89 protein-coding genes, 8 pseudogenes and 2 riboswitches (2 of these 99 only partly in view) are annotated in these 115,343 nt (G+C 71.4%); of the genes and pseudogenes, 53 read left to right on the top strand and 44 right to left on the bottom strand.

Features of this window, described 5'->3' with window-relative positions; genetic code table 11:
* Positions 1-1,370 carry the 3' portion of a glycerol-3-phosphate dehydrogenase/oxidase gene (locus RV986_RS20925; RefSeq protein WP_475918882.1) on the top strand. Its footprint begins 337 nt before the window's first position, so 1,370 of the gene's 1,707 nt are visible here — the last part of the coding sequence; its start codon lies off the left edge, out of view; the stop codon is at positions 1,368-1,370.
* Between the two features lie 73 nt (positions 1,371-1,443).
* Here RV986_RS20925 and RV986_RS20920 read toward each other — a convergent pair whose 3' ends face one another.
* Positions 1,444-2,604 carry a serine hydrolase domain-containing protein gene (locus RV986_RS20920; protein ID WP_475918881.1) on the bottom strand — a complete coding sequence of 387 codons (1,161 nt, stop codon included), beginning with the start codon at positions 2,602-2,604 and terminating at the stop codon, positions 1,444-1,446.
* A 183-nt stretch (positions 2,605-2,787) separates the two neighbouring features.
* On the opposite strand from RV986_RS20920, the pseudogene RV986_RS20915 reads away from it, so the two are divergent.
* The 5 genes and pseudogenes from RV986_RS20915 (at position 2,788) to RV986_RS20895 (ending at position 13,736) form a co-directional block, all read left to right on the top strand.
* A pseudogene (locus RV986_RS20915) lies at positions 2,788-5,119 on the top strand (serine/threonine-protein kinase).
* A 199-nt stretch (positions 5,120-5,318) separates the two neighbouring features.
* Positions 5,319-8,204, top strand: a complete 2,886-nt coding sequence (locus RV986_RS20910; protein WP_475918880.1) for a protein kinase domain-containing protein — start codon at positions 5,319-5,321, stop codon at positions 8,202-8,204.
* Positions 8,205-8,369: 165 nt separating this feature from the next.
* Positions 8,370-10,127: a serine/threonine-protein kinase gene (locus tag RV986_RS20905; RefSeq protein ID WP_475924360.1), complete on the top strand. Its 1,758-nt coding sequence runs from the start codon at positions 8,370-8,372 to the stop codon at positions 10,125-10,127.
* A 169-nt stretch (positions 10,128-10,296) separates the two neighbouring features.
* A complete protein-coding gene (locus tag RV986_RS20900; RefSeq protein ID WP_475918879.1) occupies positions 10,297-11,976 on the top strand; it encodes a serine/threonine-protein kinase in 1,680 nt (559 codons plus the stop codon).
* Positions 11,977-12,068: 92 nt separating this feature from the next.
* Entirely contained in the window at positions 12,069-13,736 is a 1,668-nt protein-coding gene (locus RV986_RS20895; RefSeq protein ID WP_475918878.1) for a serine/threonine-protein kinase, read from the top strand.
* A gap of 61 nt (positions 13,737-13,797) precedes the next feature.
* Here RV986_RS20895 and RV986_RS20890 read toward each other — a convergent pair whose 3' ends face one another.
* Entirely contained in the window at positions 13,798-14,640 is an 843-nt protein-coding gene (locus RV986_RS20890; protein WP_475918877.1) for a hypothetical protein, read from the bottom strand.
* 180 nt (positions 14,641-14,820) lie between these two features.
* A complete protein-coding gene (locus RV986_RS20885; RefSeq protein ID WP_475918876.1) occupies positions 14,821-16,818 on the bottom strand; it encodes a glycosyltransferase family 2 protein in 1,998 nt (665 codons plus the stop codon).
* A 582-nt stretch (positions 16,819-17,400) separates the two neighbouring features.
* On the opposite strand from RV986_RS20885, the gene RV986_RS20880 reads away from it, so the two are divergent.
* Together RV986_RS20880 and RV986_RS20875 are read left to right on the top strand one after the other, a co-directional pair.
* Positions 17,401-19,053 carry a succinic semialdehyde dehydrogenase gene (locus RV986_RS20880; RefSeq protein ID WP_475918875.1) on the top strand — a complete coding sequence of 551 codons (1,653 nt, stop codon included), beginning with the start codon at positions 17,401-17,403 and terminating at the stop codon, positions 19,051-19,053.
* A gap of 88 nt (positions 19,054-19,141) precedes the next feature.
* The gene (locus RV986_RS20875; protein WP_475918874.1) at positions 19,142-20,947 is read left to right on the top strand and encodes a GMC family oxidoreductase N-terminal domain-containing protein; all 1,806 of its coding nucleotides are present in this window, start codon (positions 19,142-19,144) and stop codon (positions 20,945-20,947) included.
* Positions 20,948-21,053: 106 nt separating this feature from the next.
* Here RV986_RS20875 and RV986_RS20870 read toward each other — a convergent pair whose 3' ends face one another.
* On the bottom strand, positions 21,054-21,734 hold the full coding sequence (locus RV986_RS20870) for an LPXTG cell wall anchor domain-containing protein (RefSeq protein ID WP_475918873.1): 681 nt from the start codon (positions 21,732-21,734) through the stop codon (positions 21,054-21,056).
* Between the two features lie 61 nt (positions 21,735-21,795).
* Between RV986_RS20870 and RV986_RS20865 the strand changes: the two genes are divergently transcribed.
* Both RV986_RS20865 and RV986_RS20860 read left to right on the top strand, forming a co-directional pair.
* Positions 21,796-22,173 carry a hypothetical protein gene (locus RV986_RS20865; protein WP_475918872.1) on the top strand — a complete coding sequence of 126 codons (378 nt, stop codon included), beginning with the start codon at positions 21,796-21,798 and terminating at the stop codon, positions 22,171-22,173.
* A 126-nt stretch (positions 22,174-22,299) separates the two neighbouring features.
* On the top strand, positions 22,300-23,496 hold the full coding sequence (locus RV986_RS20860; protein ID WP_475918871.1) for a hypothetical protein: 1,197 nt from the start codon (positions 22,300-22,302) through the stop codon (positions 23,494-23,496).
* Between the two features lie 770 nt (positions 23,497-24,266).
* On the opposite strand, the gene RV986_RS20855 is transcribed toward RV986_RS20860, so the two are convergent.
* Positions 24,267-24,596: a chorismate mutase gene (locus RV986_RS20855; protein WP_475924359.1), complete on the bottom strand. Its 330-nt coding sequence runs from the start codon at positions 24,594-24,596 to the stop codon at positions 24,267-24,269.
* A gap of 355 nt (positions 24,597-24,951) precedes the next feature.
* Here RV986_RS20855 and guaA point away from each other — a divergent pair, with 355 nt between their 5' ends.
* Positions 24,952-26,538: a glutamine-hydrolyzing GMP synthase gene (gene guaA / locus RV986_RS20850; RefSeq protein ID WP_475918870.1), complete on the top strand. Its 1,587-nt coding sequence runs from the start codon at positions 24,952-24,954 to the stop codon at positions 26,536-26,538.
* Positions 26,539-26,596: 58 nt separating this feature from the next.
* Here the strand turns inward: guaA and RV986_RS20845 are convergent, their stop codons facing one another.
* Complete coding sequence (locus RV986_RS20845) at positions 26,597-27,091, bottom strand: pyridoxamine 5'-phosphate oxidase family protein (RefSeq protein ID WP_475918869.1); 495 nt, start codon at positions 27,089-27,091, stop codon at positions 26,597-26,599.
* A gap of 203 nt (positions 27,092-27,294) precedes the next feature.
* Between RV986_RS20845 and RV986_RS20840 the strand changes: the two genes are divergently transcribed.
* Positions 27,295-28,089: a class II aldolase/adducin family protein gene (locus tag RV986_RS20840; RefSeq protein WP_475918868.1), complete on the top strand. Its 795-nt coding sequence runs from the start codon at positions 27,295-27,297 to the stop codon at positions 28,087-28,089.
* Positions 28,090-28,107: 18 nt separating this feature from the next.
* Here the strand turns inward: RV986_RS20840 and RV986_RS20835 are convergent, their stop codons facing one another.
* Complete coding sequence (locus tag RV986_RS20835; RefSeq protein ID WP_475918867.1) at positions 28,108-29,082, bottom strand: DUF4429 domain-containing protein; 975 nt, start codon at positions 29,080-29,082, stop codon at positions 28,108-28,110.
* A 164-nt stretch (positions 29,083-29,246) separates the two neighbouring features.
* Between RV986_RS20835 and RV986_RS20830 the strand changes: the two genes are divergently transcribed.
* Both RV986_RS20830 and RV986_RS20825 read left to right on the top strand, forming a co-directional pair.
* On the top strand, positions 29,247-30,551 hold the full coding sequence (locus RV986_RS20830) for a hypothetical protein (RefSeq protein WP_475918866.1): 1,305 nt from the start codon (positions 29,247-29,249) through the stop codon (positions 30,549-30,551).
* 274 nt (positions 30,552-30,825) lie between these two features.
* Positions 30,826-31,362 (top strand): DoxX family protein, encoded by a 537-nt coding sequence (locus tag RV986_RS20825; protein ID WP_475918865.1) that lies wholly within the window; start codon positions 30,826-30,828, stop codon positions 31,360-31,362.
* A gap of 67 nt (positions 31,363-31,429) precedes the next feature.
* Here the strand turns inward: RV986_RS20825 and RV986_RS20820 are convergent, their stop codons facing one another.
* Positions 31,430-31,684 (bottom strand): hypothetical protein, encoded by a 255-nt coding sequence (locus RV986_RS20820; RefSeq protein ID WP_475918864.1) that lies wholly within the window; start codon positions 31,682-31,684, stop codon positions 31,430-31,432.
* Positions 31,671-33,071, bottom strand: a complete 1,401-nt coding sequence (locus RV986_RS20815; protein WP_475918863.1) for a PspC domain-containing protein — start codon at positions 33,069-33,071, stop codon at positions 31,671-31,673. Before RV986_RS20815 ends, RV986_RS20820 begins: the two co-directional genes overlap by 14 nt.
* A 142-nt stretch (positions 33,072-33,213) precedes the next feature.
* Between RV986_RS20815 and RV986_RS20810 the strand changes: the two genes are divergently transcribed.
* Together RV986_RS20810 and RV986_RS20805 are read left to right on the top strand one after the other, a co-directional pair.
* Positions 33,214-34,539 carry an ATP-binding protein gene (locus RV986_RS20810; RefSeq protein WP_475918862.1) on the top strand — a complete coding sequence of 442 codons (1,326 nt, stop codon included), beginning with the start codon at positions 33,214-33,216 and terminating at the stop codon, positions 34,537-34,539.
* A 311-nt stretch (positions 34,540-34,850) separates the two neighbouring features.
* Positions 34,851-35,564, top strand: coding sequence for a LuxR C-terminal-related transcriptional regulator (locus tag RV986_RS20805; protein ID WP_475924358.1), 714 nt, complete (start codon positions 34,851-34,853; stop codon positions 35,562-35,564).
* Between the two features lie 36 nt (positions 35,565-35,600).
* On the opposite strand, the gene RV986_RS20800 is transcribed toward RV986_RS20805, so the two are convergent.
* A complete protein-coding gene (locus tag RV986_RS20800; RefSeq protein WP_475918861.1) occupies positions 35,601-36,221 on the bottom strand; it encodes a hypothetical protein in 621 nt (206 codons plus the stop codon).
* Positions 36,222-36,329: 108 nt separating this feature from the next.
* Complete coding sequence (locus RV986_RS20795; protein ID WP_475918860.1) at positions 36,330-37,358, bottom strand: C40 family peptidase; 1,029 nt, start codon at positions 37,356-37,358, stop codon at positions 36,330-36,332.
* A gap of 440 nt (positions 37,359-37,798) precedes the next feature.
* Here RV986_RS20795 and RV986_RS20790 point away from each other — a divergent pair, with 440 nt between their 5' ends.
* Complete coding sequence (locus RV986_RS20790; protein ID WP_475918859.1) at positions 37,799-38,152, top strand: hypothetical protein; 354 nt, start codon at positions 37,799-37,801, stop codon at positions 38,150-38,152.
* Positions 38,153-38,266: 114 nt separating this feature from the next.
* On the opposite strand, the gene RV986_RS20785 is transcribed toward RV986_RS20790, so the two are convergent.
* Positions 38,267-39,241, bottom strand: a complete 975-nt coding sequence (locus RV986_RS20785; RefSeq protein WP_475918858.1) for a tellurite resistance/C4-dicarboxylate transporter family protein — start codon at positions 39,239-39,241, stop codon at positions 38,267-38,269.
* Between the two features lie 96 nt (positions 39,242-39,337).
* Positions 39,338-40,534, bottom strand: coding sequence for a C40 family peptidase (locus RV986_RS20780; RefSeq protein WP_475918857.1), 1,197 nt, complete (start codon positions 40,532-40,534; stop codon positions 39,338-39,340).
* An 8-nt stretch (positions 40,535-40,542) separates the two neighbouring features.
* Positions 40,543-40,715: riboswitch (cyclic di-AMP (ydaO/yuaA leader) on the bottom strand.
* A gap of 273 nt (positions 40,716-40,988) precedes the next feature.
* Between RV986_RS20780 and RV986_RS20775 the strand changes: the two genes are divergently transcribed.
* Complete coding sequence (locus RV986_RS20775) at positions 40,989-43,571, top strand: ATP-dependent DNA helicase (RefSeq protein ID WP_475918856.1); 2,583 nt, start codon at positions 40,989-40,991, stop codon at positions 43,569-43,571.
* 48 nt (positions 43,572-43,619) lie between these two features.
* Here the strand turns inward: RV986_RS20775 and RV986_RS20770 are convergent, their stop codons facing one another.
* Together RV986_RS20770 and RV986_RS20765 are read right to left on the bottom strand one after the other, a co-directional pair.
* Positions 43,620-45,161 (bottom strand): M23 family metallopeptidase, encoded by a 1,542-nt coding sequence (locus RV986_RS20770; RefSeq protein ID WP_475918855.1) that lies wholly within the window; start codon positions 45,159-45,161, stop codon positions 43,620-43,622.
* 303 nt (positions 45,162-45,464) lie between these two features.
* Positions 45,465-46,346: an esterase/lipase family protein gene (locus RV986_RS20765; protein ID WP_475918854.1), complete on the bottom strand. Its 882-nt coding sequence runs from the start codon at positions 46,344-46,346 to the stop codon at positions 45,465-45,467.
* A gap of 456 nt (positions 46,347-46,802) precedes the next feature.
* On the opposite strand from RV986_RS20765, the gene RV986_RS20760 reads away from it, so the two are divergent.
* Complete coding sequence (locus tag RV986_RS20760; RefSeq protein WP_405880233.1) at positions 46,803-47,219, top strand: cobalamin B12-binding domain-containing protein; 417 nt, start codon at positions 46,803-46,805, stop codon at positions 47,217-47,219.
* A gap of 172 nt (positions 47,220-47,391) precedes the next feature.
* Here the strand turns inward: RV986_RS20760 and RV986_RS20755 are convergent, their stop codons facing one another.
* Both RV986_RS20755 and RV986_RS20750 read right to left on the bottom strand, forming a co-directional pair.
* Positions 47,392-49,038, bottom strand: a complete 1,647-nt coding sequence (locus tag RV986_RS20755) for a DUF5691 domain-containing protein (RefSeq protein ID WP_475918853.1) — start codon at positions 49,036-49,038, stop codon at positions 47,392-47,394.
* Between the two features lie 100 nt (positions 49,039-49,138).
* Positions 49,139-50,494 carry an SWIM zinc finger family protein gene (locus RV986_RS20750; protein ID WP_475918852.1) on the bottom strand — a complete coding sequence of 452 codons (1,356 nt, stop codon included), beginning with the start codon at positions 50,492-50,494 and terminating at the stop codon, positions 49,139-49,141.
* A 134-nt stretch (positions 50,495-50,628) separates the two neighbouring features.
* On the opposite strand from RV986_RS20750, the gene RV986_RS20745 reads away from it, so the two are divergent.
* The 5 genes from RV986_RS20745 (at position 50,629) to sucD (ending at position 58,045) form a co-directional block, all read left to right on the top strand.
* Positions 50,629-51,831, top strand: a complete 1,203-nt coding sequence (locus RV986_RS20745; RefSeq protein WP_475918851.1) for an ATP-binding protein — start codon at positions 50,629-50,631, stop codon at positions 51,829-51,831.
* Positions 51,828-54,296, top strand: a complete 2,469-nt coding sequence (locus tag RV986_RS20740; protein WP_475918850.1) for a DUF5682 family protein — start codon at positions 51,828-51,830, stop codon at positions 54,294-54,296. Before RV986_RS20745 ends, RV986_RS20740 begins: the two co-directional genes overlap by 4 nt.
* Positions 54,293-55,528 carry a vWA domain-containing protein gene (locus RV986_RS20735; RefSeq protein WP_475918849.1) on the top strand — a complete coding sequence of 412 codons (1,236 nt, stop codon included), beginning with the start codon at positions 54,293-54,295 and terminating at the stop codon, positions 55,526-55,528. The genes RV986_RS20740 and RV986_RS20735 overlap by 4 nt, the downstream gene beginning before the upstream one ends.
* A gap of 432 nt (positions 55,529-55,960) precedes the next feature.
* A complete protein-coding gene (gene sucC / locus RV986_RS20730) occupies positions 55,961-57,139 on the top strand; it encodes an ADP-forming succinate--CoA ligase subunit beta (protein WP_475918848.1) in 1,179 nt (392 codons plus the stop codon).
* Positions 57,140-57,160: 21 nt separating this feature from the next.
* Complete coding sequence (gene sucD / locus RV986_RS20725) at positions 57,161-58,045, top strand: succinate--CoA ligase subunit alpha (RefSeq protein WP_475918847.1); 885 nt, start codon at positions 57,161-57,163, stop codon at positions 58,043-58,045.
* 87 nt (positions 58,046-58,132) lie between these two features.
* Here sucD and RV986_RS20720 read toward each other — a convergent pair whose 3' ends face one another.
* Positions 58,133-59,482 (bottom strand): helix-turn-helix domain-containing protein, encoded by a 1,350-nt coding sequence (locus RV986_RS20720; RefSeq protein ID WP_475918846.1) that lies wholly within the window; start codon positions 59,480-59,482, stop codon positions 58,133-58,135.
* Between the two features lie 108 nt (positions 59,483-59,590).
* Between RV986_RS20720 and RV986_RS20715 the strand changes: the two genes are divergently transcribed.
* Positions 59,591-61,282 (top strand): cell division protein PerM, encoded by a 1,692-nt coding sequence (locus RV986_RS20715; protein WP_475918845.1) that lies wholly within the window; start codon positions 59,591-59,593, stop codon positions 61,280-61,282.
* 878 nt (positions 61,283-62,160) lie between these two features.
* On the opposite strand, the gene RV986_RS20710 is transcribed toward RV986_RS20715, so the two are convergent.
* Positions 62,161-63,024, bottom strand: a complete 864-nt coding sequence (locus RV986_RS20710; protein ID WP_475918844.1) for a hypothetical protein — start codon at positions 63,022-63,024, stop codon at positions 62,161-62,163.
* Between the two features lie 533 nt (positions 63,025-63,557).
* Here RV986_RS20710 and purN point away from each other — a divergent pair.
* The gene (purN, locus tag RV986_RS20705) at positions 63,558-64,178 is read left to right on the top strand and encodes a phosphoribosylglycinamide formyltransferase (protein ID WP_475918843.1); all 621 of its coding nucleotides are present in this window, start codon (positions 63,558-63,560) and stop codon (positions 64,176-64,178) included.
* Positions 64,175-65,764, top strand: coding sequence for a bifunctional phosphoribosylaminoimidazolecarboxamide formyltransferase/IMP cyclohydrolase (purH, locus tag RV986_RS20700; RefSeq protein WP_475918842.1), 1,590 nt, complete (start codon positions 64,175-64,177; stop codon positions 65,762-65,764). The genes purN and purH overlap by 4 nt, the downstream gene beginning before the upstream one ends.
* Positions 65,765-65,883: 119 nt before the next feature.
* On the opposite strand, the gene RV986_RS20695 is transcribed toward purH, so the two are convergent.
* The 5 genes and pseudogenes from RV986_RS20695 to RV986_RS20675 form a co-directional block, all read right to left on the bottom strand.
* The gene (locus RV986_RS20695) at positions 65,884-66,096 is read right to left on the bottom strand and encodes a hypothetical protein (protein WP_475918841.1); all 213 of its coding nucleotides are present in this window, start codon (positions 66,094-66,096) and stop codon (positions 65,884-65,886) included.
* Positions 66,097-66,489: 393 nt separating this feature from the next.
* Complete coding sequence (locus RV986_RS20690; RefSeq protein WP_475918840.1) at positions 66,490-68,124, bottom strand: protein kinase domain-containing protein; 1,635 nt, start codon at positions 68,122-68,124, stop codon at positions 66,490-66,492.
* Positions 68,121-68,553: pseudogene (locus RV986_RS20685) on the bottom strand (hypothetical protein). The gene RV986_RS20690 and the pseudogene RV986_RS20685 overlap by 4 nt, the downstream one beginning before the upstream one ends.
* A gap of 222 nt (positions 68,554-68,775) precedes the next feature.
* Positions 68,776-70,028 (bottom strand): annotated as a pseudogene (locus tag RV986_RS20680) (IS4 family transposase).
* A gap of 327 nt (positions 70,029-70,355) precedes the next feature.
* Positions 70,356-70,964, bottom strand: coding sequence for a hypothetical protein (locus tag RV986_RS20675; RefSeq protein ID WP_475918839.1), 609 nt, complete (start codon positions 70,962-70,964; stop codon positions 70,356-70,358).
* 312 nt (positions 70,965-71,276) lie between these two features.
* On the opposite strand from RV986_RS20675, the gene RV986_RS20670 reads away from it, so the two are divergent.
* The 9 genes and pseudogenes from RV986_RS20670 to RV986_RS20630 all read left to right on the top strand — a co-directional run bounded on the left by RV986_RS20670 (position 71,277) and on the right by RV986_RS20630 (position 80,604).
* Positions 71,277-72,131 (top strand): bifunctional methylenetetrahydrofolate dehydrogenase/methenyltetrahydrofolate cyclohydrolase, encoded by an 855-nt coding sequence (locus tag RV986_RS20670; RefSeq protein ID WP_475918838.1) that lies wholly within the window; start codon positions 71,277-71,279, stop codon positions 72,129-72,131.
* A gap of 292 nt (positions 72,132-72,423) precedes the next feature.
* Positions 72,424-72,999 carry a DUF3017 domain-containing protein gene (locus RV986_RS20665; protein ID WP_475924357.1) on the top strand — a complete coding sequence of 192 codons (576 nt, stop codon included), beginning with the start codon at positions 72,424-72,426 and terminating at the stop codon, positions 72,997-72,999.
* Between the two features lie 255 nt (positions 73,000-73,254).
* Positions 73,255-73,419, top strand: a pseudogene (locus RV986_RS20660) (helix-turn-helix domain-containing protein); the annotation flags it as partial.
* A 197-nt stretch (positions 73,420-73,616) separates the two neighbouring features.
* Entirely contained in the window at positions 73,617-74,066 is a 450-nt protein-coding gene (locus tag RV986_RS20655; RefSeq protein ID WP_475918837.1) for a helix-turn-helix domain-containing protein, read from the top strand.
* 428 nt (positions 74,067-74,494) lie between these two features.
* Positions 74,495-75,844: an XRE family transcriptional regulator gene (locus tag RV986_RS20650; RefSeq protein ID WP_475918836.1), complete on the top strand. Its 1,350-nt coding sequence runs from the start codon at positions 74,495-74,497 to the stop codon at positions 75,842-75,844.
* 451 nt (positions 75,845-76,295) lie between these two features.
* On the top strand, positions 76,296-77,285 hold the full coding sequence (locus RV986_RS20645; protein WP_475918835.1) for a malate dehydrogenase: 990 nt from the start codon (positions 76,296-76,298) through the stop codon (positions 77,283-77,285).
* Positions 77,286-77,535: 250 nt separating this feature from the next.
* Positions 77,536-79,290 carry a hypothetical protein gene (locus tag RV986_RS20640; RefSeq protein ID WP_475918834.1) on the top strand — a complete coding sequence of 585 codons (1,755 nt, stop codon included), beginning with the start codon at positions 77,536-77,538 and terminating at the stop codon, positions 79,288-79,290.
* Complete coding sequence (locus tag RV986_RS20635) at positions 79,283-79,660, top strand: hypothetical protein (RefSeq protein WP_475918833.1); 378 nt, start codon at positions 79,283-79,285, stop codon at positions 79,658-79,660. The genes RV986_RS20640 and RV986_RS20635 overlap by 8 nt, the downstream gene beginning before the upstream one ends.
* 2 nt (positions 79,661-79,662) lie before the next feature.
* On the top strand, positions 79,663-80,604 hold the full coding sequence (locus RV986_RS20630; RefSeq protein WP_475918832.1) for a hypothetical protein: 942 nt from the start codon (positions 79,663-79,665) through the stop codon (positions 80,602-80,604).
* A 101-nt stretch (positions 80,605-80,705) separates the two neighbouring features.
* Here the strand turns inward: RV986_RS20630 and RV986_RS20625 are convergent, their stop codons facing one another.
* The gene (locus RV986_RS20625; protein ID WP_475918831.1) at positions 80,706-81,590 is read right to left on the bottom strand and encodes a bifunctional helix-turn-helix transcriptional regulator/GNAT family N-acetyltransferase; all 885 of its coding nucleotides are present in this window, start codon (positions 81,588-81,590) and stop codon (positions 80,706-80,708) included.
* Between the two features lie 180 nt (positions 81,591-81,770).
* Between RV986_RS20625 and RV986_RS20620 the strand changes: the two are divergent.
* The 3 genes and pseudogenes from RV986_RS20620 to RV986_RS20610 form a co-directional block, all read left to right on the top strand.
* A pseudogene (locus RV986_RS20620) lies at positions 81,771-82,649 on the top strand (aldehyde dehydrogenase family protein); the annotation flags it as partial.
* Positions 82,636-83,656 (top strand): annotated as a pseudogene (locus tag RV986_RS20615) (GMC family oxidoreductase); the annotation flags it as partial. The pseudogenes RV986_RS20620 and RV986_RS20615, both read left to right, overlap by 14 nt.
* 242 nt (positions 83,657-83,898) lie before the next feature.
* Entirely contained in the window at positions 83,899-84,390 is a 492-nt protein-coding gene (locus RV986_RS20610; RefSeq protein ID WP_475918830.1) for a carboxymuconolactone decarboxylase family protein, read from the top strand.
* Positions 84,391-84,483: 93 nt separating this feature from the next.
* Here the strand turns inward: RV986_RS20610 and RV986_RS20605 are convergent, their stop codons facing one another.
* The 6 genes from RV986_RS20605 to RV986_RS20580 all read right to left on the bottom strand — a co-directional run bounded on the left by RV986_RS20605 (position 84,484) and on the right by RV986_RS20580 (position 92,730).
* Positions 84,484-85,296, bottom strand: a complete 813-nt coding sequence (locus RV986_RS20605; protein WP_475918829.1) for an aminotransferase class IV — start codon at positions 85,294-85,296, stop codon at positions 84,484-84,486.
* Between the two features lie 12 nt (positions 85,297-85,308).
* Positions 85,309-86,538 carry an FAD-dependent monooxygenase gene (locus RV986_RS20600; RefSeq protein ID WP_475918828.1) on the bottom strand — a complete coding sequence of 410 codons (1,230 nt, stop codon included), beginning with the start codon at positions 86,536-86,538 and terminating at the stop codon, positions 85,309-85,311.
* Positions 86,535-88,106, bottom strand: a complete 1,572-nt coding sequence (locus tag RV986_RS20595) for a class I adenylate-forming enzyme family protein (RefSeq protein WP_475918827.1) — start codon at positions 88,104-88,106, stop codon at positions 86,535-86,537. Before RV986_RS20595 ends, RV986_RS20600 begins: the two co-directional genes overlap by 4 nt.
* A gap of 113 nt (positions 88,107-88,219) precedes the next feature.
* Complete coding sequence (locus tag RV986_RS20590; protein WP_475918826.1) at positions 88,220-89,926, bottom strand: AMP-binding protein; 1,707 nt, start codon at positions 89,924-89,926, stop codon at positions 88,220-88,222.
* Positions 89,923-92,115, bottom strand: coding sequence for an aminodeoxychorismate synthase component I (gene pabB / locus RV986_RS20585; RefSeq protein WP_475918825.1), 2,193 nt, complete (start codon positions 92,113-92,115; stop codon positions 89,923-89,925). The genes RV986_RS20590 and pabB overlap by 4 nt, the downstream gene beginning before the upstream one ends.
* Positions 92,116-92,145: 30 nt before the next feature.
* The gene (locus RV986_RS20580) at positions 92,146-92,730 is read right to left on the bottom strand and encodes a hypothetical protein (protein WP_475924356.1); all 585 of its coding nucleotides are present in this window, start codon (positions 92,728-92,730) and stop codon (positions 92,146-92,148) included.
* Between the two features lie 222 nt (positions 92,731-92,952).
* Here RV986_RS20580 and RV986_RS20575 point away from each other — a divergent pair, with 222 nt between their 5' ends.
* Positions 92,953-93,732, top strand: a complete 780-nt coding sequence (locus RV986_RS20575) for a DUF3050 domain-containing protein (RefSeq protein ID WP_475918824.1) — start codon at positions 92,953-92,955, stop codon at positions 93,730-93,732.
* Positions 93,733-94,012: 280 nt separating this feature from the next.
* Here the strand turns inward: RV986_RS20575 and RV986_RS20570 are convergent, their stop codons facing one another.
* Genes RV986_RS20570 through RV986_RS20560 form a run of 3 tightly spaced genes read right to left on the bottom strand, consistent with a single transcriptional unit; the run spans position 94,013 to position 94,823 of the window.
* Positions 94,013-94,243 carry a DUF7848 domain-containing protein gene (locus RV986_RS20570; protein WP_475918823.1) on the bottom strand — a complete coding sequence of 77 codons (231 nt, stop codon included), beginning with the start codon at positions 94,241-94,243 and terminating at the stop codon, positions 94,013-94,015.
* Entirely contained in the window at positions 94,240-94,584 is a 345-nt protein-coding gene (locus RV986_RS20565; RefSeq protein ID WP_475918822.1) for a hypothetical protein, read from the bottom strand. Before RV986_RS20565 ends, RV986_RS20570 begins: the two co-directional genes overlap by 4 nt.
* A complete protein-coding gene (locus tag RV986_RS20560) occupies positions 94,584-94,823 on the bottom strand; it encodes a hypothetical protein (protein ID WP_475918821.1) in 240 nt (79 codons plus the stop codon). The genes RV986_RS20565 and RV986_RS20560 overlap by 1 nt, the downstream gene beginning before the upstream one ends.
* Positions 94,824-95,105: 282 nt before the next feature.
* Between RV986_RS20560 and RV986_RS20555 the strand changes: the two genes are divergently transcribed.
* Positions 95,106-95,375 carry a GntR family transcriptional regulator gene (locus RV986_RS20555; protein ID WP_475918820.1) on the top strand — a complete coding sequence of 90 codons (270 nt, stop codon included), beginning with the start codon at positions 95,106-95,108 and terminating at the stop codon, positions 95,373-95,375.
* 16 nt (positions 95,376-95,391) lie between these two features.
* Here RV986_RS20555 and RV986_RS20550 read toward each other — a convergent pair whose 3' ends face one another.
* On the bottom strand, positions 95,392-96,261 hold the full coding sequence (locus RV986_RS20550) for a DMT family protein (RefSeq protein ID WP_475924355.1): 870 nt from the start codon (positions 96,259-96,261) through the stop codon (positions 95,392-95,394).
* A gap of 139 nt (positions 96,262-96,400) precedes the next feature.
* On the opposite strand from RV986_RS20550, the gene RV986_RS20545 reads away from it, so the two are divergent.
* Entirely contained in the window at positions 96,401-96,751 is a 351-nt protein-coding gene (locus RV986_RS20545; RefSeq protein ID WP_475918819.1) for a hypothetical protein, read from the top strand.
* Positions 96,752-96,810: 59 nt separating this feature from the next.
* Positions 96,811-97,998, top strand: coding sequence for a glutathionylspermidine synthase family protein (locus RV986_RS20540; RefSeq protein WP_475918818.1), 1,188 nt, complete (start codon positions 96,811-96,813; stop codon positions 97,996-97,998).
* A 51-nt stretch (positions 97,999-98,049) separates the two neighbouring features.
* Here the strand turns inward: RV986_RS20540 and RV986_RS20535 are convergent.
* Together RV986_RS20535 and rocD are read right to left on the bottom strand one after the other, a co-directional pair.
* A pseudogene (locus RV986_RS20535) lies at positions 98,050-98,460 on the bottom strand (aminotransferase class III-fold pyridoxal phosphate-dependent enzyme); the annotation flags it as partial.
* A gap of 15 nt (positions 98,461-98,475) precedes the next feature.
* Positions 98,476-98,658, bottom strand: a pseudogene (rocD, locus tag RV986_RS20530) (ornithine--oxo-acid transaminase); the annotation flags it as partial.
* Positions 98,659-98,783: 125 nt separating this feature from the next.
* Positions 98,784-98,864, top strand: a riboswitch (ZMP/ZTP riboswitch).
* Between the two features lie 129 nt (positions 98,865-98,993).
* On the opposite strand from rocD, the gene RV986_RS20525 reads away from it, so the two are divergent.
* On the top strand, positions 98,994-100,439 hold the full coding sequence (locus tag RV986_RS20525) for a glycine hydroxymethyltransferase (RefSeq protein WP_475918817.1): 1,446 nt from the start codon (positions 98,994-98,996) through the stop codon (positions 100,437-100,439).
* A 48-nt stretch (positions 100,440-100,487) separates the two neighbouring features.
* On the opposite strand, the gene RV986_RS20520 is transcribed toward RV986_RS20525, so the two are convergent.
* The 4 genes from RV986_RS20520 to RV986_RS20505 form a co-directional block, all read right to left on the bottom strand.
* On the bottom strand, positions 100,488-101,201 hold the full coding sequence (locus RV986_RS20520; protein WP_475918816.1) for a hypothetical protein: 714 nt from the start codon (positions 101,199-101,201) through the stop codon (positions 100,488-100,490).
* Between the two features lie 124 nt (positions 101,202-101,325).
* Complete coding sequence (locus RV986_RS20515) at positions 101,326-102,072, bottom strand: hypothetical protein (RefSeq protein ID WP_475918815.1); 747 nt, start codon at positions 102,070-102,072, stop codon at positions 101,326-101,328.
* Between the two features lie 89 nt (positions 102,073-102,161).
* On the bottom strand, positions 102,162-103,034 hold the full coding sequence (locus RV986_RS20510; protein ID WP_475918814.1) for a hypothetical protein: 873 nt from the start codon (positions 103,032-103,034) through the stop codon (positions 102,162-102,164).
* On the bottom strand, positions 103,021-103,635 hold the full coding sequence (locus tag RV986_RS20505; RefSeq protein ID WP_475924354.1) for an RNA polymerase sigma factor: 615 nt from the start codon (positions 103,633-103,635) through the stop codon (positions 103,021-103,023). Before RV986_RS20505 ends, RV986_RS20510 begins: the two co-directional genes overlap by 14 nt.
* 220 nt (positions 103,636-103,855) lie before the next feature.
* Between RV986_RS20505 and trpS the strand changes: the two genes are divergently transcribed.
* Together trpS and RV986_RS20495 are read left to right on the top strand one after the other, a co-directional pair.
* Positions 103,856-104,848 (top strand): tryptophan--tRNA ligase, encoded by a 993-nt coding sequence (gene trpS, locus RV986_RS20500; RefSeq protein WP_475924353.1) that lies wholly within the window; start codon positions 103,856-103,858, stop codon positions 104,846-104,848.
* 230 nt (positions 104,849-105,078) lie between these two features.
* The gene (locus RV986_RS20495) at positions 105,079-105,663 is read left to right on the top strand and encodes a 2'-5' RNA ligase family protein (RefSeq protein ID WP_475918813.1); all 585 of its coding nucleotides are present in this window, start codon (positions 105,079-105,081) and stop codon (positions 105,661-105,663) included.
* 70 nt (positions 105,664-105,733) lie between these two features.
* On the opposite strand, the gene RV986_RS20490 is transcribed toward RV986_RS20495, so the two are convergent.
* Both RV986_RS20490 and RV986_RS20485 read right to left on the bottom strand, forming a co-directional pair.
* Complete coding sequence (locus RV986_RS20490) at positions 105,734-106,489, bottom strand: decaprenylphospho-beta-D-erythro-pentofuranosid-2-ulose 2-reductase (protein WP_475918812.1); 756 nt, start codon at positions 106,487-106,489, stop codon at positions 105,734-105,736.
* 8 nt (positions 106,490-106,497) lie between these two features.
* Positions 106,498-107,883, bottom strand: coding sequence for an FAD-binding protein (locus RV986_RS20485; RefSeq protein ID WP_475918811.1), 1,386 nt, complete (start codon positions 107,881-107,883; stop codon positions 106,498-106,500).
* 142 nt (positions 107,884-108,025) lie between these two features.
* On the opposite strand from RV986_RS20485, the gene RV986_RS20480 reads away from it, so the two are divergent.
* Genes RV986_RS20480 through RV986_RS20465 form a run of 4 tightly spaced genes read left to right on the top strand, consistent with a single transcriptional unit; the run spans position 108,026 to position 110,883 of the window.
* Positions 108,026-108,559, top strand: a complete 534-nt coding sequence (locus RV986_RS20480; protein WP_475918810.1) for a phosphatase PAP2 family protein — start codon at positions 108,026-108,028, stop codon at positions 108,557-108,559.
* Positions 108,552-109,496, top strand: coding sequence for a decaprenyl-phosphate phosphoribosyltransferase (locus tag RV986_RS20475; RefSeq protein WP_475918809.1), 945 nt, complete (start codon positions 108,552-108,554; stop codon positions 109,494-109,496). Before RV986_RS20480 ends, RV986_RS20475 begins: the two co-directional genes overlap by 8 nt.
* The gene (locus tag RV986_RS20470) at positions 109,493-109,939 is read left to right on the top strand and encodes a GtrA family protein (protein WP_475918808.1); all 447 of its coding nucleotides are present in this window, start codon (positions 109,493-109,495) and stop codon (positions 109,937-109,939) included. The genes RV986_RS20475 and RV986_RS20470 overlap by 4 nt, the downstream gene beginning before the upstream one ends.
* Positions 109,927-110,883 carry a YihY/virulence factor BrkB family protein gene (locus RV986_RS20465; RefSeq protein ID WP_475918807.1) on the top strand — a complete coding sequence of 319 codons (957 nt, stop codon included), beginning with the start codon at positions 109,927-109,929 and terminating at the stop codon, positions 110,881-110,883. The genes RV986_RS20470 and RV986_RS20465 overlap by 13 nt, the downstream gene beginning before the upstream one ends.
* Here the strand turns inward: RV986_RS20465 and RV986_RS20460 are convergent.
* Positions 110,837-112,171, bottom strand: coding sequence for a D-alanyl-D-alanine carboxypeptidase family protein (locus RV986_RS20460; protein WP_475918806.1), 1,335 nt, complete (start codon positions 112,169-112,171; stop codon positions 110,837-110,839). The two genes, RV986_RS20465 and RV986_RS20460, sit on opposite strands and share 47 nt — an antisense overlap.
* A 91-nt stretch (positions 112,172-112,262) precedes the next feature.
* On the opposite strand from RV986_RS20460, the gene RV986_RS20455 reads away from it, so the two are divergent.
* The 3 genes from RV986_RS20455 to RV986_RS20445 all read left to right on the top strand — a co-directional run.
* The gene (locus RV986_RS20455) at positions 112,263-112,505 is read left to right on the top strand and encodes an SCO4848 family membrane protein (RefSeq protein ID WP_475918805.1); all 243 of its coding nucleotides are present in this window, start codon (positions 112,263-112,265) and stop codon (positions 112,503-112,505) included.
* Positions 112,506-112,533: 28 nt separating this feature from the next.
* Positions 112,534-113,841, top strand: coding sequence for a metallophosphoesterase (locus tag RV986_RS20450; protein WP_475918804.1), 1,308 nt, complete (start codon positions 112,534-112,536; stop codon positions 113,839-113,841).
* Positions 113,842-114,033: 192 nt separating this feature from the next.
* Positions 114,034-115,343: the 5' portion of an ABC transporter substrate-binding protein gene (locus tag RV986_RS20445; protein WP_475918803.1), read on the top strand. 247 nt of this gene lie beyond the right edge of the window; only the first 1,310 of its 1,557 coding nucleotides appear in the window; it begins with the start codon at positions 114,034-114,036; its stop codon lies beyond the right edge, outside the window.

The raw sequence follows: 115,343 nt of genomic DNA, 5'->3' as shown, positions 1-115,343 counted from the left end.
ACAAGGGCTGGGAGCGGCTGTACGCGGGATCGGGCGTCGCCCTCTACGACGCCATGTCGTTTTCGAGCGGCCATGGCCGCGGACTGCCCACCCATCGTCATCTGACCCGCAGCCACGCCCTGCGCGTCGCCCCCGCCTTGAGGAAGGACGCGCTCGTCGGAGCGCTCCAGTACTACGACGCGCAGATGGACGACGCCCGCTATGTGGCCACCTTGGTGCGCACGGCGGCGGCGTACGGCGCGAAGGTCGCCAACCGCGCCCGTGTGACCGGCTTCCTGCGCGAGGGCGAGCGCGTGGTCGGCGCCAAGGTGCAGGACGTCGAGGGCGGCGGGGAGTACGAGATCCACGCCAGGCAGATCGTCAACGCGACGGGCGTGTGGACCGACGACACCCAGGCCATGGTGGGGGAGAGGGGCCAGTTCCACGTACGGGCCTCCAAGGGCATCCACCTGGTCGTGCCGAAGGACCGGATCAACTCCTCCACCGGCCTGATCCTGCGCACCGAGAAGTCCGTCCTCTTCGTGATCCCCTGGGGGCGGCACTGGATCGTCGGCACCACGGACACCGACTGGGACCTCGACAAGGCCCACCCCGCGGCCTCCAGCGCCGACATCGACTATCTGCTGGAGCATGTGAACTCGGTGCTCTCGGTGCCCCTGACCCGCGACGACGTGCAGGGCGTGTACGCGGGGCTGCGGCCGCTGCTCGCCGGTGAGTCGGACGCCACCAGCAAGCTGTCGCGCGAGCACACCGTGGCCCATCCGGTGCCGGGGCTCGTGGTCGTGGCGGGCGGCAAGTACACGACGTACCGGGTGATGGCCAAGGACGCGGTCGACGAGGCGGTGCACGGCCTCGACCAGCGGGTCGCCGAGTGCGTCACCGAGGACACCCCGCTGCTCGGCGCCGAGGGGTACCGGGCGCTGTGGAACGCGCGGGCGCGGATCGCCCAGCGCACCGGGCTTCACGTGGTGCGTGTGGAGCACCTGTTGAACCGCTTCGGAGCGCTCGCCGAGGAGGTCCTCGACCTCATAGCCACCAACCCCGCGCTGGGCGAACCCCTCCCCGCCGCCGAGGACTACCTCAAGGCCGAGATCGTCTACGCCGCCTCGCACGAGGGCGCCCGGCACCTGGACGACGTGCTCACCCGGCGCACCCGCATCTCCATCGAGACCTTCGACCGCGGTACGCGCAGTGCCCGTGAGGCCGCCGAGCTGATGGCGCCGGTCCTCGGCTGGGACAAGGACCAGATCGAGCGCGAGGTCGAGCACTACGAGAAGCGGGTCGAGGCCGAGCGGGAGTCCCAGCGCCAGCCGGACGACCTGACGGCGGACGCGGCGCGGCTGGGGGCGCCCGACATCGTGCCGCTCTGACCGGAGCGAGGTTTTCGCCAGAGAGGTTTTCGCCGGGTCGTGAGCTGGGATCTTTGCTCGAAGCTCGTTCGTTCTACGGGGTGCGGGAGCAGAACTCGGCAGCGAGCAGGGCGGGTTCGAGGTCCGGGTCCGCGATCCCGTCCGTGTTCACCCGGAAGGTGAGCACACGACGGCCGTCGACGGTGGCTGCGGTGCTCACATAGCTGCCGGAAATGTGGCCGTTGTGCCCCCACACCGTGATGCCGCACGACAGCTTCACGGGGAAGAGCCCCATGCCGTACGAGCCGTGTGCGGTGCGGGTGTCGAGCATCTCGCGCAGCTGGTGGGGCGGGAGCAGGTCGCCGGCGAGGAGGGCCGCGTAGAAGCGGTTCAGGTCGGCGAGCGTGGTGACCAGCTCACCCGCCGCGCCGGCCACACGCGGGTCGAGGGCGGTGACGTCGGAGCCGTCGGCGGCGTACGCGCGGCCGTGCGGGGAGGGCAGCGAGGCGCGGGCGCCCGGGAAGGAGGTGCCCGTCAGGCGGAGGGGGGTGATGATGCGGCGCTCGGCCTCGGCAGCGTAGGTGTGGCCGGTGACCCGACGGATGACCATGCCGAGCAGGACGTAGTTGGTGTTCGAGTAGGCGAAGCGGCCACGGGCGGCCGGGGGATGGGTGAGGGCGATGCGTACGGCCTGCAGCGGGGTGAGGGGGACGGTGCCCTTGGTTTCCTCGGTGAAGTCGTGGAGGCCGCTGGTGTGGGTGAGCAGGGAGCGGAGGGTCAGACGCCGGCCGTCGTTGCCCGCGCCGCGCACCAGACCCGGAAGGTGAGCGTCCACGGAGTCCGACAGGGACAGCCGGTGCTCGGCGGCCAGTTGCAGCACCACGGTCGCGATGAACGTCTTGGTGATGCTGCCCGCGCGGAAGTGGTCGGCGCGGGCGATCCCCTCGCCGGCGCGGGTGAAGAGTGAACCGGAAGCGCCCGAAGCGTCATCGGCCAGCAGGGCCGCAGCGGGGGCCTTGCCGCGGGTGACGAGGAGGGGGACGAGGCGCAGGAGGGCGCGTGCGGCGTCCGTCGCCGGGGCGGCGGGAGCGCGCGGGCTCGCCGACGTGAGGGAGTACTGGGCGACGGAGGGCACGGCGGAGTGGGAAGGCGCGGCCGCGGAGACGCGGGCGAGCAGAGCGGTGGATGCCAGGACGAGGAGGACCAGGGACACAGGTATGACCAGGAGTGTCCGAGGTGTCCTGTGCGGCGGCATCGGCGTTTCCTCCTTCTCGCGGCTCATCATGTGGGACGAACCTGTGCGGACGGTGGGTGGTTCGCAGGTGAGGGGCGTGCCGGTAGCCGGGGGCTTGGCGCCCGAAGGGCCCCCTGGGCGCTGAGCGCTTGTCGGGTGAGGGACAATGAAGGCTCTGTCAGGGCGGGTTGCATGAGGGGACGCATGTCGGAGGCGGAGCGGGCGGGAGCATCCCGTCAGGACAAGAGCGAACGTCTCCTCGCCGGGCGGTACCGGCTGGGAGATGTTCTCGGCCGCGGCGGCATGGGCACGGTGTGGCGGGCCCAGGACGAAACGCTGGGCCGCACGGTCGCCGTCAAGGAGCTGCGGTTCCCGTCGAGCATCGACGAGGACGAGAAACGACGGCTGATCACGCGCACTCTGCGTGAGGCCAAGGCGATCGCGAGGATTCGCAACAACGGCGCGGTGACGGTCTTCGACGTGGTCGACGAGGACAACCGGCCGTGGATCGTGATGGAACTCATCGAGGGCAAGTCGCTCGCCGAGGTCATCCGTGAGGACGGCGTCCTCACGCCGAAGCGCGCCGCCGAGGTGGGACTCGCGATACTCGACGTGCTGCGTTCGGCGCACCGCGAGGGCATCCTGCACCGCGATGTGAAGCCGTCGAACGTGCTGATGTCCGACGACGGCCGGGTCGTGCTCACCGACTTCGGCATCGCGCAGGTCGAGGGCGACCCGTCCATCACCTCGACGGGCATGCTCGTCGGCGCGCCCTCGTACATCTCGCCGGAGCGGGCGCGCGGTCACAAGCCCGGCCCCGCGGCCGACCTGTGGTCGCTGGGCGGTCTGCTGTACGCGTCGGTCGAGGGCGTGCCGCCCTACGACAAGGGTTCCGCGATCGCGACGCTCACCGCGGTGATGACCGAGCCGGTGGAGCAGCCGAAGAACGCGGGTCCCCTGGAGAGCGTGATCTACGGGCTGCTCGTCAAGGACCCCGCGCAGCGGCTCGACGACGAGCGCGCCCGGACGATGCTCAACGAGGTGATCCACGCCCCCGAGCCCAAGGAGACCGTGCCGGAGCCGGCGGACGCGACGAAGGTCGTGGCGCTGCCGCCGTTGCCGGACAAGGGCCAGTCCAAGGGGGAGCGGCGGCTCCGGGGCCAAGCGGGGCGAGGAGGCCGGGGAGCGGTTCCGGGGGGCGATGCGTTCCGTGCGCAAGGCCGCCTCGGCGGCCGGCGCGGCCACGGCCGCGGCCACCGCGGCGGCGACGTCACGCGCGAAGTCCGCCGGCACGGCCGACACGGGCAGTGCGGGTGGTACGGGCGGTACGGCGGCCTCCGGTTCGGTGGGTGCGGAGGGGGCGGCCGCGGTCGCTCCGACGCCTCCGGCGGCCCCGGTGCGCGACGGGGCGTCGACGCCCGGAGCGACGAAGGCCGGCCCCGCCGCGGCCACAACGGGCCCGGGGGCCGGGACGGCGGACACCGCCCGGAAGCCGGGCGCTCGCGACAGCGCGTCGGTGGGGCTGAACTCCGGCCCTGTCGGCTCGATGGGTTCAACAGGTACGGCCGGTTCAACAGGTACGGCCGGTTCAACAGGTACGGCCGGTTCGACGGGTACGAACGGTTCGACGGAGTCGAATGGTGCTGCCGGTGCTGCCGGTGCTGCCGGTGGTGCTGGTGCGGCGGGACGGGCCTCTGGGTGGCCCGTGGCGCCCGAGCGGCCGCCGCGGCCCGTGCCGCGGGCGCCGCTCACGGACGTGGTGTCGCGGCGGACGCTGGTGATCATCGCGGTGGTCGTGGCGCTCGCCGTGATCGGGACCGTGCTGGCTCTCACCGTCCGTGGTGGTGACGACAGCGGGGCGAAGGACACCAAGAGCGGTGACACCAAGGCGGCCGCGTCCAGCGGGGTGACCGCCGGCAGCGGTGGCAAGGGCGCGACCAGCGGCACCGACACCGACACCGGCAGCGGTGACAAGACGGACCGTGCCACCGGATCGGCCGTGGCCGGGAGTGCGGGCGGCAGCACGCCGAGCGCGGACACCTCCGGTGAGGCCAACACGACGAACGGGACGGGCGGCGGCAAGGAGTCGGGCGCCTCGAACTCCACCGCCCTGAAGACGTACAGGGGCAACCAGGGGTTCTCGATCGGGCTGCCCGAGGGGTGGAAGTACCAGTCGACGGACGACGCGGGGGTCCGGTTCACCGGCCCCGACGGACAGAAGCTCCTGGTCGGCTGGACGACCACGCCCAAGAGCGACCCGGTGGCGGACTGGAAGAACCAGGAGCGGTACATGACCCGCTCGCAGTACGAGCGGGTGCGAATAGAGCAGGTGGACTACCGCGGTTGGAACACGGCCGACTGGGAGTTCACCTATCAGGAGGGCGGCACGGCGTACCGGACGATCGACCGCGGGTTCGTCGTCAACGCGCATATGGGATACGGGCTGATGTACACGGCGAAGGCTTCCGTGTGGGACAGCGAACTGCGCAAGGACACCTGGCAGACGTTGACGTCGACGTTCCAGCCGAAGGCGTAGGGCTCGAACTCACAGGGTGAGGTTAGGCATGGTTCGCCCGGCGTGTCTGTTGTAGGGGTCGGTCACGGGGCGGTGACATCTCGGATCCCGACTTTGCGGGTTGCCTCCGGCACGTATCGTGAGTGGTTGCGGACCGTACGAAGCCGTAACGGGACGCGAGGCGAACGGAATTGACCACCGGGCAGCCGGGGGAGGCGTCGTGGACGACTATGCGGGACGGGTACTCGCCGACCGCTACCGCCTGCCCCTGCCGCCGTCCGACGAGTACGAATTCGCCGAGACCCGGGCCTTTGACACCTACAGCGGACAGGAAGTCCTCGTCCGGCAGGTGCCGTTGCCGGAGGTGGTCGAGGCCGAGGTGCTCGACGCGGACGGACTGCCCGAGGGGTTCGTGGCACGCGACGGCGGGGCGCGGCGCGCCTCCGCGCGCACCACGCGTCGGCCCACCGAACCCGCCGTGCGGCGGGCGATCGAGGCCGCGCAGGCGGCCGCGCAGATTCCCGACCATCCCCGGCTGGACCAGGTCTTCGACGTGTTCGCCGAGGGCGGGTCGTTGTGGATAGTGAGTGAGTTGGTGCCCGCGCGGTCGCTGGCCGCGCTGCTCGCCGAGAAGCCGCTGAGTCCCTATCGGGCGGCCGAGGTCGCCGCCGACGTCCTCACCGCGCTGCGGGTGCTGCACGCGCACGGGTGGGTGCACCGGAACATCACCGTGCGCACGGTGCTCGTCTGCGACGACGGCCGCGTGATGCTGACCGGTCTCGCGGCCGGTGCCGCGGAGGAGGCGCTGTGCGGGTACGACCCGGTACCGGTACAGGACTTCGAGGGGCCCGAGGGCCCGGCGGGTTCCGTGGGTCCGGCGGGTTCCGTGAGGTCTGCGGGGGCCGTGGGTGAGGGAGGCGGGGGCGTCGGCTCACGTCGTCCGGACGTACGGCCGGGTGCGGGCACGGGCTCAGGTGCGGGCGCGGGCGCTGGTGTCGCACGTGGCGGGGGTGGTGTCGGTGTGACCGGCGGTGGCCCCGGAGCCTCGTTCGGCGCGGTGGTGGCCAGTGCGCAGGGGGCCGATGCCGAAGCCGCGCGGCGGGCCGCGATCGAGGCGCGGGCCGAGAACGCCACGCCCGTCGGGGAACCGCCCGCCGACCCCGGAGCGGCGCTGGCACGCCGGGCCCTTGAGGCCGGGGGCGATGCCCGGGCGGCGCGGGCCGGAGCCATCGCCGCGTACCGGGCCGGAGCACGCGCCGCCGCCCGGGTGCACGAAAACCAGCGAGGGGGACCGGCGGCGCTGCCCGCGCCCCGGCCCGCCCCGCCGACCGACGCCTCCACCGCCTCCGGACCGTCGGCGCAGGGCATCGGACAGGGCATGGAGCAGCGTCCCGACACCGCGCCCCCCGGGCAGATCACCGACCCGTACGGCGTCGGTGCCGGGCGTGCGGCCGCCTGGCACGGGGCCCAGCCCCGCCCCGGTAACGACCCCGGCGGAAGCGGTGGCAACAGCGGCAACAGCGGCAACAGCGGCAACAGCGGCAACAGCGGCAACAGTGGTCCGGGACGTACGGCGCTTCCCGGCCCCGCGGCCGTGAACGGCATGGGTGGCAGTGGCAGCGGCAGCCGTACCCCCGCACTCCCGGGACCCCAGGGGAGCGTGACGCCCGCCCTCGTTCCCGGACAGCAGTCCGGCCCCGCCCCGACGCCCAACGGCCGTTGGGACGAGCTCGTCGCCGGTGCGCCGCCGCGCCGCGGCCCCGCCACCGCGCTCGCCGCCGAGCGGGCCCGGCAGGCGCGGATGGCGGTCGTCGGGCCGGTGACGGAGCGATGGGCGCCGGAGCAGGCCGGGCCGGTACACGATAACTGGCAGTTGGCGGCGCCGATCGGGCCGCAGACCGACCTGTGGGCGCTGGGCGCGCTGCTCTTCCGTGCTGTGCAGGGCCACGCGCCCTACCCGGAGGAGAACACCGCCGAGCTGGTGCAGCTGGTGTGCGCGGAGCCGCCCGCGTTCGCCGAGGAGTGCGGGCCGCTGCGGCCTGTGGTGGAGTCGCTGCTGCGGCAGGACCCCACCGAGCGACTGGACTTCGAGGAACTGCGCGGCTGGCTGCGTTCGCTGGTGCGGTCCGCGCCGGAGCCCGAGGCGGGCGCGCATGTCGTCGCGGCGCCCCCCGTCGACCCCAGCCGGCTGCCGATCGTACGGCGGCGGGGTGAGCTCGTCCGCAGGCGCCGCGCCAAACTGCCCGCGACCAGCCCGCACGCCCGTCACAAGCGCGCCAAGCACGACAGGCCGGCCAGGACGGACAGGACCGACAAGCACGACCGGTCGGCGAGGCAGGCCAGATCGCCCGGTGCGGCCGGTGCGGCCCAGCCCCGGAAGCTGGGCCGGAACCTGCTGCTCATGGTTCTGCTCCTGCTGGCCGCGGCGGTCGCGTACGCCATGGTCTTCATGCCGAAGACCGGTCAGAACGACGGGCGGACCGGTTCCGCGAGCGAGGTGAGCCCCGCACCGGAGAACTCTCCGGGAAACGGCACGGGCGCCGACGGGAGCGCGAGCAGCGCACCGCGCCCCGAACAGACCTCACCGGACACGAACCCGACCCCCTCGGGCTCGGCCAGTTCGACGACCGCACAGTCCAACGACCCCGGGGTCGCCCAGGGCTTCTCGCTCCGCAAGGACTCCGAGGGCTTCCAGGTCGCCGTGGCCAACGGCTGGGACCGGACGCCCAAGAACGGGAGCGGCCAGATCGTCTACTCCCACGGCGACTTCGAGCTCATCGTCGTACCCGGACGGGACAGCACCGCCACGTACGGCGGTGATCCGCTGACCTATCAGCGGGAGAGGGAGAGCGAGTTGCAGCCGTTCCGCGACTCGACCTGGGCCACGTCCAGCGGTATGCGGCGTATCGACGTGGGCGGACGGACCATGGCCGAGGGGCAGTTCACCTGGCAGAACTCGGCTGGTCAGGAGCTGTATGTACGCAATCTCGCGATCATCGTCGGCGGGCGCTACCACGTGGTGCAGGTACGCGGCCCGGAGGCCGAACGGGACGAGGTGACACGGCTGTACGAGCAGGCGTCGGCGACGTACCAGGTCACCGGATGAGCCACCCGCGCGCCTCAAAAGACACTGAACGCGGGGTGGTTCCCTCCCGTACCCGGAAGGGAGAACCGTCACAGTGCGGTCTCCGTACGACCCCGCCGGTTCCCTGCGCGGGGACCGCTCCTTAGTCTGACCCTGTCAAGACCATTGCGGGGAAACGTGAATCAGATGCAGGGCCTGCTCCTCGCGGGCCGCTACCGGCTTGTCGAATCCATCGGCAGTGGTGGCATGGGCCGGGTTTGGCGCGCCCACGACGAGGTGCTGCACCGCGCGGTCGCGATCAAGGAACTGACGGCCGCGCTGTATGTGACGGAGAGCGACCGGGCCGTGCTGCTGGCGCGCACCCACGCCGAGGCGCGGGCCGCCGCCCGGATCAACCACTCGGCCGTCGTCACCGTGCACGACGTCCTGGATCACGACAACCGCCCGTGGATCGTCATGGAGCTGGTCGAGGGCAACTCGCTGGCCGACGAGGTCAAGGCGCAGGGGCGCGTCGCACCGACCGAGGCGGCGCGCATCGGGCTGTGGGTGCTGCGCGCGCTGCGGGCCGCGCACGCCGCCGGAGTACTGCACCGGGATGTGAAGCCCGGGAACGTGCTCCTGTCCACCGACCGGCGGGTGCTGCTCACCGACTTCGGGATCGCGCAGGTCGAGGGCGACACGACCATCACCCGCACCGGCGAGATCGTCGGCTCGGTCGACTATCTGGCGCCCGAGCGGGTGCGCGGCCACGATCCCGGTCCGTCCGCGGACCTGTGGGCGCTCGGCGCGACGCTGTACACGGCGGTGGAGGGGCGGTCGCCGTTCCGGCGGACCTCGCCGCTGACCACCATGCAGGCCGTGGTCGACGAGGAGCCCGAGGCGTCGCGGAACGCCGGTCCGCTCGGGCCGGTCATCACCGCGCTGCTGCACAAGGATCCCGCCCACCGGCCCGGTGCGGAGGAGGTCGAGCAGATGCTCGCCGAGGCCGCGGAGGGGCGCCGGCCGAGCGCGGCGCAGATGTATGTGCCGACGCAGCATGTGGATACGGGCAATCCGGGAGCGGGCGCGTTCGGGGCGGAGCCACACGGGTCGGCCGCATACGGGTCGGCCGCATACGGGTCGGCGGCCCACGGGGCGGCGCCGCGTGGTGCGGTGGCCCACGGGTCGGTGGCGCACGGGTCGGTGGCCCATGGAGCCACCCCGACGGTTCCTGAGCCGGTGCCCGGATACGCCCCTGTCGGTCCTGGCGTCCCGGGCGGTCCCGGCATCCCCCGGAGGCGGCGCCGCGGTCGTACGATCGCCCTTGTCGTCGTGCTCGCCGCGCTGATCGGCGGTGGCGGCGCCGTGGCCATGAACTACATGAACAGCACGCGGACGGACGGCGCGGACGGCGGTGCCACGAAGCCCGGTGTCACGAAGCCCGGCGCCACCGAGCCCGGGAGCACGCCGAGCGGCACCTCGGGCACCCAGCAGCCGTCCGGAGTCGTGCCCGACACCTGGGTGCAGCAGGACGACGTCGAGGGCTTCACCATCTCGCTGCCCGACAAGACCTGGAAGCGGCAGGCCAACGGCAATCAGGTCGACTACACGCCCGACGGAGGCCAGCACTTCGTCCGGATCGCCATCGACGACTCGCCGGACTTCCCCACCCCGTACGCACACCAGCAGGACCTGGACCAGCAGTTGACCAAGCTGGTCGACTACAAGCGCGTGCTGCTGCAGTCCAACACGTTCCGGGACTGCCCGGGCTCGCTGTGGGACTTCACCTGGACCGCGCTGCCGCAACAGACGCCGTTCCCCGGCAAGCGGCGGGCGATCGAGCAGACGTATCTCAGCCGCGAAGGCGTCGAGTACGCGATCTACATGTCCGCGCCCGCGGCGGACTGGGACACCACGCGCCCGCAGTTCGACGCGATACTGCGCGGCTGGCTCCCCAAGACCTGACGGGCCGGCGGCGTGACGGGTCTGCCGGCCCGGCGGGGGCTCAGGGGTGTCTGAGGGGGCCTGAGTGTGGGTCCGAGTGTGGGTCCGAGCGGGCTGACGAGGCCGGATAACGGCCATCGGGAGGACAGGAGCCCGGAGGGCGTCCGTCCGGTGCGGCATGATGGGGCGCATGGGGACCGAGGGGGAGAACCGCCGTGTGATCGCGGGCCGTTACCGGCTGGATGCCAGGATCGGGCGGGGCGGCATGGGTGTCGTCTGGCGGGCCACCGATCAACTGCTCGGCCGGCAGGTCGCGGTGAAGGAGCTCGCCCTCGACGACTCCCTCTCCGACGACGAGGCCCGGATGCAGCGCGACCGCACCCTGCGCGAGGCCCGCGCGGTCGCCCAGCTGCACCACCCGCACATCATCGTCGTGCACGACGTGGTCGAGGAGGCCGAACGGCCGTACATCGTCATGGAGCTGATCGACGGCGGCTCGCTCGCCGAGCGGATCTCCGCCGACGGTCCGGTCGACGCGCGCGAGGCCGCCCGGATCGGGATGGCCCTCCTCGGCGCACTGCGCCGCGCGCACGACGCGGGCGTCCTGCACCGCGACCTCAAACCCGCGAACGTCCTGATGGAGGCGGGCACCGACCGCGTCGTGCTCACCGACTTCGGTATCGCCCAGGTCGCGGGCGCCACCACGCTCACCGAGAGCGGGTCGTTCGTCGGCTCGCCGGAGTACACCGCGCCCGAGCGGATGTCCGGGGCCAGGACCGGCCCCGAGTCCGATCTGTGGTCGCTCGGTGCGCTGCTCTGCACCGTCCTGAGCGGCGAATCGCCCTTCCGCCGCGACTCGTTGGGCGGCATCCTGCACGCCGTCGTCATGGACGAGATCCGCCCGCCCGCGCAGGCCGCGCCGCTGCTTCCCGTCGTACGGGGGCTGCTGGAGCGCGATCCGGACCGGCGGCTCGACGCGGTGGAGGCGGAGCGGCTGCTCAAGGCGTTCCTGGAGACGGGACGTACGCCGCGGGCGGCGTCGGCGGGGTACACGCCGACCCAGCGGGACGTACCGAAGCGGAAGCCACCGGTCCAGTCGACCCCGCACCTCTCCCCTCCGCCGGTCTCTCCCTCGGCCGGCGTGTCCGACCGCCCCGCGAAGCGCTCCACGCGGAGCCTGCTCGTCGTGGCGGTACTGGTCGCCGCCCTCGCCGGGGCGGGGGTGACGGTGGCGCTGCTGATGAACGACGACGGTGACGGGGGCGGTACACCGGCCCCGTCCGCCAGTTCGGTGCCGGGGACGCCGACGAGCGTGTCGAGGTCCCCGAGCGCATCGGCGCCGTCGTCGGTGTCGCCGGCGGCATCTCCGCGACCCGGCCCCACGGTCACCGTCACCCGGCAGCAGACGCCGACCTCCGCCTCCGGCCCGGCGCCCTCGGGGTACCGGACGGTGCACGATCCGGACGGGTTCTCGCTCGCCGTGCCCGACGACTTCACGCGCGACCCGCAGGGCGAGCGGATCTTCTACATGTCGCCGGGCCAGACCTTCCGCATCGGCATCAAGGTGACCGACCCCGAACCGGGCGGCCCGCTCGCGGTGATGCGGAGCGCCGACTCCGACGGGCCGTCCACCAACCCCGGGTACCACGACGGCACCGTCACCTCGACCACCCACGACGGACAGCCCGCCGCGCTCTGGGAGTTCACCTGGAACGGCTTCACCAAGGCGGAGGGCGCGCGGCACACGTACGACCTCTGCTGGGAGGACAGCGGCCGGATGTACGACGTGTGGGTGTCGGCGCCGGTCGGAAGGGTGACGGAGGCGAAGGAGTACTTCGACGTGGCGCTGGACACCTTCGCAGCCTCATAAACGGTGCATAAGCGGCGCCGTGCGTCACGGGTCTGTGACCGGTGGGGGGCGCGTCTGGATGCGGGAGTGCGTGCCGCGATAGGGATGGACCCATGAGGAACAACGGGGGAGTCCCTTTCGGATCCGACGAGCCAACGAGTTTCGGTCTGCAACCGCCCCGGCCGGCGGTTCCGGAGCAGCAGCAGGGCGTCCCGTACCCGAACAATCCGTACGCCACGCCGACCCGGGTCGTTCCGGAGCCGACGGTCGAGTCCGCGCCCGAGCCCGGTACCGGACGGCTGATCGCGGGCCGTTACCGGCTGCTCGCCAAGCTCGGCCACGGCGGGATGGGGACGGTCTGGCGGGCCAAGGACGAGACGGTGGACCGTGAGGTCGCGGTCAAGGAACCGCGTATCCCGGACCATTTTCCCGAGCGTGAACGTGCCAACGCCTTCGAGCGGATGCGCCGCGAGGCGCGCGCCGCGGCCCGGCTCGACCACCCGGCGGTGGTGAACGTCCACGATGTCGCGGTCGTGGACGGACAGCCCTGGATCGTCATGGAGCTGGTGCGGGGCCGTTCGCTCGGCGCCGCCCTGGAGGAGGGCACCCTCGGGGCGCGGGAGGCGGCGCGCATCGGCCTGGAGGTGCTCGGCGCGCTGGAGGCCGCGCACGCGGCGGGCATCCTGCACCGTGACGTCAAGCCCGACAACATCCTGCTCGGTCCGCACGGCCGGGTCGTCCTCACCGACTTCGGCATCGCGCGGACCGAGGGCGAGACGAACCTGACGGACGCGGGCGGCTTCGTCGGCTCGCCCGAGTACATCGCGCCGGAACGGGTGCTGGGCCGGCTTCCGGGCCCGGCCTCCGACCTCTGGGCGCTCGGTGTCGTCCTGTACGCGGCCACGGAGGGCGTGTCGCCCTTCCGCCGCAGCAACACGCCGGCGACGCTCCAGTCCGTCCTCAACTCCACCCCGGCGGCGCCCGCTTCGGCCCGGGGGCCGCTGGCGGAGGCGATCAACGGGCTGCTGGACAAGGACCCGGCACGCAGACCCGGCGCGGACCGGGTCCGCCGTCTCCTGGAGGAGGTCGTCGAACCGCCGGTCCCGGAACCGACGCAGGTGGCGGCGGTCGCCGCTCCGGTCGGCAAGGGTCCGCAGGTGAGCCGCAAGGCCCTGTTCGGACTGGGTGCGGCGATGGTCGCGGTGATCGCGGTGGCGGCCCTGGTGGCGTACGTGGTGATCGCGGACCCGTTCGCGGGGCCACTGCCCGACGGCTGGAAGAAGCGTCACGAGACGGATGTCGCCGCGACGCCGGCGGTGCCCGAGGGCTATCAGAGAGCGACGCCGGACCGGACCTCGGGCAAGGGGCACTGGGTCACGTACACCGACTGGAGCGGCAGCATCTGGATCGGTCTGACCCTGACCCGGAAGTCCGAGGACACGACCCACCAGATCAAGGACTCCGCGGCCGCCGAAATGTACGCCGACAACGGCGACTTCAAGGACAGCGGCGCGTACGAGCTCAGCATGCCCGAGGGCCCGCGGACGGACCCGAAGGAGACGAAGTACCACGGCAGGCAGTCCGCCGAGAACACGGTCGTCTACACGACCACCGACAGCCAGGACCCGCGCCCGCGCGAGGTGAGGATCTTCTACTACGAGTCGTCCAAGGGCGACATGTACAAGCTCACGATCAGCTATCCGGGCAAGGGCGACTTCACGGCACGCGGCCGTGAAGTCGCCAGGACGGCGATCGCGAACCTGGCCGTCGACAAGCCGTAGGCGGCCGGGGCGGCCCAGGGGCTGAAGCGGCCAGGGCGGGGGCAGGCGGGGCCGGGCAGGTTCAGGCGAGCTTGGCGGCCTGGGCCTTGATCAGGTCGGCGGGGATATCGTAGTCCTTCGCCTTCGCGTCGTTGCCGAACGCCGCCAGGCTCAGCGAGTAGTACGTCGCGACCGTGCCGCCGTGCCGTACGACCTCGGCGTGCACGACGGCCCCGCCGCTGTCCGCGCCTCCGGTCACGGCGAAGGCGACCGACTCGTCGCCGCTGCCCGAGGCCTTCTCCGCCGCGACCTCGGTGAACTTCTCGGTGTCGCCCTTCGCGGTGGCCTGGAAGCCGCCGGCGCAGCTCTCGACCGCGTCGGAGACGGAGGACATGGTCTTCTGGGCGCCCTCACCCTCGTAGGAGGAGAGCGAGACGATGGTGATCGTGCCGCCGAGGGTGTCGGTGATCGAGTTCAGCGCGTCGTCGACCTCTTCCTCCGTCATGTCCTCCAGGTCCTTGCTGGGGGACGCGGTGGCGTCGCCGGCCACCGGCGTGGCCATGGTGTTGACGTACGCGGTCGAGTCGCCCGGCGCGAAGCCGGTGAGGACGTACGCGAGCGGCGCGCACTTCTCGTCGACGACCGTGATGTCCTCCTTGGAGGAGGCGAACTGGTCGGACTGGTCGGCCGCCTCGAACCGGTATCCGGCGGCGTCGCTCTTGCCGATGAGCAGCTTCTTCAGCTCGGTGTCGCTCAGGGCCTTCGCCGCGGCCGTCGACTTCTCGGCTCCGCCGGCCTTGTCGGAGGAGCCCGAGTCGGAGCCGCCGGCGGAGGAACCGTCGGAGGAACAACCGGTGGCCAGGGCGAGTGCGAGCGCCGATGTCACCACGGCGATGGCGGGACGCGCCAGCGCGGATCTCTTCATTCTGGGAAAGTCCTTCGTGCCTTCGATGTGCGGACACGGCCGGCCGCGCGACTGAGCGCGGCCGAAAGATGCCGTGTACATGAGGTGAAAGGACTATGGAGTAAGAGTCAAGGAAACGTCAAGCGAGTAAAGGGATCGCCAAAGCCGCCGTCGGCCGGGGCGCCGGTGACGCCCCGTCGGTCACGGCTTCAGCTTGCCCGCGACCGCCTTGACCAGGTCCGTCTTCGCCACCAGCAGCGCGAAGCGGTTTCCGGCGCCGGACGCCGGCTTCGCGTACCAGGGCAGGCCCCGGCGGCGCCACTTGGCCGGTGCCAGTTCCTTCGGGAGCCGGGGAAGGGACGTCGACCAGCCGGAGAGTCGCAGTTCGCCGCTCCAGGTGCCCTCGGGGAGGTCGGACGCGGGCACCCGGGCGGTGAAGGTGTCGCTGTGCGCGGTGCCGGTGACCGGGAAGGTGGCCGTCTTGCCGCTGTCGCTGCTGAGCACCAGGGCCATCGGCCCGTCGGGGTACGCGCCGAGCGTCCACCGTCCGGTGATCTGCAGTTCGGTGGGGGTGCTGGCGTTCCAGCGCACCTCGCCGATCTTCAGGTGCGACAGCACCCGGTGCTTCTTCTCGCCGAGATCGATCGTGAAGTTGCCGTGCGGGTTGGTGGTGTAGACGGTGACGGGGCGGACGCCCCGCGCGGTGTCGAGGACACGGGTGTCGGCCTTGCCGGACACGTCCTCGGACCGCTTGCTGCCGATCCGCACCTCGCGCGACAGCCCCTGGGCGCCGATCGCCAGGGATATGTCCCACAGCCCGTCACCGAGCGGGGCGCCGTCGGCGGCGGTGTCGATGTCGACGGAGGCCGCGAATCCGGCCTTCTCGTAGGCGTAGCGGCCCTCGTCCTCGTCCGCGCCGAGGCCGGGGGTGGGGGTGTGCAGGACCGGGAGGCGGTACTCGGTCCCGTTGTCGCGCTCGCGCAGCACGAGTTCGGTGGTCACGTCCTCGGTCGCCACGCGGTGCAGATACGCGTGCCCGGCGAGGTGGAGTGTGGTGCCGCGCAGTTCGGCCCGGGAGACGTTGTGCCGGACGCCGACCTTGTCGGTGACGTCGTAGCAGATGTCCGGGACGGCGCGGGCGGGGTCGCGGAGGAAGGGGTAGCGGGCGTAGGCCCGGCCGTCCTCGATGAGGAGGGGGGTGGAGATGCCGCTTCTGCCCAGGTCCTTCTCGAACTGGATCAGTTCGAGGATCTCGTCGAGCATCCGATGGCGGATCAGGTGCACCCGCAGCCGGGCCATGGCCGAGAGCTGGTCGTTGATCCCGTCGTGCCACACCCGGTCGATGATCTCGGCCATCCGGGCGAGCGTCTTCTCCTGCTCGCTGCGGGCCTCGTGCACCAGACAGCCCTTGAGGAGCACCAGCACCTCGACGGTCAGGTGACGGTGCACCAGGTGGTCGCGGCCGGGGCCGGACGGCACGTTGTCCAGCAGCAGGTCGATCATGGCGGAGAGGAACTGCAGCCGGGGCTCCGAGCCCACGGTCCGCGTCGTGACATTGCCCCCGTCGTCCCGCAGGGTGCAGAACAGGCAGTCGTAGTCGGCGATGACGGAGACACCCGACGCGTTCAGGTACGCCAGAGCCGTGAACGGCTGGTCCTCGCCGACGGGCAGGCCGGACGCGAAACGCAGCTTGTGCCGCTCCAGCAGCTCGCGGCGGAACAGCTTCAGCGGGCTGAGCGTCCAGTAGATACGGGAGTTGAAGACGTCGGTCTTCGGCTGATTGCGCTTGAACATGGAAGCGGGCATTCCGCGTCCGCCGACGCCCACCATTTTTCCGAGGACGATGTCCGTGCCGTTCTTCTCCGCCATGGCGACCATGCGTTCCAGGGTCTCCGGACCCACATAGTCGTCGGCGTCGAGAAAGAATACGTACTCCCCGCGCGCAAGCCCGAGTCCGCGATTTCGGGGAGCGCCGGGCCCGCCCGAGTTCTCCTGCCGGACGACCTGCAGCAGCCCCGGGTACACGCTGGTCAGACGCTCCAGCTCGGCCGAGGTGCCGTCGGTCGAGCCGTCGTCGACGATGATGACTTCCATCTGCTCTTGGCCGATGCTTTGCTCGGCGAGAGAGGAAACGCTGCGCGTCACGTAAGGCATCGCGTTGTACGCGGCGATAATCACCGACACGGTGGGCACAGCCATCGTCACATTCTCCTGGGCAGGAAGGGGCAACCTCGTTCCTGGGCCGCGCTGGAAACCGTCTGGGCGAGGTTCATCAGCGGGAGAGAAGGTGCCGACAGGTATGTGAACATACCGTGAGTTGCCAGTGTGTTCAACATGAATGATCGATGAAGTGCCAGCTCAGCCTGTGGTTCGGGTCACTTGGGCTGGGGTCGGTTTGCCCGCTCTTGCTCCAGAACGCACCGCTCCGCTTTCGCTACCCTTGGCGACAAAGCGCAGGTAAAGCAGGTGTTTCCACTGCGTTTAGCCCAGAAATCCGGTCGGCCTTTGCGGATTTCACCGGGCGGATCGGGCAGGCCCGGGGAGTGGGGTCAGGGGCAGGCCTGAGGAGTGGGGTCAGGGGCGGGGTCAGGGGTGGAGCCAGGGACGGGGCCGAGACGAGGACCCGGTGGGTGTGATCGGTGACCAACTCGTGATCGTCAGGGCCACAACGCCCTGATCAGTGCATTCCTTGCCAGTGATCACTGGCGGCGTGTGTGTACTCCGTGAAAGCCGATTACCGACGGGTACCCAAAGGGCCCGGTCCGGCATACCCTGCGGCTCATGACGGACTCGCAGGCCCCGGAAACGACCGGCACGGACCAGCTGGAGAAGACCGGCACGGTCACCACCGGTACCAACCCTCTCGCCCCCGCCCCCGTGGGCGCCCGCACCGCTGCCGACGTGGTCACGCCCGAGCTGGTCGCACAGCTCACCAAGGGTGTGGCCGGCTCCGGGCGGACCGCCAACCACACCCCGTTCACCGGCGAGAAGCTGGCCGACCTGCCCGAGTCCACCCCCGAGGACGTACAGGAGGCCTTCGAGCGGGCCCGCAGGGCGCAGGTCGCCTGGGGCGCCACGCCCGTACGGCAGCGTGCCGCCGTCCTGCTCCGCTTCCACGACCTGGTGCTCGCCCGTCAGGCCGAGGTGCTGGACCTCATCCAGCTGGAGACGGGCAAGGCCCGGCTGCACGCGCACGAAGAGGTCCAGGCCGTCGTCGTGGCCGCCCGCCACTACGGCAGGAAGGCCCCCGCCTACCTCCGCCCCAAGCGGCACGCCGGCGCCATGCCCACCCTCACCAAGGTCACCGAACTGCGTCACCCGCGCGGTGTCGTGGGCCAGATCGCGCCCTGGAACTACCCCCTCGAACTCTCCGTGGGTGACGCGCTCCCGGCCTTCGTCGCGGGCAACGCGGTCGTGATGAAGCCGGACACCGAGACCTGCCTCACCGCCCTGTGGGCGCGCGACCTGCTCATCGAGGCCGGGCTGCCCGCCGAGGTCTTCCAGGTGGTCATCGGGGACGGTCCGGTCGTCGGGCCCGAGGTCGTCAGGCACGCCGACTACGTCTCCTTCACCGGGTCGACGCGGACCGGCCGCGAGGTCGCCCAGGGCGCCGCCGCCCGGCTCGTGGGGGTCTCCCTCGAACTCGGCGGCAAGAACGCGATGGTGGTCCTGGAGGACGCCGACATCGACAAGGCCGCCGCGGGCGCCGTGCGCGCCTGTTTCTCCTCCGCCGGGCAGCTCTGCATCTCCATCGAGCGGCTGTACGTCCACGAGTCCGTCGCCGACGCGTTCAGGGAGCGTTTCGCCGCCCGGACCAGGGCGATGCGGCTCGGCACGTCCCTCGCGTACGGCGCCGACATGGGCTCGCTGGTGGGGGAGCGCCAGCTGGAGACCGTGACCCGGCACGTGGACGAGGCGGTCGCGAAGGGCGCCGAGGTCGTCGCGGGTGGCGTCGCCCGCCCGGACATCGGCCCCTACTTCTACGAGCCCACCATCCTCGACGGCGTCGGGGCGCCGATGGCCGTCTGCAACGAGGAGACCTTCGGGCCCGTCGTCTCCCTCTACCGCTTCAAGACCGAGGACGAGGTCGTCGAGCTCGCGAACGCCACACCGTACGGCCTCAACTCGTCCGTCTGGACGAAGGACGGGCGGCGCGGACGCGCGGTCGCGGCGCGGCTGCGCACCGGCACGGTGAACATCAACGAGGGGTACGCGCCCGCGTACGGCAGCGTCCAGTCGCCGATGGGCGGCATGAAGGACTCCGGCCTCGGCCGCCGGCACGGCTCCGAGGGCATCCTCAAGTACACCGAGGCGCAGACCGTCGCCCAGCAGCGGCTGCTGCCGATGGCGCCGTCGCTCGGCATGGACGACGAGAAGTACGCGGAGTTCATGAGCCGGAGCCTCAGGGTCATGAAGGCGCTCCGGCTCCGCTAGCGCCCCTTGAGGGGGCGGGGCGCTGACAATTCGCGGCTCCGCCGCAGGGGCGCGAGCAACCACGGACGGCCCGCAGCGAGGAGAACACGTGTCACAGGAGAAGACTGCCCAACCGTCGGTGGGCGACCCGTACGACTACGACGTCATCGTCGTCGGCTCCGGCTTCGGCGGGTCGGTCACGGCCCTGCGGCTCACCGAAAAGGGCTACCGCGTCGGAGTGCTGGAAGCGGGCCGCCGCTTCACCCGCGACACGCTGCCCAAGAACTCCTGGGACATCAAGAACTATCTGTGGGCGCCGGCGTTCGGCATGTACGGCATCCAGCGCATCCATCTGCTGGGCAACGTCATGGTGCTGGCGGGCGCCGGAGTCGGCGGCGGCTCCCTGAACTACGCCAACACCCTCTACGTACCGCCGAAGGCGTTCTTCGACGACCCGCAGTGGAAGGACATCACCGACTGGGAGGGGGAGTTGAAGCCGTACTACGACCAGGCCCGACGGATGCTCGGCGTGCGGCTCAACCCGACCATGACCCCGTCCGACGTCCATCTCAAGGCGGCCGCCCAGCGGATGGGCGTCGGCGACACCTTCCACATGGCGCCGGTGGGCGTCTTCTTCGGCGACGGGCAGGACGCGGACGGCACGGCGAAGGCCGGGCCCGGCGGCGAGGTGGCGGACCCCTACTTCGGCGGCGCCGGACCCGCCCGCAAGGCCTGCACCGAGTGCGGCGAGTGCATGACCGGCTGCCGGCACGGCGCGAAGAACACCCTCAACGAGAACTATCTCCACCTGGCCGAGAAGGCGGGCGCGGTCGTGCACCCGATGACGACCGTCGTGTCCGTCACCGACGACTCGCGGGGCGGGTACGCCGTCGCCACCCTGCCCACGGACGAGCGGCGCCGGGGCGAAGGGCGGATGTTCAAGGCCCGCCGGGTCGTCATCGCCGCCGGTACGTACGGCACGCAGACGCTGCTGCACCGCATGAAGGCGGGCGGACAGCTGCCCCACCTCTCCCCGAGGCTGGGCGAGCTGACCCGCACCAACTCGGAGGCGCTGGTGGGCGCGCAGACCGACGACCGCCGCTACCGCAAGGCGCACGGCACGCCCAAGGCCGACTTCACCCGGGGCGTCGCCATCACCTCCTCGATCCACCCGGACGAGAACACCCATGTCGAGCCCGTCCGCTACGGCAGGGGCTCGAACGCGATGGGCGGTCTGTCCATCCTCCAGGTCCCCTACGCGGAGGGCTCGTCGAGGGTGGCGGGATGGCTGGCGAACGCGGCGCGGCACCCGCTGCTCGTACTGCGCTCGCTCTCCAACCGCCGCTGGTCCGAGCGGACCATCATCGGTCTGGTGATGCAGTCGCTGGACAATTCACTGACGACGTATCTGAAGCCGAAGGGCGCGGGCAAGGGCCTGCTGACGGCCCGCCAGGGACACGGGGCACCCAATCCCAAGCAGATCAGGGCCGCGTCGGAGGCCGCGTCCGCCGTCGCCGCGGAGATCAACGGCTTCGCGGGCAGCAACGTCGGCGAGCTGATGGGAACGCCGCTCACCGCGCACTTCCTGGGCGGCTGCCCGATCGGCGACTCGCGGGAGACCGGCGTGATCGACCCGTACCACCGGCTGTACGGCCACCCGGGCATCTCGGTGGTCGACGGCGCGGCCGTCTCCGCCAACCTCGGCGTCAATCCGTCGCTCACCATCACCGCACAGGCCGAGCGCGCGATGTCGTACTGGCCCAACAAGGGCGAGGCGGACCCGCGTCCGGCGCCGGGAGTGGCGTACGAACGCCTCAAGCCGGTGGAGCCGTGCAGTCCGGCGGTACCGGCGGACGCCTTCGGCGCGCTGAAGCTGCCGTTCCTGGGAATGCCGACGGTGCCGCCGAAGGCGTGAGAAAGACCTGAAGACACAAAGAAGGACCTGTGCCCCCCTCCGAGCCCAGGTCCTTCTTCTCTTACGAGGCGTGCCGCCCAGGCGGTCCGCTGCCTACCACTACCGCTTACGCGGTCGCGTCACCCGACTTGCGGCGCCGCACCACGAACACCGCACCCGCACCGGCGACGACGGCGATCCCGCCGACGAGTGCGATGGTGGGCAGGGCCGAGGAGGAACCGGTCGAGGCGAGGCTGCCGGTGGCCGGGATCTCGTCGGCGCCGCCCTGCGGCTCCTTGCCGCCGGAGGGCTTGTCGCCGCCCTTGCCCGGCTTGGCCTCGCCCGGGTTCTCGTTGGTGCTGCCGGCCTTGAGGATGGTGAGCTCGTAGTACGCGAAGGAGCTGTGGACACAGTCCTTCTCCTTGTCCACGTAGCCACCCAGGCCGAGGGCGTAGCCGTCCCCGGCCGGAGCCTGCGCGCTGATGTTGACGCGGAGCTTGATGGCGACCTTCTGCTTGGCGCCGAGCGTGGTCTCACCGAAGTAGACGCCGTTGCCGACCTCGTCGGCGATGGACTCCCACGCCTTGGAGGTGGGGTTGAAGTACTCAAGCTGGGCGTAGGTGCTCAGCCAGTCGTTCTCGTTCTCGCTCTCGGAGAAGTTGTCGACCGCGGCGAGCCACTGGACCTGACCGAGGTCTTGGTCGCTGTGGTTGGCGGCGGTCAGGCTGAAGTTGTGCCAGCCGCTGCCCGCGACGATCTTGCCCGGCAGACCGGAAACGGCCAGCGACAGCTGGGAGTCGGGGTCCACGCCGTCGTCGTCGACGGGGCAGTCGCTCGGAACGGCCGTCGGCGACGCGGAGTCGGTCGGCGTGGCGGAGGCGGAGGCCGAAGGCGTGCTCGACCCGCTGGCGCTCGCGCTGGCGCTCGCACTGCCACTCGGAGCCGGAGCGGACCCGCTCGGGGACTGGGAGGCAGGGGCGCTCGACGCGGGAGCGGAGTCGCTCGGGGACGCGGACGCCGACCCGCTCGGCGACTGGGACGCACTCACGATCGGCGAGGGACTGCCGTCCGCCGCGAACGCGGCCGGCGCCGAAAGCAGCGCCAGTGGGGCTATTGCTGCCGTCGCGGCCGCAACGGCCATGGCACGGCGAAGCTTCATGAAGACCTCGGAAAGTCCGGTGCACCGCTGTCTCGCGGTGCGCGTTTGGGTGAGGCCTCCGCGTGTGGGGCGCGGGTGTGGCCGTTGATTCTGCAGGTGTGACCGGCGAAACCTGTGAAAGGTTGTGCCTCCATTCACAGAATTCTTATGTGGGCTGGCTCACACATGGATGCGACTTGTGCACGGCCTTTCGATCGGCTTAGAACTGACCCTCGTGTCTGACAAACAGCCCGAAGGGGCGGGGGAGCCGGGGGAGTTCGGGCAACCGTCCCTCCCCGATGACGTGTGGGAGCGGTTCGCCCGCGACACCGAACGCGACATTCGCGGCTCGGCCCCGAAGGAGCCGTCCGCCCGGGCGCGCATGGTGACCGAGCGCCTGCGGCAGAACGACGCCGCGGGCGCCCAGCCGGAAGGCTGGCGAACCGGCCCCGCATGGCGGGAGATGGACGGGCGCGCGAGCCGTCGCCGTCGGCTGTGGGCGATCATCGGCCTGCCCGTCGTGGTCGCGGTGGCGCTGGTGGCCGTCAAGCCGTCGCTGCTGCCCGGCGATCCCTTCGACGCGTCGTCCGGTACGTCGTCCAGCGCGTCGTCGGACCGGGGCAAGGCCGCCGCCACACTGCCCGCCGAAACCGCACCGCCGACCGCTGCCCCCTCCAGCGTCGCGCCCGACACCCCCACACTCGACAGGCCGTTCGCCGGATCCCCCGCCGAACGCTGGGCGGACGGGGCGGCCGGCATCGTCGTACCGAAGGCCACACAGATCGGTACGTTCACCCGGTCCCAGGTGGCCGCGGCCCTGACGCGGACGAAAACCCTGCTCGTCGGCGCGAACCTCGCCCCGGGTACCCTGCGCGGCGAGCGCCCCGAGAGCGCGATCGCCGTCCTCGACCCGAAGCAGCCCCGCATGCTCGACGACGTGAACAGCTGGCTGCGCGCACCGAGCAAGGAGCACGATCCGCTGATGCTCTTCAGCCGGTTCGACCCGGACGAGGTGCGGCCGGCCGGGGACGTGGTCAAGACCCGTGGCCGGATGACGTTCAAGGCCGGTGCGCACGCGTCCGTCGCCATCCACGCGGACTACACCTTCGTCTATCCCCTGGCCCCGGCCGGCAAGGCGTCGAGCGGGGGCTCGACCGATGTGGCCCGCACCATCGTGCGCCGCGTCCTCGACCTGGAGGTTCTCGACCCGAGCAAGTACCGGGCCACGCCCGACAGACTGTCGATCATCCGGTTCGACCAGGACTTCGGCAATACCGCCTGCGATGTCTACGACGGTTTCCTGCACCCGCAGTTCCCGTCGACCGCCCCGACCGGTGCGGCTCCGACGGGGCCCACGACCGACCCGTACGACCGGAGCCGTGACATCGCGCACTCCGACACCGAGTCGTGCGGCACGGTGTCGCGCACCTGAGCGGGGGCGCCAGGCGTGCGAAGGGCCCCGCGGGACGGAAACCGCGGGGCCCTTCTTCGTCAGCACCGACGTCAGGGCATCGTCGATGCCAGGGGAGCGGCGCCGGGGGTTGCGCCGCGGGTCTGAGGTGACCGCCGGTCGTGCACCCCGGGCGCGCGCAGGGCGTGTGGGGGGCGTGTGCGGGACGGGTACATGGTTCGACCATGGGCGGTCAGGCTGTACGGAACGGATTCGGGCGTCTGCCATGGGACTTGGAAACGCGGGACTCAGGGGACTCGGGAGGCTCAAGGGACTCGGGAGGCTCAGGGGACTCGGAGGGCCAGGAGCATTCGGGGACTCGGGACTGTTCTCGCGTCATGCCGGGTCGGGCGGGCGGCGGCCTCCGCAAGCGCGCTGGACCACCCTTGACCTGAACGGATTCCGCCGGACGGCCCCGGGCGTCCCCGGAGCCGGCCGTTCTCTTGAGTGACCGGGCTGCTGTCCCCTGCCGTCCGGTCACCACCCTGGGGCGAGGTCCCACGACGTACGGCACGATCCGATCCGTACGTCTCATCGCCCCAGCGGAGCCACGCGTGGTTCTTTCGGGCCCGCCCCTGGCTGGCACGGACACCGGGACCAACGAAGCCCGCGCCGCCCCGGTCACGCGCCGTACGGGTGAGAGAGCACGCGTATGTGCGCACACCGGATGCCGGATTTGGGCCTGGTTCATTCCGGTTCCGCGCGGGTTCAGGCGTGATTCGTACGGGATTTGTGCGGGGTTGGCGCCGTGTTCAGATGCGACCGCGGCACAGCTCCAGCAGCGTCATGGCCAGCGAGGTGCCGGGCTTGCCCAGCGCGTCGCTGTAGTGGCTGAGGATCTCCATCTCGCGGGAGAGGTTCACACGGCGGCCGCCGGACTCGATCCGGGCCTTCTGGATCACTGCCGAGACGGCCATCCGTTCCTGGACGAGGCCGATGATCCGGTCGTCCAGGGCGTCGATGCGTTCGCGGGCGCCGGTGATCACATCGACGGCCTCGTCGGTACGGGCGCCGGTCTTGTCGAGTACGTCGGCCATGGTGGGGCTCCTCTGTTGCGTGGAAGGAGTGCCCCGGAGCGGCAGGGCCCGGAAACGGCAGACGCCCCGGGCCTTGTCGGCCCGGGGCGCCTGGGAAGTCGCTTGTCAGTTGCTCAAGCAGCACGACCATGGCAGCCGGTGGGCCGGTTGCCATAGGTAAACACGTAGGTCGTGTGCGTAAGCATGGGAGCAGTATGCCCGGCGACGCGGCAGGGGTCCAAGCCGGTTCGGATACTGAGACCCGTCCACCCCCGAGGTGTCCGGCCGCCCGCCGGCATTCTCGGCCCGTCCGGCGTTCGAGGACGAGAAAGGTCCCCCCAACCCCACTGAAGGCAGCCCCACGCCCACCCCCGGTAGACTTGACCCCCCACACCCCTTGCTCACCGCCGGAAGGCAAACCGTGCCAGAAGCGTCCCCCGCCGCCCCCGACACCGTCCTGGTCGTCGACTTCGGTGCGCAGTACGCCCAGCTCATCGCCCGTCGCGTCCGCGAGGCCCGGGTCTACAGCGAGATCGTGCCGAGCACCATGCCGGTCCAGGAGATGCTCGCCAAGAACCCGGCGGCGATCATCCTCTCCGGCGGCCCCTCGTCGGTGTACGCCGAGGGCGCCCCCCGCCTCGACCGAGCGATCTTCGAGTCCGGCGTCCCCGTCTTCGGCATGTGCTACGGCTTCCAGCTGATGGCGACGACCCTCGGCGGCACGGTCGACAACACCGGCGCCCGCGAGTACGGCCGTACGCCCCTGCATGTCGCGCAGTCGGGGTCTCGCTCCACCCTTTTCGAGGGCACCCCGGACGAGCAGTCGGTGTGGATGTCGCACGGTGACGCGTGCAGCGCCGCCCCCGAGGGCTTCACGGTCACGGCGTCCACGGACGTCGTCCCGGTCGCGGCCTTCGAGAACGACGAGAAGAAGCTGTACGGCGTCCAGCACCACCCGGAGGTCATGCACTCCACGCACGGCCAGCAGGTCCTGGAGCACTTCCTGTACCGCGGCGCGGGCCTCACCCCGTCCTGGACGACCGGCAACGTCATCGACGAGCAGGTCGCGCTGATCCGCGAGCAGGTCGGCGACAGGCGCGCCATCTGCGGTCTGTCCGGCGGCGTGGACTCCGCCGTCGCCGCCGCCCTTGTGCAGAAGGCCATCGGCTCCCAGCTGACCTGCGTGTACGTCGACCACGGCCTGATGCGCAAGGGCGAGACCGAGCAGGTCGAGAAGGACTTCGTGGCCGCGACCGGCGTACAGCTGAAGGTCGTGGACGCGCAGGAGCGCTTCCTCACCGCGCTCAAGGGTGTCTCGGACCCGGAAGAGAAGCGGAAGATCATCGGCCGGGAGTTCATCCGGGTCTTCGAGCAGGCCCAGGCGGAGATCATCGCCGAGGCCGCGGAGGGCGAGGACGTCGCCTTCCTCGTCCAGGGCACGCTCTACCCGGACGTGGTCGAGTCCGGCGGCGGCACCGGCACGGCCAACATCAAGTCCCACCACAACGTGGGCGGCCTCCCCGAGGACCTGGAGTTCGAGCTCGTCGAACCGCTGCGCAAGCTGTTCAAGGACGAGGTGCGGATGGTCGGACAGGAGCTCGGCCTCCCCGACGAGATCGTCCAGCGCCAGCCCTTCCCGGGCCCCGGTCTCGGCATCCGGATCGTCGGCGAGGTGACGAAGGAGCGGCTCGACCTGCTCCGTGAGGCCGACGCCATCGCCCGCGAGGAGCTCACCGCGGCCGGCCTGGACCGCGACATCTGGCAGTGCCCGGTGGTCCTGCTCGCCGACGTCCGCAGCGTGGGCGTCCAGGGCGACGGCCGTACGTACGGCCACCCGATCGTGCTGCGCCCCGTCTCGTCCGAGGACGCGATGACCGCCGACTGGTCCCGCCTCCCGTACGAGGTCCTCGCCAAGATCTCGACCCGCATCACGAACGAGGTCGCGGACGTCAACCGGGTCGTCCTCGACGTGACGAGCAAGCCCCCGGGCACGATCGAGTGGGAGTAGTCCCGAAGCTCACGGTGCTCATTCGCGCCCATCCGTGGTCATCCGTGGTCATCCGCGTTCATCGGCGCCTGAGAGTCCGTACCGGGTCTCCGGGCCGCCAGATCCGGACGACCAGATAGGTGTCGTCCTCGACGGAGGTCCGTACGACCTCCGTCAGCTCGGTGCGGAAGAGGTGGAACGGCTCCGGCGGTTCCACCTCTTTCCCGTACGCGGCCCTGGCCGCCCCGTCGTCGACCTCGACGGCCCGTCCACTGATCCGTAGATCCCCGCCACCCATCTCCGTGCCCGGCCCCGGGTTCGCCTGGAGCGCGAAGCGTGGGTCGCGGCGCAGATCGAGCGCCTTGAGCGAGTCGGGCATCATGCCGAACCACAGCTCACCGCGGAGAAAACGCACCTCAAGGCCGGTGGTCCGGGGCGAACCGTCCTTGCGGAGGGTCGCGAGCACATGGTGGGTGAAGGCCCCGAAGCGCTCTTCGGCCAGCTTGGCGAATTCGGGTTCGGCGGCGGCGAAGTCCGCCCAGCGCGCATGCCGCGCATCGTCGGTTGGGCTCATAGGGCTCATAGGGCTCATACGGGCAAGTCTGACCCCGATATCCGACATCTTCTGTCCGGTATTTCGGGCCGTTCCCGCCGAGCCCCGGCCACGGACCACCGGACGTAACGGTTGCGCACTCTCTTCACGGAACGGCCCTGTTCTCCTGCGCCCGCCGGAGGTACCTTCCGCTCCGTACCGAACACGCCAGTGCTGGAGGACCTATGCACGGGCCCACACCGCCCCTGCCCCTGCCCACCGACCAGCTGCAGTTCGCCATGCCGCCGATGTACGACTCACCGGACGACGAGCGACGCCACCGCAAGGAACGGCTGGCCGGGGCGCTGCGGATCTTCGGGCGGCTCGGCTTCGAGGACGGGGTCTCCGGACACATCACCGCGCGCGACCCCGAGTACAGCAACTGCTTCTGGGTGAACCCCTTCGGGATGCCGTTCAAGCACGTCACCGTGAGCGACCTCGTCATGGCCAACCAGGACGGACAGGTGATCGAGGGCCGCTACCACGTCAACCAGGCGGCGTTCACCGTGCACGCCCAGGTCCACGCCGCCCGCCCCGACGTGGTGGCCGTCGCCCACTGCCACTCCGTGCACGGCCGCGCCCTCTCCGCCCTCGGTGACCTGCTCGACCCGATCAGCCAGGAGAGCTGCGCCTTCTACGAGGACCACGCGCTGTACGACTCGTACACCGGTGTCGCCGTGGACGCCGAGGAGGGCCGCCGGATCGCCGCCGCGCTCGGCACCCGCAAGGCGCTCGTGCTGCGCAACCACGGGCTGTTGACCGTCGGCGACTCGGTGGACGCGGCGGCCTGGTGGTTCCTGTCGATGGAACGCTCCAGCCAGGTCCAGCTGACCGCGCGGGCCGCGGGCCGCCCGATCCTCATCGACCACAAGCACGCGGTCGCGACCCGGGAGCAGCTCGGCGGCGACCTGGTGGCGTGGATCAACTACCAGCCGTTGTGGCAGGACATCAGCCGCAGTGAGTCGGACCTCCTGAGCTGAAACCCTGGAGTGCGACCGTCAAAAATCCCGGAGTACGGCGGCCTTGGTCGCCGCGAACTCCTCGTCCGTGAGTACGCCGTCGCGGTGCAGCTCGCCCAGTTCCCGCAGCCGGCGCAGCAGTACGTCGTGATGGTCGGCCTGAGCCGGGACCGGCACCGATCCCGAACCTGATCCCGAACCTGATCCCGAACCTGATCCCGAACCTGGTCCCGATCCCGAGCCCGGCTCCGGTGCCTCCGGTGCGGCGGCGAGGCGTGGGGCCCCGTCGGCAAGCTCGCCCGCCCGGACGGACGGATGCGGCAGCCGGGCGGTCACCGCGGCGGCGACGAGCGCCGTCAGCAGATCGCGGCGGGCGCTGCCCCACAGGTCGAGGGCGAACGGGTCCTTCTCGGGCGGCAGTTTGGAGAACACGGTCTCGCGCGTCACGAACCGCAGGAACCCGTCCTCGTACCCGGAGTTGGGCAGCCACTCCACTTGCACCAGGTCCCCGACGGCGATGATCCGCGGACCGGTCGCGCGCTTGACCCGGTCGGAGGTGTCCGCCCAGTCGATGCGCACCTGAGCGCCGTCGAAGGAGACCGTGCCGTCGCTGGACCGGACGGACACGGGCACCGGCGGCCCCGCGAGGAGATACGCCTTCGCCGGCTCCTTGGGGATCTGGTCCAGGAGTAGGGCGTGCCGGATCTCCTCGGCGACGTACTCGGCCACCCCGGAACGGTCGATGTCGACCACCAGCCGGTACGGATCCGCCGCGTCGGGCAGCCGGCCACCGGTCGCCTGGAGCAGCGGATCGGCGCCCTCGCGAAGCCTGAGACGCAGTCTGCCGCGCTTGCGCTCGGGTTCGTAGACGATGCCCGCAACCGCCTCCAGGGGAACGGCGATCTCTCCGTACGTCTGCCGGAACAAGGGCACGGAGCGGTGGAGTCCCGGCGTGATCCGGACCGTGCTGCCGTCGAAGGCCCAGGTCCCGTCGCGCTGGATGATCTCGGCCATGGGGAAATTCTCGCAGCCGGGTCAACACGGGGTCGGGTGCTTCACCCGCGCTGACCAGACCTGCCCGACGCGAGGACTGTTTCGTACGACACAATGCCCTGTCATCGCAAGGCAGTTGCAAGGCTTGCGAGGCAGCTCTCGGCGCGGGGAAGGCGGCAGCGGGCGTGGCGGTGCAGGAGGCGAGACACGGCGCGGAGCGCGGTGGCGGGCTCGGCGCGGGACAGGGAGTGGTGCACGCGGGCGGCTGCACCTGCGGGGACTGCCCGCACGGGGCACGCGAGGGGCACCGGCGGGCCGTCGCCGCGTTCCTCGCCAAACGCGACGAGTTGGCGTCCGGGCAGGGCCTGCCCGCCGCCGTCGCGCACTCGGCGTCCGCGTCCCGGCAGTGGGTCTCCGACGAACTCACCCAGTCCGCGGACCTCGTCGCCGAGCGCGGGCGCGTCGACGGCGAGGCATGGCTGGGACGACTGTGGCGGCGCACGGCGTACGCGGTGTGGGGAGCCGTCCTGGCACTGCTTCTGGTGCAGGCGCTCACGGCGATCGGCGCGGGCTGGACGGCGGCGCGCACGGCGGGCCTGCTGGCCGCGCTGGTGGTGGCGGGCGGGCTGACGGGCGCGGGCTATCTGCACCGGGCGCGCGGCGGCGCCCTCGCGCCGGTCATCGGCGAGGACAACCGCCTCTCCACCTCACGGGCGATGGCGGCCGGCTGGGTCCTGTTCGTGGTCTACGCCGTACTCGTCCTCGTGGGCCAACTGGCGGCGGCCTCCGCCCACGGCAAGCGCGACGACCTGATCGCCGGCCTCGAACTCGCCCGCGGCGCCGGTGTGGTGACCGTCGTCGCCGTCGTCTGCGCGATCGCGGTACTGGTACGGCGAGTGGTGGGCCTGCGGGTTCTCGGGCAACGCCTGCAGAAGGTACGCGCGGACCGGCCGCGCGCCGCCGACCTCCTCACGGACGACTCCGGCCGGGGCAGCTTCGCCGACATCCAGTACGTCGTCATCGGCGCCGTCGCCCTGATTTTCGCGGCGGTACGGCTCGCCAGGCGCCCGGAACAGCTTCCCGACCTCCCCTGGGGCCTGGCGGTGCTGGTCCTCGTCTCGGCGGCCACCTACCTCGCCGGGAAGTACGCCGAGGGCGGGCGCCCCGTCGTCCTCTCCGTCGTCCGCTCCCGTGAGGCGGGCGACCTCGACGCGCCGATCCGCACCGGCGACGACATCGAGATCCGGGGCGCCTGTTTCGTCCCGCCCGGCGCCCAGACGGCGGACCGGCTGTCCCGCATGGTCGTCCGCATCGGTGCGGTGCATGTTCATGTTCCCCTGGTGCCGGTACCCGGCGGTTTCAGCAACCCCACGGACGCGGTCCTGACCGTGCCCGTTCCGGTGGACGTGGAGCCGGGCCGGGTGGAGGTCCAGGTGGTGACGGCCGCCGGCGTCGAAACGAACCGCTGCGTGATCGAGGTAACGGACTGACCCTGGCGCGCACCGCCCGGGGGTGGGGCTGGTCCATTCAGCCCGTCCGGCGTTTGAGGACGAGGCCGTTCAGGCCGAAGCGGGGGTCTGGGGGCGGCAGCCCCCAGGTTGGGGATGATGGGGGTCCCCCCTGCTCGAGCGAAGCCGAGAGCTTGGGGGAGGGCAGGGGCGGCGGGGGCGAAAAAAACTGGGTGCGACAGTTGAGCGGAGACCCGTAGTCGTACGTATGGTCTGTTGAGGGGTCAACGGCACGCGGGCGAAAGGCGGCGGAGCGATGACTCACGGTATGCGGACGGACACCCAAAGCCCCTACCTGGACGGCGGCGGACGAGGCTGGCGGGACACCGCGAGCCGCTACGCCCTCTTGCCCCTGCGCGTCTTCCTCGGTGTCACCTTCATCTACGCCGGCCTCGACAAGCTCACCGACAGCGCCTTCCTGTCCGATTCCGGCTCCGGCTCGGTCGGCGACCTGATGCGCACGGTGCGCGACTCCTCGGCGATCCCCGCCCTGGTCGACCTCTCCCTGAAGAGCCCCGTCGGCTTCGGCTACGCCATCGCCTTCGGCGAGCTGGCCGTGGGCATCGGTACCCTGATCGGCCTACTGGCCCGCCTCGCGGCGCTCGGCGGCGCGCTCATCTCCCTCAGCCTGTGGCTGACCGTGAGCTGGGCCTCCGACCCGTACTACTACGGAAACGACCTCGCCTACCTCATGGCCTGGCTGCCCCTGGTCCTCGCGGGCGCCTCGGTGTTCTCCGTGGACGCGGCCTTGCGCGCAAGGCGCGGCCAACGGGCCGGGGACTTGCGCTACTAGTCGGTCGGAGCGTGGGCTGGATACCGGTACGGCGTAACGCGCCGTACCCAGCCCCAGCCCACCCCGGCTACCCGGACACCCCCATGTCGGACGACGCCGTATCCGCCGCCCCCACCCCCCGCCTCCGGGACCGTCGCCGACGTATGCCGTGGGTCAGGAGCGCCACCGCCCCCGCCAGGCAGAGCCCCCCTATGACCAAGGGGATCACCGCGAACCACGGGGTTTCCCACAAACCGCCCGCGTCACCGGCGTATATGACGCCCGCGAGGGTGAGGAAGAACCCCGCCACCAGCTTTCCCGGCTGGAACTCATGACGTAGCACGGATCACCTCCGCCTGTCCCACGCCGACCTGGAGGTCCAGATCGAGCGTGCCGCCGTCCTTGCCGCCGGTGGCGGGCGGCAGTGTCACCTGCTTGTGCTTGCCTGGTTGCACGTCCACGTCCTTCTTGCCGTCGCCCGGCAACTGGATGTCCCCGACGCCCACATCGATGGTCAGCTTCACGGTCGCGTCCTTGGGGAGGATCACCTTCAGCCGGCCCGCACCCACCTCCGCGTTCGTCGACACCGTCTGGCCCTTGGCGAGGTCGAGGCGGGTGAGGTCGAGGGTGCCCACGCCCGTGCCGAGGTCGTAGCCCTGTCGTACGTCGGCGGCGGTCGCGGGCGTCCACTCCATCCGTATCCAGTGGGTGCTGATGTCCTTCGGCAGGGCGACGGAGCCGGCGATCAGGGCCGCCGTGATCACTGCCAGGAAGATCGACCCGGCGCCCGTACGTCCCATGAAGGCGCTGAGCGCGATCCCGAGTCCGAACACGATGAGCGCGCAGGCGAAACCGGTCTGCAGACTGGTGCCGAGCGCGTGGTCGTCCCACGTCAGGCCCGTGCCGAGGCCGCCGGCCAGGAGGGCGAGCAGGAACACCCAGCCGCCGATCCAGCGCGGGCCGCGCGGCCGCGGTTCGCGTGTCGCCCGGGTGTTCCGTATGTCCTGGCGGGGCATGCCGCGGGAGATGTTGACCGCTGCCTCGATGTCCCGGTCCCGGGTGTCCTTGGGGCCCCACAGATAGCCGGTGCCGCCGACGTGCGAGCCGTCCTTGACGATCGGGTCGCGCCACCAGGAGGGGTAGGAGGTGGGGACGGGCGGGGCCTGCGCCTCGGGCGGGGCGTCGGCCACGGCCTGGGCGGCGAGGGGGTCGGGGTCGGGGGCGCCGCGCTGCTGCGACCAGTACCCGGCGCCCGCGAGGAGCAGGGAGAGGACGACGGCGAACGTCAGCACGCTGCCGTTGTTCAACATCGACAGGAACACCCCGCAGCCGACCAGCGCGAACAGCACGGCGGTCAGCGCCTGGCCGTCGACGCGCCCGGTGAGGAGCTTGCGCACCTCGTTCTCGTCCTCGTCCTCGTACGGAACGAACAGCCAGATGAAGCCGTAGAAGATGAGACCGATGCCGCCGGTCGCGGAGAGCACCGCGAGCACGATCCGGAAGATCACCGGGTCCATGTCGCACTGCCGCCCCAGCCCGGCGCACACCCCGCCCAGCATCTTCTGCCGCGGGTCGCGCCGGAACCTGCGCGGAACCCCGGCCGCCTCCGCGGCGGTGGCCTCGGGCGCGGCCGCGGGCGGCACCGCGTCCCGCGGCCCGGCGCCCGACGGCGGGGCGCCCGGGCCGGGGCCGGGTGTCGGCTCCGCTGCCGCGTGCTGCTGATCTGTCATGCGTCCATGGTGACGGGCGAGCAGGCGTGAGGGCAGTCGGGATGACCCTGGCCGAACCCTGATATCGGCCCTGACGGCGCCGGAGGGAACCGTTCGACCGACGGCGTCTCGAAGATCAGGGGAGTCTCGGGGGTCGACCCTGATGCTCCGGTCCTCCGGCCATGTGAATATCGATGGCATGCCGGAAGCCGCCGCAGTGCCCCTCGACGACCCGCGGCCCACGCGCAAGCTCTACCGCAGCAGTGACGGACGCTGGCTCGGGGGCGTGGCGCGAGGGCTCGCCGGGCATCTCGGGCTGCCCGTGATCTGGGTGCGGCTGGTGTTCGTCGGTCTGTTCATGGCGGACGGGCTCGGGGCGTTGCTCTATGCCGCGTTCTGGTTCTTCGTGCCGCTCGGTGTCGGCGGTGTCGGCTCCGGGCGCACCCCCGCCTTCACCACCGAGACCGCGCCCGACGGCCGCCGCAGACTGGTGGCCCGCAAGCCGGACAAGGGTCAGATCGTCGCCCTGCTCCTCATGGTCGTCGTGGCCATGGTCTTCGTCGGCAATGTGAATCTCGGCGGCGGCGCGAAGGCCTATCTCTGGCCGACCGTCCTCGTCGGCGCGGGCGTCGCCCTGGTCTGGCGCCAGGCGGACAACGCGCGGCGGGCCCGCTGGGTGGAAGTCGGCCGCCGTCGCCGTACGCTCACGCTGCTGCGCTCCGCTGCCGGTGTCCTGCTCGTCACCGCGGGCGTCTCCGGAATATTCGTCCTGCAGGGCTCGGCCGCCCACCTCGGCTCGGTCCTCCAGGCGGCGCTCGCGGTTCTGGTCGGCATAGCGCTCCTCGCCGGCCCCTATCTCGTGCGGATGACCCAGGACCTCTCCGAGGAGCGTCTGATGCGCATCCGCGCCCAGGAGCGGGCCGAGGTCGCCGCCCATGTCCACGACTCGGTGCTGCACACCCTGACCCTGATCCAGCGCAACGCGGAGAACGCGAACGAGGTACGACGGCTCGCCCGCGCCCAGGAGCGCGACCTGCGCGCCTGGCTCTACAAACCGGAGGGCACCGGCAAGGACGAGGCCGACGAGCCCGCGACGCTCGCCGAGGCGGTCCGCCGCAACGCGGCCGAGGTCGAGGACAAGCACGGCGTCCCCATCGAGGTCGTCGTGGTCGGTGACTGCCCGCTCGACGAGGGCCTGACCGCACAGATGCAGGCCGCGAGGGAAGCGATGGTGAACGCAGCCAAGTACGGTGGCGAGGGCGGCGCGGTACAGGTCTATGCCGAAGTCGAGGGGAGAACGGTCTTTGTGTCCGTCCGTGACCGCGGTCCCGGCTTCGACCTCGACGCGATACCCGCCGACCGCATGGGCGTCAGAGAATCGATCATCGGCCGCATGGAGCGCAACGGCGGCACGGCGCGACTGCGCGCGGTGCCGGACGGCGGCACGGAGGTCGAGCTGGAAATGGAGAGGGCGGAGAAGACGTCATGAGCGACGCGAACGGGCCGACCGGGCAGGTCCCCGGAAGGGCCCCGGCACCGAGCGGGCCGGCGGATGCCACCGGCGACACGGCCGAGTCGAGGGCGGGGGGCCCCGTCCCGCCCACCGCCCAGCCCACCGCCCAACCCGTCGCCGAGCGCACGGCTGAGCCCGTCGCGGGCCCGGCCGCCCCGACCGGCTCGATCGACGCCGGTGCCGATGCCGGTGCCGGTGCCGGTGCCAACAGGGCTGCGGGGAGCGGAAGTTCGGCCGTCACCGGCGCACAGCAGGTGACCGGCGGAGTCCAACAGCCTGTCGGAGCCCTGGCGTCCGCCGGGTCCGCGGGCGTCGCCGGGCCGGTCGCTGCCGCGGGTGGCAGGCGCGTGCGGGTCGTGCTCGTCGACGACCACCGCATGTTCCGTACGGGGGTGCAGGCCGAGATCGGGCAGACCGAGCAGACCGGCGTCGAGGTGATCGGCGAGGCCGCGGACGTCGACCAGGCGGTCACGGTCATCACGGCCACCCGGCCCGAGGTCGTCCTGCTCGACGTCCATCTGCCGGGCGGCGGCGGCGTCGAAGTACTGCGCCGCTGCGCCCCGTTGATGGCCGACGCCGAGCAGCCGGTCCGTTTCCTCGCGCTGTCCGTGTCGGACGCCGCCGAGGACGTCATCGGCGTGATCCGCGGCGGCGCCCGGGGATACGTCACCAAGACGATCACCGGTGCGGACCTGGTCGACTCCATCTTCCGTGTCCAGGACGGCGACGCGGTCTTCTCGCCCCGCCTGGCCGGATTCGTCCTGGACGCCTTCGCCTCGACCGACGCCCCGCCCGTCGACGAGGACCTCGACCGCCTCACCCAGCGCGAGCGCGAGGTCCTGCGCCTCATCGCCCGCGGCTACGCCTACAAGGAGATCGCCAAGCAGCTGTTCATCTCGGTGAAGACGGTCGAGTCCCACGTCTCGGCAGTCCTCCGCAAACTCCAGCTGTCGAACCGGCACGAGCTGACGCGCTGGGCCACCGCGCGCCGACTCGTCTGAGTGACGCCGGTCCGGGCAGCGAGGGCGCCGGGGTCGCTACCAACGTTTCTCGGCGGGCCCCGGCCCCAGCGCTCGTAGCGCCCACCGGTAATGGCGTACGGCCTTCACGATTCCGATGAGGCCGGTCAGCCACAGGATCAGCCCGATCCCCAGGCCCTGGACGACATCGCTGTACAGGGCATGGCCGGGCTCGGCCCGCGCGGCCGCCGTGAAGGACGACCAGGCGCCGACCGCGCACACGCCGAGTGAGGAGAGCAGCCAGAAGAGGCTGAGACCGGCGGAGCGGAGTTGGGTGTCGGTCGTGGCGTGACGGTCCGACGCGGACCAGGCGTCGAGCAGTTCGTGCAGGTGATGGTCGCGGCGGACGGAGAGCGCGACGGCGGCGACGGTCGGGGTGAGCGCGGCCAGGCCCAGCAGGGCGAAGAGCGGACCCAGGACGAAACCCGTGGGATCGCGCTCCTCGAACTGTCGCAGCGGCAGCACCAGCAGGGCCCAGCCGACGATCGCCGCGAGTGCCAGCAGCCAGAGCAGCAGCACCCGGTGCACCCCGAGACTCCGCCGCCGTAGCTCCTCCAGCATCCGTCCCCGGTCGGTCGACAGCGCGGCCCGGTCCGGCCGGGTCCTGATGTGCGCGGGCGGCGGCGGAGAAGGAGGCAACGGCGAACCGGGCATCAGAACCTCTCGGACGACGGAACTTCAGTGCGCGCCGACGCTACCGTGATCCACTTCCACGCCCGCACCACATCGGAGCGGCTCCCGCGTCTTTCACGCCACCCGGGTGGCCCCCGCGAACGGCATCTCGTCGACCGGCGCCAGGCGCACCGGCGCCGACGGGTTCGGGGCGTGGATCATCTGGCCGTTGCCCACATAGATACCCACATGGCTGATACCCGAGTAGAAGAACACCAGGTCACCGGGGAGGAGTTCGGAACGTGAGACCCGGTGGCCGGCGTTGATCTGCGCGTATGTGGTCCGCGGCAGTGAGATGCCCGCGGCGCGGTACGCGGCCTGGGCCAGGCCCGAGCAGTCGAAGGCGTCGGGCCCGGTGGCGCCCCAGACATAGGGGCTGCCGAGCTTTCCGTACGCGTACGAGACGGCGGCCGCCGCACGGGAGTTCGGCGCCGCCACGGAGCCGGACGACGACGCCGGGCCCAAGTCCCGCATGGCGGAGCGCGAGGCGCGCTGCTCATCGGTGAGCCCGGACAACAGCTGCCGCGCCACGTCCAGTTTTCCGGTGATCGTCTTCTTGGCGCGCTTCAGCTCCGCCTGGCGTGACTTGAGCGAGGCCAGCTCGACGTGCGCGGCCCCGCGCAACTGCTCGATCTCCCGCAGCTGCTTGCGTACCCGGGCCACGGCCTGCGCCTGACGGCTGTCGGCCCGTTCGGCGAACGCGGCACCCTCCAGATACTGGTCCGGGTCGTCGGAGAGCGCGAGCTGCAGCGCGGGGTCCAGGCCCCCACTGCGGTACTGGGCCGCCGCCATCGAGCCCAGCGCGTCCCGAGCCGAGTTGAGCCGGTCCTCCTTGCGCGCCGCCTCGTCGCGCAGCGCCCTCAGCCGCTGCTCGGCCTTGTCGGCCTTCTCCTTCGCGCCGTCGTACTTCTGGGTGGCGATCTCCGCCTCCTCGTACAACTTGTCCACCTTGGCCTTCACCTGTGCCGGTGACAGCTGCGGATCCGCGTGCCCCGTCCCGTCGAACCCCGTCGCCGTCGCCGCACCCGCGAGCGCGATGGTCGCGGCGGTGCGGGCCGTGTTCCTGCCGAGCGAGCGCTGTCTGGGCTTGCGGTGCACTGCCACGAGGGCCCACATCCTTCCCGGGGACTTCCGTAACGACCGCCGGGGACGAGCGCGGTCGGCGGGGACGCGTCCGGCGGCGGCCCACACAGGGGGAGCGGGCCGCCGCCGGACCTTTCTCGGCGGTGGTGGCCGACTGCCGCCCCTGGCCCGGGCGGCGGTGGGGAGCCGGTCACCTGGTGGAGGACGCTAAACCTGAGAGTGATGTCTCGGTAACTCCATGTACGGAACTGGCACCAGTGGATCGCCGGGTGACCGTATGTGGCCGTGATCCCGGCCCGAGGGCGTCGACTTCACGCTGTGTGATGATCGATGGGGCGGTTCGGGCGCGGCCGAGCGTCCCAGGTGCTAGGGGTGTACACGGGGTGGCTCGGTGACAAGGGGGCCTCAAGGGGTGGGCCGGTGACAAGAGGCGTCGGTACCGCCGATTAGGCTCCGGCTCCATGGACGTACTCATCCATCTCTTCGTCGGCCTGCACATCATCGGCATCGCCTCGCTCCTCGGCGGTTTCCTCACCCAGATGAAGGCGATGGGCCAGGGCGCCGCCCGGTTCGTCCCCGCCATGCTGCACGGTGCGCTGACCATGCTGGTCACGGGCGTCGTCCTCGTCGGCCTCAACCAGGCCGACGACCACTCGGTCAACACCATCAAGATCGGCGTGAAACTGGCCCTGCTGATCGTGATCCTCGGCCTGGTCTATGTGAAGCGGGACGACGAGAAGGTGGAGAAGGGCCTGTTCGGGCTGGTCGGGCTGCTGACCACGGCGAACATCTTCATCGCGGTGCTGTGGACCTGACAGCTCCTCCAGGTCCACGGCTCTCTCCCCTCAGGTCCACGGCTCCCTCCAGGGCCGCGGCTTCCGCGACCACTGTGCCTCCCGTGAGCGCCGTGCCTTCCGCGAGTGCTACGCCTACGCCTCCCGCGGGCGCGTGACGGTTCCGGCCGCCACCACCAGCCACGCCGCCACCGCGATCCACAGCAGCACCTGTCCGAGCCCCTTGAGCCACAGGACGTCGAGGGCGGTCGCGACCGACAGGGCCGCCACCGCCGTCATGCCCATCGGGAACACGGTCGCCCAGCGCCGCACGTCGTGGCGCAGGCGAGGCCGCAGCAGTTCCGCGACGGCCAGGACGACGTAGAAGCCCAGCGCGAGCGCGAGCAGGCCGCCGCTCACGCCGTGCAGCACGCGGTTGTCGTCGTCGTTCCACAGGTACGGGTTCGCCCGGTGTGCGCCGATCAGCTCCGCCCCGGCCAGCGCCGAGATGGCCAGCGCACCGCCGGCGATCCAGTGGTCCCCGGCCCCCACAGCGACCTCGCGATAGTCGAAGTACAGCAGCGCCACCACATACAGCACGATCCCCAGCCAGAACAGCACCAGCGCGGCGTGCGCCAGCCAGTCCGCGCGTACCGCCGGGGCGAGCGCGGCGGCCAGCACCGCGAGCCCCTCCGTGGCCACACACCCGAGGAACACCGCTCCGGGCGTACGAGGCCGCAGACGCCGTACGACCAGGAGGAGCAGCCCGGGCCAGAGCACGGCCGACAGGGCGAGCAGGGCCTCGGCCGGTACCTCCCAGCCGAGCGCGACCAGCCGGGTGCCGAGCACGGTGGTCGCCGCGACCGCGGTGAGCGCGGCGGGCGTGCCGGCCTCCGTGACCCACCGCTCCCGCTCGCGCAGCAGCCGTACGACGAAGTCCGCGGCGAGCCCGAGCCAGCCGAGGGCCGTCAGGGCCAGCGCGATCCGGGAGAGCGTCTCGTGGCCGGTCAGCCGCAGCCCGACCGAGATGATGCCGGTGGCCAGCACGGCGGCTCCGGCGCCGGGCGAACACTCCGCCCACCCGGTGCGCAGTCGGGCCGACCAGATGCGGGGCGGGGAGGTGGCTGGCATGGGCCCGATGCTAGGGACCTTCGAGCGGGTTGCCCGCGGGGCACGCGCGCGTGGAGCTCGATCAGCCCTCACGCGCGCGTGCCCGGCGCCGTAGCGCTACGCCGGACGCACCACGCTGTGGATGATCGACTCGCCGCCGTAGAAGATCGACTCCTCGCGGACGTACGCACCCGGCTTGGGCGCGTGGATCATCATGCCGTTGCCGATGTACAGGCCGACGTGGCTGATGTCGTCGTAGAAGAAGACGAGGTCACCGGGCCTGATGTCGGAGAGAGGGACGGTGCTGCCCGCTTTGACCTGGTCATAGGTGGTGCGCGGGAGGCTGACGCCCGCGGCCTTCCAGGCGGCCTGGGTGAGGCCGGAGCAGTCGTACGAGCCCGGCCCGGTCGCGCCCCACACGTACGGCTTGCCGATCTGGGTGCGGGCGAAGGCGATGGCCTTGTCGGCCTTGACGGTGTAGGAGGCGTCGGTGGCCGAGGTGCCGGTGGTCCCGGTGGTGCCGGTGGTCCCCGTGGTTCCGGAGGTGCTTGTGGTGCCGGAGCCCGTCTGCTGCTGGGCCGCCGCCTCCTGGGCCTTCTTCTCCGCCGCGGCCTGTTGCTGCGCCAGCTCCGCCGCCTTGCGGTCGGCCGCCTCCCGCTTCTTCTGCTCGATCGCCGCGAGCCGCGCCTTCTCCTCGGCGGTCAGCTTGGAGAGCAGGTCGCGCGCCTCCGCCAGCTTGCGCTGCACGTCGGCCTTGGACGTCTTCAGCGCGCTCTGCGTCGTGGTGAGCGTCTGCAGGCTCTCGGAGGCCTCCGCGCGCTTCTTCGTGGTGGCGGCCTGCTCGGTGACGTAGTCGTCGACGGCCGCCTTCTGGCGGGTGGTCAGACGGTCCATCAGCTGGGTCTGGTCGAAGTAGTCCTGCGGATTGTCGGCCAGCAGGAAGCTCGCGGTGTCGGGGGCGGCGGCACCGGTGCGGTACTGGGCCGCGGCGAACGAACCCAGCTCCTCACGCGCGGTGTTCAGCTTCTCGGTGCGCTGGGCCACGTCGTCGAGGAGGGAGTCGACCCGCTTGCGCTGCTGCGCGGTCTTCTCCCGGGTCGCGTTGTACTTGTCGGTCGCCGTCTCGGCCTGGTGGTAGAGGTCGTCGACCTTCTTCTCGACCTCTTCGACGCTCGGCTTGGAATCGGCCGAGGGCGCGGCGTTCGCCGTCTGGGAGAGCAGGGCCACGGAGGTGAGGGCCGCCGTGGCGAGGGCAGGGGTCCGTATACCCGCTATGCGCGTACCCATAGGACTCCACTTGCGATGCGACGCCAAGAGAGGCGACTCCTTCCGTCCTCCGCCTACCGAGTTAGCTGTCGGGTTCGGGCGGGTGCTTCCGGAAGGTTTGCCCTACGGTCCTTGCCCCGTGGGACAATTGGACCGATTCACCCCAAAGTCGGTTGGGTCCCCGGCTCCGGCTGCCTCGTGGGCGTACCGGACTCGGCGGAGACCGCACGGCCCGACGACGTTCGCCGGTTGCTGTCGAGCGGTCTGCCGGGCACGCTAGCCAACTCATAAGTGTTCTGTGAAGTTTGATGTGCGATATGCCCGATACATTTTCGTGACCTTGATGTTGGGTGCCGCTGGTCGTGGCTGACCGTAAGGGAATGGATCTAGGCGGTGACGGCGGGGTGCGGAGGGGGAGGGACGGCCCGCGGCCACGGAAAAACCGGTCGGGTTTCCAGGGTGGCCGCGGGTTGTCAGTGGGGCGGCCTAAACTCGGAGAGCGATGAGCAGCCTCTTTGACGACAGCTTCCTGGCGGACCTCCAGCCCTCCGGGGCCCACGAGGAAGAGCCCCCGCCGCCGCCCGAGGACGGGGCGCCGGAGCCGCTTCCGGACGACTTGTTCGGCGGCCGTTTCGACGTGCCCGCGAGCCGGGACGCGTACTACCGCGACGGCGCGCCCCGCCCCGCCGTGGACCCGGCGGCCCTGCTGGACGGGCTGAACGAGAACCAGCGTGCGGCCGTGGTGCACTCCGGCTCCCCCCTGCTCATCGTGGCCGGCGCCGGCTCCGGCAAGACCCGGGTGCTCACGCACCGGATCGCGCATCTGCTGGGCGAGCGCCAGGTCCACCCCGGCCAGATCCTCGCGATCACCTTCACGAACAAGGCCGCGGGCGAGATGAAGGAGCGCGTCGAGCACCTCGTCGGCCCGCGCGCCCACGCGATGTGGGTGATGACCTTCCACAGCGCGTGTGTGCGGATCCTGCGCCGGGAGAGCAAGCAGCTCGGCTTCACGTCGTCCTTCTCGATCTACGACGCCGCCGACAGCAAGCGTCTGATGGCGCTCGTCTGCCGTGATCTGGACCTCGATCCGAAGCGCTTCCCGCCGAAGTCCTTCAGCGCCAAGATCTCGAACCTGAAGAACGAGCTGATCGACGAGGAGGACTTCGCCGCCCAGGCCGCCGACGGTTTCGAGAAGACCCTCGCCCAGGCCTACGCGATGTACCAGTCGCGGCTGCGTGAGGCCAACGCGCTCGACTTCGACGACCTGATCATGACCACGGTCAACCTGCTGCGCGCCTTCCCGGACGTCGCCGAGCACTACCGCCGCCGCTTCCGCCACGTCCTGGTCGACGAGTACCAGGACACGAACCACGCGCAGTACGCCCTGGTCAGGGAGCTCGTCGGCCCGGCCGCCGCCGACGACCGGCCCGAGGACGTGCCGTCCGCCGCGGGCGACCTCGGCCCCGCCGAGCTGTGCGTCGTGGGCGACGCCGACCAGTCGATCTACGCCTTCCGCGGCGCGACCATCCGCAACATCCTCCAGTTCGAGGAGGACTACCCGGACGCGACGACGATCCTCCTCGAACAGAACTACCGCTCGACCCAGACGATCCTGTCCGCCGCCAACGCGGTCATCGAGCGCAACGAATCCCGCCGCCCCAAGAACCTGTGGACCAACGCGGGCGCCGGTTCGAACATCACCGGGTATGTCGCCGACACCGAGCACGACGAGGCCCAGTTCGTCGCCGACGAGATAGACCGTCTCACCGACGCGGGCGAGGCCAAGGCGGGCGACGTCGCCGTCTTCTACCGTACGAACGCCCAGTCCCGTGTCTTCGAAGAAGTCTTCATCCGTGTCGGCCTGCCCTACAAGGTCGTCGGCGGCGTCCGCTTCTACGAGCGCAAGGAGGTCCGGGACGTCCTCGCGTACCTCAGGGTCCTGGCCAACCCCGAGGACTCGGTCCCGCTGCGCCGCATCCTGAACGTCCCCAAGCGCGGCATCGGCGAGCGCGCGGAGGCCATGATCGACGCGCTCTCGCAGCGCGAGCGGATCAGCTTCCCGCAGGCGCTGCGCCGCGTCGACGAGGCGTACGGGATGGCGGCGCGGTCGACGAACGCCGTGAAGCGGTTCAACACGCTCATGGAGGACCTCCGTACGATCGTCGAGTCCGGCGCGGGCCCGGCGACCGTCCTGGAGGCGGTCCTGGAGCGCACCGGCTATCTCGCCGAGCTGCAGGCCTCGACCGATCCGCAGGACGAGACCCGTATCGAGAACCTCCAGGAACTTGCCGCCGTGGCACTGGAGTTCGAGCAGGAGTCCGGCGCCGCCGAGGCCGCGGAGGGCGACGCGGGGGCAGGCCCGGGGACGGGAGTGGGCGCGGGAGCAGGCGCGGGAGCAGGCGCGGGCGCGGCGTCCGGTGGGCTCTCCGCCTTCCTGGAGCGGGTCGCGCTCGTCGCCGACTCCGACCAGATCCCGGACGAGGAGGACGGCAACGGAGTCATCACCCTGATGACCCTGCACACCGCCAAGGGTCTGGAGTTCCCGGTCGTCTTCCTCACCGGCATGGAGGACGGCGTCTTCCCGCACATGCGCGCACTGGGCCAGGTCAAGGAGCTGGAGGAGGAGCGGCGCCTCGCGTACGTCGGCATCACGCGCGCGCGGGAGCGGCTGTACCTCACCCGGTCGTCCATGCGCAGCGCCTGGGGCCAGCCCTCGTACAATCCGCCGTCCCGCTTCCTGGAGGAGATCCCGGACACGCACCTGGAGTGGAAGCGCACCGGTGCGACCGCTCCCGTGTCCTCGGGGCCCGTCTCCGGTGTGGCCGCGTCGCTGTCCTCCTCGCTGTCGTCCTCGCGCTCGCGGTCCACGGCGTCCGGCGCCTCCGGCTTCGCGACGCGCCGTGGGGTCTCCGAGAAGCCGGTGGTCTCGCTGGCGGTCGGCGACCGGGTCACCCACGACCAGTTCGGGCTGGGCACGGTGGTCGGTGTGAAGGGGACGGGTGCGAACGCGGAGGCGACGGTCGACTTCGGCGAGGCGAAGCCGAAGCGGTTGCTGCTGCGGTACGCGCCGGTGGAGAAGCTGTAGCTCCGGGGGCGGCGGCTCGGGAGCCCGGCGGATCGGTGGGGTTACCGGTTACGTCGGGTCCAGGTCGTGGCTGCGCAGCCACGGCAGCGGGTCGATCGCCGAACCGCCGGCGGGACGGACCTCGAAGTGCAGATGCGGCCCGGTCGAGTTCCCGGAGTTCCCGGAGTACGCGATCGGCTCACCGGCCTTCACGACCGTCCCCGACGGCACCCTGTAGCTGGAGAGGTGGCAGTACCAGGTCTCCGTGCCGTCCTTCGCGGTGACGATCGCCATGTTCCCGTACGCGCTGTTCCACTGCGTCCGTACGGTGCCGTCGGTCGCGGACATCACCGTCGTGCCGTACGACACCGGGAAGTCGATGCCCGTGTGCACGGACATCCAGTTGATGCCGGCCTGGCCGAAGTACGCGCTGAGGCCCTTCTGCGTGACCGGAAGGACGAATTTCGGCCGCAGCCGCTCCTTGCGGGCCGCCTCCGCCGCCGCCTTCTGCTTCTCGGCGACCTGCTGAGCCTTGAGGTCGATACGTTCCTGCGTCCGGCTGGCCCGGTCGGCGAAGTCGTCCGCACCCGCGGAAAGGCCCTGGAGCTGGGTGTCCAGTTTGTTGTTGGCGGCCGAGGGCTTCACCGCGGTTCCGTCGGACGCGCTGAGGGTCGTGTCCTTGCTGTCGCTCCCGCCGACCGTGCCCACGGAGGCGGCGGCGATCCCCGCGACCCCCATCACACAGGCCGAGGGGACGGCGACGGTCAGCAAGGCGGAACGCTTCGCCGGGGTGCGACGGCGGGAACGGGAGGCCGACCGGTTCGCGGCGCGGGGCGCCGGGATGACCTCTTCCATGTCGTCGAGCAACGGCGTGTCGTGCGTGTCTCCTGCGTCCTCGAACTCGTCCTCCGCGGCGGCGGGTTGCTCGTACGTCACCTGTTCGAAGGTGGCGGTCGCCTGCTGGTCGAAGGGCTCGGGGTCGACGTCGGACTCGGGCGCGGGCTGCTGCTCGTACGCGTCGGTGGACGCCTGCTGCTCGTACACCTCGGTGGACGTGTGCTGCTCGTAGGCCTCGTGCGGCTCGTACGCGGTGTGGTCGCCGGTGCCGTTCCACTGCGTGGCGTCGTACGCACCCGTCTCCTGGGTGTGCGAGGTCCACTGCTGCGTCTGGCCGGTCTGCTCGGCCTGGAGCCAGGCGGCCGCGTCCCACTGGCCCGAGATGTCGGGGCCCGGGTGCTGGGCGGGGATGTCGGCGAGCTGCTGGTAACCGGTCGCCCAGGCGGTCGCGTCGTAGGCGCCGGTGTCGTACGCGGCCTGGTGCTGTGCCGCGTACGGGTCGTAGTTCGGCGTCTGGTGACTGCCGGTGTGCCACTGGGTGGCGTCGTACGCACCCGTGCCGTCGCCGCCCGACATGTCACCGAAGAGCGGGTCGCTCTGGAAGCTCGTGGTCTCGAAGCTCCCGGTCGCGTAGGTGCCGGTGGGGTAGCTGTCGTACGTGGTGAAGTCGCCGTACTGGGCTTCCTGGCCACCGTACGACGCGTAGTGCGCCGAGGCGGCATCGGAAGCCGGAGCCGGGGGAGTTACGGTCCCCGACGGGTGACGGTCGTTCACCAACTTCTCTTTCGCCTCGACAACAGGGGCTGGCAGAGCAGTGCGGCGACTGTACCCGGCAGTACGCGGGCGCGACAATCTTCGGCAGGTTTCCTCCGCTCGGGAAACGGGCATTCGGCCGTGTTTCGGGGGAGTGCGGGCACGGCTTTGGCCTTGAGTTCGATTACTGTTCGAAGTCGGGGCGCCTTTCCGGGCGTTGTCGAGTCGCTCCCGGACTGCTTCAGGGCCGATATCGGGCGTGTGCTCGGTCCGGTGTTCGGCCCCGTGGTCGCCCCGCGGTCGTTCTTCGGCCGCCCCGTGGGGTTACGCCACTGTCAGACCGCCGGTGTCGGCGGCGGCGACCGTGGCGGCGGCGGGCGTGCGGGCTGCCGTCTCCTCGGAGTCGAGTGCCTGTCGTATCCCGGCGGCGACGGCGGGATGGACCGGAAGGGCGAGATGTCCGATTCCACTCACCTGGACGTTCTGCACGAGCAGGTCCGGGTGGTCGATGGCGGCCGTCTCCAGCGGGGCCATCAGATGGTCGAGGTCGCTCCAGAAGCTCACGAACTGTGTACGGCAGTCCGGCGCGGGTCTGCGCAGCTCCTCGATCACCTCGGAGTCCGGACGCATCTGGCGGACGATCGGGTGAGCGTTCATCAACGGGACGACCCGCGTGCCACCGTGCGGCGTGCCGAGGGTGACCAGGGTGCGGACGCGCAGGTCACCGCCGAGGCGTTGCACGTAGTACCGCGCTATCAGTCCGCCGAGGCTGTGCCCGACGATGTCCACCCGCTCGTGCCCCGTGCGCTCGCAGATGTCCTCTATGTGCCGGCCCAGCAGCTCCGCGGCGGCGCGGATGTCGTAGGTCAGCGGCGAGTAGTTGAGCGACTCGATGTGCCGCCCGCCGTGCTGCGCGAGACTGCGGCGCAGCAGGACGAAGACCGAGCGGTTGTCGATGAAGCCGTGCAGCAGGACGACCGGGGGTTTGGCCTCGGTGGGCAGCCGGGTGGCATCGGGGGAGAGGGGCACAGGGGCCGTGCGGCGCTCGGGGGCGATGCCGGACGGATAGAGGAGGAGGTGCCCGGCGAGGATCGCGATCTCCAGGGCCGTGGCCTTCAGCAGGGCCATCGAGAGCCCTGCCAGCCTGCTGGGCAGCAGGCGCTGACGGAGAAGGAGAAAGGGCAACTGCGCCCCGGTGACCTTCATGGCCGACCTCCAGTCGGCACGCGTCGGGACCGCTCTGTCCCCCGTGTGCCCTCGTGGAAAGCCGCGGTGGTGGTGACAGATGGCGATGGCGCGGGCGGTCGCCGACGGTGCGTCGCCGGCGCGCGGTGCGCCGATGACGCGCGGGGAATCCCCACCGTCGTGCTCCCGCCGGTGCGCCGCACCGCCGCCGCGGCTCCCTGCCGCGACGACGGTGCCGCCACCCGCTGGCGGCTCTCCTTGCGCAGGCTCCGGCCGTGGCCCGCGCGTCGCAGATCTCTGCGGCGCGTGTGCCGCAGAAACGCGGAGCGGTGCGCGGCTAATGTGTCCCACCGTGTGATTTCCCCCTCGGTCTTCAGCGGGAAACTGCACTTTGCACGGATCTGACGATAACGTTCGTTCACTTGCCCGGCCGGTGCGGACCGGGGCGGTCGACGAAGTCCGTTCATGGAGGCAGTGATGGGTGTGGCAGCCGGTCCGATCCGCGTGGTGGTGGCCAAGCCGGGGCTCGACGGCCACGATCGTGGTGCCAAGGTGATCGCGCGGGCGCTGCGCGACGCCGGTATGGAGGTCATCTACACCGGCCTTCACCAGACCCCCGAGCAGATCGTCGACACCGCGATCCAGGAGGACGCCGACGCGATCGGGCTCTCGATCCTCTCCGGCGCCCACAACACCCTGTTCGCCGCCGTCATCGAGCTCCTCAAGGAGCGCGACGCGGAGGACATCAAGGTGTTCGGCGGCGGGATCATCCCGGAGGCGGACATCGCGCCGCTGAAGGAGAAGGGCGTCGCCGAGATCTTCACACCGGGTGCGACGACCGCGTCGATCGTGGACTGGGTCAGGGCGAATGTCAGGCAGCCGGCCGGGGCGTAGCGTCTCTCCGGCGGGGAACGGGTTCGTCTCGTGCCGCTGCGGTTCCTTTCGGTAGCGGTTCCCTTTGGTAGCGGTTCCCTTCGGTAGTGGGGCGGCTGCGGGTGGGTGGGGGCTGGGCGCGCAGTTCCTCGCGCCCCTATAGAGGCGCGGCCCCCTGTAGAGGCGCGGCCCCCTAAAGAGGCGCGGCCCGGTAAAGAGGCGCAGCCTCCATCTCCGAGGCCATCGCCGCGCGCAGACGCAACGTGGTGACGAGGCGTTGGAAGGCCTCGGCCCAGTACCCCCCGGCACCGGGCGCCGCGTTCTCCGACTCGTCCGGAACCGCGGTGAGCCCGTCCAGACGCCCCGCCTCCGCTGGATCGAGGCACCGCTCGGCCAGCCCCATCACCCCACTGAAACTCCACGGATAGCTCCCCGCGTCCCGCGCGATATTGAGCGCGTCGACCACCGCCCGCCCCAAGGGCCCCGCCCAGGGCACCGCACAGACTCCGAGCAGCTGAAACGCCTCGGACAGCCCGTGGGTGGCGATGAACCCGGCCACCCACTCGGCCCGCTCGGCGGGCCCCAGCGTGGCGAGCAGTTTCGACCGCTCGGCCAGCGACACCGCCCCCGGCCCGCCGGCCTCCGGGGCGGACGGTGCCCCGAGGAGCGCCCGGGACCAGCCGGGGTCCCGCTGCCGCACCGCCGCCCGGCACCACGCGGCATGCAGTTCGGCCTGCCAGTCGTCCGTCACCGGAAGCGCCACGATCTCCTCCGGCGTACGCCCTCCGAGCCGCCGTGACCAGGTCCCCAGCGGGGCCGATTCGACCAACTGGCCCAGCCACCACGACCGTTCCCCTCGTCCGGCCGGAGCCTTCGGCACGACGCCGTCCCGCTCCATGCTCGCGTCGCACTCGTGCGGTGCCTCGACGACGATCGAGGGCGCGCCGCCGGTACGGTCGACGGCCACGCACGAACCGGCCCGGGCCGCCATCCGCGCGGCGAGCGCCGAATCGGGCAGCGCGGACAGCAGCTCCGCCGCCGTGGCCCGCACATTGCGGCTCCGGTCGGTGAGCGCCCGCTCCAGGAACGGCTCGTCCGCCGCGCACAGCCCCGACCGCAGCGAATCGAGGAACATCAGCCGGTCCTCGGCCCGCTCCGTCGGCCAGGTGGTGGCGAGCAACTCGCGTGCGGCCGTGGGGTCCTGGGAACGGATCGCGGCGAGCAGCGCGACCCGTTCGGCGAAGAGACCCTCCTGCCAGAGCTGTCGGGTGCGCTCGGGGTCCCCGGGGCCCGGCAGCGCGGTGTCGCCGCCCGGTACGGCACGCAGTGCGAACCGCCAGTCCGGGTTCAGCCGGGCGAGCCACAGGGCGCGCGGTCCGGCGAAGGCCAGCACGGCCGGTCGCAGGTCCGTGCGGCCCCGGGCCGCGTCGAGGAGCGCGGGCAGGGTTTCCGGGGGCGCCGCGAAACCACGGGCCCGCGCCAGCGCGAGCCACTGGGGCAGCAGCTCCATGAGGTCGGGTGCCGAGCCCCTGCGGCCGCCGCCTCCCGTGCCGGGCCGGTCCGCCAGCAGCATCGCGAGCCGGCGGGCCGCGGCGGGCGGGAGGGACGGCCGGGGGTCCGGCGCCGCGGGTGCGGGCCGGGCGGCCGCCCGCGCGGCCCGCACCCCGGCCCGCCGCCGCAGGGTTTCCGCGGCGGCCGCGTCCAGCAGGGCCACGGGTGCCTCACGCCCGGCCGCCCACCCCGGAGGCGTACGTCGCTCGGTCCCGAGCAGCGCCATCGTGACGAGCTCCTCCCAGGAACCGCCGACGGGCGCGCCCGCGGAGGCGGAGGTCGTGTTCATGAGCGTCCTTTCCTTATGGGAGTGGTGGCGGTGACGGGAGTGGTGACGGGAGTGGTGACGGGAGTGGTGACGGGAGTGGTGACGGGAGTGGTGGCGGTGGTCAGCACAGGGACACCGCCTCTCCTTCCCCCTCCGGCCAGGCCGTCAGCGGGGTGAAGCCACGGTGGCCGCACTCGCCGAAGACCGTGACGGGGGCGCCGCCGGAGAGGGCGGCAAGGCGCCACAGACCGGGACGGGAGAGGCCGGAGAGCGCGACCGGGAGGGCGAAGTCGCCCTCGGCGTCCGCCAGCTGCCAGGTGTCGCCGTCGGGCGTGGGTATCACCCCGGCCAGCGTGACCGGGTAGGAGTCGAGCCAGGGGTCGGCCCGCAGAGCCTCGCCGTAGCGAGCCGCCGCCTCGGGTGTGGTCACCCCCGGTGGACGCAGCGGCACGGGTGCCGGCGGCGTGAACTGTTCGCGCAGGGCCGCTCGGAGCTGCCCCGCCCCCGGGTACGCGGACACCTCCGCCTCGAAGGCCAGGCCCACGGGCAGTGTCAGCTCCGGTGCGCGGCCGGCGGCCCCATAGGAAAGGAGCAGAGCGGTGCGGTCGGAGCCCGCGCCGTACAGCCAGATCCTGCGGGTCGTGAGCCGGCTGTCCGCCATGTCGTACTGGGCGAGGACCAGCCAGCGGTCCCGCACCGGAGGCCCGTCCGCCGCACCGGGCAGCCCCACCCGCGAGCGGACCGTCGCGGCCAGCCCGTCCGGCAGCCGCTCGCGGCGCAGCCAGCCCTGGTCGAGGAGGTGGAGCAGCGCGCACTCCTCCAGCAGTCGCACCGGCCAGCCGGGTCCGGAGGAAGGGATCGCCCCCAACTCCCGCACCCGGGCCGCCAGTCCGGGCGCCTGCGCGTCGACCATGCGCGCCGCCGTCTCCTCCCACATCCCGTACCCCGCCTGCTCGGCCGCCGCGAGGCCGCCGCGCAGCAGGTCCGCCAACCGCTGCTCCAGCTCGGCCGCCCCCGCGGTGATCCGCTCGGCCCGCCGCTCCGCCCTGCGCCGCGCCGCCTCCGGGTCAGCCGGTGACGCCGTCCCAGATGCCCCGCCCGTCGTCCTCTTCTTCTCGGCTCGCCCTCTTCTCCCCTCTATCCACTGCTCCGCCCAGTCCGGTGCCTGGCCCCGCGGCACCGTGCCGTCCTCGCCCGCCCAGAGCAGCAGCAGTCCCAGCGCGTGTTTGCACGGGAACTTCCGGCTCGGGCAACTGCACTTGTACGCGGGCCCCGCGGAGTCCGCGATGTCGATGACCGTCTGATAAGGCTTGCTGCCACTTCCCCTGCACAGTCCCCACACCGTCCCCTCGTCCGAACTGCCTGCCTCGGACCACGGACCGGCCGCGCCGAGTCTGCTGCCCGCCTTGCATGACGCCACGTCAGGAGCCAGTGCCAGCACCTGATCCGCCGTCCAGCGCACCCCCTGCTGAGTCATGTCATCGAAGGTAGGTCCCGCCACTGACAATCCACCTTCGCGAGTACGTTTGCGCAGGTCAGCGCGCATTGTCAGTGGCGTGGTGCACCGTGGAACCAGATCCGAGACCGGCCGAGCCGGAGGGGGAGCGAGCCATGTCCGTGCCCGTTGAGTCCGTTGAGCCCGTTGAGCCCGTTGGGCCTATTGAGTCGACGTCCGTTGAGCCGAAGCCCGTTGGGCAGGCGTCCGATCGTCGAGCGTCCGTCGATCCGCCCGCGGGCGAGGCGCTGCGGCCGCATGCCGAGCACGCCTTCGCCGCCGAACTCGCCGCGCTGGCCGCACAGGACGACCGGCCCCGACCGGCCCGCTGGCGGCTGTCGCCGTGGGCGGTGGCCACCTATCTGCAGGGCGGCACCCTGCCGGACGGCACGGTGATCACGCCGAAGTACGTGGGACCGCGCCGCATCGTCGAGGTCGCCGTCACCACGCTCGCCACCGACCGCGCCCTGCTCCTGCTCGGCGTGCCCGGCACCGCGAAGACCTGGGTGTCCGAGCATCTGGCCGCGGCGGTCAGCGGCGACTCGACCCTGCTGGTGCAGGGCACGGCCGGCACACCGGAGGAGGCGATCCGGTACGGGTGGAACTACGCGCGGCTGCTCGCGCACGGCCCGAGCCGGGACGCGCTCGTGCCGAGCCCGGTCATGCGGGCCATGGCGGAGGGGATGACGGCCCGCGTCGAGGAGCTGACCCGCATCCCGGCCGACGTCCAGGACACGCTGATCACGATCCTCTCCGAAAAGACCTTGCCGATACCGGAACTGGGGCAGGAGGTGCAGGCCGTCGGCGGTTTCAACCTGATCGCCACGGCCAACGACCGCGACCGCGGGGTGAACGAGCTGTCCAGCGCCCTGCGCCGGCGCTTCAACACGGTGGTGCTGCCATTGCCGGAGAGCGCGGACGCCGAGGTCGACATCGTCTCGCGCCGCGTCGAGCAGATCGGCCGCTCCCTCGACCTGCCCGCCGTGCCCGAGGGCATCGAGGAGATCCGCCGCGTCGTCACCGTCTTCCGCGAACTGCGCGGCGGAGTCACGGCAGACGGGCGTACGAAACTGAAGTCGCCCAGCGGCACCCTGTCCACCGCCGAGGCGATCTCCGTCGTCACCAGCGGTCTCGCCCTGGCCGCCCACTTCGGTGACGGTGTCCTGCGCGCGTCCGACGTCGCGGCGGGCATCCTCGGCGCCGTCGTCCGGGATCCGGCCGCCGACCGGGTGATCTGGCAGGAGTACCTGGAAGCGGTGGTCCGCGAACGGGACGGCTGGAAGGACTTCTACCGGGCCTGCCGGGAGGTGAGCGCATGACGGTCTTCGACACGGGTCCCTTGCTGCTGGGGGTGCGGCATCACGGGCCCGGGTCGGCGCGGGCGGTGCGGGCCGCGCTGGAGGCGGCGACTCCCGAGGTCGTACTGATCGAGGGGCCCCCGGAGGCGGACGCGCTCATCCCGCTCGCCGCCGAGAAGGACATGCGTCCGCCCGTCGCGCTCCTCGCCCATGTCGTGGACGAGCCCGGTCGTTCCGCCTTCTGGCCGCTGGCCGAGTTCTCACCCGAGTGGGTGGCGATCCGGTGGGCCCTGGAGCACGGGGTCCCGGCCCGTTTCATCGACCTCCCGGCGAGCCACACGCTGGCGTGGGAGAAGGACGCGCCCGCGCAGACCCCCGCACAGCCCCCCGCACAGACCCCCGCACAGACCCCCGCCCAACCTGGTGACGAGGCCGTGCGGATCGATCCCCTCGCCGTGCTCGCCGAGACAGCCGGTCACGACGATCCCGAGCGCTGGTGGGAGGACGTGGTCGAGCACCGGCGCGGGGCCGGCGGCGGGGCCGACCCGTTCGCGCCGTTCACCGCGCTGGAGGAGGCGATGGGGGCGCTGCGGGAGACGTACGGGGTGGGGGGACACGACCGGGACCTGGTGCGGGAGGCGCACATGCGACTCCAGCTGCGGGCCGCGCAGCGGGAGTTCGGGGACGCCGTGGCCGTGGTGTGCGGGGCCTGGCACGTGCCCGCGCTGCGGCGCAGGACCACGGTCGCCGCGGACCGGGCGCTGCTCAAGGGCCTGCCCAGGACGAAGGCCGACCTGACATGGGTGCCCTGGACCCACCGTCGGCTGTCCCGGGTCAGCGGGTACGGCGCGGGCATCGACTCGCCGGGTTGGTACGGGCATCTGTTCGCCGCCCCCGACCGCCCCGTCGAGCGCTGGATGACGAAGGTGGCCCGGCTGCTGCGCGACGAGGACCGGATGGTGTCGTCCGCGCACGTCATCGAGGCGGTACGGCTGGCCGACACGCTTGCCGCGATGCGCGGCCGCCCGCTGCCGGGGCTGTCCGAGACCACCGATGCCGTACGGGCCGTGATGTGCGAGGGCTCGGACGTGCCGCTGGGGCTCGTGCACGACCGGCTCGTGGTCGGCGACGTCCTGGGCGAGGTGCCGGAGTCCGCTCCCGCGGTGCCGTTGCAGCGCGACCTCGCGCGGTCGCAGAAGCGGTTGCGCCTCAAACCGGATCCGCTGGAGCGGGAGATGGAGCTGGACCTGCGGGGCGAGACCGACGCCGGGCGGAGCAGGCTCCTGCACCGGCTGCGGCTGCTCGGTGTCGACTGGGGCGAGCCCACCGCCTCGCGCGGCAGCACCGGCACCTTCCGGGAGACCTGGCGGCTGCGCTGGGAGCCGGAGCTGTCCGTTCGGGTCGCCGAGGCCGGGGTCTGGGGCACGACCGTACTGTCGGCGGCGACGGGCAAGGCCGAGGCGGACGCCCTCGCCGCCCCCTCCCTGGCCGATGTCACCGCGCTCGCCGAGCGCTGTCTGCTCGCCGAACTGCCGGACGCGCTGCCCGTGGTGATGCGAGTCCTCGCCGACCGGGCGGCCCTGGACGCGGATGTCGGCCACCTCGCCCAGGCTCTGCCCGCGCTGGTCCGCTCGCTGCGCTACGGCGATGTGCGCGGCACGGACACACACGCCCTCACGGACGTCGCCGCGGGCCTCGCCGAACGGATCTTCGTCGGCCTCCCGCCGGCCTGCGCGGGCCTCGACGCCGAGGCAGCCGAGGACATGCGACGCCATGTGGACGCGGTGCACGGCGCGGTGGGGCTGCTGGGGGAGGCGATCACGACTCCTGCTGCCGACACGCCGCCTTCCGGCAGCACGTCCTTCTCCGGCAGCACGCCGTCCTCCGCCGGTACGCCGTCCTCCGGCGGTACGCCGTCCTCCGCCGGTACGCCGTCCTCCGGCGGGATGCGCGATCGCTGGCACTCCGTGCTTCGGGTGCTGACCGGGCGGGACACCGTGTCGGGAGTGATCCGCGGCCGGGCGGTACGACTGCTGCTGGACGACGGCGAGTTGGGGCAGGACGAGGCCGCGCTGCTCATGGGGCTGGTGCTGTCGCCGGGGACGGCGCCCGGGGACGCGGCCGCGTGGATCGAGGGGTTCGTCGGCGGTGGCTCCGGGGGCGGGATGCTGCTCGTGCACGACGAGCGTCTGCTCGGGCTGGTCGACGCATGGCTGACCGGGGTGCCGGCGGAGGCGTTCACGGATGTGCTGCCGCTGCTGCGCCGTACGTTCTCCGCGTACGAGGCCGGGGTGCGCAGGACGCTGGGTGAGCTGGTCCGGCGCGGCCCGGGGGCGCGGGGGAGCGCCGCGGCCGCCACCTCCGGCATACCCGGCTTCGCCCCCGAACTCGACGCCGAGCGGGCGGATGCCGTCCTGCCGGTGCTGAGTCTGCTGCTGGGCCTGGACGAGTCCGACGACAACAGCTGTGTGGAGGTGGCCCGATGACAGCGGTACCGGTGGAAGCGACCGGATCGACCGACACCGATGCCCATGCCGATGCCCATGCCGATGCCGATGCCCATGCCCATGCCGATGCAGGCGAGCGGCTGCGGCGGTGGCGGCTGGTGCTCGGGGGCGAGGAGGCGGACGGTACCGGGTGCGCGCTCTCGGGGCAGGACGCCGCGATGGACGGGGCGCTCACCGCGTTGTACGGGAAGAAGGGGGGTACGGGGCAGCCGGGGCGGGACCGTTCGGCGGGGCTGGGGGCGTCCGCGCCGTCCGTCGCGCGCTGGCTCGGGGACATCCGGACGTACTTCCCCTCGTCCGTCGTACAGGTCATGCAGCGGGACGCCATCGACCGGCTCGGGCTGTCCGCCCTGCTGCTGGAGCCGGAGATGCTGGAGGCGGTGGAGGCCGATGTGCACCTGGTGGGCACGTTGCTCTCCCTCAACAAGGCCATGCCGGAGACGACGAAGGAAACGGCGCGGGCCGTCGTGCGCAAGGTCGTCGAGGATCTGGAGAAGCGGCTCGCCACCCGCACCCGGGCCACCCTCACCGGCGCCCTGGACCGCAGCGCCCGCGTCACCCGCCCCCGTCACCACGACATCGACTGGAACCGCACGATCGCGGCGAACCTGAAGCACTACCTCCCCGAGTACCGCACGATCGTGCCCGAGCGGCTGATCGGCTACGGACGTGCCTCGCAGTCCGTGAAGAAGGAGGTCGTCCTCTGTATCGACCAGTCGGGGTCGATGGCGGCGTCGGTCGTGTACGCGTCGGTGTTCGGGGCCGTCCTCGCGTCGATGCGGTCCATCGCCACCCGGCTCGTCGTCTTCGACACGGCCGTCGTGGACCTCACCGACCAGCTCGACGACCCGGTCGACGTCCTCTTCGGCACCCAGCTCGGCGGCGGTACGGACATCAACCGGGCGCTCGCGTACTGCCAGTCGCAGATCACCCGGCCCGCCGACACGGTGGTCGTCCTCATCAGCGACCTCTACGAAGGGGGCATCCGGAACGAGATGCTGAAGCGGGTCGCGGCGATGAAGGCGTCCGGGGTGCAGTTCGTGACGCTGCTGGCGCTGTCCGACGAGGGGGCGCCCGCGTACGACCGGGAGCACGCGGCGGCGCTCGCGGGGCTGGACGCACCGGCGTTCGCCTGCACGCCCGATCTGTTTCCCGAGGTGATGGCGGCGGCGATCGAGAGGCGTCCGCTCCCGATACCGGACACCGCGTGAGGAGAGCGGAAAAGCGCACATCAATACCCGTCGGTAGGGTCGGCGGGAGGAGCCTTGCGCGACCTCGGCCGGGGCGGCGGGCGGGGTGTGCGGCGCCGCTGATGCGTATGCCGCCACTCTGCCGGGCGACCGGGCCCCGCTGCGGCTCGCACCCGGTGGGTGCTGGTCCCCTTCGGGGCGGTTCGCGAGGCCTCACCGGTTAAGCCCCGGCCTGGTGAGGCCCTGTCCCGGCCAGATCTGTGACAGGTATCACCGCTCAGGTGTGACCTGCGATTTAGGGACCCGCGTCCCGCGGCGATAACCTGCGAGACGGACATGCCGCGCGCTCGGACACCGTGTGCGCCACCCTTGTGACAGCGGACGTCACGTTGCCCTTCGCGGCACGCCCACGCATCCAACGAACCGCGAGATCACTGATAGGGACGGACGCGCGTGGACCTGTTCGAGTACCAGGCGAGGGACCTCTTCGCCAAGCACGGTGTACCGGTGCTGGCCGGTGAAGTCATTGACACGCCTGAGGCAGCCCGCGAGGCGACCGAACGTCTTGGCGGCAAGTCCGTCGTCAAGGCCCAGGTGAAGGTCGGTGGCCGTGGAAAGGCCGGCGGCGTCAAGCTCGCCGCCACCCCGGACGAGGCCGTCGCCCGCGCGACGGACATCCTCGGCATGGACATCAAGGGCCACACGGTCCACAAGGTGATGATCACCGAGACCGCGCCCGAGATCGCCGAGGAGTACTACGTCTCGTACCTCCTCGACCGCACCAACCGCACCTTCCTCGCCATGGCGTCCGTCCAGGGCGGCGTGGAGATCGAGGTCGTCGCGGAGGAGAACCCCGAGGCCCTCGCGAAGGTCCCGGTCGACGCCAACGAGGGCGTCTCGATCGAGAAGGCCCGCGAGATCGTCGCCCAGGCGAAGTTCCCGGCCGAGGTGGCCGAGCAGGTCGCCGAGATCCTGGTGACGCTGTGGGACACCTTCGTCAAGGAGGACGCCCTCCTCGTCGAGGTCAACCCGCTCGCCAAGGTCGCCGACGGTCGCGTCATCGCGCTCGACGGCAAGGTGTCCCTGGACGAGAACGCCGACTTCCGCCAGCCGGAGCACGAGGCGCTGGTCGACCACGCGTCGGCCAACCCCCTTGAGGCCGCCGCCAAGGCGAAGAACCTCAACTACGTCAAGCTCGACGGCGAGGTCGGCATCATCGGCAACGGCGCGGGTCTCGTCATGAGCACCCTCGACGTCGTCGCGTACGCCGGTGAGAACCACGGCGGCGTGAAGCCCGCCAACTTCCTCGACATCGGCGGTGGCGCCTCCGCCGCCGTGATGGCGAACGGCCTGGAGATCATCCTCGGCGACCCGGACGTCAAGTCCGTCTTCGTCAACGTCTTCGGTGGCATCACCGCCTGTGACGAGGTCGCCAACGGCATCGTCCAGGCGCTGCAGCTGCTCGCCGACAAGGGCGAGGAAGTCACCAAGCCGCTGGTCGTACGTCTGGACGGCAACAACGCCGAGCTGGGTCGCAAGATCCTTTCGGACGCCAACCACCCGCTGGTCCAGCGTGTGGACACCATGGACGGCGCGGCCGACAAGGCCGCCGAGCTCGCGGCTGCGAAGTAAGGGACGAGGGACTAAACAGCCATGGCTATCTTCCTCAACAAGGACAGCAAGGTCATCGTCCAGGGCATGACCGGTGCCACGGGCATGAAGCACACCAAGCTCATGCTGGCGGACGGCACGAACATCGTCGGTGGCGTGAACCCGCGCAAGGCGGGCACCTCCGTCGACATCGACGGCACCGAGATCCCCGTCTTCGGCACGGTCGCCGAGGCCATCGAGAAGACGGGCGCCAACGTGTCCGTCCTCTTCGTGCCGCCGGCCTTCGCCAAGGCCGCCGTCGTCGAGGCGATCGACGCGGAGATCCCCCTCGCGGTCGTCATCACCGAGGGCATCGCCGTCCACGACTCCGCCGCCTTCTGGGCGCACGCGAAGTCGAAGGGCAACAAGACCCGCATCATCGGCCCGAACTGCCCCGGTCTCATCACCCCGGGCCAGTCGAACGCCGGCATCATCCCGGGCGACATCACGAAGCCGGGCCGTATCGGCCTGGTCTCGAAGTCCGGCACGCTGACGTACCAGATGATGTACGAGCTCCGTGACATCGGCTTCTCGTCCGCCGTCGGCATCGGTGGCGACCCGGTCATCGGTACGACGCACATCGACGCGCTCGCCGCGTTCGAGGCCGACCCCGACACCGACCTGATCGTCATGATCGGCGAGATCGGCGGCGACGCCGAGGAGCGCGCGGCGGACTTCATCGCCAAGAACGTGACGAAGCCGGTCGTCGGCTACGTCGCCGGTTTCACCGCGCCCGAGGGCAAGACCATGGGCCACGCCGGCGCCATCGTCTCCGGCTCCTCCGGTACGGCCGCGGCGAAGAAGGAGGCCCTTGAGGCCGCCGGCGTCAAGGTCGGCAAGACGCCGACCGAGACGGCGAAGCTGGCCCGCGAGCTGCTCGCCGGCTGAAGCCGAACGCGTTCGAACGCGTCCGAACACGGATGGGCCCGCACCCTCAGTCGGGGGTGCGGGCCCATCCGCGTTCGCAGGGGGCGCTCAGCGTGTCTGCGGAACCAGCCGCTCCGGACCGCTCGCCGACTCCCCCTTGAGCTTGGCCTGCAGGGCCAGCTCCTCCTTGGACAGCGGTCCGGGCGCGACCCGCGGAGGCACTCCGTGCACCGTCCCACCCGGGGCCAACGGGGCCTCGTAGTGGTCGGGAGCCGTGCGCAGCGTCAGCGTCGTGGCGCCGATGAGGACGACCGTGAAGGCGATGGCCGCACGGGTCCAGTGCCGGGCGCGCCGCTCGCCGTCCCCGCGGACGGTACAGGGCTTCGCGGATCGCAGCCCCTCCGTCCCGGCGAGTTCGACGAGCCGCCGGTGCAACTCCTCGGGCACCGCCAGTTCCGGCAGCCGGGTGGCGACGGCCTCGCGCGCGTGCAGCAGCCGGTTCGCCGCCGCGGGTGTGCTCGCCTCCGTCTCGGCCGCGGTCTCCGGCAGGTCGAGCCCCACCCCGTCGTAGAGCAGCAGGGTCCGCCGGTGCACGGGCGGAAGGTGCAGGAGTACGTCGAGCAGCGATCGGTCGGTGGCATGCGTGGCCGGCGGCTCCGGGGACCGATGCCGGGGGCGCAGCCTGTGCCAGGGGGAGAGCGCGAACTCGTGTGCCCTCGCCCGTACCCACCCCGCCGGATCCCGGTCCATGGCCACCTCGGGCCAGCGGTGCCAGGCCATTTCGAAAGCCCGTTCTACGGACTCACGCGCCAGCTCGCGCTGCCCGGTCAGCAGATAGGCCTGCCGTACGAGGGCGGGGGCGCAGAAGGCGTAGAGGGCGTCGAAGGCTTGAGCGGGCGTCAGGGGGGCGGGAGGGGGTTCGGCACTGGGATCGGGGTTGGCTTCGGGGTTGGCCTCTGGGTTGGCCTGGGGGTTGGTTTGGGGATCGGGATCGGGGCGGGACGCGGATCGGGGTGACGGGTTGAGGGGGTTTTCAGGACGGGGCTCGGGATGGGGTTCGGAATGGGGCTCGGTACCGGGCTTGGGATCGGGCTTGGGATTCGTTCCGGGTGTGGACTCGGGCCGAGGGGTGGCCTCGGGGATGGGCTGGGCGGGTTCGGCAGGTTCGGCATGTTCGGCAGGTTCGGAGGAGGCCCGTACGGGGCCGGACGCGGCGCCGACCAGGGCGGGAGCCGACTGCTCCTGATGGGTGGTCACCTCAGTGGTCGTCAGCAGCTTCGCGTACGCCTCCCGTTCGCGGCCGCGTGGTGTCGTACGGCCGGACTCCCACGAGCGCACCGTCCCACGGGTGACGCCCACCTTGGCCGCGACGTCTGCCTGGCTCAGCGACTTGGCCTCGCGCAGGCGGCGGCGCTCCTCGGGGGAGGAGGGCAGAGGGGTTGCAGGGTGGCGCGTCATTTCAGACCCCACAAGGTGCCCCTTCGTACGAAAAAGTGCATAGCTGCATATTGAGCGACACAGCCGAGGTTCGCCTGTTACGAGGAGAAAGCGCGTGTCGTTGGGAGCATGGCGGATGTGACCCAAATGACCGACCGCGGGCTGTTGTTGTCGCCCCTGCTCACCCGGATGCGCCGCCGATCACCCGGACGGGCAGCCAGCCTCATGGGTGGTGCCCTCGCGGCGGGGCTCGGACTCGGCTCGTTCGCCGTCCTTGTCATGGCGCTGTGGATCAGTTCGCCCTACCCGGACAGTGGTCTGGGCGGAGCGCTGCATGTGGCTGCCGCGTTGTGGCTGCTGGCGCACGGCGTGGAGCTGATCCGTACCGACACCCTGTCGGGCCTGCCCATGCCGGTGGGTGTGACACCTCTGCTGCTGGTCGTTCTGCCCGCGTGGCTGCTTCACCGGGCGGTTCGCGGTGTGGCGGACGCCGAAGCCGAGGCGGCGGCGAGCACGGTGTGGGCCGGGGTCGTCGCGGGCTATCTGACGGTCGGCGGGGCGGCCGCGCTGTACTGCTCGGGCGGGGAGCCGCGGCCGTCGTGGGGGTGGACGGCCGTGTGCCTGCCACTGTTCGCCGGGAGCGTGGTGGGGGCGGGGGTGTGGACGGTGTACGGGCGTCCGCCCGTGTATGCGCCGATCCGGGCGCGCCGGTTCCTTGCGCTGCTGCCCGCCGGCGTGCGCCGTTGCTCCCCCGAGTTCTTCGGCGCCTCGGTGCGGGCGGCGGGGGCCGGGGCGGCGGTGCTCGTCGGGGGTGGGGCGCTGTTGGTGGGGGCGTCGCTGGTGTGGCACGGCGATGTGGCCCGGGACTCGTTCCAGCAGCTCAGTCAGGGGTGGTCGGGGCGGTTCGCGGTACTGCTGCTCTGTCTGGCGCTGGTGCCGAACGCGGCGGTGTGGGGGGCCGCGTACGGGCTTGGGCCAGGGGTCGTGCTGGGGGTCGGACATGTCGCCGGGCCCTTGTCCGCGGCGGGGCCGGAGCCGTTGCTGCCGGCGTTTCCGCTGTTGGCGGCGGTGCCGGGGCCGGGGACGGCTTGGAGTGGGGTGGGCGGGGTGGTGCCGGTGGCGGCGGGGGTGACGGTCGCGTGGTTCCTGGTGGGGGCGGGGATGCCGAGGGACGGGCGTGCGGTCTGGTCGCCGGGGAGGCTTGTGGCGGGGGGGGGGGTGGCGGGGGTGTTGTGCGGTGCTGTGCTGGCGGTGCTCGCTGAGGTGGCGGGTGGGCCGCTGGGGGTTGCGGCGTTGGCGCATTTCGGGCCGGTGTGGTGGCAGGTGGGGGTGGCGGCGGTTGCTTGGACCGTGGGCGTGGGGGTTCCTGTGGCGGTGGTGGTAGGGAGGTGGAGGCTTCGGTGGCAACGGTCGGTCTCGCGGCCGGGGCGGATGTCGTCCGCGTCGTGGCTTTCGTGGGCTTCATGGGCTTCGTGGTCGTCATGGCCGACGTGGATTTTGCGGCTGGGTCGGGAGGAGCGGGTGTGTGGTGGTGAGGGGGCTCAGACGATGACGGGTTCGTCGGCGGGTTCGTCCGCGGGGTCGGGGGGCGGGGCCGGTGCTGGGGTGGTGCCCGTTGCGGGACTGGGGTCCGGGTCCGGACCCCGGCCGGGGGCGGGAGCGGTTCTGGAGTTGGGCTCGGATCGTGATCCGAATGCCGAGCCCTATGACCTGCTGCCTTCCGATGTGGTCGGTCCGGGGTGGCAGGGGGATGTGGCTCGTGAGTCCCGCTGGGCGGCGTTGCGGAAGGCGCCGTCGCCTCCGGCGGAGCCGGAGCGGTAAGCCGCCCTGAGGTGATTCGCCCCCGCCGCCCCTACCCATCCCGTCCCCTGGGGCTACGCCCCAGACCCCATGAGCTTGCCCAGGCCGCGCCCAGTCCCTTGAGCCTGCTCGGGGCCGCGCCCCAGACCCCCGGTCCTGCCCGGGGCTGCGGCCCCGTCCCCTTTGGGTGTGTTCGGGGCTGGTGTGCGGACGTCCTGGGTCCGGCTGGGGCTGCTGCCTGGGAGTCTCTGAGCTTTCCCGGGGCTGCGCTCAGACCCCGGAGCCTGCCCGGGGTGGTGTATCCCCGTCTCCCCTCGGTCTGTTCGGGGCTGGTGTTCCGACGCTCTGGGTCCGGTCGGTTGGGGCTGCTGCCGGGGGCCCCTGAGCTTGCCTGGGGGCCGCGCCCCGGACCCTTGAGCTCGTGTGGGGCTGCCGTTCCAGTCCACCCTGCCTTGAGCCTGCTCGGGGCTGCGCCCCAGACCCCTGAGTTTGTCTGGGGCTGCCGCCCGGGTGCCCCTGAGTCTGCTCGGGACAGCCGCCCCCATCGCCCTGGGCCTGCCCGAGGCTTTGCCCCGACGCCCTGGGTCCGCCCGGTGCGTGCCGCAGCTCCCTGGGTCTGCCCGGTGTGCGCCGCAGCTCCCTGGGTCTGCCCGGTGTGCGCCGCAGCTCCCTGGGTCTGCCCGGTGTGCGCCGCAGCCCCGGGAATCCGCCTGGTGTACGCCGCAGCTGCCGGACCGGAATCCGCCTGGTGTGCGTCCCAGCCGCCGGACCTCCGCCTCGTGCGCAGCCCAGCCCCGGAGCCGCCAGGGTTCTTCGGCCGTGGGGGCGTGAGGGCTGGATGTGCTGTTTTTCGCGGCGCGGAAGGGGCGCCGATGGCGGTGTTCTCGGGGGTGTGGTGGTTAGTTCTGGGTGCCCAGGAGGCCGCGTAGTTCCTTCGGGAGCAGGTCGTTGCAGGAATGCTTCGCCGCATTGGTGAGCGCGTCGTTCGTGCACGAGTAGTAGTCGCTGTACACGAGCTGTGCCGTGAAGGTCGCGGCGACCATGAGGATGGCCAGGGACGCGGTGACCAGACCGCTCACCGCGGCGGTCGTCTGGGGCCGGCTGTTCGAGTCCGGCGCCGGTGTGTCGGGGTCCGGCGTGCGGGGCTTGGCGCGCAGGGCGCTGCCGCCCCAGTACAGGGCGAGCGCGCCGAGCAGCAGAGCCACGTACGGCCAGCTGAACAGGGCGAAGAAGAACGCCCACATCCCGGAGAGCAGCGCGTACCGCGCACGTCGCTGGGCCGGGTCCGTCGGGTCCCAGCGCATTCCGGTGCCCGGACCGCCGCCGGGTCCCTCCGGGCCGCCCTGGCCCTGTGGAGCCCCGGGCCGGTCACCGAAACCGCCGCCGTTCGAACGCCCCGGCTGCCGGTCGCTCCATTGACTGCCCCAGGGGGACGGCCCGGATCCCGATCCGGATCCCGATCCGGGGTCGGAACCACCGTTCTCGTCCGGACTCTGCCCGCCCGTGGGCCGCCTCGGCTGCCAGGGCCGGTCCGGCGTTCCCTCCGGCGGCGGAGCAAAAGGATTGTCGTCGGAGCCGGAGCCGGAGCCGGAGCCGGAGCCGGAGCCGGAGCCCGAGCCCGAGCCCGAGCCGGAAGGGGTCGCGGAGCCCGTGTCCGGTCCGTGCCCGCCCGCGGGCGCGTCCCCGCTCTCCCGCGGCGGGGTAGGCGAAGGGCGCCGCTCGCGCAGCAGGAGCGGAGGGAGTCGGAGACTGCGGTCCGGCATCAGGTGTGCGTCTTCCCCTTGGTGGTTCTGGCGGGTGGCGTGTCCGCACGACATCGTGCTCGCGACGCGCACCCCGGGCTTCCTGCCCGGGGCTCACGCTCCGGACGTTCGTTCCAGGACTGCCGCCCCGGCATTGCTCCCCAGGGCTCGCACCCTGGGGTCCTGCTCCCGGGGGCGAGCGCCCCGAGGTCCTGCTCTGGTTCCCCGGGGCGTGTGCCCCAAGGCTCTGCTCTCGTTCCCAGGACCGGACGGCCGGGACATCGTCCCTGGAGCCCGCGCTCCAAGCATGCCTAAAGCATGCTTACCCGTCCCTGGTCAACGTCCCACGCGCACAGGGCGTTCCCCGTGCTGAACGGTGTTCCCGGGAGGATCCACCGCAGACGCTACCTTCCGGCCACGCCCCCGTCCCGTGGGGGCTGCCCGGTGTGCCGGTATCGTTGCTGACGGTCGGCCGCTTCGTAGACTTCCCCGTATCCGGGGGCGCGAAGCATTCGTACGACCGTACAAACGCTCCCCCGAGAAAGGGCCCCGTCGTGGCCAAGACCAAGCGCCTCGTCGTGCTGGTCTCCGGATCAGGCACGAATCTGCAGGCACTGCTCGATGCCGTCGCGGAGGCGGGCCCCGCGGGCTACGGGGCCGAGATCGTGGCTGTCGGTGCCGATCGCGACGGCATCGAGGGGCTCGCCCGTGCCGAGCGGGCCGGGCTCACCACCTTCGTCCGGCGGGTCAAGGACTACGGCACCCGGGACGAGTGGGACCGCGCGCTCGCCGAGGCCGTCGCCGCCCACGAGCCCGATCTCGTCGTCTCCGCGGGGTTCATGAAGATCGTGGGGAAGGAATTCCTCGCCCGGTTCGGTGGGCGGTTCGTCAACACGCATCCCGCCCTGCTGCCCAGTTTCCCGGGGGCCCACGGCGTGCGCGACGCGCTCGCGTACGGCGCGAAGGTCACCGGATGCACCGTCCACTTCGTCGACGACGGCGTCGACACCGGACCGATCATCGCTCAGGGCGTGGTCGAGGTCCGGGACGAGGACGACGAGAGCGCTCTGCACGAGCGCATCAAGGAAGTCGAGCGAAGGCTGCTCGTCGACGTCGTGGGGCGGCTCGCCCGCAACGGCTATCGCATTGAGGGACGAAAGGTAGTTATCCAGTGACCGCCGACAGCACAGTCACGGCCGAGAGCACCGAGAGCACCAAGCGGGTCATTCGGCGCGCGCTCGTCAGCGTCTACGACAAGACCGGGCTCGAAGAGCTCGCCCGCGGGCTGCACGAGGCCGGTGTCGAGCTCGTCTCCACCGGCTCCACCGCCGCGAAGATCGCCGCGGCGGGCGTCCCGGTCGTCAAGGTCGAGGAGCTGACCGGCTTCCCCGAGTGCCTCGACGGCCGGGTCAAGACCCTGCACCCCAAGGTCCACGCCGGCATCCTCGCCGATCTCCGTCTCCCCGACCACCGGCGGCAGCTGGAAGAGCTGGGCGTCAAGCCGTTCGACCTCGTCGTCGTCAACCTCTACCCGTTCCGCGAGACCGTCGCCTCGGGCGCGACGCCCGACGAGTGCGTGGAGCAGATCGACATCGGCGGGCCGTCGATGGTCCGTGCGGCCGCCAAGAACCATCCGTCCGTCGCCGTCGTCACCAGCCCGGCGCGCTACGGCGACGTCCTCGCCGCCGTCAGGAGCGGCGGCTTCGACCTCCGCAGCCGCAAGCGGCTCGCCGCCGAGGCCTTCCAGCACACCGCCTCGTACGACGTGGCGGTGGCGAGCTGGTTCGCGGGCGACTATGCCGCCGCCGACGACAGCGGCTTCCCCGACTTCCTCGGTCACACCTACGAGCGCAAGAACACCCTGCGCTACGGCGAGAACCCCCACCAGGGCGCGGCGCTGTACGTGGACGGCACGGGCGGCCTCGCCGAGGCCGAGCAGCTGCACGGCAAGGAGATGTCGTACAACAACTACACGGACACGGATGCCGCGCGTCGTGCCGCGTACGACCACGAGGACCCCTGCGTCGCGATCATCAAGCACGCCAACCCGTGCGGGATCGCGATCGCCTCGAACGTCGCCGAGGCGCACCGCAAGGCGCACGCCTGCGACCCGCTGTCCGCGTTCGGCGGTGTGATCGCCGTCAACCGGCCGGTGACGAGGGAGATGGCGGAGCAGGTCGCCGAGATCTTCACCGAGGTCATCGTGGCGCCGGAGTACGAGGACGGCGCCCTTGAGGCACTCACCAAGAAGAAGAACATCCGTGTGCTGCGCGCCCACCGGGCGCCGTCCCACCCGACCGAGGTCAAGCAGATCGACGGCGGCGCGCTGCTCCAGGTCGCCGACCGGCTGCAGGCCGACGGCGACAACCCGGCGACGTGGACCCTCGCGACCGGCGAGGCCCTGAACCAGGGCGAGCTCGACGAGCTGGCCTTCGCCTGGCGGGCCTGCCGCGCGGTGAAGTCCAACGCGATCCTGCTCGCCAAGGACGGCGCCTCGGTCGGCGTCGGCATGGGCCAGGTCAACCGCGTCGACTCCGCGAGGCTCGCGGTCGAGCGGGCGGGTGCCGAGCGGGCCCGCAACTCGTACGCCGCCTCGGACGCGTTCTTCCCCTTCCCCGACGGCCTGGAGATCCTCGCCGAGGCGGGCGTCAGGGCCGTGGTCCAGCCCGGCGGTTCGGTCCGCGACGAGCTGGTGGTCGAGGCCGCGAAGAAGGCGGGCGTCACGATGTACTTCACCGGGACGCGCCACTTCTTCCACTGAGCTCCTCCACTGAGCTCCTCCACTGAGCTCCTCCACCGAGTTCTGCTCTGAGCACGCAGCGGTCTCCGGCCCTCCCCCGAAGGAGCCGGAGACCGCTGTCGTAGGCCGCTCAGGGCGTGTCAGCCGCAGGGCTGCACCGCCCAGATCGGGTCCCACGTCGCCCGCCCGGCCTGGTACGCCGTGGACGTCCAGCGCACACTGCCGTCCCGGTTGAAGAACTTCGCCACCGTGCCCGGCGTCTGGTTGTTGACGAAGTCGCCGTCTCCGGACCAGTTGGTGACGTTCCACTTCTGGCACTTGTAGAAGTTGAAGACCGTGCCCCGGACGTCCACGCACAGATAGCCGTACGAGCAGCCGAGGGCGGCGGCCTTGGCCCGCCCGGCCTGGCTCTTCGGTAGACGGTGACGGTGAGACCGTCGTACGCGACCTGGTTGGCGGAGACCTGACGGCCGCCGGCGTGGCCGGCGAGCACGGCGTCGACGCGCTGCTGGACCGAGTCGGGCCGGACCGCGTCCGGCTGGGCGGAGGCGGCCGTGGCGGCGACCGTCGGGCCGGCGAGCAGGGCGGTCGCCGCGACGAGGAGTGCGGCGGGCTTCTTGAGATGTGCGACGTTCAATGTTCCCCCAGTTGAGCATCAGGTGGTGGTGCGTGGCCGATCCGCTTTCCGCGGAGTGATCACACCGTTCCACCCACACCCGCCACCCGGTACCTCGGAACTCTCAGGGTCACCGCTTCCCCGGTGGGGTGTACTCCTTGAGCCAGTGAGCGACGCGGTCGCCGTAGGCACGGTACTTAGGGGGGACTCCGCCCGCGTCGTTCAACGACTTGTACGCGGTCCGGTACGCGGCGGCGATCAGCACCCGGCGGTCGCCCGGCAGGCCGGGGTCGAGGCGCGGAGCGATCCAGCACAGGTAGCGGCCCATGGCCGGGATGGACTCGGCGGGCGGGAAGGGGGGATCGGGGACCGACTCGCCGGGCGTGCCGTCGGCGTGCATCCACCAGCGCAGGACGCTCGGGGTCCAACGGGCGATGCCGTACTCGTTCTTGGCGGGGTCGGCCAGGTTCGCGTCGAAGTCGCTCTCCACCTTCAGCATGGCGGCGATCAGGGACGGGGTGACGTCCGTCTGCGCGCAGTCGTGCGCCGATCCGACGATCAGCAGACGGTAGGCGGGCGGGACACCCCGGTCGGTACGGAGGTCGGCGGCGCCGTACGACATCGCGGTGACGTTCGCGGTCCTGGGGCTCCCCTGGCCGCCCCGGTGGTCGTCGCCCGCCCAGACGCCGATGCCGTACCCGAGCGCCGTGACGGTGGCGGCCGAGGCGCCGAGGACGAGCGCCGTGCGTCGCCCTCGCCCCCGCCTCCGCCCTCGCCGTGCGAACAGGCGGGGCAGGCGCCCGGATCGGCGGCCCGTTCCGGCCGCCGCGGCCACCCGTCGCAGCAGCGCCTCCCCGCCCACCCGGTCCTGGTGCGTACGGGCCAGACAGTCCCGCACGATCTCCCGCCAGGCCTCGGGCAGCCGGGGCGACAGGCGTAGTTCGTCGGTGCCGCGCGCGTAGGCGACCGCCGCGTCCCGGCGGGCCGACGGGGTGCCGCCGGGCAGCGGGAACGCGTCCGCGAGCACGAGGTGGGCGAGCACGCCGAAGGCCCGGATGTCCGCCGAGGGGCGGATCCGGCGGCCGCGTTCGCCGATCTCGGACCAGAGCAGTTCGGGCGGGGTGTAGTCGGGGGTGGAGAAGGCGGGCGTGTAGGCGTGTGTGCCTTCCAGTTCGGCGGCCATGTCGAAGTCGGCGAGCCGGGCCGAACCGTCCTTCATCAGCAGCACGTTGGCCGGTTTGAGGTCCCCGTGCACCCACCCCGCCCGGTGCAACTGGGCCAGCCCCTCGCAGATCTGTGCGAGCAGCGCCGGACCGGCGCCGGGGCACGGCGCCCGTGACAGCAGCCCGGCCAGGGAGTCTTCCGCCTTCTCCAGTACGAGGACGGTGGCGCCGTCGAGTTCGGGGCGGGCCGGGTCGTCGACCGTCAGGGTCTCGTAGAGCCGGATGAGGCGCGGGGCGGAGCGCACGCGGCTGAGCAGCTCCAGCTCACGTTCGGCCAGTTCGCGCAGATGGGTGAGCCGGCGGGGGGTGCGGGTGCCGGTGGGGAGGAACTTGAGGGCGGCTGTGGTGGGGAGTTCGGCGTCGGGGGTGGCTGCGGTGGGGAGTTCGGTGTCGAGGGCGGTGGCGCTGGGGAGTTCGGCCGGTGAGGGCGTCCGCCGGGCTTCGTAGACGCTTCCGAAGGCGCCTGTCGCGATCGGCTCGCGTACCTCCCAGCCGCCCACCCGGTACCCCTTGGGCACCGGCACGGCGTACGGATCGCTCACCGTGCCGCCCGGGTCGAGGGCGCCGCCAGGACGACCAGATCGTCCTCCCGTACGAGGTCGAAGCGGAGCGCGAGGGAGACCAGGGACTCCTTCTTGCCGTTGAGGCGCGGGCCCGCGTCGGCGGTGTCGGGGGCGGGTTTGAGGCGTAACTTCACGGCCAGGTAGTCGATGTTCCACTGGACGGTCGTACGGCTGACGGCGGGCCAGCCCGGTCGCAGCCGCTCCACGACCTGGTCGACCGTGGGGATCGGGGCGTGCGGCGCGCCGCGCAGCCGGGGCTCGCAGAGGGCGGCCAGGACCGCGAAGTACCGCGGCGCCGTACGCGGTGATCGCGCCGGCGGCTCGGGAGACACCGTCGTGTGCGATCGCGAGGTCGTTGTCCGCCACGGACCGGCCGAAGGTGAGGCGCTCGCCGGGTGCGAGCCGGATCTGAGGGTGGGTCCGGAGGCAATGCCGCTAAGTTAGGTGGCTCGGATGAGTTGCGGTGTGGGTGGTCCGGTGTGTTTGAGGGCTACGTCGGTGGGGCGTTTCACGCGGTAGGAGTTGTGGCGGGCGCGTTTGATGACGCGGGGGTAGGTGCGGTGGCGACGCCGGGGGTTGGGCCGCTCGGTGATCTCGGCGAGGGTGTGGGCGGTTGCCGTGGGCAGGTGTTCAGGGGGGAAAGGCCGCCTGGTCGGTGACCTGGCGGCGGACGACGCGGACGGAGCGGGCGAATGACAGCCGGTCGGGGTCGTGGCCTGCTTCGTCCGCGGCCTGGCACATCAGGTCCCTGACCGCGTAGTGCGCCAGGAGCAGTCCGTAGATCTCCTGCTCGACCATGTCGGGAGACTTGCTGCGCAGGATCTGGCCGCCACCACGCAGATGCGTCTTGATCTCGTCCAGCGCCGACTCGTGCTCCCACCGCTGGGCATACGCGGTGGCCAGCTCGGTGGCGCTGATCCGGGCGGGGTCCAGGACGGTGGTGATCAGGCAGACCAGTTCCCCGTCGGGATTTCGGTCGGGCACGGTGAACTCCACGGCCCGCACCAGCTGCGCCTGTTCCCCGGGCACCTCCTGCCCGGCCCGGGCGGCGGTCAGGAGTGCCTGGCGGCGCGCGGTCTTGACCGACGGGTCGAAGAGCAGGCCCAGGTAGGAGCCGTCGGGCAGGGCACGAACGACGGGCAGACTCACACCGGCGCCGATCCTCCACACCAGGGCAGCGCCGGTGGCGGCGGCGTCGTGCCACAGCTGCCAGCTGTAGAAACCGGCGTCGGCCAGCAGCAGCATGTCCGGCTCCAAAGCGTCCAGCACACCGGCCGCCAGCGTACGCTCCCGGTCCGGCAGCCGCCGATTTCCGCCGCGACCACAGCGTGGGTACCGCACTCGGACAGGGTGACCAGGTGCACCTTGGGAAAGGCCGACGCCTTGGGCCCGGAGTTCATCCGTCCGAACGCGGCCACGTTGGCCTCGGTGTCGGCCGCGTCCAGGCCGGTTCCGTCGATCGACATCAGCCGCAGGCCGGCCAGCCACGCGCCCTTGGTGCCGTGTCCGGCCGCCGGGACCGCCGCGCGTCGGAACAACTCCCGCAGCGGTTCGGCCCCCAGCCGGGCCCTGGCCTGCGCGATCGCCGAAGTGCTGGGCACCTGCCAGTCGTCACTCCACGAGCCCAGATGCCGCAGGGAACCGACCAGTTGGCGCATGACCTCCTCCGACCCGCTCCCGAAGAACAAGCCCTGCGCGATCACGTAACGGATCATCACATGAGCGGGAAGCCGCCGCACCCGCCTCTCCCGCCGACCCGTGACGTCCAGGACCTCCTCCAGCAGATCCCGGGGAAACGTACGGGCGAGCACACCCAACTCGATGTGGTCCGTCAGCCGCCCGCCCGACGGCTCGTCCCCACTGACCTGCCCAACTCGCGCCACGAACCGCACCCTAGCGAGACGGCTGCCCCCCTGCCCCATCGTCAGGCGGACGACACGAGCCGCCTAACTTAGCGGCATTGGGTCCGGAGGCGGTTCCGGAGGCGGTTCCGGGGGTGGGGCGCTGTGTCCTCCGTGGTCGGCGGAGGTACCACGATGATGCTGTACAAGGTGTGTCTCCCCGTGCACGCGCGGCTACGGGATTCAGGGTAGGCAGACGCACCAGGGCCGTGTCCCCCCTTGCGCAGGGTGAGACACGGCCCTGGGAGTGATTGGCGGGAAGTCGCCTTCGCGTCCGGGAAGTCGGCTTCGATGCGGCGGGCCCGGGGCTCAGACCGAGTACTTCGGGCGGTCGAACCAGGCGGCGCCGTCCGCCTTGCCGACGAACACCGCGATGAGGATCGCGAGCACGGTGTGCACCAGGCCGACGACGATGAACGGGTAGATGCCGAGGATCGCCGTGAGGATGCCGAACACCATCGCGGTGACGCGGACGCCGCTGCCGCCACTGGCGCACTTCACGCCGAGCCAGATCGCGAGGACGCCCCAGGCCAGGACCGCGACGGTGACGCCCCACAGGACACCGGCCGAGTAGTCGGCGAGCTGCTGGAACTGGACGTCGTCCTTGAGGTCCGCGTTGTTCTTCGCGGCCGACACGGCCAGCGCGGAGATCGCGATCAGGATGGCGCCGAGCACCTGCAGACCGCCGATGACGAACAGCATCACGCGCGCGGCCTTCACCCCGCCGGGCATCACCATCGGACCGCCGGGGTAGCCGCCGTACGGCTGCTGACCGAGCGGCGGGGCCTGCGGGTAGCCGTAACCGGGCTGCTGCGGGGCGCCCTGGGGGTAGCCGTAGCCGGGCTGGCCCTGGGGCGGGGAGCCGGCCGGCTGGCCCTGCGGGGGGCCGAAGGGATTGTTCGGGTCGCCGAAACTCATGGCGGGGGTTCCTCCGTTGCCTGGTGCGGGGACGACGCGTGGCATGGCGCGGAGGAGAGTTCTGCAGAGCGGTCCGTCCCCCCGGTACTGCCCGTGGTGCTGCGTTGCTTATCGTTCTAATGCTTTCCATATTTGTCTAGCGCCCTTCCGATTGTGTTGTGCATGTGTTGCGCAAGCGCAACATCGCTGATCACAGGCGGAAGCGAGCGGAGGGACAGGGGGCGCACAGCGGAGGGGCGGAGGAGGGGGCGCGGGGTGCGCAAGGGGCGCCCGGATTGGAACCAGGAGCGGGTCATCCGCGAGGATGGGTCCATGACCGCCCAGATTCTCGATGGCAAGGCCACCGCAGCCGCGATCAAGTCCGATCTGACCGTCCGCGTGGCGGCCCTGAAGGAGAAGGGCGTCACGCCCGGCCTGGGGACCGTCCTGGTCGGCGACGACCCCGGCAGCCAGAAGTACGTCGCGGGCAAGCACCGCGACTGCGCCCAGGTCGGCATCGCCTCCATCCAGCGTGAACTGCCCGCGACCGCCACGCAGGAGGAGATCGAGGCGGTGGTGCGCGAACTCAACGAGGACCCCACCTGCACCGGCTACATCGTCCAGCTCCCGCTCCCCAAGGGCATCGACGAGAACCGCATCCTTGAACTGATGGACCCGGACAAGGACGCGGACGGGCTGCACCCGATGAACCTCGGGCGGCTCGTCCTGAACGAGCCGGCCCCGCTGCCCTGCACCCCCAACGGCGTCCTCACCCTCCTGTGCCGCTACGGCGTCGAGATCAAGGGCGCCGAGGTGGTGGTCGTCGGCCGCGGGGTGACCATCGGACGCCCGATGCCGCTGCTGCTGACGCGACGGAGCGAGAACGCGACGGTCACCCAGTGCCACACCGGCACCCGGGATCTGTCCTCGCACCTGAAGCGCGCCGACATCATCGTCGCCGCGGCCGGTTCCGCGCACCTCATCCGTGCCGAGGACGTGAAGCCGGGCGCCGCCGTCCTCGACGTCGGCGTCTCGCGCAGCGCCGAGGGCAAGATCGTCGGAGACGTCCACCCGGACGTCGCCGAGGTCGCCGCGTGGATCTCCCCGAACCCGGGCGGTGTCGGCCCGATGACCCGCGCCCAGCTGCTCGTCAACGTGGTGGAAGCGGCGGAGCGCAGTGTCGGCTGACGGCAGCTCCAAGGGCAGCTCCAAGGGCAGTGGCTCGCGCGGCGCGCGGACCTCCGGTGCCGAGTCGGCCCTGCGGGACGCCGAGGCGGCCGTACGGGACGCCACCGGCGGGCCGGATGCCGACAGGGGGCCCGACACCGTCGGCGAGCCGGACACTGCCAGCGGTGCGCATGGTGCCGACGGCGATGCCGACGGTGCGGACAACGGTGCGAGTGGTGCCGCCGGCAGCGGTGTCAGTGATGTCGGCAGCGGTGCGAGTGGTGCCGGCAGGGGTGCCGGCGATGTCGGTGGCGTGTCTGACGCCGGAACCGCGTCCGATGCCGATGGTGCGGCCGATGCCGACAGCGCGTCCGGTCGCGACAGCGCGTCCGATTCCGACGGTGCGTCCGATTCCGACGGTGCGTCCGATTCCGACGGTGCGTCCGATTCCGACGGTGCGGTCGACGCCGTCAGCGCGCCCGACGCCGAAGGGAGGCCGCGCCGCGTCACGCGCCGCTTCCCGCTGTTCACGAGGGACACCGCGCGGCCCGAGGGCGGCGGCCGGGCGGCGTCCGGAGACGCCCCGGCCCCGGCCCGTCAGTGGCCCATCCTCGCCGTGCTGGCGGCCGTCGGACTCGGCCTGTTGCTGACCGCGCTGGATGTGTTCCGGGTCGGCACGATCCTGATCGGCGCCGCGCTGCTGGCCGGTGCCGTGATGCGCTGGATGCTGCCCGACGTGGGCATGCTGGCGGTGCGTTCCCGCTTCACGGACATGGTCACGTACGGCGTGCTGGGCGTCGCCATCGTGCTGCTCTCGCTGATGGCACAGCCCAACCCGTGGCTGGTGATTCCGTTCCTGGACGACACCCTGCACTTCACGGTCCGCTGAGTTCCGTACATCCCCGGACGAGATGCGGCCCGTCCCCTCCCCCGAGTAAGGACGGGCCGCGGCCGGGCGGTCGGACCGCCCTGTTCAACCCTTCTGCACAGGAACCGGTCCTTCAACAGCTGTCTGTTCGCTGTGGCACGGAAGTGACCATTCCGCCACGGTGTCCGCGCCCTGTGACGGGAACCGCCCGCTGGCGGCCGGTCGTCCCTCGCTGACGGGGAAGGCGGCAGGAGCGCGGTGGAAGGTGGTTGAGTGATGGGTGCCTGGCAGCCGCTGCCGGAGGAGCTTCCGGCGGAGGTACGGCACTTCGTCGAGCAGTTGCGGCTGCTCAAGGACCGCACCGGGCTGAGCCTGGTGGTGCTGGGCACGCGCACCGCGTACAGCAAGTCCTCCTGGCAGCGCTACCGAACACTTGCCCAGTGCTCCACCCTTCAGGGTGGAGGTGTAGGGCATCCTCGCCCTGGCGGCCCGGAGGGCCGCAGAACCATGGCACTATCGCCTTGTCCGACAACGCAGTTGTCGGACCTACCGCCGGACGGGCGGGAAGTCAGGCCTGTGGAGGTCTGGTAAGACCGGTCCTCACGGGCCGGCGCGGACCCGTGAAGCAGGAACCCAAGGTGGTACCGCGAAGCGGTACGGACCGGAATCTCCAGCCTTCGGGCTGGAGAGGACGTCAACTCAACGCGACCCAGCCGCCGCCCCGGCAGGCGGTTCTCGCCCTGTGCCGGGTCGCGGGTCTCGCGGGCGAGGACACCCAACGCTTCGGTGTGCGCTGGGAGCTGGCGGTACGGGCCTGGCCCCGCGAGCCCGCGCCACCCGCACAGGTGCCGACGGGCGGGCCCGCCCGCGCGGGACACGACGGGGGGCATGACCGGGGCGGGTACGAGGAGGACCCCACGCTCCCGTGGTGGGAACTGCTCGGTGAGGAACGCGGCGAGGCGCGCGGGGAGGAACAGGACCCACGGCCCGCCGCCGCCCTCCGTACAGGCCGCCTCCTGCTCTGCGCGGCCCTGCTCGCCGTCGCTCTTCTCCTCGCCGTGGTCGCGGGCGCCCTCATCCTCGGGTGATCTGAACGCTCTTGTGACAGGTGAGGTCGCACCTGTGTTCCCGTTGTGTCGATGTCTTGACAAGTTCAAGGATTTACCCCGATCCATCCCAACGACCCGGTTAACGTGGGCAATCGGGACGGTCCCGGACGTCCCGTGCGGAGGCCGAGGGTCCGATTGGTCGGCGCGACGCCGATGGGACACTGGACCGTAGCCAGAAGGGCGTGCAACGGTGCATGCCCCGGCCCGAAATGCTCCCGTGCGCCCCCACCCCGGGAACTGAGATCCCGACCGGACGCATCCCTGTGGGTAGCCAGAACGGGGACTGACGGGGACTGACGGGGACTGACGGGGACTGACGGGGACTGACGGGGACTCGGCGGAGGGGCGCCAATCGCGGGGAGAACAGTCAGGCATGTACGGGGGGAAAGAAGCAGGGGGGAGCAGTAATGCCTCGTTGGAGGGACTTGCCGGATGAACTCGATCCGCAGGTCAGGGAGTTTGCCAGTCAGCTGCGCCGGCTGGTCGACCGGAGCGGGCTGAGCATCGCCGCGGTGGCCGACCGTACGGGCTACAGCAAGACGTCCTGGGAGCGTTACCTCAACGGCCGGCTCCTCGCGCCCAAGGGCGCGATCGTCGCTCTGGCCGAGGTGACCGGGACCAGTCCCATCCATCTGACGACCATGTGGGAGCTGGCCGAGCGCGCCTGGAGCCGCTCGGAGATGCGCCACGACATGACCATGGAAGCGATCCGGATCTCCCAGGCGCGCGCCGCGCTCGGGGAGTTCGGGGCGCCCCCGGCGAAGGGGGGCAACGGCAAGCAGGCCCGCAAGGGCGGCAGCGCGACCGCGGTCCCCGGGATCACGCCGGGGATCGCCGGACCCGCGGGGGTGTCGCCGACGGTGCCGCCGCAGCCGTCCGCCGCGGAGGTGGAGGACTCGTCGTCGTACGGTTCTTCGTCGTCGTACGGGGGTGGTGCGCGCGGTGGTGCCGGGTACGGCGGTTCCTCGACCGGTGGGTCATCGTCCGGTGGGTCATCGTCCGGCGGTTCTTCGTCCGGCGGTTCTTCGTCCGGCGGTTCCTCGTCGGGTGGGGCGTCGCGTGGGGGCGGCTGGGGGGTTGTCGCCACGCCGTCCGGAGACGCGGGCCAGTACGGTCGCACGTCGACTCCGGCAGGTCCTGTCGGTCCTGTCGGTCCTGTCGGTCCTGGTGGTCCTGGTGGTGTGGCTGGTACGGCTGGTACAGCCGGTCCGTCGGCTCCGGGGGGACCGACCGCGCCCGCCGGTGGTCCTGCGGACGGGGCGGCGCGGCGCAAGCGGCGGCTGACGATGTTCCTCGCGGGGGTCGTGGGCGCACTCGTCGTGATAGCCGCGGCCGTCTTCCTCACCCGGGGCGGTGACGACAAGAAGGACCAGACCGCGCCCAAGACGCCCACGACGTCCGCCGCCGTCAATCCCGACCTGCCGCCCGGAGTGAAGTGCAGCGGCGCCGACTGTACGGGCAAGGACCCGGAGAACATGGGCTGCGGGGGGCAGTTGGCGACCACCGCCACCAGCGTCACGGTCGGCACCACCCTTGTCGAGGTGCGGTACAGCAAGACCTGTGCCGCTGCCTGGGCGCGCATCACGCAGGCCGTGATCGGTGACTCCGTCGTGGTGTCCGCCGGGAGCGCTCCCCAGCAGACCGGCGCCGTGGACACCGACACCGATGCGTACACCCCGATGGTCGCGGTCAAGGACGCCGGCGAGGCGAGGGCGTGCGTCACGCTGAAGTCGGGGCAGAAGGGGTGCACGAAGTGAAGTAGCCGGGGCGGTGGGGGTGTGCCCGCAGTTCTTCGGCTGCGGGTGGGTGGGGGTTGGTCACGCAGTTCCCCGTGCCCCCGAAGCCGGGGCTGCGCCCCGGAATCCCCCGTCCGGCCGTAGTTGCCCGGGTGCGGGCCGGTGGGGGCTGGTCGCGCAGTTCCCCGCGCCCCTAAAAGCCCCGGCTCGCCCGGTGTTTGAAGCCGCGCCCGAGGGCCGTATCCCGCCCACCCCGGTCGGCATGTCCGCCCGTCCGGGGCGGCTGTGGGGTGGGCCACAGGGGGCCCGGCCAACCGGGATACCGGATGCGCGATAGCCTGGCGGCGGATCTCTCTTGACGCCGAGAGATCGATCATCGGTTCCTTTGATCGATCATTGCGGTGACCGCAGGGGACGATCCTGCACCCCGGGGCAGGGACGCCCCACCGCCTGCTGTCATACGGAGAACGCCATGACCCGCACTCCCGTGAACGTCACCGTCACCGGCGCGGCCGGCCAGATCGGTTACGCCCTGCTCTTCCGCATCGCCTCCGGCCAGCTGCTCGGCGCGGACGTGCCGGTCAAGCTGCGCCTCCTGGAGATCACGCCGGCGCTGAAGGCCGCCGAGGGCACCGCCATGGAGCTCGACGACTGCGCCTTCCCCCTGCTGGCGGGGATCGACATCACCGATGACCCCAACGTCGCCTTCGACGGCACGAACGTCGGCCTGCTCGTCGGCGCCCGCCCCCGTACCAAGGGCATGGAGCGCGGCGACCTCCTGGAGGCCAACGGCGGCATCTTCAAGCCGCAGGGCAAGGCCATCAACGACCACGCCGCGGACGACGTCAAGATCCTCGTCGTCGGCAACCCGGCCAACACCAACGCGCTGATCGCGCAGGCCGCCGCCCCGGACGTACCGGCCGAGCGCTTCACCGCGATGACCCGCCTGGACCACAACCGCGCGCTCACCCAGCTCGCGAAGAAGACGGGCTCCACGGTCGCGGACATCAAGCGCCTCACCATCTGGGGCAACCACTCCGCCACGCAGTACCCGGACATCTTCCACGCCACGGTCGCCGGCAAGAACGCCGCCGAGGTCGTGAACGACGAGAAGTGGCTCGCCGAGGACTTCATCCCGACCGTCGCCAAGCGCGGCGCCGCGATCATCGAGGCCCGTGGCGCGTCCTCCGCCGCCTCCGCCGCCAACGCCGCCATCGACCACGTGTACACCTGGGTCAACGGCACCGCCGACGGCGACTGGGCCTCCATGGGTATTCCGTCGGACGGTTCGTACGGTGTTCCGGAGGGGATCATCTCCTCCTTCCCGGTCACCACCAAGGACGGGCAGTACGAGATCGTCCAGGGCCTGGACATCAACGAGTTCTCCCGCGCCCGTATCGACGCCTCGGTCAAGGAGCTCCAGGAGGAGCGCGACGCGGTCCGCGGTCTCGGCCTCATCTGAGTCGCCGTAGCCAAGTCGCTGTAGCCAAGTCGCTGTAACCGAGCCGTCGTACCCCCGCGGCTCCGCCGTCCCGTTCTGTACGCAGGCCCCGTCCGGATTTCCCGGGCGGGGCCTGCGGCGTTCCTGTAAATACCTGCGACAAGGGTGAGGCAAGGCCCCTAAGCTGTGATGCTGGACACAGTGCCGCGTCGGGAGCGCCTACGTGAACGCGTAGGTGAAGCAGGGCAGTTCACGCCTCGGGGGAGCAGCGTTGACGCAGACATTCCACGTACCTCAGCAGCCACAGCCGCCGCATGCCGGTGTGCCGGGCGAGCCCGGTGTGCCGCCGGGCGCCAGCGAGGCGACCCGGCTGCTGTGCGCGGGCACCTACCTGGACGCGGACTTCCGCGACGCGGTGATAGAGGAGCTGTACGTCCACGAGGAGCGCCTCGCCGCGCCCTCGCTCGGCCATGACGCGGCGCGCGTCCTGGCGCACGCCCTGCGCGCACGCCGGCTCGAACTCGGCTGGGCGGCCGGGATCCTGGCGCTGTGGGTGGTGGGTCTCCCGCTCTCCAACTACCTGCTGATCGTCCTGCTGTTCCCGTGTCTGCTGCTGGCCGTCGCCTCCTGGATCCGCGGCACCCGCGAGCACCCTCCGTGGTACCGCCGGTTCCCGGCCTGGTGGCTGCGCTGGTGGGGACGGTTCTTCCTGATCTACACCGCGTTCACGACGGCCCGGGCGGCCTTCGGTTCGGTCGACGAACAGGGGCTCTACGACCTCCTCCGGTTCTTTCTGCCCGACGACCTGGTCGCGGCGCTCTTCGAGAACGGCATCGACATCAAGCCGATCAACGCCTGGGCCGCGCTGATCGTCCTGCTGGTGGTGGCGGTGTGCCTGGGCGTGCAGCGCGGCCAGTTCGCGCGGGCGCTGGCGCACGAGCTGCACCCGACGCGCTTCGGTGACATGGCCGGTGATCCGGCCGAACTCGCGGAGGGGCGGCGTTTCCAGCGACTGCGGCAACGTATCCGCATCGAGCAGCACTCACCCCTGGTGATGTACCACGCGGCGCACCCCTTCTGCGGGGCCGGACGCGCGCACGACACCTGGAGTCTCGCCGTCGAGCTGCGGCCGGACCCGGACCGGCGGGAGCCGCCGCTGCCCGTCAACAACCGGGTGATCCTCGACCGTATCCACGAGCTGCTCGCGCAGTTGCGGCTGCCCTCGCCGCACGCCGGGGGCGCGGTCCGGGACCGCTTGCGCCGCCTGGAGATCGACGAGTGTGTGTTCCTGCCGGTGGCGGGGCTGCCCCGCCGGGACCTCGCGCCGTACCACCAGGACGCGTTCCTCGTGCACCGCGCCGAGTCGGTCGAGGAGGGCGGCGAGACCAGACGGCACTTCCTGCGGGCGCGGGTCGGCGGCTGGGAGGAGGAGGTCGTCACCACCGTCTTCGTCCGGGTGCACACCCAGGGCGGCATGCTGATGCTGGAGATCGCCCCGCATGTCCTGTTCCCGGTGCGCGCCGACTTCGAGAACGCGGACCGGGTCGCCCACCAGTACCGCCACAACAGCCCCCTGGGCAAGGCGGTCTGGGCGCTCGCCCGGGTCCCGCGCTCGGTGCCCGTCGCCGCCACGACCCTGGGCCATGGTGCCGCCGTGACCTGGCGGATCCTCACCGCGGGGTACGGCGCGGCGATGCCCGACGGCCCCGCCCGCGCGGTGCGTGAGCTCGGCTCGGGGGACAGCGCCTCGCTCTTCCAGGACATGGACGTCAACCGCTATCTGAAGTCGATCCAGGACCGGGTCGCGCAGGGCGTGCGCCAGGTGCTCAAGGACGCGGGCTACCGGACCGACGAGTTCGCCCAGAAGATCGTCAACGTGAGCGGCGGCAGCACCCTGATCGAGAACGTGCAGGGGGCGTTCGCCATCGGCGACAACAACGTCGTCAGCAACAGGGCGCCGGACGCCCCCGGGGGGCCCGGCACGTCGAATGCATCCAGTACGGCGGGAGGGCAAGGGAATGGCTGACGAGCAGGCCGCCGGAAGAGGCTCCATCAACATCAGTGGGGTGAGCGGAGCCTTCGCGATCGGCGACGGGAACAACGTCGTCAATCAGCCGGGCGGAGGTGACCGGCAACGCGACCCGGCACAGGAGGAGTTGCTGCGGCTGGTGCGTGAACTCCGTGCCGATCTGGGCCGGGTGGTCGCCAGCAGCCAGACGGCCGGGCTGGACGCCGAACTCGCCGGGGCACAGGCCGAGATCGAGGAGTCGGGCCGGGCCGGACAGGGGCGGCTCGCCCGGATCCGGCAGGCCCTCGCGGACGCCGGCGCGCTGACCGCGCTGCTGGCCTCGGCGGGCGCGGTGGCCGAATCCGTCGCCGTGCTGCTGGGGAGCTGACCGTGGCAGGCAAGAGTGACGGTAAGGGCGAGGTCTTCTGGAACTCCGAGACCCAGAGCTGGGAGACGGGCGCGGCGCCGGGCCGCTACACCCCACCGCCCCCGCCACGCCCGGACTTCGACCCCGCACCGCCGCCCGGCCCCGGCCCCGGCCCCGGTCCCGGCCCCGGTCCCGGCCCCGGCCTGGGTCCCGGCCCCGGCCTGGGTCCCGGTCCCGGCCCGCGTTTCAGCCCGGCCACCAAACGCGTGGTCGCGGTGCTGACCGCCGCCCTGCTCGTCGGCGCGGCGGGCGGATTCGGCGGCTGGTACGTGTGGAGCAGGGACAGCGGCGGCACCCACAAGGACGACGCCCGCACCAAGGTGTCCACCGTCCCCACCACCCCGGACACCTCGCAGTCCACGCCCACACCCACCCCGACCCTGGACACGACCTCCGCCTCCCCCTCGGCCAGTGCCAGTGCCAGTGCCAGTACCAGTGCCGTCCCGGTGGGCTATCAGTCCGTCTCGACCGGGGAGTTCGACATGGTCGTACCGGAGAACTGGGAGCCGGAGACACAGAGCGGCAAGAACGGCGTCACGATCTACTACTACCGGGAATCGGGCGGCGGCCCCCGCTATGTCCAGGTCTTCCGGGTCAGCGAGCCCAACCCCACCCCGCGCGGCACGCTCACGGCGGCCGAGACGGACCTGAAGAAGCAGCTTTCCGGCTACCACCGCAACAGTCTGGAAGCCGTCGCCGACGACCGGGGCGAGGCCGCCGAGCTCGACTACTCCCACCCGAGCCAGAAATGGGGCGTCGAACTGCGCACCCTGGACCGTGTCATCCACGCCGACGACAACGAGTTGTACGCCATCCTCACCGGAGGCCCGTCCGACGCGTGGCCCGAGCAGCAGCGCATCCAGGACGAGGCGGTGAAGTCGTTCTGCCTGGCCGGAAAGTGCTGAACCGGAAGCCGCTGAACCAGAAGCTGCTGAACTGCTCAATCAGAAGCTGCTGAACCGCTGAACCGCACCGGGCTCGCCCGAACCGGCCGCCGCGGCGCGCGTCAGAGCCGCTTCTGGAACCAGTGGGCGGCGTAGACGTTGTCGTCGTACCGCGGGATCTCCGTGTATCCGCACGCCCGGTACATCGCCTGCGCCTCGGTGAGCACCGCGTGCGTGTCGAGTCGTACGACGCCGTACCCGCGCCCGGCGGCCGCCCGCTCCAGCCCGTCGAGGATCCGCCGGGCGAGGCCGAGCCGCCGGGCTTCGGGACGCACCCACACATGCCGGATCTCACCGACGCCCGGCCCCAGCCGCCGCAGCGCCCCGCACCCCACGGGACGCCCTTCCTCGTACGCGACCAGGAAGGCACCCGAGTTCCCCGACACCTCGTCGGGCCGTACGAGGGCGGCGGGGTCGAACCCTTCCGGGAACCGCTCGTCGATGTCCGCGGCGTACGCGGCGAGGCAGCCGCGCGCGTCGGGCGAGGCGCCGTCGACGGACGCGACGGTGATCCCGGCCAGTCGCAGCAGCCGCTCGGTGGCGGCGACCGCGGCGGTGAGTTCACCGCGCTGCCGCTCGTCGAGGCCGCCGAGGAGCCCCTCGGCGAGCGAGTCGGCCCGCCGGTTCTGCTCCGTGACCTCCGCCCGCCCGGCCGGGGTGAGTTCCGCGACGCGCAGCCGGCTGTCCTCGGGCGGCACACTCACCCGCACCAGCCCCTGCGCCTGCAGCGCCCGGACCATGCGGCTCAAGTACCCGGCGTCCAGGCCGAGTCGGCTCCGCAGCTCCCGCAGCGAGGTCCCGTCCCCGATCTCGAACAGCAGCCGTGCCTCGCCGAGGGGCCGGTTCTGCCCGAGGTAGTGGTCGTCGAGCACCCCGATGCGCCGGGTGAAGTACCGGTTGAAGCGCCGCAGCGCCCGTACGTCGTCCGCCGACACCGACTCCGTCATTCTTTGACTTTAGTCAAGCTTTCTGCGGTTCGCTCAGCAGATCCGAGACGTCGACTGTTTCGTGCTTTCCGGTTCCATTTCTGGCGGTTTTTCAGTGACGCCGAGCACTTTTGGTCACTGATTGTGCATGCATCCCGGGTCGAGGGGCAGGGACTACCGGCCCCGGGAGTGACACGCGTGTGCTGTGTCGCGGACGCCTTCCGGTACTTCGCCGATCTCGTCGTGGGGGAGGGCGGCGGCCGGGTCGTCGACGCCGGGTCCGCCGACATCCACAGCGTCGTCGTGCACGAGCCCGTCGGCGTCTGCGCGCTGATCACCCCCTGGAACTACCCCCTCCTGCAGGCCGGCTGGAAGATCGCCCCCGCCCTCGCCGCCGGGAACACCTTCGTGATCAAGCCGAGCGAGATCACCCCGCTGACGACGGTCGCGCTGATACGGCTGCTCGCCGAGGCGGGCCTGTCCGCCGGGGTGGCCAACCTCGTCACCGGCCCCGGGCACACCGTCGGCGCCCGCCTCGCCGAGCACCCCGACGTCGACCTCGTCTCCTTCACCGGCGGCCTGGTCAGCGGTACGAAGGTGGCGCGGGCCGCCGCGGAGAGCGTCAAGAAGGTCGCGCTGGAACTCGGCGGCAAGAACCCCAACGTCGTGTTCGCCGACGCCTGCGCGACCGACGAGGACTTCGACACCGCCGTCGACCAGGCCCTCAACGCCGCCTTCATCCACAGCGGCCAGGTCTGCTCGGCCGGATCCCGGCTCATCGTCGAGGAGACCGTGCGCGAGCGCTTCGTCGCCGAACTCGTCCGCAGGGCCGGACGGATCAGGCTCGGCCGCGGTACCGAGGACGGCGTCGAGTGCGGCCCCCTCGTGCCGGAGGGGCAGCGCGAGAAGACCGAGGCGTACGTCGCCTCCGCGCTCGCCGAGGGCGCGGTGCTGCGCGCGGGCGGCAGGCGTCCCGAGCCGTCCGCCGAACGGCCCGCCACCGGGTACTTCTACGAGCCGACCGTCCTCGACCAGTGCCACCGCGGGATGAGGGTGGTGCGGGAGGAGGTCTTCGGACCTCACCCTGCGCCGCTGGATGGGCCTGCTCGGCAGCGCACTGGACTACGACTACCCGACCACCGTGCAGCCGCGCGGCAACTCGCACATCCGGCACAGCCGCGCCCGCGTCCTCGGCGGCTGTTCGTCCCACAACACGCTGATCGCGTTCAAGCCGCTGCCGTCCGACTGGGACGAGTGGGAGGCGGCGGGCGCCAAGGGCTGGGGCGCGGTGCCGATGGAGGCGTACTTCGCGCGGCTCCTCAACCACATCGTCCCGGTCGACGAGAAGGACCGTAACGCCATCGCCCGCGACTTCGTCGACGCCGCCCGGGGCGCGCTGGGCGTGCCCGCGCGTGGAGGGCTTCAGCAGGAAGCCGTTCACCGAGGGCGCCGGTTTCTTCGACCTCGCGTAACACCCCGAGAACGACAAGCGCTCCAGCGCGTCGGTCGCGTATCTGCACCCGGTGATGGTTGAACGGCCCAACCTGACGCTCCTGCTGGAGACATGGGCGTACCGGCTGGAGCTGGAGGGGGCGCGCGCCGCGGGCGTGCACGTCCGCGCCGAGGACGGCACGGAGACCCTCGTACGGGCCCGGCGCGAGGTCCTGCTGTGCGCGGGCGCGGTCGACTCGCCGCGGCTGCTGCTGCACTCCGGGATCGGACCCGCCCGTGACCTGGAGGAACTCGGCATACCCGTGGCCCACGACCTGCCCGGCGTCGGCGAGAACCTGCTCGACCACCCGGAGTCGGTCATCGTCACCCTCGTCGACGGCATCCGCATTGCCCGCCGGATCGCCCGCACCGAGCCGCTCGCCGGCTGGCTCAAGCGCGAGGTGTGCCCAGGGCCGGAGATCACCGACGACGAGGAGCTCAGCGCGTACGCACGCCAGGTCGCGCACACCGTGTACCACCCGGAGGGCACCTGCCGGATGGGCGGCACGGATGATCAACTGGCCGTGGTCGACCCGGAGTTGAGGGTGCGCGGACTCGACGGTCTGCGAATCGCCGACGCGTCCGTCTTCCCGACTCCTGGGCAGTGGATCCTGCGCAACGGCTCCTACGGCTGCAGGTCCGCTCCCACGGCTGCAGGTCCGCGGCAATGCCTTTCGGCAACACTGGGGAAAATGCTCTCGGCAATCAGGGAGCCGACGGGCCTTTCCACGGATGAACGACGGGCCTTTCCACGGATGAGCCGACGGGCCTTTCCGCGGATGAACGACGGGCCTTTCCATGGATGGACGACAGGCCTTTCCACGGATAGAGTCGCCTCATGAGCAAGAGTGACTCCATTTCCCGTGTGGCCCTGAAGAAGATTACCCCGGAGGTGTCCGGTGCGATGGGCGCCCTGCACGGTGCCGGCGTTTCCGCGGCCCAGGACGCCAAGGTCGAACCGGAACTGCTGGAACTGATCAGGATTCGCGCCTCGCAGATCAACGGCTGCGCGTTCTGCCTCGACATGCACACCAAGGACGCCCGCGCCGCGGACGAGACCGAGCAGCGGATCTACGCGCTGAACGCCTGGCGGGAGACCCCCTTCTTCACCGAACGGGAGCGTGCCGCGCTGGCGTTGACCGAGGCCGTGACGCTGGTGCACGACGGTCACGTGCCGGACGCGGTCTACGCCGAAGCCGCGGAGGTCTTCGACGAGGCCCAGATCGCGGCGCTGATCTGGGCGGCCACGGTCATCAACGCGTACAACCGGATCGCGATCGCGACACGAATGGTGCCGGGCGGTTATCAGCCCGCCCAGAAGAAAAGCTGAATACTGAATACTGAATTCGGATACGAGAAAGAGCGCCGGGTCGATTTCCATGCGGCCCGGCGCTTTGTTTTCGGCTTTTCCGTCCCTGGGAATTCAGTCGGTCGGTAGCGGCTCCCTCACGCTCTCCAGCCATTTCCGCCATTCCGGGGCACGCGCCGCCGGCGCCGGCGCCATCGGCCGTCCCGTCCAGTCCGTCACCGGCCGGATCCCGTGCAGCGCGTTGACCAGCCACACCTCCCGGCCGTCCAGCTCGGCCACGGTCCGCTCGCGGTGGGCGATACGGATCCCGGACCGCCGGGCCCGTTCCTGGATGAGGGCGACGGTCACCCCGGCGAGGACCGGCAGCTGCGGCGAGGGCAGGCACAGGGTGTCGTCCTCCCACCACAGCACGCTGGCGGTGGCCGCCTCCAGCACCACGCCGGAGGGCGCGATCAGCACCGCCTCCTCCGCGCCCTCCCCGGCCGCCCGCCGCCGGACCCGGGCCAGGGTGTCCAGGTCGGGTCCCTTGCGGCGGGGAACGGTCCGTGGATCGGGCTGCCCCGCCGCCCAGACCCGTACACCGGTGCCGAGCGGCGGCGCATGGCGCAGCAGCAGCCGCAACTCCATGGAGCCGGAGGCGAGTTCGACCCGGGGGAACCACTCTCCGGTGCGCGGCAGCGCGGCGGTCATGTCCTGCCAGAACTCGACGAGTCGGGCGAGCGGCGGCCCGCCGCAGTCGCCGCAGGCCTGCAGGAAACGTTCCCGGTGCCGGTCGAAGCCGCGCATCCGGCCCTCCCGCAGCAGCCAGGAGTCCGCGACGAGCAGCCGTCCGCCCGTCGCCGCGCCGGTCGCCGGACCGGTCGCCGGAGTCAGACCACGGCCGGGCGCCCATCCCAACAGGCCCTTGGCGATCGCTGATTGTGTCACCGCATTCCCCTCTCAGTACTTACGGCCGGCGACGACGGGCGAACCGTGCCGGGGGCCGTAGGGAGCGTGCTCCAGCCAGGATCCGCACCACGGCAGCACGGGCGCGAGCGCCGCCGCCGCCCGCTGCTTGACCCGGACGATCCGGCGCCGCGGCCGCAGGTGGTCCAGTGCCGTACCGGCGGCCTCGCTGTTGAACAGGGCCGCCGCGCGCCGGACCTCGGCGAACTCGGCGACCGCCGCCGCCGTTCCGTCGGCGATCGCCGCCGCGATCGCCGCCGCGGCCGCCGCCGCGTCCGCGATCCCGCTGTTCATGCCGCGCGCGCCGAAGGGCGGAAAGAGATGGGCCGCCTCGCCGACGAGCAGCACCCGCCGGTGCGGGTCGGCGAACGAGGCCGCGACCTTGCGCAGGAAGCGGTAGGTCGACACCCACAGGATCCGCTCGGCGTACCCCTCGCCCACCACCGCGGGCAGCCATTCCCGTACGGCCTCCTCGCTCCCGTACGCCTCCTGCGCGTCGTCGTCCCGGCACTGCAGGTCGACCTGGAAGCCCCCGGTGAACGGCACCCGCATCACGCTGCGGCCGCCGACCCCCGGATGTTCGTAGTGGAAGACCCGCTCCAACGGCAGCTCGGCGCCGGGGATGTCGGCGACGTCCACGACGACGTGGAAGCCGTCCGCGCGGGTGCCCTCCATCGGGATGCCCAGCTCGCCCCGGACCGCAGAGCGGGCGCCGTCGGCGGCGACGGCGTGGGCGCCGGTCCAGACCCGTCCGTCCTCGGCGGTGAGCGTGACCTCCGCGGGCCCGGAACGCACCCCCGTCACCCGCACGTCCCAGACGAACTCCACCCCGGCGGCCTCGCAGGCGGTGCGCAGAAAGCGCTCGGTGTCCACCTGGCGCAGGCTGGTGAAGGGCGGGATGCCGGCCGGGGCGCCGGACGGGGACGGGGTCGGCGGCGGGAAGGTGCGGGAGTACACCTCGCGGCCCCGGTACAGGGTCCGTCTGGTGTGCCAGGTGCTTCCGTACGCCGTGATCTCGGCGGCCAGTCCCGGGCGCATCCGGTCGAGCAGGCGGAGGGTCTCGCGGTGTACGAACAGGGCGCGGCTGCCGGGGCGTTCACGGTCCTCGGGGTCCGCCTCCAGCAGTACGACCGGCAGGCCGTGCGCCCGCAGTCCGAGCGCCGCCGACAGACCCACGGGCCCGGCGCCCACCACGAGGACCGGACGTGTGTCCACCGGACTCATGTGCGTGCGCCCGCGGCCAGCATGCGGGTGATCTCCACCCGCTTCACCTTCCAGGTCGCGGTCATCGGCAGCTCCTCGAACCGCCACTGCCGGGGCTCCGCCATCGGGGGCAGATCGGCCGTGGCCTTCTGCCAGCGCGCCGGGTCCAGCGGCTGTTCGCCCCGCACGCACACCACCGGTACCGGCTCGCGGTCCGTGCCGGGCACGATGACGACCTCGCGCAGCTCCTCCAGCCGGTCCATCAGCGTGTCCTCGACCTCCAGGTTGCTGTGCACCGAGTCGATCTGGTCGATCTCGCGGTCGATCAGATACAGCGCGCCCAGCCGGCTCTGGTAGCCCATGTCGCCCATCTGCCACCAGTCGCCGCCGTCGAGCTGGCGCAGATACTGCTCCCGGGCGCCGAGGTAGGTGAGGATCCGCCCCCGGGTGCGGGCCTCGATCCGGCCGGGTGTGCCGGGCCTGGCCCGCCCGCCGGTGGCGTCCGTGACCCGGACCCGGGTGAAGCCGGGGATCCCGATCCCGACCCGGCGGCCGTCCGCGCGGGCGGCGCTGCGCCGGGTGAACCACTGGAACGCGACCGGACCCGTCTCGCTCTGCCCGTACAGCTGGATCAGCCAGGGCGTACGGCGCTTCGAGGCGTCCAGCAGCCGCCGTACGGTGCGCGGGTGGATCGCGTCGAACGTGGAGCCGTACGAGCGGACCCGGGAGAGCGGCGCTCCGGGCGCGTCGGCCAGCTCCTCCCACAGTACGAAGGTGTTGGGGTGGGTCTCGACGATGCCGGGGCGGTGCCGGGTCAGCAGCGGTCCCACCGTGGCCGGGTCCGGATCGGTGATCAGCACGAGCGGGCTGCCGAAGTGCAGCAGGACGCCGAGCAGGTGGTAGAAGCGCGAGTGCACGAACGACATGTGCAGCGCGGCGGTCTCACCGCGGGTGGGCCAGCCCATCGCCTTCTGCGGGACGAGCCGGTTCCACATGGTGTTCGCGCAGTGCACGGCGAGTTTGGGGAGGCCGGTGGTGCCCGAGCTGTGGGTGATCAGGGCGGCCTCGCGCGGGTGCAGCCGGACGGGAGAGGGCGTCGGGGATCCGGCGTACTTCTCCAGGGGTTCGGCGCCGGGCGCGTCGTCCACGGAGAGCGTCCGTCGTACGAGCGTGGAGAGGTCGACGTCCTTGAGCGGGCCGTCCAGTTTGGCTCTGTCGGTGACCAGCCAGGGCTTGTGGAGCCGTTCGAGGAGCTGGCCGACCACGGGCCCGGCGAGCGCGGGGGAGAGCAGGACGGGAACGGCGCCGATACGGGAGACGGCGCAGGTCAGCAGGACGATGTCGACGTTGTCCGTCTTGTGGACGACCACCTCCTCCGAGGGCCGGACCCCGGCCTCCCACAGCCGCCCGGAGAGTTCCTCCACCACCTCGGCCAGTACGGGATAGCTGAGGTCGGTGCCGAGGCCCGGGTTCACGTCCAGCGGCCGGTCCAGGGTGACGAAGACGGCCCCGTGGCGGTCCGCCGCGTGCCGGAACATCGGGCCCAGGTAGAAACCGCGGTCGGCGAGCAGGGGCTGCTGCTGTCGCATGTGCCCGTTCCCTTCAGTCCTGTGGTCTGTGCTGTCCTGTGGTCTGTGGTCTGTGGCTGTGGCTGTGGCTGTGTTCTGTGTGGCTGTGGTCTGTGGTCGTGGTGCGGCGGTGGTCACCAGGCGCCCTGGCGGACGAGGTGGCGGCGGAGCTTTCCGGTCGCGGTGCGGGGCAGCGACGGGACGAAACTGATGGCTCTGGGGACCTTGAACGCGGCGAGGTGCTCGCGCGCCAGGCCCACCAGGACGGCCTCCAGACCGGACGGACCGGACAGCCCGGAGAGACCGGGCGGTAAGGGCGCGACGGGGACGACGAAGGCCCGCAGCCGGCTGAAGCCGCGCCAGTCGGTCATGGCCGCGACCGCGACCTCCTTCACCGCCGGGTGGGCCCGCAGTACGGCCTCCACCTCCAGCGGGGAGACGGTGATCCCGCCGACCATCTCCAGGTCGTCGGTGCGGCCCAGGTGCCGGTAGCTGCCGTCCTCCTCGCGGCGCGCCCGGTCGTGGGTGGCCAGCCAGCCGCCGACCAGGGTGCGTTCCGTCTCCTCGGGCCGGTTCAGATAGCCGGGCGTCAACGTCGGCCCGCGCACCCAGAGTTCGCCCTCCGCGCCGTCCGCCACCGGCAGTCCGGCACGGTCGCGGAGTTCCACCTCGAAGCCGGGGACCGGACGGCCGACCGTGCCCGGGTGATTGTGTTCGAAGCTGTTGGCGCAGAAGGCGTGACCGGCCTCGGTGGAGCCGATCTGGTCCAGGACCGGCGCGCCGAGCAGGTCGGTGATCTGCTTGCCGAGTTCCTCGGGCAGGCCCTCCCCGGCCGACACGGCGCCCCGTACGGAGGCGAAACAGGCCGCGTGGCCGCTGCCCCGGTCGGCGACGAGGGCGGCGAACGCGGAGGGCACGGAGTAGAGCAGGGTCACCCGGTGCCGGGCGACGAGTTCGTCCACGGCGGCCGGGTTCGGACGCCGGTCCACCAGGACGGCGGACGAGCCGGAGAAGAGCGGGAAGACCAACGCGTTGCCGAAGCCGTACGCGAAGTACAGCTTCGACACCGACAGGGTCACGTCGTCCGGGGTGATCCGCAGCAGCCGCCGGCCGATGAGGTCGTGGTAGAGCCGCGGGTCGCCGTGGCAGTGCACGACACCCTTGGGGCGGCCCGTGGTGCCGGAGGTGTACTGGACGTAGAGCGGGGTGTGCGCGTCGACCGGGTGCGCGGCGGCCGGCTCCGTGTCGTGGGTGAGCGCCATCAGCTGGTCGGCGCCGAGGCGCACGCGGTCGGTGAAACGGTCCTCCAGGCCCGGTCCGGTCACGCAGAGCACGGCCAGGGTGTCCTCGGCCATGAACGTGTGGTCGGCCGGGGGCAGTTCGGGATTGACCAGTACCGCGACGGCGCCCAGCCGGGCGGTGGCGAGGAAGGCGGCCACCCAGGCGATGCCGTCCGGCAGCGCGAGCAGCACCCGGTCGCCGGGACCGACGCCGTGCCCGGCGAGCACACCGGCCGCGCGGGCCGCGAGATCGTGCACCTCGTCGTGCGTCCAGGCCCGGTGGCCCTGGTGGAAGGCGATCCGGTCACCCCAGCCGCGTCGCTCGACGAGGGCGGCGAGATGGGTGGCGAGGTTGCCGGGAGCGTCCGCGTCGGCCGGCGCCGGCGCCGGCGCCGACGCCGGCGCCGGCGCCGGAAGCACGGTGGCCTGAGGGGCGGTGACTTGAGGGGCGGTGACTTGAGGGTCGGTGGCCTGAGGGTCGGCCTGAGCGTCGGTGGCCCGGGGATCGGTCGCGGACCGCGGACGGGGGTCGGTCGTGGAGGGCGGGGGCGGGGGCGTCATCGGGCGGGCTCCTCGGCAACGGCCGGCACGGTGATGTGTTCGTGACGGGTCCGTACGGTGGCGCGCTCGCCAGGGGTCCGCACGGCGGCGTGTTCCCGATGGGCCCGCATCTGCGCCGCCGTCTTCAGCAGCATCTCGTCGTACTCCGCGGCCGGATCGGAGTCGAGGACGATCGCGCCGCCCGCGCCCAGCTGCATCAGCCCGTCCGCGAGCACGGCGGTACGGATGACGATGCTGAGGTCCGCGCCCCCGCTGCACCCCAGGTAGCCGAGGGCCCCGGAGTACACCCCGCGTGCCTCCGTCTCCAGCGAGTCGATGATCTCCATGGTGCGGAGCTTGGGCGCGCCGGTCATCGAGCCGCCCGGGAAGCAGGCACGGACGCAGTCCACCGCCTCCGTGTCCTCGCGCAGCCGGCCCTCCACGGTGGAGACGAGCTGGTGCACGGTGGCGTACGACTCGGTGGCCATGAGCTGCGAGACGCGTACCGTGCCGGTCCGGCAGACCCGGCCCAGGTCGTTGCGGAGCAGATCGACGATCATCAGGTTCTCGGCGCGCGTCTTGGCGTCCGCGGCCAGCGCGTCCCTGAGGCGCGCGTCCTGCTCGGGGGTCTCGCCGCGCGGCGCGGTGCCCTTGATGGGCCTGGCCTCGGCGACGCCGTCCCGGGTGATCCGCAGGAAACGCTCCGGGGAGGCGCCCGCCACGTCGAGGTCGCCGAACTTCAGGAAGGCCGCGTACGGCGCCGGATTGACCCGGCGCAGCACCCGGTAGAAGTCGTACGCGTCGGGCGGGGCGGGCAGCCGCGCGGCGTTGGTCAGACAGATCTCGTAGCTGGTGCCCGCCCGCAGTTCCCGCCCGCAGGCCTCGATGTCCGCGAGATAGGTCGCCCGGTCGCGGACGAGCCACGGCTCGGCGGCGCCGAGGTCCGGTTCGGCGGGCAGCGGCACGTGCGACTTCTGCGTGGAGACGAAGGTGAGCTGCGCGACCGCGCCCTCCAGCCAGTCGACGGCCTCCCGCGCGGCCGCCGGGGTGTCCTCGGCCAGACAGACGGCGTAGGTGAAGCCCTCCTGGTGGTCGATCGCGATCAGCCGGTCGGCGAACAGCCAGCAGGCGTCGGGGGTTTCGGCCCGGTGGCGGTTGGGGGAGCCGCAGTCGGCCTTCAGCTCGTAGCCGAAGTAGCCGACGTATCCGCCGGTGAAGTCGAAGGGCAGCCCGGTGGCGTCCACGCGCCGGTTCGCCAACTGCCGCTTGAGGTAGTCGAAGACGCTCGCCCGGACCTTGCGCGGCGGCCGCCCGGCCCGCTCGATCTCACAGCGGCCGCTCGTGACGTCGTACCGTACGAACTCGGCGAGCGGACCGGAGCCGTCACCGAAGAACGAGAACCGGGACATCCCCACCTCGACCCGCGAGCTGTCCAGCCAGAACGCCCGCGGGGAGGCGGCGTACATCCGCGTGAAGGCGGACTCCGCGTCGACCGCGGTGGCGATACGGCGGGTGTGCAGCCGGTAGCCGGGGCGGACGCCCCGCGCGGGGCGGGGGAGGGCGGCGGCCGGGGCGGGGATCGCGGCCGCGGCCGGGGTGACCGCGGTGTTCTTCGTACGCGGCTTGTGGGCCCGTTCCGCGGTGAGGTTCCGGAAGTTCACGAGCATCCGGTAGCCGTACTCGGTGAGCACGGACTCCGGGTGGAACTGCACTCCCCACAGCGGTCGGGTGCGATGCCGCAGCCCCATCAGCACGCCGTCCTCGGCCCAGGCGGTGGCCTCCAGGGTCTCGGGCAGCGGCTCGCGCACGGACAGCGAGTGGTAGCGGACCGCGGTGAACTGCTGCGGCAGCCCCTGGAACAGGTCCCGCTCGTTGTGCCGGATCGTCGACAGATGCCCGTGCCGGGGCTCCGGGGCGGGCAGCACCTGGCCGCGCTCGCCGAGCGCGATGCCCTGGTGGCCGAGGCAGACGCCGAGCACCGGGATCGTGGACTCGGCGAGCACTCTGGCGCTGATCCCGAAGTCACGGGACGCACCCGGATGCCCCGGTCCCGGCGACACCACGACATTGTCGAATTCCGCAAGATCCGGAATTCTGTCGGCGGGGGCGTCGTTCAGCGTCACCACCGGCTCCTCGCCGTTGACCTCGGCGATCAGCTGGAACAGGTTGTACGTGTACGAGTCGTAATTGTCGATGAGCAGGGTCTTCACCCGCCCACCTCCCTTTGATCGTTCTCGGGCCTACGCGGTCCGTTTATGTCGTCCACGGAGTGCCTGGAGCGGTGGGTACAGCCATTTCTTGAAGAAACGCTGAAGTCGCGGCATGAGAATCCAGGTGACGATGGCCGTCACGCACAGGCACAGCAGCAGGGTGCGGAGGAGCGGATTGATGCCGCTGAGATAGGGGATCACGGTCACATTGAATAAGAGCACCGGTGGGAATACCGCGCTCATATTCACGAACCAGAGCTTCCATTTCGACGGCGGTCGTGGCGCGGCCGGCGCGGCCGGTGTGCCGGTCTGGGCGTCGAACCACGTCTTGGAGCCCCGCACGCTGCGACGGCCCGTCTCGCGGGCGAACGAGTCCGTACGGGCCGACCACTGAGCCCGGGTGATCGAGTCTTCCCAGGCCAGGGCCGAAACCTCGCTGTCGAAGCGGTAGACCACATGCCACTCCGCCTCTCCGTCGGCAAGTACGCCACCCCCAAGAAAGCCCGGCTCACGGGCGCTCGCCCGCAGCATGGCCCACCCCCAGGAGTGGAAGTCGGTCTCGCGGCCCGGGATCACGTGGTACGCCACGGTGACGGTAACGGGATTCCTGGTCACCCCACCGAATACGCAAAGCCTCCACAGCGCGTTCAAATCTTCAACGAAGTTTTTCGAGTGTCCGGAACGTGACCTTTTGTTTACCTTTTGGTTATCTTGATATCTTCTGCGGGGCGGTACTCCTGGTAACTCTTCGGAAATTCCTGAAAGTGCTTGCGGGGGTCGTCGATAAAGCTGCACGATCGCCATCCACCCCACATTCGGCCCGAAGAAGGAGATCCCATGTCCAGGTACGACTGGAACATGAACAATGAGGGGATCGAGCGGGCGCGTTCCGTGATCGAGCCCGCCCGGAAAGAAGTCACCGCCCATTCGATTTACCAGCGGATAAGCAGCCGGGAGGACATGGCGACGTTCATGGCGCACCATGTGTTCGCGGTCTGGGACTTCATGTCACTTCTGAAGTCCCTCCAACGGGAACTGACCTGCGTCGACGTCCCCTGGGTACCGCGCGGCACATCGGTGAGCCGGCGGCTGATCAACGACATCGTGCTCGTGGAGGAGAGTGACGAGCTGAACGGCGGTTTCACCAGCCACTTCGAGCTGTACCGCGCGGGCATGACCGAGGCGGAGGCCGGCACCACCCGGATCGACACCTTCCTCGCCCTGATCGGGGAGGGCCACGACGTGCCCTCGGCGCTGCGCGTCGCCCAAGTCCCCAGTCCGGCGGCCGAGTTCGTCCGCACCACCTTCGAGATCATCTCCGACCGGCCGCTGCACTGCCGGGCGGCCGCGTTCGCCTTCTCCCGGGAGGACCTCATCCCGGACATGTTCGACCAGGTCATCAAGAAGGAGGGCACCGACCGCTTTCCGCTCTTCTGCGACTACCTGGCCCGCCATATCGAGGTCGACGGCGAGGAGCACACGCCCATGGCCATGCAGATGGTCGCCGACCTCTGCGGTACGGATGACGCGCGCTGGCAGGAGGCGGTCGAAACGGCGATTCTGGCCCTGGAGGCCAGGTCCCGCCTGTGGGACGGCATCGCTGAGGCGATGGCTTGAGGGCTTGAGCGGCACGCTGCCGCGGACGGACCCCCTGGGGCGGGGCCGCGCCCCGCTTCTCCCGTCCGGTGGGGTTGCTCCGGGGGTTGCGCCTATGGGTTGGACGCTGTCGGCGAATCCGTTCGGTGATGTCGATCCCACCCCATGGGGGCCAGAAACCGTGAACACTTACACGTATAAGTGCTCACGGTTTCCGAGGAGGGTGTCTTTGGCGGCTGATGCGCCAACAGCGCCTCGAGGGCGGGGACACAGGTGGTGGGGACGGACGTTCTGTGTACGGCTACTCGTCGCGGGTGACGCGGGCGTGGTCGGTCACAACGCGGCGGAAGAGGTCGTGCCCGGTGTGCTCGGTGCGCCGCAGGGGCCAGTCCTGGGCGGCTGCCTGCTCGGCCTGAGATTCGGACTCCGCCGTACACCCGGAGGCCGTGCAGCGCGCCTTGTGGATCATGCCGCCCTCTGGGACGTGGCGGATGGTGTGGGGGACACGGCGGTACACGGCGCGCGGGCTCACGAGGGCTCTCCCGGCCCGCTCTCGCCGGGCTGGGCGTCCCCGGCGTCGTCGGTCTCCGTCCCGGGCAGACGCAGGCCGCGTGACTCGGCAACCCGCAGCACGTCGCTCAGGCACTCGGCGAGCCTGATGCCGGCGTACCGCACCTCCGTGTACGGCGAGGCGGGGTCGGTCAGTACTTTCCGGGCGAGGTCGAGTACGTCCTCACCGGTCGCCAGTTGTACGGCTTCCATCTCGTCGGCCAGCCGGGAGAGGTACCCGCCCTCGGCGCTCGGAGCGAGGAAACACGGCTTGCCCTCGGGGGATGGCCAGGGCAGCAGTCTCAGTGCGGTGACGGGCTTCATCAGACAGCCACCTGCCCCACGCCGACCAGATGCCGGTCGAGGTCGATCCCGAAGTCGGCGGCGAGTGCGAGGGTGAGACGGCGGCGCTGCTGCCGGGCGCGTTCGTTTTCGTGGGCGGTGAGGTAGGGGCGGACGAGCCGGGATTCGGTGCCGTCGAGGGGAAGACGGAGGCCATAGGGGGAGCGGTGGAGGGGGAGAAGCTCGGGGTGGGGCTCGGCAGCGGGGTGCGTGACGTTCAAGCGCCCGCCGACAGGGTGGACTCCTGCTCGGCGGTTCCCGGTACCTGGAGCGAACAGAAGCGTCAGCCGTTCAGTGAGGCGACGGATAAGGTCGTGCATGTCGGTCTGCTCCGTTCAGATCGGCCGTGCCCCGGGAGGTCTAGCCACCTCGCCGGGGTCTTCGTCGTTTCGACCATACTCACAACTGCGTCCCTCTGCACCCCTCTTCGTCCTACCGCGTCCGGACGCGGTGAACAGCGTCCTGACTCTGCGGTGTGCGTAGGGGTGCGTCACCGTGGAGGGATGAGTAATTTTCCGCGCTACGAGTACGTGAAGCTGGCGGACGCCATCGCTGCCGACATCGCGGCGGGCAAGCTGTCGCAAGGGGCCGCGCTGCCGGGCGAGCGTGCCATGACGGAACTGCACGGCGTGAGTATCGGTACCGTGCGCCGTGCCATCGTGGAGCTTCGGAAGCGGGGACTCGTCGCGACCTTGCCCGCGAAGGGGACGTACGTCATCGGGGCGCAAGATTCGCCTGCCGACGCCCCCGAGGAGAACGAGAGCGCCGACTGAGGGCGCTCTGCGAAACTCAGGACCAGCCTGGACGTCCTGGGTGGGCTCTGCGCCCCTCCTCCACCGGCGCCTCCCCGAACCGCGCCAACGCCAACGCCCCCGCCACCGCGACCACGAACCCCAGCACGGCCAGCCAGGCCAGACCCTCGCGTGTGCGGTCGCCCAGCCAGATCACCCCCACCAGAGCCGGTCCGATGGTCTCGCCGATGACCAGACCGGCCGTGGCCGTCGTCACCGAGCCGCGCTGTAGCGCCGAGGTCAGCAGGATGAACGCGGCTCCTCCACCGATGAGCAGTGCGTACGTCGCCGGATTGCTCAGCAGCGTGGCGGGCGCGAGCCCGTCGATCAACCGCACCGACACCTCGACGACCCCGAACCCGAACCCGGCCCCCAGCCCGAGGACCAACGCCCGCCCCCGCCCGGACATCCGCCCGCCCACCGGACCGAGCAGCAGCACCACCACCGCGGTCCCCAGCATCCAGTACTTCAGCGTCATCGACCCCGCCTCGCTGCCCTCCGTCCCGGACGCCAGCCCGAGCATCGCGAGCCCCGCGCACACCACCCCCACCGCGGCCCACTCCACCCCGCTCAACCGCACATGCAGCAGCCGCGCAGCGACCACCGCCGTCACCGCGAGGCTCGCCGCCAGCGCCGCCCCCACCGCGTAGATGGGAAGGGACCGCAGCGCCGCGATCTGCAGCAGGAAGCCCAGCCCGTCCAGCGCGAGGCCGGCGAGATACCGCCACTGGCGCAGTGCCCGCAGCAGCAGCGCCGCGTCCCCGCCGGAGCCACCGGAGCCACCGGTGTCGGCCGCCGCCCGCGCGGCGATCGCCTGCAACACCGTCGCCGTACCGAAGCAGACCGACGCACCAAGGGCGCACACCATTCCAAAGAGCACGAAGTGACTGTAGGGGACGTCGAATCGAGGGGGGTCCCGAGTGCCTGTCGCAACCGGTCTCTAGTCTGATCGTTGCGTCACGCAGGATGAACAGAGATGAACCGAAAACGGCAACGGGGGATCGAAGATGGCGGACACGCGACGACAACTGCGCTCGGGCACGGTCGTACTCGGCGGTATGGGACTTCTCGCGGCGGCCCTCACCGCCTGCTCCTCGGACCCCGACAAGCGCTGCGTCGACCGCGACAGCTACACCGCGGCCAAGGGCTACCGGGTCGTCGCCGACAAGAACTGCAAGTCGACCACGAGCTCCGTCAACAGCGGCTGGTACTACGGCGGCAAGAAGAAGAGCGGCTGGGTCGCCGACGGTTCCTTCACCAAGTCGGGCAAGGGTTCCGGCAGCAGCACCAGCGGCGGCAGCCACAGCGGCGTGGACCGCGGCGGCTTCGGCAGCGGCAAGGGCAGCTCGGGCGGCTGAGCGCGACCACGCCCCCGCACCCGCAGGCCGTGCCCAGCACCTGATCGGATCCGTACCCCATGGAACGCCGCACCATCGAGCCCCGCGCCGGCTGGCAGCAGACCGTCGAGCAGCAGGGCCTGATCTATCCCCTGACCCGCTACCCGGACGATTCCCTGCGCCCCTACTGGGACGAGAGCGCGTACTACGCCTTCTCGCTCCCGGAGGTGGAGGCCCTGGAGGAGGTCGTCGAGGAACTGCACCGCATGTGCCTGGCGGCAGCCGAGCACATCGTCGCGGCGAACCGTTTCGCCGACCTCGGCATCAGCGACCCGCGCATCGTGCGGGCGGTCACCGAGGCCTGGCACCGCCGCGCCGAACTCCCCTCCGTCTACGGCCGTTTCGACCTCCGATACGACGGCACGGGCCCCGCCAAGCTCCTGGAGTACAACGCCGACACCCCGACCTCCCTGGTCGAGGCGGCGAGCCCCCAGTGGTTCTGGATGGCGGACCGCTTCCCCGGCGCCGACCAGTGGAACTCCCTCCACGAACGCCTGATCGCCGCCTGGAAGACACAGGCCGCCCTTCTCCCGCCGGGCAGCCCGCTCCACTTCGCGCACTCCGCCGCCGACGAACTCGGCGAGGACCTGATGACCGTCGCGTATCTGAAGGAGACGGCGGAACAGGCCGGCCTCGACACCGACTGGATCTCCGTGGAGGAGATCGGCTGGGACCACCTCTCCGGCCGCTTCGTCGACAACCAGCTCCGCTTCATCCGCAGCTGCTTCAAGCTCTACCCCTGGGAATGGCTCACCACCGACCGCTTCGCCGACCATGTCCTGGACACCCTCGACAACGGCGGCGGCACGGGCACCACCCTGTGGATCGAGCCCGCCTGGAAGATGCTCCTCTCCAACAAGGCACTCCTGGGGATCCTCTGGGAGCTGTACCCGGACCACCCCCACCTCCTCCCCGCCCACCTCGACGGCCCCCGGGAGCTGGCCACGACCAAGGGGTACGTCGCCAAGCCCCTGCTCGGCCGCGAGGGCGCGGGCGTGACGGTCCACGAGCCGGGCGCCGCCCCCGTCCTGCGCACCGACGAACTCTGCTGCTACCAGGAGCTGGCCCCACTGCCCACCTTCGACGGCAACCGTGTCGTCCTCGGTGCCTGGGTCGTCGGGGGCGAGCCGGCGGGGCTCGGCATCCGTGAGTCGTCCGGGCTGATCACGGACGAGTACGCCCGCTTCCTGCCGCACGTGATCCTCTAGACACCAGGTTCGCCCGCACGTACTTCCGCGCCTACTCCCGCACGCACTTCCCTAAGCGCCCAGTACACCGCGCAGCTGGGCCAGCCCCCAGTCCAGGTCCTCCTTGCCGATGACCAGGGGCGGAGCGATCCGGACCGTGACGCCACGGGTGTCCTTGACCAGGACCCCGCGGTCCGTCAGCTGCTCGGAGATCTCCCGTCCCGTGCCGCACTCCGGCGCGATGTCGACGCCCGCCCACAGCCCCCGCCCGCGCACCGCCGTGACCTGCCCCGTGTCCGCCAGCAGCCCCAGCTCACGGTGCAGATGCTTCCCCAGCTCCGCCGCACGCCCCTGGTACTCGCCCGACCGCAGCATCGCGATCACCTCAAGGGCCACCGCGCAGGCCCGCGGATTCCCGCCGAACGCCGACCCGTGCTCACCGGGCCGGAACACCCCGAGCACCTCTCTGCTCGCCACCACTGCTCTGGCCGCGTCGATCAGCCGCCGGTTGCCGTGCCCGAAGTCCAGCGCCGAGTATCCGGCCGGCAGGTCGAGGTAGCGGCGCCCCTCGGCATCCGTCGTCCAGGCCCCGTCCGCCGTCGCCACGACGACCGGCAACGGGTGGTAGGTGTGCGCGCCGTGCGCGTCGGCCGAGGCGATGAGTCGTTCGGTGGTGGTCACGGAGTCTCCGTTTCCCGCAGCTCAGAATGGCTGCGGCACGGGGGCCGGGCTCGTGGCTCCCTTCCTGTCGTCGCTCGCATGGTGGACGGAGGAACCCGGCGATCCGGCGCGCCCGGTAGGCTGACCGGCGGGGCCGTGACTGGCGCGCTGGGATGGGACCGACCATCGGGGAGCGGCCCCGCACCGTGTTTTCCCGGGGGACAACCCCCGGACCCCAGGCCGGAAGGACAGGCCGACGGAGGGGCCCGGAGTCGTCCATTCAGGGAAGCCCGGTGACCGAGTGCCGTGCGCCTGGGCCGACCCGTGAACGCTGAACGCCACGTCCGGAGGCCACCATGCCCGAGCCCCTCTCCACCGAGTCCACCGCCTTCCGCAGCGCCCTCGACGTGATCCGGGCCGTGGAGCCCCGCGTCGCCGACGCCATCGGCCAGGAAGTCGCCGACCAGCGCGACATGCTCAAGCTGATCGCCTCCGAGAACTACGCCTCCCCGGCGACCCTCCTGGCCATGGGCAACTGGTTCAGCGACAAGTACGCCGAAGGCACCGTCGGCCGCCGCTTCTACGCCGGCTGCCGCAACGTCGACACCGTCGAGGCCCTCGCCGCCGAGCACGCCCGCGAGCTCTTCGGCGCCGAGCACGCCTACGTCCAGCCGCACTCCGGCATCGACGCCAACCTGGTCGCCTTCTGGGCCGTCCTCGCCGCCCGTGTCGAGGCCCCGGCCCTCGCGAAGGCCGGTGTCCGCAACGTCAACGACCTCTCCGCGGCCGACTGGGCCGAGCTGCGCCAGGCCTTCGGCAACCAGCGCATGCTCGGTATGTCCCTGGACGCCGGCGGCCACCTCACCCACGGCTTCCGCCCGAACATCTCCGGCAAGATGTTCGACCAGCGCTCCTACGGCACCGACCCCGCCACCGGCCTCATCGACTACGAGGCCCTGCGCACCTCCGCCCGTGAGTTCAAGCCGCTGATCCTCGTCGCCGGCTACTCCGCCTACCCCCGCCTGGTGAACTTCCGCATCATGCGGGAGATCGCCGACGAGGTCGGCGCGACGCTGATGGTCGACATGGCGCACTTCGCCGGTCTCGTCGCCGGCAAGGTCCTCACCGGCGACTTCGACCCGGTCCCGCACGCCCAGATCGTCACCACCACCACCCACAAGTCGCTGCGCGGCCCGCGCGGCGGCATGGTCCTGTGCGACGAGACCCTCGCCGAGCAGGTCGACCGTGGCTGCCCGATGGTCCTCGGCGGCCCCCTCCCGCACGTCATGGCCGCCAAGGCCGTCGCGCTCGCCGAGGCCCGGCGCCCCGAGTTCCGCGACTACGCCCAGGCCGTCGTCGACAACTCCCGCGCGCTCGCCGAAGGCCTGATGCGCCGTGGCGCCACCCTCGTCACCGGCGGCACCGACAACCACCTCAACCTGATCGACGTCGCCTCCTCCTACGGCCTCACCGGCCGCCAGGCCGAGACCGCGTTGCTCGACTCGGGCATCGTCACCAACCGCAACGCCATCCCCGCCGACCCCAACGGCGCCTGGTACACCTCCGGTATCCGCATCGGCACCCCCGCGCTGACCACCCGTGGTCTGGGCACCGCCGAGATGGACGAGATCGCCGGTCTGATCGACCGCGTCCTCACCGCGGCCGAGCCCGGCACCACTGCCAAGGGCGCCCCGTCCAAGGCCCAGCACGTCCTCGACCCGAAGATCTCCGACGAGATCGCCCACCGTGCCACCGACCTGCTGGCCCCGTTCCCGCTCTACCCGGAGATCGACCTCGGCTGACACCCCGCCCGAGGACCCCGCCCGAGGACCCCGTCCGGTGGCCCCGGGCTACAGGTCGATCAGCTCCTGTCGTGGTTCCCGTGGCGGTCCGGCAGCATCACGCCGGGCCGCCACGCGGCGCATCAGAAGCGTGCCGCCCGCACCGAGGGCCAGCCCCGCGGCCAGCGCGGGTATCGTCCACCTCGCCCGCTCCTCCCACCTCGCGCTCTCCACCCGACGTGCCTCCCCGTCCGCCATCGCGGCCACCGAGCCGCTCCCGGAGCCGAACAGCCTCCCCTGCTTCTCCCACTGCTCGAACACCGAGCGCGGCGCCCGATGCCAGCGGATGTCGTCGTCCTCCACATCGGGCGACGGATCCGTGCGCACCCAGGGCGTGCCGTCCGCGGCGAGGAACAGCTCGTCCTGACGCTCGATGGCGACGTCGCCGCCGGGTGCTCTGTGGGTCTGGGGCCAGCCCCCGATCCCGGTCATCCCCCAGACCACCGTGGCCCGCACCCGGGGGAAGCCGCCCGCCACCCATGCGTCCGGCACCCGCTCCGTCCCCGTGTACATCGGCGCCAGCAGCTCCCAGAGCCGCGCGAAGTCCCGCTCCCCGGAGCGCAGCGTGGTCGTCCGCCCCGTGTCGGCGGTGATGACCAGCGCCAGATCGGGGGCGTCGCGCCCGGTACGGGGCGCGGTGCGGGTCGAGGCCTGGGCTTCCGGCGCCCCGGGCGCGGCCGTCGCCACCGACAAGGCCGCCGCCACCGACAAGGCCACCGTCACCACCGCCGGCACCACGAGCAGAAGCCATGACCTCGCCCGCAGAAGCCCTAACTCTGCCCGTCTCACCTGGACTTTCATGCGTCCCCCCGGTCCGTTTGACCACTTGCACAGCTCGTCCCGCCACTCACATGTCCCGGAGCTCCTGCCGGGGCTCCGCCCTCCGCGGCCACCGCACCCGGGCCAGCACGGCCCCGGCTGCCGCCCCCGGTATCGCCCACCACCAGTCGGTGCCGTGGTCCGTCGCGGACGCGGTGGCCGCACGCGGCTGTTCGGTGGGTGTCGGCGCGGCAGCGGCGTCCTCCGGTGTCTGCCACGGCGCCGGGACGATTCCCGAGCCGCTCTCACCGGAAGGCTTACCCATGACGCCGAGCTTCTTGAACAGGGCGCGCAGTCGGGCGGGTTGCTCGGCCTTGTGCCAGTGGCCGTTCATCAACTGCGGCACGTCGGTGGCCGTGTGTATCCAGACCTCCTTGCTCCGCGGTGTGTCCGGATAGACGCGGTCGACCCGCCACGGGGTCACGTCGTGGACCAGCCAGGTGACATTGAGCTGACGTCCGCCGCTGCCCACGCCCAACCCCGGTGGCTGCTCGCGGGAGCCGGAGCTGGGCTCGCCCAGCAGGCGCATCAACTCCCCGTACTCCTCGTCCGAGTAGTACAGCGCCGTGCTCTGGGCGCTCTCCGGGGAGACCACCAGCACACTCGTCGGACCGCCGGCCGTCGCGGACGGCGCACCCAGCAACACCACCGCGAAAGCTGCCGCGAAGGCCGATGCCAACGTCCCCGTCACCGCTGCCCGTTCACGAAGTCTGCGCATCCGAACCCCCAGCCGCCGGTCGATCCCCGTGCGGCCGCGCCGCACGTCGTGTGTCACTTCTGGTACACCGCTCGACCCGCCGGGGTTCCCCTTCGGCACCGACCGATTTTCCGGCCGGAGGGGCAACCTCGTCTCCCGACCTCCGGCTACCGCACCGACTTCGCGATGTCCACCGCCCGAGCCTTGGACGCCACGCCTTCCAGCCGCAGGGTCACATCGCCCCCGTGCATCCACAGCAGCGTCGGCCCGGCCGTCCGCTCGGAGCGGGTGAAGCGGTCGCCGTCCTCGTCCACCAGCCAGAAGCTCAGCAGATGCGGCCGAGGGAACCACAGCGCCGGATTCCGGTAGTCCTGATCCCCGTCCAGGGACACCCACTCCGGCGGCACCGGTGTCGTCTTGGCGAAGCCGATGTCCAGCCGCGCCGGATACTCGTCCACCCGGACCGTCCGCCCGTCCTCCCGCCAGCACAGGCTCATCAGGAACCGGCCCTTCGGCTCGCGCGACACCGTCACCGCGTCCGGCACCCCGAGGGCGTCCGGCACGGCGGGTGCGAACCCGGCCCGCCGCCCGGCCTGCGCCAGCGTCAGCGAAGGGCCGCACCCGGGCACCCGGGCCCCGGACGAGGGCACCGCCGACGGGTCGTACCGCACCTCGACCCCGCCGAAGCCGAACCAGCCGGCGACCGCGGCGCGCACCGGAGGGGTGAGCACGAGGACCGTCAGCACACCGCACAGGCCGGCGGTCAGCGCACGCCGGCGCAGCCGCGCCCAGCGGCGCACCGCCCGCAGCCGCTCTCCGACCCCCGCGGGCTCGGCCACCGGGACCGGCAGCCGCTCGGCGAGTATCCGCTCCAGCACCCGCTCGGCCATCGACTCGCTCCCGGCCGCCCCCGGCCGGTCCAGCGACCGGCCGAGCGCCCGCAACTCCTCCGGCAGCCGCGACACACCCTCCCGGGCACCCCGCCTCCGGTCACCGGAGGGCTCCGCGCCCCCCTCCTCGTACGACTCACTCATGCTCATCACCTCCTTCCCGTCCTTCCCGAGGCTTCCGGTTCTCCGGGTTCTCCCGGCTCTCCCGGGAGGCCCTGGGTTCGAAGTCCGGCAGCAGTCGGCCCAGCTTGCGCAGGGCGCGGTTGAGGCGGGACTTCACCGTGCCCCGGGGCCAGCCCAGGGCCTGGGCCGTCTCCGCCTCGTCCATCTCCAGGAGATAGCGGTAGGTGACGACGAGCCGGTGCTCCCCGCTCAGCTGCTCCAGGGCGGCCAGCAGTGCCGCGCGGCGCTCTGTCTCCAGCGCGGCGACCGCCGGGTCCGCCGATTCCGGTATCAGCGGCTCCGCCTCCACGAGCGCCGCCTCCCGGCCGGCCAGCGTCCGCTGGCGCACCGCGGTGCGCACCGTGTTCCTCGTCTCATTGGCGACGATCGACAGCAGCCACGGCTTGAACGCCGAGCCGTCCCGAAAGCGCCCCAGCGAGCAGTACGCCTTGATGAAGGCCTGCTGCACCACGTCCTCCGCGTCCGCCCCCGCCCCGAGTGCCCTGGCCGCCCTGATCGCGATGCCCGTGTGGGCATGGACCAGCTCCGCGTACGCCTCCGGCTCCCCGGCGCGTACGCGTGCGATCACCGCGGCCTCGTCGACGACGATGCGGCCCCCCTCCCGCGTCCTCACACTGTTGCTACACCGCCGAAGGCCAATCGGTTCCCACCCGTGCCCTCTCTGTTTCCGATCAGTTCCGGACCGGGCCCCGACACCTGAGAGAATGGTGAGCATGGCCTCTGACCGCCCACCCGTCGCCCACCACCGCCCTCAAACGGGGCGCTCCGCGCCGCTGCCCACATTCCGAGTGCTCTCCGGAATCCAGCCCACCGCAGGCTCGTTCCACCTCGGCAACTACCTCGGCGCCGTCCGCCAGTGGGTGGCTCTGCAGGAGTCCCACGATGCCTTCTACATGGTGGTCGACCTGCACGCGATCACCCTTCCGCAGGACCCCGCGGACCTGCGCGCCAACACCCGGCTCGCCGCCGCGCAGCTGCTCGCCGCCGGGCTCGACCCGGAGCGCTGCACGCTCTTCGTCCAGAGCCATGTCCCCGAGCACGCCCAGCTCGCCTGGATCATGAACTGCCTCACCGGGTTCGGCGAGGCCTCCCGTATGACCCAGTTCAAGGACAAGTCCGCCAAGCAGGGTGCCGACCGCGCCTCCGTCGGCCTGTTCACGTACCCGATCCTGCAGGTCGCGGACATCCTGCTGTACCAGGCCGACGAGGTCCCGGTCGGTGAGGACCAGCGCCAGCACATCGAGCTCACGCGCGACCTCGCCGAGCGCTTCAACGGCCGCTTCGGTCAGACCTTCACGGTCCCGAAGCCGTACATCCTCAAGGAGACGGCGAAGATCTTCGATCTTCAGGACCCGTCGATCAAGATGAGCAAGTCGGCGTCCACGCCCAAGGGCCTCATCAATCTCCTCGACGAGCCGAAGACCACCGCCAAGAAGGTCAAGAGCGCGGTCACCGACACGGACACCGTCATCAGGTATGACAGCGAGCACAAGCCGGGTATCAGCAATCTGCTGACCATCTACTCGACCCTCACCGGAACCGGCGTCGCGGACCTGGAGGAGAAGTACGCCGGCAAGGGCTACGGCGCGCTGAAGACGGACCTCGCCGAGGTCATGGTCGACTTCGTGACGCCGTTCCGGGAGCGCACCCAGCAGTATCTGGACGACCCGGAGACGCTCGACTCGATCCTGGCCAAGGGAGCCGAGAAGGCGCGTGCCGTCGCCGGGGAGACGCTCTCCCAGGCGTACGACCGGGTGGGTTTCCTGCCCGCCAAGCACTGACCGCCGGTACGGCGACCTGCACCACGGATCCGTACGACCGGCACCTATCACATCCCGTCCGGCCGCCAGTACGAGACGAGTACAACACCCGTACGGCGGCCGGTTCCGGGCTGCACCGCCGTACAGTCGATAGTTGAGCCGCCCGAGCAGTCCTCCCTGCCTGCGCGAAGCGCTATCGGACGATCAGATCATCCGGCCACCGGACCATCGGGACAACGACAGGAGACGACGTGGGGACCGTAACGATCGGCGTGTCGATCGCGGTCCCGGAGCCTCATGGCAGCCTGCTCCAGGAGCGGCGCGCGGGCTTCGGCGATCCCGCGGCTTGTGGCATCCCCACGCACGTCACGCTGTTGCCGCCGACCGAGGTCGACGGCGTGGCGCTGCCCGCGATCGAGACGTACCTGGTCGCGGTCGCGGCCGCCGGGCGCCCCTTCCCGATGCGGCTGTCCGGGACGGGCACCTTCCGGCCGCTGTCGCCCGTCGTCTATGTGCGGGTCGTCGAGGGCGTCGAGGCCTGCACCTGGCTGCAGCAGCAGGTCCGGGACGCGTCCGGGCCGCTGGCACGCGAACTGAACTTCCCGTACCACCCGCACGTCACCGTGGCGCACGGCATCGACGACGCGGCGATGGACCGCGCGTACGAGGAACTCGCCGGGTACGAGGCCGAGTGGCCGTGCACCGGGTTCGCGCTCTACGAACAGGGCGCCGACGGCGTGTGGCGCAAGCTGCGCGAGTTCGCGTTCGGGGGCGCGGTGGTGCCTCCGCAGGCATGCGCGCCCGCGGGGCACGACACCACACTGCGGGCCCGCTAGACCTGACACCCGATCGGGTCGGTCGGTTCGAGCCGGATCGGTTCGAGCCGGGTCGGTCCGGATCGGGTCGTCAGATCGGCAGACGCCGGAACACCGCCCGCGGTACGTGCCGCAGCGCCGACATCACCAGCCGCAGCGCCCCCGGCACCCACACCGTCTCCGAGCGGCGTCGCAGCCCCACCTCGATGGCCGTCGCGACCGCCTCCGGAGTGGTGGCCAGGGGCGTTTCCGCGAGACCCGCGGTCATCCTCGTACGGACGAACCCCGGTCGTACGACCATGACGTGGACGCCGGTGCCGTGCAGCGCGTCGCCCAGGCCCTGTGCGAAGGCGTCCAGGCCCGCCTTGCTGGAGCCGTAGATGAAGTTGGAGCGGCGGGCGCGCTCGCCCGCGACCGACGAGAGCACCACCAGGGAGCCGTGCCCCTGTGACTGGAGGGCCCGCGCGCACACCAGTCCCGCGGACACCGCGCCCGTGTAGTTGGTCTGCGCGACCCGCGCCGCGGCCACCGGCGCCCTCTCGTCCCGCGCCTGGTCGCCGAGGACTCCGAAGGCGAGCAGCACCATGTCGAGGTCGCCCTCGGCGAAGACCTTGTCCAGCACCGTCTCGTGGGACTCGCAGTCGAGCGCGTCGAAGGCGACGGTACGGACGTCCGCGCCCAGCTCCCGCAGGTGCTCGGCGTCCCGCTCCAGGGCGGGTGAGGGCCGTCCCGCGAGCCACACCGTGCGGGTGCGCCGGGCGATGAGACGGCGTGCCGTGGCCAGCGCGATCTCGGACGTGCCGCCGAGGATCAGCAGGGACTGGGGGGCTCCGAAGGCGTCCTTCATGACAACTCCTAGAGGTCGAGGCGGCGGGACAGGTCCGATGTGAAGACTCCGAGCGGGTCCAACTCGGCCCGCAGCTCGCGGAATTCGGCCAGCCGTGGATACATCCCGGCCAGCAGTTCAGGCCGCAGCCGCGCGTCCTTCGCCAGATACACGCGCCCGTCCGCCCCGGCCACCTCCTCGTCCAGCTCGTCGAGGAAGGCGCCGAGCCCGGGCAGGTTCGCCGGGATGTCCAGGGCGAGGGTCCAGCCGGGCATCGGGAAGGACAGCCAGCCCGGATCGCCCTCTCCGAAGCGCTTGAGGACGGCCAGGAAGGAAGGACACCCGCGCTCCGAGACGCGCCGCACGATCCGGTGCAGGGCCTCCTCCCGCCCGTGCCCGACGACGAACTGGTACTGCACGAAGCCACCGCGCCCGTAGACCCGGTTCCAGTGCGGCACCCCGTCGAGCGGGTGGAAGAAGGCCGGGATCTTCTGCAGCTCACCGGTACGCGCGCGGGGGGCCCTTCGGTACCAGAGCTCGTTGAAGAGGCCGACCGTCGTGCGGCCGAGCAGCCCCTCGGGGACGAAGGCGGGCGCGGCCGGAAGCCGTGCGGGACGGAACGTCAGGGGGTGTCTGCGCGAGCGCGGCGGCAGCGCGTCCAGGGGAGCGTGTTCCCCGCGGGTGAGCACCGCGCGCCCCGTCGACCGGCCGCGCGCGAGCAGGTCGATCCAGGCGACCGAGTACCGGTAGCGGTGGTCGGTGGCGGTGAGGCGGGCCATCAGGTCGTCCAGGTCCGCGGCGCGTTCCGTGTCGACGGACATCAGGGAGGTCTCGACAGGCTGGAACCGGACGGTCGCCGTGAGGATCACGCCGGTCAGGCCCATCCCGCCGGCCGTGGCGTCGAAGAGGGGGGTGCCGCGGCCCACCGTACGGATCCCCCCGTCGGCGGTCAGCAGCTCGAAGGAGCGCACGTGGCGGGCGAACGAGCCGGACACATGGTGGTTCTTGCCGTGGATGTCCGCGCCGATCGCGCCGCCGACGGTCACATAGCGGGTCCCGGGTGTGACCGGCACGAACCAGCCGAGCGGGAGCAGGACCTCCATCAGCCGGTGCAGACTCACTCCGGCGTCGCAGCGCACGGTCCCGCCGTCGACGTCGATCGCGTGGACGCGGTCCAGGCCGGTCATGTCGAGCACGGTCCCGCCCGCGTTCTGCGCCGCGTCCCCGTACGCCCGTCCGAGCCCCCGTGCGATGCCTCCGCGTGCCCCGCGCTCCCCGCACGCGCGGACGGCGGCCGCGGCCTCCTCGTACGTGCGCGGGCGGACCAGACGGGCGGCGGTCGGGGCGGTGCGGCCCCATCCCGTCACGGACACGGACTCGGCCGTCACGGACGCGGATACGGACTCGGCAGGCATGAGGGTGACCGTATCGCCCATAAAGGTGCATACCACTCGAACTTCTGCCGCCTTCGCTGCTCCTCACCGAAATGGGTGATTAATGGGATGTCGTCAAAGATTGCCGTAATTCTGCGACCACTCCCTAGAAGAGTGGGACCACATGGACGACCTTGACGGCCTTGACGACCTCGACGGCCTCGACGACATGGACCGCCGACTGCTGTCGGCACTCCACGCGTACGGCACGGATCCACGGGTCGCGGGCGTCGCGCGTGCCCTGTCCTGGAGCGGGGAGCACGGCACCCTGTGGCTCGTGGCCGGGTGCACGGGGGCGGCGGTCGACCGTGAGCGGCGCGGCGCGTGGCTGCGCGCCACGGCGCTCACCGCCGCCGCGCACCTCGCGAGCATGGGCGTGAAGCGGATCGTGCGCCGTCCACGCCCCGCGCACGTCGTGCCGCTGGTGCGCACGGCCGGACGTCACTCGTTCCCCAGCTCGCACGCCACGTCCGCGACGGCGGCGGCGATCGCCTTCGGAGCGCTCGGCGCCCGCCCGGTGCCCCCGCTCGCCGCCGCGATGTGCCTCTCGCGGCTGGTGGTCGGTGTCCACTACCCCTCGGACGTGGTCGCGGGAGCCGCCCTGGGGGCCCTGACGGCCCGTCTGGGCGCCCGTTGGATCGGGGTAGGCCATGGCTGAGCGCACGGTGCTCCTGGACCATCAGCCGACCGCCCAGGCGCCCGCGAAGAGAGTCCCCGGCCTCGCCCGAGGCCTTCTCAGGACCGCCCGCCCCCGCCAGTGGGTGAAGAACGTGCTGGTCGTGGCGGCCCCGGCGGCCGCGGGACAGCTCTTCTCCCGGCACGCGGCGATCCAACTCGCGCTCGTCTTCGTCCTGTTCACGGCCTGCGCCGCCGCCGTGTACCTGATCAACGACGCCCGGGACGCCGTCGCCGACCGCGCCCACCCGGTCAAGCGCCACCGTCCGGTCGCCGCGGGCCAGGTCCCCGTCCCGGTCGCGTACGCCGCGGGAGGCGTCCTCGGCGTCCTTGCCCCGACCGTCGCCGCCCTGCTGTCCTCCCCGGTCACCGCCGCGCTGCTCACCGCCTACCTCGGCATGCAACTGGCCTACTGCGTCAGCCTCAAGCACGTCCTGGTCGTCGACCTCGCCGTCGTGACGACCGGGTTCCTGATGCGGGCGATGATCGGCGGGCTCGCCCTCGGCATCCCGCTCTCCCGCTGGTTCCTGATCACCACGGGCTTCGGCGCGCTCTTCATGGTGGCGGCGAAACGGTACTCCGAGGCCGTCCAGATGGCCGGGCAGGCCGGTGCCACACGCGCGCTGCTCACCGAGTACACCACCGGCTATCTGCGCTTCGTCTGGCAGCTGGCCGCCGGTGTCGCCGTCCTCGGCTACTGCCTGTGGGCCCTGGAGGAGGGCGGTGTGCCCGGCGCGGGGGTGCTGCCCTGGCGGCAACTGTCCGTGATCGCCTTCATCCTGGCCGTCCTGCGGTACGCGGTCTTCGCCGACCGGGGCACGGCGGGCGAACCCGAGGACGTCGTCCTGCACGACCGCGGGCTCGCCCTGATCGGGCTGGTGTGGCTGGCGATGTACGGGCTCGCGGTCGTGAACTGGTGAGACTCGCGCAGCGGCCCGTCGCCGGGGAACTCCTGGGCTTCGCCACCGTCGGAGTCCTCGCCTACGCCGCCGACCTCGGCCTCTTCCTCTGGCTGCGCGGCCCGGTGGGATTCGACCCGCTCACCGCGAAGGCGCTGTCGTTCGTCGTGGGCTGCTCGGTGGCCTACACCGGCAACGCGCTCGGCACGTACCGGCACCACTCCGTGCGGGGGCCCCGGCGGTGCCCCGACTTCCTCGTATTCTTCGCCGTGAACCTCGCGGGAGCCCTCGTCCAGCTCCTGTGCGTCGCCGTCAGCCACTATGGCCTCGGGCTCACCTCGTGGCGCGCCGACACCGTCTCCGGTGCCGGAATCGGGATGGCGCTCGCCACGGTCCTGCGTTTTTGGGGTACCCGGACATTGGTTTTCCGAGGCGAGGGCAGAGTCGGATCATGGACTGGCTGAAGAAGATTCCCGGCGTGGGACCGTGGGTCACGCGACTGATGGCCACGCACGCGTGGCGGTCGTACGAGCGTCTGGACCGGGTGAAGTGGAGCCGGCTCGCCGCCGCGATGACCTTCATCAGCTTCGTGGCGCTCTTCCCGCTGCTGACCGTCGGCGCCGCGATCGCCGCCGCCACGCTCACCGCTCAGCAGCAGAAGCAGCTCCAGGACAACATCGCCGAGCAGGTGCCGGGCATCTCCGACCAGCTCGACATCAACACCCTGGTCCAGAACGCCGGCACGATCGGTCTCATCGCGGGCGCCGTCCTGCTGTTCACCGGCATCGGCTGGGTCGGCTCCATGCGGGACTGTCTGCGCGCGGTGTGGGAGCTGCCCGACAGCGACGAGAACGCCCTGCTGCGCAAGCTCACGGACGCCGGGGTGCTCGTCGGGCTGGGCGGCGCCGTGCTCGTCACCATCGGCGTCTCCACCGTCGCGTCCTCGCTGGTCGGCTGGTCGGCCCGGCACCTCGGCCTCGACGAGCACGGGTGGGGGAGCGTGCTGCTGCAGACCGGCGCGTTCGCCGTCGCCGTACTCGCCGACTTCCTGGTGCTCCTGTACGTCCTGACGCTGCTGCCGGGCGTCGAGCCGCCGCGCCGCCGGCTTTTCGTCGCGGCGCTGATCGGCGCGGCCGGTTTCGAGCTGCTCAAGCTGCTGCTCAGCAGCTATATGCGGGGGGTCGCCTCGAAGAGCATGTACGGCGCCTTCGGAGTGCCCGTCGCGCTGCTGCTGTGGATCAACTTCACCTCGAAGCTGGTGCTGTTCTGCGCCGCCTGGACGGCCACGGGGCACGACGACCGGTCCGACGGGCAGACGGACGACGCGTCGGACGAGCAGTCCGGCGCGGAGTCCGGTGGTGTCAGCGGCGCCGGCGCATCAGGTCCGGCAGCGGCCAGCGGCGGTTGACCAGGAAGACGGCGGCGGCGACCAGTACGAGCAGGCCGCCCGTGACGGCCAGGGCGATCCCGACGCCGCCGGAGCGGCCGTTCGCGGCGGCGGCCATCGGCCTCGACGACGCCTTGTCGCCCTTGGCCGTGTTGTCCCCGTCGGACGCGGAGCCGGTGGATCCGCTCGACGCGGTCGCGCCCGCCTGCGCGCCGGTGTCGACGCCCTCCGGCGGCACCAGCTCACCCACCGGCGTGACCTTGCCCGTGGCCTTGAAGCCCCAGTCGAGCAGTCGCGCGGCCTCCTTGTAGACCTCGTTGTGCTCGTTCTTCTCCGGGTTCATGACGGTGACCAGCAGCACCTTGCCGTTGCGCTCGGCGACACCGGTGAAGGTGGCGCCCGCGTTGGTGGTGTTGCCGTTCTTCACGCCCGCGATGCCCTGGTACGTGGAGATGTCGCTGTCGCCGGTCAGCAGTCGGTTGGTGTTCTGGATCTCGAAGGTCTCGCGGGTCGTTTTACCCTTGTCGTCCTTCTTCGTCTCTCCCGGGAACTTCGCCCGTACCGTCGAGCAGTACTCCCGGAAGTCCTTCTTCTGCAGCCCGGAGCGGGCGAACAGCGTCAGGTCGTACGCCGAGGACACCTGCCCCTTCTGGTCGTAGCCGTCGGGGCTGACCACATGCGTGTCGAGGGCCTGCAGATCCTCGGCGTGCGCCTGCATGTCCTTGACCGTCTGGTCGACGCCGCCGTTCATCGCGGACAGCACGTGCACGGCGTCGTTGCCCGAGCGCAGGAACACGCCGAGCCACAGATCGTGCACGGTGTACGTCTCGTCCTCCTTTATCCCCACCATGCTGGAGCCCGCGCCGATGCCCGCGAGGTCGGTGACGGTGACCTTGTGCTCCTGCGTCCTGGGGAACTTCGGCAGCACCGTATCGGCGAAGAGCATCTTCAGGGTGCTCGCCGGAGGCAGCCGCCAGTGCGCGTTGTGGGCGGCCAGGACGTCACCGGACTCGGCGTCGGTGACGATCCAGGAGCGCGCGGTCACGTCCTTGGGCAGCACCGGGGCGCCCGCGCCGAGACTCACCTGGGTCCCGGCCCGGCCCAGCCGCACTCCGCCCACGGTCGACATGCCCGCCGGGGGAGTGGCGCTCGGGCTCGCCGTCGGTGTCGGTGTCGATGTGGTGGTGGGTGTGGGTGAGGACGATGGCTTGTCCGCGGCCAGGACCGGAGCGGTCGTCAGCGAAAGGGACAACAGGGTGGCAGATGTGACCAGTAGCGATCGCTCGATGGTCTTGTTGGTGGCGGGCACGGTCGAGAAAGTACAGGGCCCCGGTCGGGAAGTCCCAGCACCCTGCCCACCCCGGCGCCGGTTCCCGGCCGACGACGGCGATACTGGACCCATGAAGCTCAGCCGCCCCGTCTCCTGGTTCCTGCTCGCCTTCGGGGTGTGGAGCTGGGTCATCTGGATCACTTTCGTCAAGAACCTGTGGAAGGACGGCAGCGGGCTCGCGTTCGACGACGCAGGGGATCCGACGGCGTACTTCTGGGTCCACCTGACGCTCGCCGTCGTCTCCTCTGCCTTGGGGACGGTCGTCGGGGGCATCGGGTTCCGTGGACTGCGCGCATTGCGCCAGACGTCATAGCAACGGGGGATACGGGGGACAGGGCGTCGTGGTCATCGTCTTCGTGCTGGTGGGTCTGGTCGTCCTGGCCGTGGTCGTAGGGCTGTACTGGTACGTGTGGCGCCGTCTGGTGCGGGACACGACGTCCGGCCCCGGGCTCGCCCGGCACGCGGGCACGGTGGTCTTCGTCGCCGGGCCCGTGCTGATGATCGCCGCCGTCGCGGCCGAACGCGCCGGCGCGCCCTTCTGGCTCCAGCGGGTGCTGGCCTGGCCGGGGTTCCTGTGGATGGCGCTGTCGATCTACCTGCTGCTGGGGGCGGTGGCGGGCGAGGCCGTACGGCCACTGCTGCGCCGCTTCGTGGAACGGCGGACGCCCGCCGCCACAGCCGTGCCGAGCACGACCCCCGCGCCGAACACGGCACCCGTACCGAGCGCGATCCCCGTACCGCGGGGGGAGCCGGTGCTCCCGGCGGGAGCGGCTGCCGAGGAGCCCGCCCCCGCCGAGCCGCCGCGGCCCGTGCCCGGCAGCGCTCCCTCGCGTCGGCTCTTCGTCGCGCGCGCCGTGGGCGGGGCCGCCGCGGCCGTCGCCGTGGGGACCGTCGGGTACGGCACGTACGGCGTGCTGCGGGGGCCTCGGGTGAAGCGGGTCACCGTGCCGCTGGCCAGACTGCCGCGCTCCGCGCACGGGTTCCGGATCGCCGTCGTCAGCGACATCCACCTCGGGCCCGTCCTGGGCGAGGACTTCTGCCGGCGGGTCGTCGACACGATCAACTCGACGCAGCCCGATCTGATCGCGGTGGTCGGGGACCTGGTCGACGGCAGTGTGAAGAACCTGGGGCCCGCCGCCGCGCCGCTCGCACGGCTGCGGGCGCGGCACGGCAGCTACTTCGTCACGGGCAACCACGAGTACTTCTCCGGCGCCGAGCAGTGGGTCCGGGAGGTGCGGGAGCTGGGGCTGCACCCGTTGGAGAACGCGCGGACGGAATTGGCCGGATTCGATCTCGCGGGCGTCAACGACATCGCGGGGGAGCGCGAGGGGCACGGGCCCGACTTCGGCAGGGCGCTGGGGGACCGGGACACCTCGCGGGCCGTGGTGCTGCTCGCCCACCAGCCGGTCCAGATCCATGACGCCGTACGGCACGGGGTGGACCTCCAGCTCTCCGGGCACACCCACGGCGGACAGCTGTGGCCCGGCAACTACATCGCCGAACTCGCCAATCCCACGGTCGCGGGCCTGGAGCGGTACGGCGACACCCAGCTGTACGTCTCGCGGGGCGCGGGCGCCTGGGGGCCGCCGACCCGGGTGGGCGCGCCGTCCGACATCACGGTCGTGGAACTGGCGTCCCGGCAGGCCTGAGCGCCGGGGGCGACAACTCCGCGGGGAGCCTGTGGGATTGCTGTGAAACGGGGCTGAAACGCCCTTTCCCAACACCTCGTTTCATTCTTCGGGTATCTCTTCCCTCCGGCGAAACACCTGTGGTTGGGTGATCCGCGTCACTGGGGAGTGGCACGGGGAGCGGTACGAGGCGTGGCCTGGGGAGGGGCGCCGATGCGATCGGTTCGCATACGGATTCTCGCGGTGCTGGTGGTACTGGCGGCCGCAGGAGTGGGCGGCTGGCAGTTATTGCCGTCGCGGGACGACAACAACCGGACGATCACGGTCGGGACGACGGACGCCGTCACCTCGCTCGATCCGGCGGGCGCCTACGACGCGGGCTCCTGGGCGCTGTTCAGCAATGTGTTCCAGTCACTGATGACGTTCGAGCCGGGCGGCGCCGCCCCCGTGCCGGACGCGGCGAAGAGCTGCGGGTTCGTCGGCAGTGGGCTCACGACCTACCGATGCGAGCTGCGTGACGACCTGACCTTCCCGAGCGGGCGCAAGGCGACCGCCGAGGATGTGAAGTTCTCCTTCGACCGGGTCAAGGCCATCAACTCCGAGGTGGGGCCCGCGTCCCTGTTCAGCACCCTCGGCTCGGTGGACGCGAAGGGGCTCACGGTCACCTTCCACCTCTCCTCGCCGGACGCCACCTTTCCCTTCAAGGTGGCCACCGGCGCCGGGTCGATCGTCGACGACACCCGCTACCCGAAGCGCTCCCTGCGCACCGGCACCGGCGCAGACGGCACCGGACTGTACGTCCTGAAGTCGTATACGAAGGACAAGCGGGCCGTCCTCGCGCCCAACAAGCACCACCGGGGCGCCGTCAAGGGGAGCGGCAGCCCCACCGTGCTGCGCTACTACGCCGACCCCCAGACGCTGGCGAGCGCCTGGACGGCGAAGAAGATCGATGTCGCCACGCGTCAGCTGCCGCCGACGACGCTCGCCGCCCTCTCGCCGAGCGACCCGGACCAGCACGTCACCGAGGCCGACAGCGCCGAGACGCGCAACCTGGTCCTCAACGTCCGGGCGGGCTCGCCGCTGCACAGCCGCCTGGTACGGCAGGCCGTCGCCGCGCTGATCAACCGCGAGGAACTGGTCGGCCAGACCTACAAGGGGACGACCGATCCCCTGTACGGGCTGATCCCGGCGGGGATCACCGGGCACTCGACGTCGTTCTTCGACGCCAACCCCAAGCCCGACGAAAAGAAGGCGAAGGCCCTGCTGACCGAGGCCGGGGTGTCGCTCCCGGTGCGCTTCACCTATGGGTACGCCGAGGGGCGCGGCGCCGCCGGTGAGGAGGCGGCCGAGCTCAAGGGGCAGCTGGAGGCGGGCGGTCTGTTCAAGGTGGAGACCAAGGGCTACGAGTGGACCGACTTCCAGAAGCGGTACGCGGAGGGCCGGCTGGACGCGTGGGCGGTCGGCTGGGTCGCCGACTTCCCCGACCCGGACACCTTCAGCACCCCGCTCGTCGGCACCGGCAA

The sequence above is a fragment of the Streptomyces sp. RLA012 genome (assembly GCF_056270325.1).
The sequence above is the reverse complement of the archived record's forward strand: the minus strand, read 5'-3'. Positions and strand labels throughout refer to the sequence as shown.

Bases quoted from the DNA above. Each gene is read 5' to 3' on its own strand.
- RV986_RS20920 (WP_475918881.1), bottom strand. From the start codon at position 2,604: ATGCCGCCGCACAGGACACCTCGGACACTCCTGGTCATACCTGTGTCC.
- RV986_RS20905 (WP_475924360.1), top strand. From the start codon at position 8,370: ATGCAGGGCCTGCTCCTCGCGGGCCGCTACCGGCTTGTCGAATCCATC.
- RV986_RS20900 (WP_475918879.1), top strand. From the start codon at position 10,297: ATGGGGACCGAGGGGGAGAACCGCCGTGTGATCGCGGGCCGTTACCGG.
- RV986_RS20895 (WP_475918878.1), top strand. From the start codon at position 12,069: ATGAGGAACAACGGGGGAGTCCCTTTCGGATCCGACGAGCCAACGAGT.
- RV986_RS20890 (WP_475918877.1), bottom strand. From the start codon at position 14,640: ATGAAGAGATCCGCGCTGGCGCGTCCCGCCATCGCCGTGGTGACATCG.
- RV986_RS20885 (WP_475918876.1), bottom strand. From the start codon at position 16,818: ATGGCTGTGCCCACCGTGTCGGTGATTATCGCCGCGTACAACGCGATG.
- RV986_RS20880 (WP_475918875.1), top strand. From the start codon at position 17,401: ATGACGGACTCGCAGGCCCCGGAAACGACCGGCACGGACCAGCTGGAG.
- RV986_RS20845 (WP_475918869.1), bottom strand. From the start codon at position 27,091: ATGAGCCCAACCGACGATGCGCGGCATGCGCGCTGGGCGGACTTCGCC.
- RV986_RS20840 (WP_475918868.1), top strand. From the start codon at position 27,295: ATGCACGGGCCCACACCGCCCCTGCCCCTGCCCACCGACCAGCTGCAG.
- RV986_RS20835 (WP_475918867.1), bottom strand. From the start codon at position 29,082: ATGGCCGAGATCATCCAGCGCGACGGGACCTGGGCCTTCGACGGCAGC.
- RV986_RS20825 (WP_475918865.1), top strand. From the start codon at position 30,826: ATGACTCACGGTATGCGGACGGACACCCAAAGCCCCTACCTGGACGGC.
- RV986_RS20815 (WP_475918863.1), bottom strand. From the start codon at position 33,071: ATGACAGATCAGCAGCACGCGGCAGCGGAGCCGACACCCGGCCCCGGC.
- RV986_RS20810 (WP_475918862.1), top strand. From the start codon at position 33,214: ATGCTCCGGTCCTCCGGCCATGTGAATATCGATGGCATGCCGGAAGCC.
- RV986_RS20790 (WP_475918859.1), top strand. From the start codon at position 37,799: ATGGACGTACTCATCCATCTCTTCGTCGGCCTGCACATCATCGGCATC.
- RV986_RS20785 (WP_475918858.1), bottom strand. From the start codon at position 39,241: ATGCCAGCCACCTCCCCGCCCCGCATCTGGTCGGCCCGACTGCGCACC.
- RV986_RS20775 (WP_475918856.1), top strand. From the start codon at position 40,989: ATGAGCAGCCTCTTTGACGACAGCTTCCTGGCGGACCTCCAGCCCTCC.
- RV986_RS20765 (WP_475918854.1), bottom strand. From the start codon at position 46,346: ATGAAGGTCACCGGGGCGCAGTTGCCCTTTCTCCTTCTCCGTCAGCGC.
- RV986_RS20760 (WP_405880233.1), top strand. From the start codon at position 46,803: ATGGGTGTGGCAGCCGGTCCGATCCGCGTGGTGGTGGCCAAGCCGGGG.
- RV986_RS20755 (WP_475918853.1), bottom strand. From the start codon at position 49,038: ATGAACACGACCTCCGCCTCCGCGGGCGCGCCCGTCGGCGGTTCCTGG.
- RV986_RS20750 (WP_475918852.1), bottom strand. From the start codon at position 50,494: ATGACTCAGCAGGGGGTGCGCTGGACGGCGGATCAGGTGCTGGCACTG.
- RV986_RS20745 (WP_475918851.1), top strand. From the start codon at position 50,629: ATGTCCGTGCCCGTTGAGTCCGTTGAGCCCGTTGAGCCCGTTGGGCCT.
- RV986_RS20740 (WP_475918850.1), top strand. From the start codon at position 51,828: ATGACGGTCTTCGACACGGGTCCCTTGCTGCTGGGGGTGCGGCATCAC.
- RV986_RS20735 (WP_475918849.1), top strand. From the start codon at position 54,293: ATGACAGCGGTACCGGTGGAAGCGACCGGATCGACCGACACCGATGCC.
- sucD (WP_475918847.1), top strand. From the start codon at position 57,161: ATGGCTATCTTCCTCAACAAGGACAGCAAGGTCATCGTCCAGGGCATG.
- RV986_RS20720 (WP_475918846.1), bottom strand. From the start codon at position 59,482: ATGACGCGCCACCCTGCAACCCCTCTGCCCTCCTCCCCCGAGGAGCGC.
- RV986_RS20715 (WP_475918845.1), top strand. From the start codon at position 59,591: ATGGCGGATGTGACCCAAATGACCGACCGCGGGCTGTTGTTGTCGCCC.
- RV986_RS20710 (WP_475918844.1), bottom strand. From the start codon at position 63,024: ATGCCGGACCGCAGTCTCCGACTCCCTCCGCTCCTGCTGCGCGAGCGG.
- RV986_RS20675 (WP_475918839.1), bottom strand. From the start codon at position 70,964: ATGAGTTTCGGCGACCCGAACAATCCCTTCGGCCCCCCGCAGGGCCAG.
- RV986_RS20670 (WP_475918838.1), top strand. From the start codon at position 71,277: ATGACCGCCCAGATTCTCGATGGCAAGGCCACCGCAGCCGCGATCAAG.
- RV986_RS20650 (WP_475918836.1), top strand. From the start codon at position 74,495: ATGCCTCGTTGGAGGGACTTGCCGGATGAACTCGATCCGCAGGTCAGG.
- RV986_RS20645 (WP_475918835.1), top strand. From the start codon at position 76,296: ATGACCCGCACTCCCGTGAACGTCACCGTCACCGGCGCGGCCGGCCAG.
- RV986_RS20635 (WP_475918833.1), top strand. From the start codon at position 79,283: ATGGCTGACGAGCAGGCCGCCGGAAGAGGCTCCATCAACATCAGTGGG.
- RV986_RS20625 (WP_475918831.1), bottom strand. From the start codon at position 81,590: ATGACGGAGTCGGTGTCGGCGGACGACGTACGGGCGCTGCGGCGCTTC.
- RV986_RS20610 (WP_475918830.1), top strand. From the start codon at position 83,899: ATGAGCAAGAGTGACTCCATTTCCCGTGTGGCCCTGAAGAAGATTACC.
- RV986_RS20600 (WP_475918828.1), bottom strand. From the start codon at position 86,538: ATGAGTCCGGTGGACACACGTCCGGTCCTCGTGGTGGGCGCCGGGCCC.
- RV986_RS20595 (WP_475918827.1), bottom strand. From the start codon at position 88,106: ATGCGACAGCAGCAGCCCCTGCTCGCCGACCGCGGTTTCTACCTGGGC.
- RV986_RS20590 (WP_475918826.1), bottom strand. From the start codon at position 89,926: ATGACGCCCCCGCCCCCGCCCTCCACGACCGACCCCCGTCCGCGGTCC.
- RV986_RS20575 (WP_475918824.1), top strand. From the start codon at position 92,953: ATGTCCAGGTACGACTGGAACATGAACAATGAGGGGATCGAGCGGGCG.
- RV986_RS20565 (WP_475918822.1), bottom strand. From the start codon at position 94,584: ATGAAGCCCGTCACCGCACTGAGACTGCTGCCCTGGCCATCCCCCGAG.
- RV986_RS20555 (WP_475918820.1), top strand. From the start codon at position 95,106: ATGAGTAATTTTCCGCGCTACGAGTACGTGAAGCTGGCGGACGCCATC.
- RV986_RS20550 (WP_475924355.1), bottom strand. From the start codon at position 96,261: ATGGTGTGCGCCCTTGGTGCGTCGGTCTGCTTCGGTACGGCGACGGTG.
- RV986_RS20545 (WP_475918819.1), top strand. From the start codon at position 96,401: ATGGCGGACACGCGACGACAACTGCGCTCGGGCACGGTCGTACTCGGC.
- RV986_RS20540 (WP_475918818.1), top strand. From the start codon at position 96,811: ATGGAACGCCGCACCATCGAGCCCCGCGCCGGCTGGCAGCAGACCGTC.
- RV986_RS20525 (WP_475918817.1), top strand. From the start codon at position 98,994: ATGCCCGAGCCCCTCTCCACCGAGTCCACCGCCTTCCGCAGCGCCCTC.
- RV986_RS20510 (WP_475918814.1), bottom strand. From the start codon at position 103,034: ATGAGCATGAGTGAGTCGTACGAGGAGGGGGGCGCGGAGCCCTCCGGT.
- RV986_RS20490 (WP_475918812.1), bottom strand. From the start codon at position 106,489: ATGAAGGACGCCTTCGGAGCCCCCCAGTCCCTGCTGATCCTCGGCGGC.
- RV986_RS20485 (WP_475918811.1), bottom strand. From the start codon at position 107,883: ATGCCTGCCGAGTCCGTATCCGCGTCCGTGACGGCCGAGTCCGTGTCC.
- RV986_RS20480 (WP_475918810.1), top strand. From the start codon at position 108,026: ATGGACGACCTTGACGGCCTTGACGACCTCGACGGCCTCGACGACATG.
- RV986_RS20475 (WP_475918809.1), top strand. From the start codon at position 108,552: ATGGCTGAGCGCACGGTGCTCCTGGACCATCAGCCGACCGCCCAGGCG.
- RV986_RS20465 (WP_475918807.1), top strand. From the start codon at position 109,927: ATGGACTGGCTGAAGAAGATTCCCGGCGTGGGACCGTGGGTCACGCGA.
- RV986_RS20455 (WP_475918805.1), top strand. From the start codon at position 112,263: ATGAAGCTCAGCCGCCCCGTCTCCTGGTTCCTGCTCGCCTTCGGGGTG.